This window comes from Megasphaera sp. UPII 135-E, assembly GCF_000221545.1.
Taxonomy (GTDB): Bacteria; Bacillota; Negativicutes; order Veillonellales; family Megasphaeraceae; genus Megasphaera; species Megasphaera hutchinsoni.
On the sequence record NZ_AFUG01000007.1, the window covers coordinates 1 to 115343 of the forward strand.

Genomic DNA, 115343 nt, shown 5'->3' on the forward strand with positions numbered 1-115343 from the left:
AATTTAGTATACCACCTACTTTCATCCCTGTCAACCAATATTTGTTTCTCTAAAACTTAAGTTTCTTAGTTGTCAACACATATGTTACACATGGAGAAGTATTCCGATACAACTTGGTTAGGATTTTTGAAATTTTTACAAATTCATAACCATTGTCTACCTGAATCATTCGAATGGGAAATCCCATTTTTTCCTCAAGTTCCATTAGATATTTACCCGTTTCATAGGTACTCTTTTCTTTTACTATTTTTAGCACTCGTTCCCTACTGTATTCATCTATTCCTGTTATTTGATAATATCTATTCCCGTAACTTGGAAAGCGAATACATTCATCCGGAACATATTTGATATCAATTTGAACTTTATCGCCCGCATATTTTCTGTCCATTCTCTCGTATTTAAAATAACTTTTTCGACGGATTATCGGCTTCTTATATCCTTTTTTACGTATTTGTCTACACATACTTGTAAAACTTCTTTTATATCCTTTTTCTCTGCATCTCACGTAAACTTCGGCCAACCCATACACGCCGTTACGCTTCAGCATCCATTGTATTAAGTCCAATTCTTCTTTGTTATGAGCCTTAGGGTTAGAATGTGCACCAAGGCTTGCTGCTTGTAATGCGGAATATAATGAACTCTCGCCCCCTCATACGTATCTTTAAAATAATAAAAAGACCCGACTTGGTCCGCATTGTTAAGAGGCGTGTCGGGTACTGTTGTCTAGTATACCGTTTCAAATTTTTTGTTAAATCTTTTAGTTCTCCTTCGAGTTTTGCAAATTCATTCTATCAAAATATCTGAATAGATGTGTTATCCCTATTTTGCCGAATCAGACAAGTGATTTTTTTGGAAACGCTACAGTAATCACCGTACCTTTATTGGGTTCACTCTCTAACGATATTTTGCCATGGTGATATGCCACAGCATGTTTTACGATGCTAAGTCCGAGTCCGGTACCGCCGGACTGTTTGGAGTGGCTTTTGTCCACACGATAAAATCGTTCAAAGACACGCTCTTGATGCTCTGCCGGAATACCGATACCCGTATCTGCTATCTCAAGTCTGACATTCTTATCATCCTCGAAAACAGCAATTTTCACGCTACCGCCACTCCTATTATACGTAATGGCATTATCACAGAGATTATATACAATTTCATATAAGAGTCTTTTTACACCGTACATATTTCCATCGGCGCCGCTCCATGAAAGTGAAATATTTTTTGATTTTGCAGCATCAAAGAGTGTTTTACATACTTCATCAGCCAGATGACCAAGTGAAACCTCGGAAACAGGCATATCTGTCCCTTCATCCAACTGCGATAAGCGGATAATATCCTCAATGAGCGTAACAAGTCTGCTTGCTTCCTTTTTGATATATCCCACAAACCGGGGAATATCTTCCGATTTTGCAAGACCACTTTCCATTAAGTCTGTATATCCTATGATTCCCTGAAGCGGTGTCTTAAGTTCATGTGACACATTGGCTGTAAATTCCCGACGTCCTCTCTCTGCCTCTGCCTGTTCCGTAATATCAAACGCCAAAATAACCGTTCCAACCACCGCATCATCGGATACAATTCTGCTCAAATCAAACTGATACTCTCGCCCGTTTCGATTTTCCCTGAACTCTGCATGCCCGTTTTCCATAGATTTTTGCATGAAATCACGAATATTTTGATGGCGATCAACCTCAATGATGTTTCTTCCAATGCAGGTATCAGTCACACGAAACAGCTTTTTCGCTGACAGATTGATCGTAATAATTGCCCCGGCATTATCCAGTAAAATCAAGCTTTCACGCATATTACCGGTGATTTGATTAAATTCATCCCGCTTCTGTTTCAAACATGCAAGTGTTCGTTGTATCTCACGTTGCTGCCCTTGAATGCAGCGTAATAGAGGAAATAGTTCTTCATAGGTATCATTTTCCAGGGGGTTATCTAAATCCAATCGGTTTAAAGGTTCAACAATGCGCTTTGCCATACGTTTTCCCAATACCGCTGACAGAATAACAACAAAAATACTCACGATAAGAATCGGTTGTATCATAGAAAGAAGAAGCACAAGCACTGTAATGCGACTGGCAGAAATTCGTAAAACAGTGCCATCTGTTAACCTTACTGCCTCATACACGGTCTTTTTTGTCAGCGTTTTGGAATAGCGGGAACTACTTCCCGTTCCATGTTCAAATGCTTCTTTGATTTCTTCTCTATCGGCATGATTTTCCATGTTGGCGGGATTGATTTCATTGTCAAACAACACGGTTCCATCTTTGGAAACCCATGTGATGCGATAATTTTTTAAATCAAGTTGATTTAAAAAATCCTTTCCTGCAACCTCCGTTCCCCGTGCGGCGATTGACAATTCACCTACCAACTGATTCTTTTGAACCGTTCCGAAATAGTCAAACATACAGACAGTGATAATCAGAAGCGTGCCTAATAATGTACTGAAAGCAATCAAAAGAATGGATTTGAAAATTTTACTGCTCATATCCCGTCTCCCATCGATAACCGATATAACGAACCGTTTCAATGCATTTTCCATACCGACCTAATTTCTGTCTCAAGGTTTTAATGTGCATATCCAGCGTGCGGCTGTCTCCCATGTAATCGATGTTCCAAACCAAATCGTAAAGCTGTTCTCTCGTAAAAGCACTGCCCGGATGTGATAAAAATAAATGTAAGAGTTCAAATTCCTTAAAGGTAAGCATAATACGCTCTCCTTCTATCGTAAGTGTTCGCTCATCTAAATTCAGAATTAAACTGCCTACCTGCAAAAGTTCAAAAACCCGTCCTTTCTGACATCTGCGTAATACGGCTTTTACACGTGACACCAATTCCATCACACCAAATGGTTTTACAATATAATCATCGGCTCCTAAATCCAGCGCCTGAATTTTTTCATGTTCAGCACCTCTTGCCGTTGCCATAATGACAGGAATATTTTCCAGTTCCACCGAATGCCTCATCTTCCCCAAAAGTTCCACGCCATCCATTCCCGGAAGCATCACATCCAGTATCACCAATTCCGGTTTTTCTTTTTGAATCGCCTTCCAAAACTGCAATCCGTCGGAAAATCCTATTGCCTCAAACCCGGTGGAATTTAACGTATATATTTCTATTTCCCGAATGTTTTCATCGTCTTCTACACACCATATCATGTTCTCTCTCCTTATGCTTTCCTGTCATGGCATAAATAATCCATTCGGCAATATTGACTGCATGATCTCCGATACGCTCCAGATACTTTGCAATCATCAAAAAATCCAGCGCCGATTCGGCATCTGCATATTGTTTTATAATCAATTCTACAACGGCATTCTTCATTCGATCAAAAAAATTATTTATAATATCATATTCTAAAATCACATTTTCTGCAAGTGCTATATCCTTCCGAACGAATGCCTCCACACTGTCCGTTACCATTTTTACAACTGCCGAAGCCATATCATCGATAAGTTCCGCCCCCTTTATCTGACTGCCATTCAGTAAAATGACAAGTTCTGCAATGTCCTCCGCCTGATCCCCTATTCGCTCCATATCGGTAATCATTCTAAGTGCAGCAGAAATTTGACGCAAATCACCGGCTACCGGCTGCTGATGCAAGAGTAACTTCATACAGAGCTGTTCAATATCTCTTTCCAATCGATCAATTTCTCCGGCATTCTGTTTCTGCTCTCTTGCCAACATTACATTTCCTTCAAACAAGGATTTCGTTACCCCGGCGATGGTTTCTTCACATATCGCACCCATTCGAATCAGCTGTAAGTTCAGCTCATCCATTTGCTTGTCAAATTGATTTCTCATTATCCAAACCTTCCCGTAATATAATCTTCCGTTCTTTTATCCTGTGGCCGGTCAAAGATATTGTCCGTTGCTCCAAATTCCACCAGTTCACCAAGCAAGAAAAACGCTGTATAATCCGAGATCCTGACTGCCTGCTGCATATTATGCGTTACCATAACGATAGTATAATCTTTTTTCAGTTCCATAACCAATTCCTCAATCTTAGAAGTTGAAATCGGATCCAGTGCACTTGTCGGCTCATCCATCAAAAGAACATCCGGCTCTACTGCCAATGCTCTGGCAATGCAAAGTCTTTGTTGCTGACCGCCGGACAACCCCAATGCATTTTTCTTCAGACGATCTTTCACTTCATCCCAAATGGCAGCACCTCGAAGGGCTTTTTCAACAATCTCATCCAAACGTTCTCGTTTGGTGATTCCGTGAGTTCGCGGACCGTAGGCAACATTATCATAAATACTCATGGGAAACGGATTTGGTTTTTGAAATACCATTCCTATTTGTTTACGCAATTCATTGACATCAACATGATATGCAAAAATATTTTCTTCCCTATAATAAATCTCTCCGATAATTTTTACGGACGGAATCAGATCATTCATGCGATTTAATGTCTTTAAAAAAGTAGACTTTCCACACCCTGACGGACCAATCAGTGCCGTAATACTCTTTTCCGGGATTTCAATATTGATCTTTTTCAAAGCCTGATGTTCTCCATACCGGAGACACAAATCTTTAACAGTAATGAGTGAACCCATAGGTTTATTTCCTTTCTTCATTTATCGTTCCTTTCTCCTCTTGGCATAATATTTCTGTGTCATTTCAGCCGCAAAATTTATCATCAATACTAAGAGCATAAGTATTGCGGCAATCGCAAACGCAATGTCAAATTCTCCATCCTCCTTTGCATAAACATATAAACTGACGCTAAGCGTTGCTCCGGGAGAGGCAAGGCCGTCTGCAAATCCATGCAACGCATGGGCAAATCCTGCGGTGAAAAGAAGTGCAGCGGATTCTCCTAATATTCTTCCTACGGATAAAATACAGCCGGTAATAACCCCGTCCACACATCCGGGAATAACTACGGTGCGTACTACACGCCATTTTCCGGCACCCAGTCCGAACGCTCCTTCCCGATAGGAAATAGGGACACTTTTTAAACTCTCCTGTGTATTTCGCATAATAATCGGCAAATTCATGATTGCAAGCGTCAACGCTCCTGCCAAAAGACTTGTTCCCATATGATTTGCAAATATCAGCATACCCACCAACCCATAAATAATTGACGGGATACCCGACAGTGTTTCTGCCGTGTATTCCATGATAGAAACTATCTTTTGATTCGTCGCATATTCTGTCAAATAGATGGCTGCCCCAACTCCGAGCGGCAGTACAATCAACAATGCCGCAATCATAATGTACAAGGTATTCAGAATATCCGGTAAAATGCCGATGCGGTCACTGAGATAACTGGGTGCTGTAGACAAAAAAGACCAGTTGATACCCGGCACCCCTTTTATCAAAACATAAACCAACAGGAATAATGAAATAGCTGCTGTCAAACCGGTGCAAATATACATCAGTCCTTTCATGAACACCTCATATTGCTTTCGTCTTACTTTGTGATATTCTGTATTCATTTCCTATTTGGTACCCCTTTTCAAAAAGAAATTTAATGTAGCATTCAAAAGCATGATGAACAAGAACAAAACCAAGGCAACAGAGAACAGCGCTTCTCTCTGCAATCCGCCGGCATATGACATTTCGCCGGCAACTGCACCGGTCAGAAAACGCACGCTTTGAAACAGGGAATTCGGCATATTGGCAGCATTGCCTGCTACCATCATTACTGCCATCGCCTCTCCGATTGCCCGACCGATGCCAAGTACGATTGCAGCGGCTATGCCGCTTTTCGCTGCCGGAACAGACACCCGGAAGTAGGTTTCTATCCGAGTCGCTCCCAACGCAAGAGAAGCATCTTCATATTCCTTTGGTACTGCATCCAGTGCCGTAACGGACATCTTAATTACCGAAGGCAGAATCATAATAGCAAGTACCAGCATTGCCGCCAACAAACTTGCTCCGTCCGAAACATAAAACAACCGTTGAATTCCCGCTACTAAAATTAACATACCCACAAGACCATAGACAACAGATGGAATTCCTGCAAGCAGACTTATGAATGACTGTATGAGTTCTTTGATTTTAGGATTTGCTACTTTTGATAGATACACAGCCGTAAAAAATCCAACCGGAACCCCAAGCAGAACCGCACCTGCCGTGCCATAAATACTGGTAAGGATAAACGGCAGAATGCCATATTGAGGATTCGCCTTAGTCGGTGCCCATTCTGTTCCGAAAAGGAATGGTATAAGACCGATCTTATGAATGGCCGGAATTCCCGATATGACTAAATAAACAGTAATCAAAAGCACACCGCCAACTGTAATTAAGCCCAGCATAAAAAACAGTCCATGAATAACATTTTCGATCATTTGTTTTTTCTTCATCAACGTTCACCTCGACAAATGGAGACAGTACATTCTGTACTGTCTCCATCCTGATCTCCTATTCTTAATTTGCAGGAACGACCCCCGCTTTAGAAATCAGATCATGGGATGTCCGGGATGTTGCATAGTCAAAGAATTTCTTTGCTGCATCCGAAAGTTTCACGGATTTTTTTGTTACTAGTACAAAGGGACGCTGTATGGTATATTTTCCGTTTTGGATATTTTCCTCGTTAACTGCTACCCCATCAACCGTCAGTGCTTTGACAGAATTCTTAATGGATGCAGCAGATGCATACCCTATAGCATTCGGATTCTGCGCAACAGTAGTAATGACATCGCCTGTTGAAGTAAGTTCCTGTCGATACTTGCAGGCGTTTTTAGTCTTTGTAATAGATTCAAATCCATCACGGGTACCGGAACCGGCTTCACGACCAATCACAACAATCTTTTCATCCTTACCTCCTACCTGAGACCAGTTGGTAATTTTTCCTGTATAAATCCCTACAATATCTGTGATGCTTAAATTCCGTATCGGATTATCGGGATTTACAATCATTGCGATCCCGTCATGGGCAATTACCGTTTCCGTAAGACCGGACGCCTTCTCTTCGTCCTTCAAAATACGAGAAGCCAATCCGATATCACATCGTCCCTCTGAAACTGCTTTGATCCCTGAACCGGATCCGGTAGGATTATAAGTAAATGCAATCCCCGTATCCTTTTGAAATGATTCTCCCAAAATGCCGATAACTTTCTCCATGGATGTCGAACCGTCCAAGGAAACAGAAGCCGAGCTAGCCTTCTCATCGGGAAGTGCATTTTTCTGACTCGCCTTTCCTCCGCATGCCGTTAAAACCCCCAGGCAAAGCACACCTACTGCAACAATTGACAACATTTTTTTAATTTTCATAGTCAACAGCTCGTCCTTTCTTATTCGTGATTTTTTTCCTTTCACAATAATAAGTTTACAGACTGCTTGTAAAGTTCAAAAGACAAGGTTTGTAAAGTTGGTGTAAAGTATATCATGAACGTCATCAAAATCTACATAATAATTTTATAACCTCCGTTTGGCTATGAATATTGTCACTAATATCATTAAAAGATAAGCCCTCCTAGAATTCAAATCTTTATTATCCATTTCCGATCACAAAAATAAAGGCTTTCCAACAGCCAATCGTACTCATTAACGATAACCCGTTGAAAAGCCTTTTATTTACTACATATTTTTTTACTTGCTAGGGTGCAACTTCTGACATCAATGCTACGCATTCCACGTGTATCAAGACTACTCTAGTGATAGCCCTACATCAGAAACTTGGTCTTAACACTCGTCACAGTATAGAAGCTGGCAAAAGGAATGATGTCGGAGAATGTATGTCAACATCTTTTTATTATCGCCAACTATGCTTCTTTAGTTCCTCTGCAATCAAAAATGTGTCTGGTACAGATTTATTGTTATCAAAGTCAAGAATTTCCTCTAAGTCAAAAATCCGCGCCCCCATGCAACCTCCAGATGATACCTTCTGAAAATTTGTCTCGTAGAATTTTTCAACGAAGAAATATCTATGCTCATAATGGCGGATATCATATCCACATGTAATTGCATCATTCATTGCCTTGTCTATAATCTGCTTCCTCTCGGCTGTTAACTCTCCCATCTCATTAGTGAATCTTATAGAACCATTTTCCTCAACTACGCGTATTATTGCACAAACTTTTCCAATCGCTCTGACGCTTTTGTTTTTATAGAGTCCAAGATATTGATGTGTTCGAAATCCACGCTCAACTTTATCGTAATAAACATTTGACTTCACATTAAAATCAAATGTTGTTCCTGCAAGCTGCATTCTCATAACAGCTTTGCTTGGTAGGAGTCGCTCTTCGGAGCAAAAATCAATATAATCATTCAAAACATCCTGCATCTCATTTTCCTCCTTATTAATCTAATAATGTTCTTTTTATTGTTTTGAAAAATTGCATAAAAATAGGCAGGAACACATACCTATCCATCAGGTATATATTTCTGCCAATTAAAAAATTCTACGTGAAAAGAGACAGAACTACACTGTCTGTCTGTCTGTCTGTCTGTCTGTCTGTCTGTCTGTCTGTCTGTCTGTCTGTCTGTCTGTCTGTCTGTCTGTCTGTCTGTCAAGGATTTTGTCAGTTTTTTCATGGCTTGTCAACCTTTTATGCTAACTTTTCTTGCGTTAATTATACAAGAAATCTATATTGACTAGCCTTTATATATTGTATATCCGTTATTTACTCGTCTATTTTCATTACGCTCCCATCTTAGAAGATTATGACAAGAAGAATGTGTTTGATATTGAAGAATATATAAAGAGAAAAGGCAAGGTTAAGCTTAATAGAAATACGGTAATTGCAAAATTGTAATATTTACTATATTATATGGTCGAGGGTCATATAATATAGTAAAAGTAGTTAATAAAGTACGAGGAGGTAATTTGTGAAGAAAAGATATATGTTGAGAAATATTTTTAAAATCAAATATAATTTCCATAATATTGTTTTAATCGTTTTCATTGGACTATTAGCAGGTTTTTTATCAGGATTGTTCGGTGTAGGTGGGGGAATGGTGATAGTTCCTGCATTAACTGTTTTTATGAAATTTGATCAGCGTCATGCTAGTGCTACTTCTCTTGTTGCCATAATTATAACGTCGCTTTGTGGAAGCATTGTTTACGGTTTAGACGGAAAAGTGTCATTTTTATCAGCATTTTTTCTAATAATAGGTTCAGTTTTCGGATCACAAATTGGGGTATATTTTTTACATATTTTGCCTAAAAAAATATTTCCTTGGTGTTTTACACTTTTTGTATTACTAGTTATATGTTCTAGTCAAGTTTGGATTCCGTTAAGAAATGTAGATTTTAATGTTAGTTTTTTAAAAGCTATATGTCTTATATTTATAGGCGTTGTTTCTGGTATTTTTTCAGGTATTTTAGGCGTTGGCGGCGGAGGAATTATAGTGCCATGCGTGCAACTTTTGCTCGGCATGGGAGACCTTATGGCAAGAGGAACTGCTTTGCTTGTCATGCTTCCTACAGCTATAAGTGGCAGTATTGCTAATGCTCGTTACCATTATACTCATTTTACTGAAGGAATTATTATCGGTATTTTTGCGACATTTACTGTAAACTTAGGCGCAATAATTGCGCGCAGTATTTCACCTTTTATATGCAATATATTGTTTTGTATTTTTTTGTTCAGTGTATGCTTACAAATGATATTAAAAACAGGTATTTTAGCTAAGAATAAGCGTTAAATATGTAAAGTCTTTGACTTTTATTTATTTGAAAAAATAGTTTTGAATATAAAAAGTGGGGCTTAGATTTAAGCCCCACGATATAGGAGAATGTTATAAAGTAACTTTTTACAATTATGCCATTTGAGTAACATCTCTTTTTGCTTGTATAAATTTTATTATCATGTTTTTTGCGTGATAAATAATTATGCAAACTATACTGGATATCCTCACTTCACAGGGTGGGTGCAAAGTGGGTGCACTTTTTAACGTTAACATCCTGTGCACTCAACCCTAAAGCGTAGACATGTTCCCTCATACAGAAAAATCACGCTCAAAAACCACGCCGAGCTATCTTACAGCCGCCACTCACTAAACCTTTTAACGATAGACCCTGCAAACCCCTGCTACACAAGGGCAAATTTGCACCCACCTAATCAGCCTTTGACATCAAAACAACACTCTCAACGTGCGTTGTCTTTTGCTTGGGAACATATCTACGGGCTGTACTTTTTGCAGGGTATAGCCTTTTTGTGTGAGTCGTTCTATATCTCGTGCCAAGGTGGAGACGTTACAGGAAATATAGACGATTTTCTTTGGTTTTATTTCGCTGATGGCGTCAATGAGTTTTTCACTGCAACCGGCGCGGATGGGATCTAAGACTATTATGTCTACCGATTTTCCTTTTTTGGCTGCTTGTGATAGATAATCGGCAGCATAGGCGGCATGAAATTCTACGTTTTTTACATGATTTTTTCTGCATTTTTTTCTGCATTTTCGATAGCCGCCGGAATGATTTCTATGCCTATGACGTGTTTTGCTTTTTGTGCTAAATAGAGGGAAATGGTACCGGTGCCGCAGTAGGCGTCTATGACGGTTTCGTTTCCTTTTAAATCAGCATAGGAAAGTGCTATGTTATAAAGTTTTTCTGCTTGTTCTTGGTTCACTTGGAAGAAGGCGTGCGGGGAAATATATAAATACTAAAAACTATTAAGGTCTTAAAGCAGTAATAGGTATTACATAAACATCATCATTTCTTTTATATGCAAAAGGTGCTTTGGCGCATAATACCATCATAAATGATGGTTTGAACATATTTTTTGTATCTATTTTAGAGGCCAAATCTTTTAAAGTTTTAGCGCCTTCCTCAATTAATTTATCGCCACCGAGTTTAATTTCAATTAGTCCATAAGCTCCATTTCTTAAATGAATCACTGCATCACATTCTAATCCAGACTTATCTCTATAATGATAAACTGTCCCATCTAAATAATCTGTATAAATTCTTAAATCACGAACGCATAAGTTTTCAAATAAAAATCCCATGGTATTTAAATCATTTAGTAAATCGTTAGGCCCCATACCTAATGATGCCGTTGCGATAGATGGATCTGAAAAATATCTAGTTTCCGTTGTTCGTATAGAGGTTTTCGACCTTAAATTTGGATTCCATGCGGCAGAATCTTCTATAACAAATATTTTTCTTAAAGCATCCAGATAAGAATAAAGTGTTCCCTGATCAAATGTATCTGATTGATTAGCTAACATATCTTGCCTAATCGTTTCTAAAGAACTTTGCGTACCTACATGTCTTGCATAGGATTTAAGTAATCTCTTAGTCTTTTCCTTATCTCTTTTTATGGAATCCACTCTACTAATATCAGTAGACACAATAGCATCAAAATAATCTATCGCTTGAAATAATGCCGGTTTCTCATCTAACCCAATTGCTTTGGGCCATCCCCCCCTGCAAATAAAAAAAGCAATTTTTTCAAGACTCGTTTCATTAATGGCTGATATGTTTTCACCTTTAAATAAGTCTTTAATAGAAACTTCACCGCTAGAATCCTTTGATTCAAATAGACTCATGGTTCTCATCAAAAGCTTAGAAATTCTTCCTGTACCTGTATGCATAGAATCATCAAATCCATTAGGAACTGCTGACCCTGTCAAGATAAATTGACCAAATTCATCCCTATTATCAACCTCATAACGCACAGCATTCCATAAATTAGGTGAAATTTGCCACTCATCAATAAGTCTTGGAGTTTCTCCTTTAAGCAGCGTATTTGGAGAAATCTCTGCCATTTGTTGATATTGTCTCGTCATATCAGGACGATCCATCGATATAAAGCTTTTAGCCTTTTGTTTCGCTGTTGTTGTCTTTCCACACCATTTAGGACCTTCAATTAAAACTGCACCCTTTGCGTCTAATCGTTCTTCTAACAATTTATCTGCAATTGTAAAATGGTAGCAAAAAAAACGCACCATTATACCATTCTCAATGAATTAGGTTGAGCAACGGTTGAGCAACCGTAAAAAACTTTACAAAGATATGCCGAAACGGGTGTTGTATTTTTATGTATTGTGCTAATGTAGATGCGGTGAAGTCACACTGAGTCTTTTCGACATTTTTGTCGGAAAGTCTTTATCCGAAAAAAATTTAAAAAAAGCCGATGGAGTAACATCCCGTTACCCCATCGGCTTTTTGCTTATCTTGCAATCGTGCTGAAAAAATCGGCCACCGGGCCCCCGCCGACGCTTTCGCTCAAAATCGAGCAAAAGTCCTTGCCCCTAATAGCCCGCGTTTTTATTGGATGCTTTAGCGCCTTCTACTTTATAGCCACGGCGGACACCAAAATCTGACGCTTTTTTCTAAAAAAATAAAAAAATGATGGAGTAATTTTTCGTTACCCCATCGGCTTTTTTATTTTATGACTGCTCCGCCAACTGCTAACAAAGCAAGAACAGCGTACATGTCCCGTTGCCGTTTAATTACCGCCTTTTTATGCTGTTCCCGTTTAATTTGTTCGGTCAATATCCTCAATGACACCGCTTGCTTTCTTAAGAGATTGTCGGCTTGTTCTAATGATTCGTTCGCATTCTGCAATGTCTGCATTGTCTTGGTCATTTCCGCTTTTGATTTGTTCAGTTGTTTGTTTAGCTGTTGTAATTGCTTGTTCCGCTCTTGCTGTCGATTCTGTTGCCTGTTTAAGTTGTTCTCTAGCGTATTTAATGTCTTGTCTTGCTCCTGTATTGTCTGCTTTAATATCTGATATTGTTCGGCTGATAGAGTAATCGTCTTTTGTTCCTGTGCAAAAACAGAAGACGATAAGCATGCCAACACCAACACAAACAACATAAGGATAGATTTTTTTACCAATTGTTCTGATTTTTTCATACATCATCTTTCCCCCTTTAGCATTTGTAATGCTTCACTACATTCGTCCTTAAATCGCTTTTCTAGTCCGTTCCTAACGGATTCCGCCCGTATCCATGCTTTACTTACTTTGTAGATAGCTACAATCAAATCATAGTCGAACCGCTTATCATCGACATAGGTGATATTGGGATACCCCGTATAGTCCTTGCCGTTGTACATAGACTTACATGCCTCTTGCCACATCTTGACAATTCGCCCCGTTCCGTATTGTACGGCTCGACTCCATATGACATCCCTCATTGCGTAACTGTGCTTTTTGGCGTGAAACCCCGCCCGCTCAAGGCTGCCCGCTGCCGTATCATAATACCGTTCTTTAATGTACGCCCACTGTGCAGCTGAAAATTCTGGACGGTCAAGTCTTGCACATTCACGCCAACCGCTGTCTATATCAGTGCTATGTCGTATAGTCGTTCCAATCCACGGGTAGTGCCTATCCGCCCAACGGATAAAGTCTTGTAAACTGCCCATTTTGCTTGATAGCTGATAGCAACCATAACTCTTACCACCTGGATCACCTTTCCCCGAACTGATAAGTCCAGGATTGCCGTTGCTTTCATATTTTGCACTTAAATCTCCTAACATGTCTTAACTCCTTATCTAAAAACCGCCATAATACAACACACTACAATAACCACAAGTATTGCATTAAAATATTTATCCATCGTTTTCCCCCTTGTAGTATAATTTTTCCCCTGCTGATGTAGAAACCCCAATTTTATCAAACAGACCTGAAATATCAATGTTTGTTTTGTACCCACTGCCGAAAACCGCTACCCGCTTTCCTTCTGCCGTATATAGCGTGCTTACCCGTTCCGCGTCGTCGACTTTAAGCTCTACACCGTGATTTGCTAAAACAGCAAGCTTTGCGCCCGTAATAAAAGTGTTAGGATAAACGTTTTTACGGTTCTGCTTCTTTTTAGGCCTCCGCTCCGCATAATAATTTTTTATTTGTTTCGTCAGATCTGTTGACGTTTCAAGTAAAGCCCCTTTAGATGATACGAAAGCCGTACGCACATTAGCACCGTTTTCATAGACGATTGAACAGTTAGGTGCTATGTGAGACGGCGCGGCGATATTAAAAAAGGTCAGTGCAGGTGCGAAAAGGAAATAATCGATCCCCTTTTCGTTATACCAATTAACGATTTTAGATAGTATCGAAAACGGCGGATTGTCAATGACTACGCAATTAGTGGGATATTTATAGTTTTCAAAATCCCCGCCCGGATAAAACGGCCGCACTACCGGTCGCCCTTGCCACTCGTTCTTTTCCACCGCATACTTCATTATGATTTCATAAATATCCGGTGGCGTATAGCAGTCATCCGTGGTCTTTTTCGGTTTAAATTTCTCAACAAATTCTTCATATGTTTTGCTCTTCATCGTTTTCCCCCTTATTTAGTCTGCGGACAGTTTGAACCAGTTTGAACCAGTTTGAACCTTTTTGAACCAATATAATCCGCCCTCTTTATATAGTCGGCGGATTGCCGTCATCGCTGTTATATTTGCTGTCGGTGTGGTACTTTGCCCATGCGGCGGTTGCTAATGCTGCTACGCTTCCCAGTCCCGTTCCAATAGCGGCAACTCCGCTCCAACAACTCTCCAATTCAAAAGACGTATGGTAAATAGCATTTGCCCAGTATCCAATAAGCCACGAAAGCAAGACCAGTAATAAAAATCCCAGCATGCCCGTTACCATGATAATAACCAGTGCAAGCCAATGACTTTCCGCCCACTGCCCGAACTGCTGTACTTTATCCCTCATGGTTTAGCCCTTTTTGCAGATCATCAATCCGCTTATGTGCCGATTTTACGCTCGATTCTGTTTTGGCAATCCGCTCTGTTAGTGCTTGCCGTTGTCCGTCCATCTCCCGTATCTGCACTTTCAGTTCTTTCACGGCGTCCTGTAAAGCTTGGATTGCCATATACAAAGGATTTAATACGGCGTACCTGAAAATAACCCCCAAGACCCCACTTACCACACACGCCGTACTGATAAGCTCTAAAATGTTCATTATATCCACTCCTTTTTAGGCATAAAAAAAGCACCCTTACGAGTGCTTCACCTACTCCTTGAAAATAAAATCGACTTTTTCCCTTTATAAATCAACACTTCCGAAGGATGGCAACACCTTTTCATAGCGTTCCATCCTTCATAAAACGCTTTCCATGCCTCACGGTTATTTCCCAATCCAACAGTGGATAATATAACCGGACTATCTTTCGGAACCCCATCAAAAAACCATAAAAAACTATTCTTATTACTCCATGAAACCGTAGGAATAACAGAAATTCCATATGTTTGCCAGTATGTACCTAACCACTGTTTACGATAGTGATTCCATATTTGCATCGCTACAGGATAATCGCTATATAAACTAAAATCAGGGGTTGCTACTAAAGAAAATTTAGAAAGTTGCTTTACATATACAGTAGGACGATTCCATATTCGTTCAAATTGGTAATCATCCAAGAAAAAATGCACTCCTGTTTGAGTGCATTCGCCTTTATATGTATTTACTTCATTAAATCCTATCCATTTTTCCGGCAATTTTATTTTTTGCCTTTTTAATTCAGGAATATCATACTTTCCCACGCCATGAAATCTACCATACTGCAGATTCAAATAAGTACGTCTATCATTTGTCATATTCCAAAGATTCATCTCTCATTAACCAATCATACCCGCGGTTATATAAATCATGTATTGATTCGCCATCAAAAAGCTTTGCTTCTAATGCTGCTTCTAAAGTAGGGTATCCCGGAAGAGTTGTGTATTTTTCATATGTATTATTGGTTTCAGGATTTTTTTTTATAGTATATTTCAAAAAAATCCAATCATCAATCTTTTTACCATGTTTATCCGTCGTAAATTGATTATCTAAGACCCAATAAACATTCTCAGGAAATCCCGGTAATCGTTCAAAAGGATCATACCCATCTTCTTCAAGAATATCTTTTATTAGGTCTTCCCAAGTGGGAAATTCTTCATATAATACAACCATTTTTTTATTTCTCCCCTTTTCTTTATATATTTAGGTCTATGATACGCCGCTAATACTTTACGCACTAGCTTGCGTTCGCTCCGATTCATCTCTCGCGGCTCTTTCCTGTCATAGGTCATATGCGTATGTCCTAACTTTCCCTTACCTATATTATAATGAGCTACATTAACATCAACAAATTTATACGCAAATCCCATCTTATCTGTAAATGTAATTGACTTTACCTTTCTTTTTGTATCTCGTGAATTTATTAATACATAAATTCTGTTAGGCATCATAGAATCATAAGGGGTCTTATTATGCTTTTCTCGCGTTTTTATAAACAATATCCTTTTATCTTTCATGTGTAACTTGCCGCCATATGCAGTGGTTTTAACTTCTTTAAACTCCGTTCCATATTTCTGCAACCTCGCAAGACTACTAGTAGATCCTCTGCCTCCCATATTCACCTCCATTATAGCACATATATGATTACTCTTACCAAAAATTAATAACGATGACATCCGTATACTGCGGTACTATATAGTATGAATTATCATCTATTTGTGCCGCAAAATAATTAAAAACAGTCAAGTCTGCCGCTATATATGCACGTCTTGCAAGTAAGGTATCCTCATTATTTTTAATCATCGAAAAAAAGTTCTTATTACATGCGGCATTATTCGACAATTGTACACCCCCATAATCTCCAGGCAAAAGCATCTCCCACTGTGGTGCCAATAGGTTAAGGTATAAATTGCAATCGTATGTTTTATAATATTTTTTAGGCTTTACTAGACCCGGAATTAGACTTGTTTTTGCGATATTGGATAATTTGTTACATCTAACACCCAGCAATAAGTTGATTTCCAGTCAGTAGTATCTTCATACTCCTGGGTGTTAAAAGATATAAATTCATTGTAAATATCCCCATACGATACGAGCATTCGCAGTCTGCCGGCATTAATAACAGGTCGCACCCGTTTTATATCGGCCATTAAGGGTGCATCACATGAAATATCCCCGTCCCATCTGGTATTGGTAACGTTGTCTTTAATGTAAAAATTTACAATAGCATAATCCTTATTGCTTGCAAACGTTCTACCTATTGGCGGATTAACTGCTTCTATGCAGGCAGGTAACATCTTATCCGAAAAAACAATACCGCCTTTTGTATTATACATTTCTAGCCCATAATGCGATTTTTGAACGAAGATACTGGTAGAAAAAACGTATAAAGAGCCATTATTACGTTCTGTAGTCCCCCATGCACAAAGCCCATCAGTTAAACCGATAGCTGTAAGTGCCTGACCCCCATACCACCCAAAATATAAATCCGCCTCATCATATGTAAGGCTATTTATTATCCGTTCGGTAGCCGGTATGTCGTAAAAATAATTGCTGTTGTTTAAGCTAAATAGCGAATCTATCTCTAAATTAATACCGTCCATACACAATTTCACCCCACGTTGCAACTTTTTTTAAATCTTCTTCTAATATTCCGTTAATATTAAATTCCCAAGATATGTAACTATCATGTATTTCTAGCGACGGTAACTCCGACGGCATACTCTCTCCCAACCGAACAAAAAACGCCCACGTCTGCCCTTCTTTTATCTGCATATTAAAAAATACCCCTTTGACTGCATCGGTTTTGTGCTTGCCAATCAGGGTGGCTACTCGCTTATCAAGGGAAACAATTTTATTGCCTTGTTCATCATACGTTTCAAATCCGACAGTCATTCGTTCCACACTCCCATCCTCACACGTAATCTATTTTGTTCATCGTATATTAAAATACAGTTATCCCGTATTTCCATTCTTGCCCCCGTTGATTTAGTACGTAAGACCCCGATATTAGCCGTGATACTGCTTAAGTCTTTTACGTCCAGCTTATCGCCGGTGATAGCACCAGCTTGTATCATGCCTTTGGTGATAACATCTTTATCTATTACCGTATCGCCCGTGATGTGCACTTGCTTTCCCGATAGCGTCACGCCCTGCAAGCCTAATGCTACTTCGCTCTTAACGTCTCCTTTAGACACCTTCAGCCCGATGGCGTCTTGCAGTTGCGTTATAGCGGTATATCCCGCCGCTCTCGCGCTCTCCACACTGGACAAGTTACCGACTACACTGGTAATGCGGTCGGCTTGCTGTGTGATGCGGCTTTCAAGGTTATTATTATGATAATTTTCTCGGTTGTCTATGTCATGCAGGATTTCATACTGCTTTTCATTATCACGCTCTACGGATTCCACACGTGACACAATGCCTGCGGATGTCTGCTGTATGCTGCTTAGTTGACTGCGTATATGCTCTCTGTCTTGCGTAGCAGTTTGCACCGCACTTTCTATCGTATTCGCCCGTTGCGATAAGGCACTAAGGCTATTAGTAGCGTCCTTGACCATCCCCTCAAGCCTATCGGCTCTTTGCGAAAAGCCGCTTACGCTTTTTTGTACCTGGTCATGTACGACAGAGGATATCCCGTCTACGCTCTTTTTTAACCCCGTTACTTGCCCGGAAAGCGTATCGGCCCGCCGCTTCAGGTCTTGCACATTTCCCCTTATAGCATTGATGCTCCCGTCCAAGTCAGTACGCAAACCGCCAACCTTAGCGTCTATTTTCCCGTCTACCCGGCTAAGTACATCGCTTTGTATCGCGTCCGCGACCGCGCTGTCTATTTTATCCGCCGTGATGGATTCCGCCGCGATGAGGGCCGGGTCTATGGTTTTTCGTACAGTAGTCATATAAGAAGGTGTTTTTTCACCCTCGCCGAAATAATCACGATAGGCTATCGCTATAGTATATACCCCCGGTTTTGCCGGATATGTCAACGCATTATTGGTTGAATACGCCACTTCGTTATTAATGTATACGGTCATACCGATACATCCTTCCGGCAAAGGATCCGCTACAATCCCGATAGTAGCTATATTAGGTTGTATTACTACATTCTTTCCGGCGGGCGGTGCGGGTTTATTGTAAGTAAGTATCGCCGGCGCACTATATTTTCCTAAGGCGTTTTTCGCATATACATATATCGTCCCGCTTCGATGCGTCAAAGTTACTGCCGTAGTCGTACTGTTTGTACGTGCCAGCAGTGCCGCGCCCCCTTCTCCGGGAAAAGTGTCCGACCGTACTTCGTAGTATGCGATGTCTGTGTTAGTTACCTCTTGCCACTGCACATGCGGAACAGTGTCAAAGGTAATGCTTACCCCTTCCGGAGTTGTCGGCATGTCCGATTTTATAACAACGCGCACCGTAGTATACGGGGCAAAATCCGGATCGGTTACATTTCCCCATCTATCCTTTGTGCAGACAGCAATTTTATATACATCACCGGCAAGTGCTTGCGGAATAACCGCTTGTGTTTCCCCACTACCGCCAAATGTCCACGCGTCCGCCAATGGGGTTGCCTTTTCAGTAGAAACGATGCGGTACCATACATCTCCTTCCAAATAAGTTTGCATGCCTTGCGGTTTGGCCCAACTTATCACCACATCATACCGCAATTCACCGGGAGATAATTGCCGATAGCGTGTATAGGCCGTTACATTCGTTACAGGAGGTATATAATACGGCTTTAATTGATACTGATAAGCAGTTACTTCGCTAATCTCTTGCATACCGCTGCCGAAAATATTATATGCCGGCAGTTTAACCCATATTTTTTTCCCTATGTCCTCTTTTCTGAACGGAACCCGCAAAAGTGTTTCATCAATTCGACAAAACATGTCTCCTTCTTTGTGTTCTGTTTGTACGGTGTGATACTGTCCTCTAATGCAGTCGCAAAGCTTATACGTACCGTCCGCCTGTAAAACGGCGGTTTGATAGCTTAAGCATTCTCCATCCAACCTGCATAAGGTATTGCCGCGCTCAGCATCTTGTTTGGTACCGGAAATAAAAGTCCCGTTCGTCCGAACAAAAATATCTCGCTCATCTTTTGTAATGCCTTTAGTTAAAACACCCATGCGAGCGGCGGCGGAAATACTGCCGATGTGCTTATAGTGCGTATTATCGTCCGATACATATACCTCACAGCCGCCCCAACCTTTTTCTTTTCCACGGGCGCCCAACCATACCTCCAGACCGTTGGCAGTTAAATCCGCCGGGGGCTGAATAATGACAGGAGTGTCCGTGTCGGGAGCCGGCTGATTAAAGTCCACAAAAGGACGTTTTGTGTCTTTCACTTCATATTTAGGAGCTTTATATCGGCCCGGTGGCTGGGATATTGCTGTAAAAGTCAATATGCCGTTAGTATCTTCCACCACACTGTCAATAATAACCACTTCTTTATCCAAGCCGCTGTACTCATCTGTCAGTGATACCAAATCACCGACTTCCAATCGGCAAAAATTCCATGGCAGTTTAAACGTGTATTTATTGCGGCAATACTTATTTCGTCGTGCAATTTGTTCCGCCAATTTTACGGCACGCTGTTTGGTGTATAAATAATGTGCTTGCACCGGTTCCGCTTGCCGTACCCCGTCCATAACTACATCTTCCGTAAGCGTATAACTTACACTTTCTTTTTCATAGCCGTTATCGCGGTTTATAAACTCTACGGGAAACTGGTTGAAAATTGCGCTGCTGTCTTTGCGCTGATACGTTACTAATGCCCCGCCTGACTGCGGGATAAAATCATTACTCGTCAAATCATATAAAATCGTTCGATTCGGTTCCCATGCTCCTACAGCTCTATCTTCTAAAGGTACAATTTTAAAGCGGTCATTAGACCAAAAAATATACGCATTGGTCAATTTAGCGATGTCATTAATAATATCCCTTGCCTTTTGCAGGCGACTTTTATCCGACGGTGTGGATATTAGCAAATCGGCAGCCGCACAATACTCCCGATAATTCTGCAGCCCTTCAATCTCAACTTCTTTTAAGCCGATTTTATCCAGTACGTACCGAATATAATCCGCCGGATTGACATCAATGCCGTCTCCCGTATGTAACAATTTCCCTTGCACTTCAAAGTTGTACTGCGGTAAATATCCGCCGGATCCCAAGTCAACGACCCCTGCCATATAGGCCAACCCGGGATAGGGTAGCGCTTTATCCGGATGTTTACCGACTGTATATGCCCAAGGTTCTTGATTTTTCGTACCTTTAAACAATGTCAGTTGTATAGTATCGCTGGGATACGTATATACATTTTTCCCGATCCACACTTGTCGGATACCTTCAATTTCACCTTCACACAGCCCTAATGCCACGGCTACGGTATACGTATAGGTAATATTAACTTGCGTATGGCCGCCGCCCTTACCGCTGTGCATTTCTTCTCTATGCTCAATAGCGGTAAAATCATCATAGTAAATGACGTTCCCGGAAATACGTGTTGTCCCCAATATTTCCGTTACAGGCGCTCCATATTCCGCCGTATTCACAGTAAATTCCGATATTTTATCCGCTCTCGTGACCGTTGTACCACCACCGAATAAACTCATCGTGCCACCCCCTTATAGCGATATACGCCGCGCAACCGCGGTCTCCCTTTGGCGTCATAAAACATCATTTCCCCCATGTTGCTCAATATTACGCCCTTATCAACGGCCGCATGAATAACACAGCTTTTACCGATATAAATAGCGGCATGCGATTGGCAGCGCCCAAATTGATACATAAGAAAATCTCCCGGCTCCATTTGTGCGGCATCAATTTTAGTACAATATTTTTTTATATATTTTAAAAACATTTCTTCAGACCGATGCAAATGCCACTCATTAGAATAAGGCGTTACCGATATAGAATCTCGCTTTATTAATCCCGCATCCTCCGTAGCGGCCACCAGTAACATGCCGCAATCTACCCCTTTACCTCTAACTTTTGCTTGATTCACATGCGGGGTCCCTAACCATTTAAGAGCCGCCTGTACAATTTTTTCACCGTCTTTCATATCAAATCAAAACCTCCCGTCTCGGCACAAAAGGTGCGATTAAGCAGGTGGTATCCGTAGTATGACTGGAAATCACCTGCGTTTTATCGGTTGTAGTATACGTCCCTTGTGGATAATATTTTCTGACCGGAAACCCCATATTAAGCCCTTTGGTTTGCGCCTTTACCGTTAAATTTATACGAATCCCTCCGGCACTTTGCACTTCTACCGTACCGGTAAACAACGAAATGGTGCCGATGCTTCCGCGATTACGAAAAAAGCAGCGTTTTAGCCGCAATATAGCATTATCCAAGGTACCGTTATGCGCCGCTTTTAGCAACGGAATCCCTACAATTTTATCTTTCTTATTAGCGCTGATACGTACATTCATCGTATCCACCACCACGCAATCATTAAGCTTTACTTGATTTCGTTTAATAAGTAATTCATCATGTTTGTATTTGCGGTCTCCATAAATCACATCCACATCGGCATCGGTATAATAATAGGTATGCCCATCCGCCAATTGCAATTCATATAAATCGCACGAAGTTAAATTTTGTTCCGTATTCAAATACGTTTCTAAATCAGTCGTTACAGTTTTCATAGTCACCTCACCGTTACTAATGTAAAGGATCCGCTACGATGCAAATTAAAAAATACATCTTCCACATCTATCCCGTCATCCTTCAGCATGACCTTCCACCAATATCGATAATCCGCTGTCACTTTCGTTCCCACAGACACTACATTTTTCAACGTAATAATACCGTCAGATACAGTATACCCGCCTTCCTGTATCTGTTGCCCGTTTGCATATACCTTTACATGGTCAATATAAGCTACCGGTTCAACATATTCTCCCATCCGCATAGTAGCTTGATACGTTGCCGGCGCAACTTCCGCCAACGTAGCATTTTGTTCATGATTGTCGGTCGGATCTGGCCACAAAAACGGCTCATATGCGCCCTTCACCATAGCGACAAACCCGAATAATTTTTTGTACTCCTCCGGCCGCAGACGATTAAATTTTGTTTCAATAATCCAAGTGGGATATAACTGCGTGGTCATAGTTCTTATTTTTCCGCTGCCAAGCGTTTGTATACTGGTATGCCATTGCATTTTTTTATGGCTGGACCACGCAAAGCTGTCTAACTCCAACGGGAATTTTTTCAGCATTAAAACACCCCCGCTTCTGTAGCGAAATTGCGGTCATTATCAAATAAAGCTTGCCGTAGCGTATCCAGTCCGCCACTATGCAAGAAGTCCATAAACGAAGACGCATCCAAAGCGGATATATGAATATTCAAAGGAGCGGTACCGGCAGTTGCGGCCGGGGTTCCTACCGAACCGCCGTCTGCAAATCCGGCAGATGTGCCCTGATTAATTCTATTCAGTGCGGATACTCCTACTCTTCGTACGGCATCCGCATTAATGACATACTCCCCGTTTGATAACATAGCCGGAATAGAATCCGATTTACCGGTTCCCGCTCCACTTACATAGCCGCCGGACGCAAAGGCGCTCATGCCCATGCCGGCCATTTTTGCGCTTAACATTTGCCCGGATACTACGCCTGCCGCCCCAAAGGCCATAAAAGGCATAGCCGCAATATAAGAGGCCGTAGCATTCGCGGCCAATACGCCCGTTTTCCCGGCTTGTGCCGCCGTTTCTTTCTTGGCGTTGGAAATTTCCTGTTTCGCCGTTTGATTTCCCAAATTCTGCAAAATGCCTAAACTGCCGATCGCTTTTTGTAATACACCTTGTAAAAAATTAATCGCTAAATTTTCCGCAATACGGTTAAATGTGTCCCCTAAATTTTGCCCTTTTACAATACATTCCGCCAATCCTGCCGCTAAACCGTCCGTCAAATTTTGGCTTAAATTGGTAAGTATAGTGTCCATATACATGCTCCAATCTGCAGCATTCACCATCAACTGTTCATGCCACGCCTGCCGTTGCTGTGCCAATTGGCTTTCATTTGCCAATATCGTAGCATAATTGGCTCCTTCGGCATCGCTTCTTTCTTTTAAATATGCCATATATTGAGCGTGGCAAGTAGCCGTATCGGCCTTTTCTTCTTGTACCCGTGCTTGTTGCAATGCCAACGCACGGGAATTTACCTTTTGTGCAGTTTGTAACTGCAAATTTTCAATCGCCGCGCCGGCTTGCTTTTCTATCGCCAAACGAGCACTTGCCGCATCTTGTGCCGCCTTAATGGCCGCCGCTTTTTCCTCGTCATATGTTTTAAACAGTTCTTCTTTTTCTTGCGCTAAAGCCCGTACTTTAAGTGCTTCTACATCACTCGCTTTGCCTGCCTGTACTTTAGCAGTTAAATCGGCAATTTCTTTCGTAATTTGTGCCGCCCGCTCTTTCATAGCAATTGTTTTTTCGCCAATCTCTCCATATGCGGCGGCGGTTTTATTCGCTTCTTTTTGGTAAGCATTAAATGTTTGTACTTCTTTTCCTACTTCCGCCGCTTTATCAGCAGCTTCTTTCATCACCTTGGCATAAGCATCTAATTCTTTCGTATCTGCTAAGGTTTTAATCTTGGCTTGTATTTCTGTAAGTTCAGTTTCTTTTGTATTTTTCCCTTTTTGATAAGCGGTCATAATTGCGGCACCGATTTGAGACAATACGGAATCTTTAAGCGGTATAACCGCTTCCGGGCCGGCTTCCCCGACAATTGCCGGCGTTCCATGCTTGAGTTGTCCGCCATTAGCAAGAGCGGGGATTTTACCCCCTACCATACCACCCGTTGCCATAGGTACAACGCCGCCGAATATTCCACCCGTTGCCGTCGGTTTTGCGGGCGTGCCCCCGGCCTTGCCGCCGGTTACGGTTTGTGTAACAGCATGCGTTTCATGTACTACAAAATCCAAAGGGTGCGACACAGCCGCTTTTAATCCTTCCCACTTGTTTTTTACCCAGTCAATTGCCCCACCTATAACTGCCCTGAGTTTGGTGCCTGCCTCACTAATCGCACCACAGATAGCACTCCAACACGCAAGTGCTACACGCTTTACCGTATCCCAATGCGTAGCAATTAAGATAATGGCGGCAATAATTAAAGCGATGGCCACCAAAACAGGATTGGCAATACATGCTGCACGAAAAGCCAACGCCGCCGTTTTCGCCACCCCGATAACCATCGTAAGTCCGGCCCACGCCGCACGCAATCCGGTAATAATGCCTTTTACTACCGCCATGCCTAAAGACGTACTACGAAATGCAACTACAGCTGTTTTGGCAAGGGCAATCGCTGCTTTCAGCGACTTCCAAGCCTCGACCAATGTATTTATGATAGTGCTGACCCCGATAATAGTTTTAGCCGCTATCCAGATTCCTAAAATAGCCGTTCCTACTGCCAACGCCGCATCACGATGTTTATATAATGCCGATGTAACTACGTATATAATGGTGGCCATTCCGTTAAACACAGCCGCCGCAACAGGGCTTATCCCTTGCAGCTCCTTTACAATCGCATTTTTCACTCCGATTTGTTTCGCATTATCGCGAATGTTCTGAAAATGCTGTTTCATGCCTTCCGCTAAATTGCCGCCCAACGTTAAAATATCGGATACGCCGAATCCTTGTGCAATAATATCTCCGATAGCGGCAAACGAGTTCGTAACCGCTTCTTGAATATTGCTGAACTTTGCTTCCATGGTGTTGGCCATGGAATTTGTAGCCCCCTGTGTTTTCTGCGCCATGCCGTCAAACAACATATCAATTGACGACTGTGTCAGCTTTCCCTGTGCCGCTAAATTTTGTAATTCATTTACAGGTTTTCCCATAGCCGTACTGAGCAGCTGCCAAGCAGGTACCCCCGCTTCCGCCAATTGACGCATTTCTTCAGATGACACTTTACCTTTCGCCTGCATCTGCGTAAGTGCCAAGTTAACCCGAGACATTTGGTCTTCCGTCAAACCGTACGCACTGGCACAATCAACGATTTTCTTCATTTTTGCGGTTGCCGTTTGGGCATTATCTCCTACCGTTATCCACGCCCGTGCAAGCGGTATAAGTTGATTTGAATTATACGCACTTTTTTCTCCCAACGTTTGCATATTTTCAATCAGTTTTTGCGCACCGGTATTTCCCAGTGTAAACGCTAAGCCTTTTTTCAATAACTCCATATCGGCCGACGCTTTCATTACGGCTTTGCCGAAACTTACCACAGCACCGATGCTGAACGCGGCCAATGCGGCACTTCTCACCCCGGATAATACGCCGCGCAAAGAATTTTGTTCGGTTTTTAATCTTTTGGTTTCTTTAGCCGCTTTCCTGGCATTATTAGCTAACGCATTAAGTCCCACATCTTTTATTTTTTCATCTTTCACACCTTTTAATGCATCTTTCGTGCGATCAATACTGTCTTTAGTACGGTCAATCAGTCGTTTAAACGGGTTCCACGACTGATTCTGCACCTGCACATTGGACAAATCTGCCACCGACGCTTTGGCTTTATCTACTGCCGATACGAGTTTCTCACAACCCGCACTGATTTCAACCTTTATTTCCTTTTCCGCCATCATCTCTCCTTTCCGCTTGCTCCATAAATTTTTGCAAGCTTTTTAATTTTTCTTCCGATATATCTTCTTTAAAATCCTGCGGTACTAATTTTTGAGCGGTCACAGGTCGTTTCGGGCCCCGCATTCCGCTATTAATAACCGGCGCCGTAACAAAAGATGCCAAGAGAATGCGCGTATTTTTCATCCTCTTGGCATATCCGTCCAACCGTGCTGTAATTTCTCCCGGTGTAATGCTGCCGATTTCTTCACCGGTCAAATGCAATTCACCATAACAAAACGGCAATACAACGTTCAAATAATCATGTATTGTTTTTAACGCCGGTTCTGTACTGCCGCTATGTCGTTTTTTTCTTTTTTATGCGGTTCTGCCGAAACCATACCGAGATTCTGCAGCATTTCCTCACTGGCATCTATCCCCAGCAATCCGGATGCGGCAATTGTCCCGAAAAAGAGATTAACCACCTCGCTGAACCCTTTCGCTCGTGCTAGTGTCATCACCAAAGCGGCAACCTCATTTTTAGGCATCATGACCCCTTCTCCGGATAACCCGATGCGAACCGCATCTACCAAAAAAGCTAACGAGGGAATTTTTCCATTTTGCGTATCGGAAAAAATATCCATAATGCCTTTACCGCTTACCGCTTCCAGTTCTATAAATCCGTTAACGGTATATCTAAAACTATAGTCTTGCCCGTTAATGGTCGTCGTAATATCATGTTTTACTTTATTGTATCGCATATATCCTCCTAGCTGATAGATGATGCCGTGCTAACCGTTCCGACTTCTTGTACGGACTTTAACTGATGATAAAATTTAGGCTGTCCCAAGCCGCCCAAGGTAATACTGGCTGTGGCCATATCATCATGCGGAGTTTCGTCGGAAAGTTCCGTAATATTGTACCAATTTCTTTCGGCCGATCCGTCCGAAGCATATCGGCACATATCTACCGCTTCTCCTTTTGCAAACGCATCTTTCAGTGCCGCATATCCTACGTCTTGTTTGGGAATTACAATTTCCAGCGAAAGCTCCGTGGTACGAATTCCGGCATATGTTTCGCCCCAACCGCCGGAGGATTTATTGGACGCATCAATACTGTCTGCCGACATGCTGAAATCCGCCTTTGTTTGCCCCCCGATTAGTGTCCATTTCGGGCTTTCGTATGTCGCCCCTTCTCCATAATTAATATAAGCCAGTACTTCTTTCCCCTGTAATTTATCTTCCGTAACGGGCTTTACCGCCCGTACTTTTTCTGCCATATTATCTCACTCCTTCAAATGATAACTTGTACTTGTAAAATGGCCAATCCGATTGTATTTATTCCTGCGGGAGTAGCGAATTGAATCCGTTCCACTTTCGCATCCAGCGGCGTTCCGTCTTGGCCGCGCCACGGTGACAATAACACCTTATGTACTTTCTGCGCATAATCTTCTATAACGTGAATATCCGGGGTTTCCTCTTTCGGCGCGGGATGAATAATTTCTATTGTAAATCTCGCCGTACCGGATAATCTGTCTTTAGCTATCACGGTGTAGTCAATACTATCGCAACAAATAAAGCCCGTAAGTATTTTTGGCCACTGTGCTCCCATTACATTGGCCTGCCAAATAACCTCCGGAATTTCTTGCTGTAAAACTTCTACCATAGTATTCGCTATTTGTCGTAAGGAAATCATCAACTACGGGATAATGAAATTACCCCGACACCCCCTTTCCCTGCGGATGATGTCCCGTGTTTGGCGAAATCCGCGTAACTTAATCCCTTTTGCAAAGCATCAACAACATCTCTATACAAACGATATTTTTGCAAATATACATCGTCCGTCCGATTCCCGTTTACCATTACCGTCGTATCCTGTCCCACCATAGCGGCCGCACATTCCCGACACGCCACAGCAGCCCCCAAATGTTTAATGATTGCACTCGGCGGAATTTGCACTTCTTGTTCATCTACGCCGTAATTTCGTGCCAAGCGCGACAAAAAAGCATTAGCATATTCCAAATCTTCACTTCTGCAATTCAGCACTTCATCATGTATATCCGCTACGGTAACATATTTCACTTAACCGCCCCCTTTCATTGCCATATCGACGGCAGCGTCTATTCGTTTTAAAATTGAATCCTTTTGTGCGTCAAGGGCATTATAAATAAACGGATCTGGCGCTGTCCCCGGATGATATACGCGCTTGGCAAACACCCACCCCGCACTACCGGCCCACCGTAACACCGTTCTATGTTTCGGCTTTATTTCATGCGGTCGTGTGCCTTGATGCAGGTATAAAGTAACAGGACTTGTCGTACCTACTTCGCCTTTTACCGTGAATCGGGTATCCGTTCGGCGGGTACTGATAGACCGTTCCGCCGTTCCCGTTCGTGTCGTGTATCGATGATGCTGTCTTGCATAATCTTGTACATCTCTAATAGACACATTCACCGCCGCACCTAACGTAGACCGTAAGCTTTCAGGTAAGGAATCAAGGCGACTGATCACATCGCCCATTCCCGTTACCTTAATTTTGATGTCGGCCATTATTTACTATTGGCCGTCATGCACGCTAACGCCTTCGGTTGCACCACCACCGAGCCGTACACATGCAATCCGCGAATCGCGTCCGCAAACGTATCATCCAACCGCAACGCTTCAGTTTTTAAAATTTGTTGTGCAAACGAAATTGCGGCATTGGTTCCCCCTAAGATTTTATATTTTGTTTTTCCCACGTTCGGCACATTGTTGGATTGATAAATATTAAACCCTGCCGCTTGACCGATAAAACCGTTACCCAATACGGCATCGGTTTTATTCGTGCCGGCGGCAACAAACCGATCGTCCTTCAGCATTAAACCGTAAAACCACGACGGAACAACTGTCCATCTCCCTTCAGAAGGCACATTTTCATCATCCAATGCCCCTTTCATATCTACCAATGCTTCGTACGCTTTCGCCGGCGTAGTAAGAGCGACGGGTTTATCGTCAGAGCCTAAGCCTTCTACTATCCCCGCTTTGCTGTGATGCGCCGCCAAATGTTGATCTACCGTATCCCGTAACCGATACGCGGCCCGTTGCATAGCGCTGTCCACCAAATTAACATTGGCCTGCGCCGCATCTACATCATCCACTTTAAACGCAAAATATTTTTGTTGATCAATGTGCAATTCTGTCGGGGTTCCGTCTACCTGATTATAGGTAATCTTGCCGTTACGCTGATAATCTTGAATAGTAATATCTTGAATTTGATTAATCTTAACCGTATCCCCGAATGACGAAATATCGCCTTCATAATCACGGTTTACTAAATTACCATAAACCAGCACCTTATCCAAATGTGCTAACAACCGTGCTTCCCAAATCGTGGGAATAAAAGTACTAATCATTACGAATCCACTCCTTTACTAATCTCGTCCCAATGACTATTAATTTCACTACGGGACATACCTTTTACATCATTCCACGTAAGTTTTCCGTTGCCGTTCGGTTTACCGCCTCCGGAGCCTGCTCCGTTTTGGCTGTCGTTCTTAATCGCCCACGGATTATCCGTAAGCCATTGTTTTACTCCGTCGGTCACGGACAATTCCTTATCTTGGTTCATAAAAACCAAAGAATCATCATCTTTTGCCTTTACATTGCCCGCCAATAACTTGGCGAACACCTCCGGCTTAATGGCTTTTCCTTCCGTTAGGGCGCTCACAATTTGCGACTGTATCGCCGTTGCAACTCGTTTTTCCCGTTCCGCTTTGGCCTTTTCTTCGCTTGCCGCATACTTGCCCGTCAATTCTTTTACTTGTGTCTGCAATGCGGCAACCTGCGTCCCCAATGCAGTCGGATTTCCCCCTGCTTGTTGCAACGCCGTTATCGTTTTAGCAAGCTCTGCCACGGCAACGTCTGGATCTTCCGCATTTCTAAGTCCTAAAGTCTCCAGTACCTTGTTCTTAGATACCCTAGAAGCGGCCGCTTCACTTCGTATCTCCGATAACTGACTTTGTAAATCCGCTACCAACTCCCCGCCGTTCTCCGTTTTACTTAATGCTTCGAAAATCTCTTTTAATGTGTGCATATTCTGCCTCCTGTGCATAATAAATGGCTGTTCTTTTACGTCTGCAGTCCGCTTCTATCGGCGAAAAGACAATAAAAAAAGCAACCCTGCGGTCGCCCTAAATAATTTCCCTAATATGATTATCCCAAATTCATACAGTTTCCCACTTACCATTAATCATTTTTTCATTCTACGTAAAAAAATCAAAGAAATGGATTACCCCCCCGAAAAATCTTCCCATCTTTTGGTTTTTAAGTTAAGTTTTTTGCTTTTATCCCAAGTAACAATGGTGGTATCATTCCCCAGCCCCAGTTATCACAGTTAGATACATCGCAATTTTCCGATATGATGAGAGTATCAACGTTCGTTTTAAATGCGTTATTTGCAATATATTTAAGCTTCGGCGCATAAAAAATTTTTTTATGAAACCGTACATCGTCGTCAAAGTATAGCCCTATAGAATTGGCAGCTGCCCTCTTCGCTCCACTAAAAAACCACTACGCTATTTTCGTAGTGGTTTTATTTCATTTCTGCTATACGCTTCATTGCTTCTTCTTCGGTTATTTCTTCATACCTTTCATACAAAGGGCTCTCAAACCATGTATAAGCCAACATACATCCTGTAAGTTCCCATTCTCCATCGTTATAAATATAATCATCTGTATATTCCTGCCCGTCTTTTATTATTCGCTTTATTACCTTTCCATAATCTTGTTTATTTGTTAAGATTACATAACTAACTTTCATAAAGTCACTCCTCTATATTTTCAATATTTTTAGGGGGCTCTAAATCTTTTGCAATATCAAACATTTTATACTTTAATTCAATATATTCTATTGAAAACGGGCTTAATTCTCTTTGTGCTTTGTATATTTTATGTTGCTGTTCTTTTGTTTCTAAACTTTCCAGTGTATGATATTGTATTTCTATTTCTTCACCTGTAGGTATTCTTACTATCGTATTTATACCGTTATAAGGATTTGTTTTATCTAACCAATAGTTTTTTACTTCTACAGTTTTATACCCTTTATCTTCCAACTTTTGCCGTATTTCTTTGATTTTATCTACTAAATTATCAGCCTCAGCCAAATAAGTGTATCTTACTATATCTTTTGCCCTGTAATTTTCATCGCCCAAATCAAAATGTTCTTTAATTTTTCGTTGATATGAATCTATCTCTTTTATACGACATTCAAAGCCTGCAAGTTTTGTTTCTGTTGCTTTTGCTACTTCTTGAATAATTTTTGATATAGTAGGTTCAATTTCTTTCATCTGTTTATAGTATAACATACTTCTATCTATCGGCAAATATTTTACCCTGCTCTTCATCACTGCGGGGCTGTAGTTCCGCAAAACATCTTGCCACGGGCGTCCCGCTTCCCATGCTTTCGCGCCCTGCACGCCTAACAATTGCCGTTGTACGTCCTTGCTTTGCTTCTGTAGCCAATGATTGCCGCCTTCTTCCCGCAAGTCTTGTTGCTCGTTTAAGTCGACTTCTCCCTCATATATGGGCGACAAATAACACAAACAGTGCGGATGTGCGGGAAGTGTCGGGCATTGGTCTTTCGGATAAATCCCCTTTCCCAATCCCCACAAATCAGCGTTAGCATACATATCGCATACGTCCGTACAAGGATGTGCCGAGGATACTTCCCAACGATACGCCGCAACGGTGTCATCGTTTTCATAACGGGCAATAAACCCGTCCGCCCATGCTCTTGCGCTCTCCGTACGTGCTATACGTTCGGCTACATAGCGGCTTTTTTCCTGCACGGCTACGTACACGGCTCGTTTTAATCCGTCTTCATTGTTTTTCCCGAGTTGTATGGCCAACTCTTTATAAGCGGTTTTTAACGGTTTAGATGTCAGCGCCTTCGCCTGCCGTTCTATTCGACGGATAAGCCGTAAGCGGCATTCTTTATCCGTCTTTTCAAAAGGGGTCCGCCGAATAAAATCTACAGCGCCCTTTATATATTGCGGCAGTTCTTGTTGTAATACCGCTTCCGTTTTTTGCCCGTTATATCCGTCATACAAGGCTTTGCGTATGTCGCTTGCGTGATTATGCAATCGTACTTGTTGCTGTACTATGTTCCCTATTTTCTGATGAATTTCACGGTGTATACTATGAAGCTTTTCCGACAATGTCAATTCCGACGGATCCCACGGCGTTTCCATCTCCGGCAGAAGCGGAATAGACAATCGCCCCATCCCGGCCGCTGTAGAAGCGGCTATGGCATTTTTTGTCTCTTGGTCCAGCATATCCTGAAAATGAGTGACTTCTATCGTTTCTCGTATAGCCTGTTCGACATCTTCCCCCGCTTCCAGTTTCTGTACTAAAATTTCTACAACCTTTTTACCCTTTTTCTTATATTTTTTCTTAAATTCTAAAAGATATTTTGCTACTGGTGCCGATGATTTCATTCGTCTTCATCCTGTTCTTCGTCCTCTGCCGTACTATGTTTATAATCATCTTTTTCCGTTTCCTCTTCCGTTGCCAATTCATTTACTAATTCTTCGGCACGTCCGGCTTCTATTTCCGGGCAATATACCGACAACACGCGTTTTAACACTTCTTGTTTCAAGCCGTTGCCTAATCCCAGATCTAACACAGCTTGTGCTTCGGCCAGTTCTCCGGCGACATCCACAATGCCGAAATCGGCGGGGTAAGAAACGGTATACCGTATATCTTGATTTATCCACCGTCCGAATACGGTCATAACTTGTTCTTCCGCCCGAGCGCATTGGAGTGCAAAATTCGCTAATTGCTGATTGGTGCGTTCAAATTCCCACTGACGACTAATCCCGCTGATTTGATTCCCCTGCGGGGTCATAAAGGTTAGTCCTGCCATTCGATACATTTCCTGTATAAGGCCTGTGATTTGCCCTTGTAAAATGGTTGCCGGATCCGACGGCGGTGCAATAAAAGCCGGCGCATGCCCGGATTCCGGGGCATATCCCAACGCATTATTATTGCCCACCACCATATCGGTTGCATCTAATGTAGGTACCGTCAAAAGCGGAAATGTTTGTTTGCGAAGAATTTCGCTGAGCCACGAGCAGTGATTATATATAGCCGCTCCGGTTTTGGCCACCGCCAATAACTCCGGTATCGGTAATACGGTTTGTGCATCCAATAAGCGACTATACAGCGGTACCACGGGAAGTCGTCCCAATTGATACGTGCCTTCCTCTCGATGCGTATCGCTTTCAATTTTCCACCCCTGCATCGTAAATGTGACTTCTTTATATTCAATTCGCCCATCCTGTATATTTTCAACTTCACGGAACGTAATGCTTTGTAATTCTCCTGTTGTGTCCGTTTCATAGCGAAGAACGTTTTCGGGAGCCACAATATATGCATACGGAAAAATACGCTGTTGTAACATATCGGACAGATTCTTGGCACGTCCCGTTGCCACTCGGTAATTATCCAAAACAATAAATGCGACACCATACATTTTGGCCACTAATCCGGCTTGTTTCATAAAACAATGTATATCCGTACCGTGTCCGTCCACATCTGTCAAAAACTGTTTTCCTAATGCCGCGATATTTCCGTCCCGCAACGGTTTGCGTTTAAAAATAGGATCTACCAGGGCATTGACAATCGGAGCAAAATAATTCAAGTAGTACGCCGACCGCTTACGGTCTTGATAGTCCGCATTCGTTTCCCTTTTATGTTTTAGCAAATAGTCTCCGCTTTGATATCCGCCTGTCCCGTAATAGGAATCTTTAAGCAGTGTATAAGATTGTCCGTCCATCTATATCCCCCTAGTAATCAATATGTTTTGCGACTAACTTATCATGCCGCATTACATCATCCAGCCCATATCTCACCGCATCAATGGCGTGATTATTTTTATCCGGATACGCACTGATAAACTGTCCTTCACGATTACGTTCATATTCATACGTCACAAATTCTCTGTACGCATTCGGGCACCGTCTTTTATCAATGTATATGGTGCGTCTGCTTTGCAACCATTTTATACCATAATCAACGCTGTCGCGCCCTTTACGCGCACCTCGTACATTCACCCCCATAGAACGCAATTCGGCGATGCTCTTCGGCTCTGCCGAATCAGCAATAAGCATTGCCGTCGGATATTTCCGCTTTAGCCATTTCCCCGTTCTGTCGTTGGTCAATTTCTGCCGGTACAATTCATCAAAGATATATACCTCTTCTTTCTTTTTGTCATAATGGATTGCCACAAATGCTAACGGATCCACAGCAAAACCGAAGTCCAAACCGTAATACAACCTGTCAAAATTTCCGACACGTTCATCACTCATGGCCATGTCTTCCACATTGTCAAAAACGGCTCCCCCCGTCCCCGTAACTTCGCCTAAATATTCATGGCGGTACAGCAATTCATTTTTATTTTTAAGCGTATCCGCTTCTAAAAAAAATTGCTCTCCCAACCATTCTCGCGGTACATCCAAGTACGTAGAATGATGCACCAGTCTATCCGGACGAGCTTGTATAATCTCTTCGTTCACCCAATTATTACGGCTTTTAGGCGGGTTATATGTGCCAAACACCCAATATTTCTCACCGCCACGCAATAACGACTGCAATACATTGCGAATTTCTTCCATACCGCTAAATTGATCCAATTCTTCGAACCACACAATGCCCACATATCCGAATGGCAACTTAATAGATTTTACTTTTGCCGGGTCGTCCAGCCCGAAAAATAATATTTTTTGTCCTGTAAGCGTATATGTAATTTCATGCGGGGAAGTAATTGCCCTAAATTTACCCGTCATTTGCAATGTATCTATCCCCCATTGTATTTGCGGAAATACAGAGTTTTTTACCGTATTACGCACTTTACGAAGTACAACGACATGACATTTCGGGTTTTGCATTAAAAGAAGCGGTATTATTAAGCCTACAAAGGACGATTTTGTACTGCCACGCCCGCCTGCCAGCCAATAATGCGTGTGTTTATGCTCTTGTATATCAAAAAAGACACCATCAAATGACGGTGATATCGACGATGCCACATTAACTTTCATCGGTATACTCCTTTTTCCTGTCAAACATAAACGTTACCGGTTCGGTTTGCGTGTCTGTATGCCGTTCCGCAATATCGGCTTTAAGCTTTTCAATGCGAAGTTGTTGCTCTTCCTTTTCCAAATCAACAAAACGTCCTAATCGTCTTTCTAATTCCTTTGCCGCTTCCAGCCTATCGCGGACGGATGGCTTTTTGGGCATAATTCGTGATTCACTGCATCCATCGCCGGTGCCCTCTGTTACAACAACCTCTTCTTCGACATTTCCACGCATAACAGCTGTCATAAACTCCAAAGTTTCTTGGAGCGTCGCTGTGCGCTCGTTTTTCAGTTCCTGCAGGCGTTTTTCTATAGCCTGTTGAATGGCAGGTTTTGTCAAGTTTTCCGAGCCCATACTCTTGGCTGTACGCTTACTGTACCCGGCCAGTCGAGCAGCTTCTGAAGCATTGTTTGTCTCAATATAATAATCAATAAATCGTTCTTGTTTTTCCGTCAGTTTCACTACATGTTCACCACCATCCCATTCGTTTTGAAATTGTGCAACCAAAAAGGCCACACCATAACGGTATGACCTTTTTTGGTTATTCAGTTTTCATCGTTCCTTTTTGTCAATCTTTTATTTAAGATTGTACTATAATTTTATAAAAAGAGTTTTTTTATACGCAAAAGACAGGCCGTACATCATGCAATGTACATAGCCTGTCTTTTACTATTCTTTGTATCTGATTATAAGGAGAGTTACCTGTGCTATCTCACACTATCATTATAGCACATTAAAAAGTGGGATTTAGTGGGATATTTTATTTAAAGCCTTTCGATGCAATTCTTTTACATAATCCGGAGAATATTTCATTTCTATTGCAATCTCTCTAAATGATTTATATTCTACATATCGTTTATACAGTACCGTTATATATTTATCATCAGACAACTTATAAATTTCATCAATTATACTATTTTTAACTTTTTGAAATTCCATTTTTTGATCCAAAATTTGTTTTTCAAGCAACAAATACTCTGAAATTAAATTTATCGTACGATCATATTGCTTTCCCCCCGTCACCCGCTCTTTATCATATCTAATTGCACTAATGTTAATTGCGGCCTCATATACTTCTCGGTATTGCTCTTCTTTATACTTAATTTTTGCGTCAAGAATTTTTATTTGCTGCAAGTACTTTTTAGCTTCTATAATAACTCCCTCCTTACGCAAATCAAAAGACAACATCCTTCTTACAAAACATTTGGAGACTACTCTTCCTTACAATTCAATACAGTAAACGTCCTACCACTCCTTCGACACTTCTTTTCCATATTTATTGCTCCTTATATTTATCGATACGGGCTTTTAGGGAAGATAATAAATAACTTTGCGCTTCTTCTTTTAAACCTATGGCCTTTAACAAATCCTCATCGCGCGTACCTTCGCATATTAAATGATGAATAATTACCTTCTCTTTCTGCCCCTGTCTATGTAATCGTTTATTCGCTTGTTGATACAATTCCAAGGACCAGTTAAGACCAAACCAGATAACGTGATTTCCACCATCTTGTAAGTTAAGTCCATAAGCAGCTGAGGCCGGATGAGCTAATAAAATATCAATCTTTCCATTATTCCACGCCACCTCTTCTTTGGCACCGGTTAATTTTGCAACTCGTAACTTTGTTTTAGCTAGGGCTTTTTCTAATCGCCATAGATCATGCTGAAAGTTATAGAAGACTAACGCATGTTTCCCATTTAGCTGTTCTACCAACTCCATAAAGGCTTCTATCTTACAATTATGGATTTCATGTACATTCCTATCCTCATCATAAACCGCCCCATTAGCTAACTGTTGTAACTTATTCGACAAAGCCGCTGCACCCGCAGCATCAATATATTCTGAATCCTCCACCTCAAGAACCATCGTGCGTTCCAGCTCTCGATACGCCTTTTCGGCTTTACACTCCAGTACAATAGGGATTTCATCAATAACCACATCGGGTAATTCCAAATAATCCTCCGACTTCATAGAAATACAAATATCAGATATGGCATTACTAATAGCTTGACTAGCCCCCTTTTTAAGGTCATAGGAATAAATCACATGCCCATCCGTCTTACCCGGATTAAAATATCTATCACGAAAGGCATAATAACTTCTTCCTAATCTCATGCCTTGATCTAACAAATATACTTGTGCCCATAAATCGCCTAGACCATTCGGTGAAGGTGTGCCCGTTAATCCTATCATACGTTTAATGTGCGGCCTAATGGCTTTTAAGGATTTGAATCGTTTGGCACTATGACTCTTAAAGCTGCTCAGCTCATCAATAACCACCATGTCGAATGGCCAAGCATTCTTATAATACTCTACCAACCAACTCACATTCTCACGATTGATGATATAGATATCGGCAGGCGTACACAATGCCTTAATCCGTTTTTGCAGCCCCCCTAACACGCTGGAGACTCGTAAGTGAGATATTCCATCCCATTTTGCTATCTCCCGTTGCCATGTAGCCTCCGCTACTTTCTTAGGTGCTATCACGAGAACCTTACCGACGGCAAACCGCCCATACTTTAATTCATTGATAGCATGTAATGTGATTGCTGTCTTGCCTAACCCCATATCGAGGAAAAGCCCCAAGGCAGGTGTATCCAAAATACGATTTAAGCAATACTCTTGATATCTATGGGGTATGAATTTCATTCGCTATCTCCTTCAAATACCGATCGACCTCCTCCGCTCCGTATAATACGGATACCTGTTGATCTAATGCAGCAAGCCGTTCTATTTGTACTAGCTGACTTTTAGACAGCCGCCCCTGTTCCGTTTTAAGTTCTACAAACTCAACATGCCCCCCCGGAAGAACGACTACCCTATCGGGTACACCTATATTTCCGGGGGATACCCATTTATACGCTCGACCGCCCAAGGCTTTCACCCCTTTCACTAACCGAGCTTCAATCTGTTTCTCTAACACGAGTATGCCCACACCGCCTTTCTAAAAGTTATCCACAAGTCAATATGTGGTGTATACATTTTCTATACTCTCTCTCTATATATATTAGATTAGGTAATTTAGGTAGCGTATATATCGCCTAATTACCTATTTCTATATCTACTATAAGAAAGAATGTTTACAACGTTTACAACTACTATAAAGCCTTATAATTACTGTATTTATACGTAAACATTCTTTGTAACATTCTCAGTGTTTGTAAACATTCTCAATCATATTTATATTTGAGAATGTTTACAGAATCATGAATGTTTACAGCTTTTTTCCCAACTTATCCACAGGTTTACCTTTCATCTTAAACCCTCTCTGGATACCATAAGGACCAAATCTCCCTGTAGTAATCCTCTCTAAACTATCCATATTGCCCAAGATTTGGTTGATCTCCCTAGCATCTGATTTCTTCATATAGTTCAGATGACCACCAAAGCATTCTACCCACACTTCAATAGCACACACCCTATCACGAGGTACGAGAGTGGCTGTATCAATCATCATAGTCCCCGCCCAAAATTGGCGGCGCATATCAATGGAAAGGTCAGCATAATTGATAGGCACCGGCTTTTCTATAAAATCATATATCATCCCCTCTTTAGTAGACGTTTCTCGATGCGCCTCTTGGGCGCTCTCTGATAACGCTTTCAATTTGTCGGTTTCCATATATAACGCTTCACCTATGCAGTAGTATTGAAGAGCCTCTGCCCACAGCTGGTCAACTTCGCCCTCTAAGGTGTCCCACACGCTCTTACAAGGTTTGTCCACGCCAACTTCAATAGGCCAAAACCGCCTATTCCCCGTGAGATCACGTAGTACATCATGATCATTACTTGTTCCCCAGAAAGTACACTTGCGAGGATATCTTGCAGTCCGTCTGCCATAGGCTTGACGGTAGATGTCATCGCATTTAGATAAGAACTGCTTAACAACGTTCATCTCCGACTTGGAATAGGATGCCATTTCTGCTAACTCATTAATCCATACCCCCTGAATCATTTCGGCAGCGTCCTTACCGTCAAAAGACTGTAAGGAGTCACTAAACCAATTAATACCGATCGTTCTTAGGAAGGTTGATTTACCGACCCCTTGAGGGCCGATAAGGATCGGTACATAGTCCCATTTAGTGCCTGGATCATAGACACGGGCCACGGCCGCTACAAACGCCTTTCTGGCAACGGCTCTTGTATAAGGCGTGTCTTCTGCTCCTAAGTAATCAACTAAAACAGTATCCAGCCTAGGTACATGATCCCACTCAAGGCTATCCAGATAATCTCGTACACGATTGACCTTATTCTGTTGGGCTACTAAGGTGACGGCGTTCATAATCTTAGTATCTCCGGTAATGTCAAATTTATCTTCCAGATACCATTTAATTCCCGCATCATCACTGTCGTCCCACAGGCGTTCAGTCCGCGTAGGATTCCAAGGTAATGCGCCCATAGCCAGCCCCCGTACAGAAAACTCATCCAGTACGATTTTTCCCTTTAAAACCGGGTCAAAATTAAGAATACGAAGGATATTATCTATCGTGGGGCGAACCTTGCCATTATCATTTCGCTTTAGTTCGGCATGCTTTTGCCAGTCGAGAGACGCCTCGGCCTTCAATTCGATAGCCCCGTCAGCGCGGGGCGTACCTACCATTTCAAATACATCACCCGCCTTCATACGTTCTTTTTCGAGTTCAATAGCGACAGCCTCGTCACTCCTTGCCAGCTTACACATTTCAAGATACGACGGAACACGGTTGATAGGCGTGCCGTCTTTAACTTCACTATCTAAGTCACCGAACCGATGTAAGCGAACAAGATCAAAGGCGTTCACTAACTTGTGGCATATGGGGTCTGTAGCGTGGTTGGAGTATAGGAACAATCCATTATCATATACCACCGCCCCCGCTACCGTTGTGCCCCCCGTATAGGTAAAACGATCGTCTTTATCAGTAGATTCATAGGCATGAGGAATAAATTTCTCCATCGCCTCTTCAACGCGATACAGCCTGCAGAAAGCGCCGACTATACCTTTCTTTGTTGTTGGGTCTTCCGCCTTAGCGCGTGCCACCCTAGGTCCATCTTCGCCCCCCGGAATAATCGGCCAATCACCAACATCATGCCAATTCTCATAGAGACTCAGAATACCATCAGCCGACACAAAAAGCGCGTCATCGTATTCGAATATATAGTGACTGTCTTTAGAACACGACGGCCAATACATAAGACGAGAAGCTTCAAATGTCGTCGCGTCGCACGCTGTCATATCGATAGCTGATGCGATCTTACGAGCGATAGGCTCATATTCGTCCGCCGATACAGCCCTATCTAACGGGATAACGATACGAAGTCTGGGGCAGTGCTCTGCATGAGAGCGGGTCGAGTAAATGACATACGCACAACCAAGTGACGCTACCTTACGGATAATATCTTTAGTGCCGCCGGCAGGGATTGTATCGAGGTCCAAGGTAATCAGATCCCGGCTGAGTACCTCCGAAGACTTACGGCGGCTACCTTTTAGACATCCACCTACAAAACCTCCCACATCCTTTAGCTTAGCCTTCTCAGCTTTAGATAGACGGCTATACGCTTCAAAGGTTTCAGTGGTCCGAATAGGTGTGCGGAGCCTATCCACGAATTCCGACCACATGAGGTCCGACCGTTGCCAGTCAGTTGATAGTCGGCTCTTGCCGATAGATATAGTTAGTAGTCTATCGTTTTGCAATGATTCCCCCCCCTTTTTTTCTAATCTTTCATATAATACGGGCTAATAAATCCCGCAGCGTTCATCAGTAGCCCCTCCGCCCATGACGGGGTTTGGCACATAACCCGGTTAACGTGGTCAAGACCTTTTTCTTTTAGATCAACGGTTGGCACTTCTAATACCACTTCATCATGAATATGCATTAAGAGTCGATATCCTTCTGCGTCAAGCCGTTCGATTGCTTCTGCCAGGCAGTCACGAGCAACGGCTTGAGTAATATTTTCTACCAGTTTACCGCCATAAGTTGATAACGTGCACCACCGCCCCACCTGAAGTCCTTTATAGTGTATAGCTTCCCTATCAAACTTATTCACCTGTAAATGAGGTTCCGGATAATATAGCTTTCGTCCGCTAGGTAGTTCGACAGTTAAGAATGTGAGTCCATATACGGGGTCGCATTCTTTTCTAAAAGTAATACCATGCGGTATGTGGACGACCTCTGCATCTCGGACGGCACGAATGGCAGCATCCTCACAAGCATACCAAAAGCTACGAATATGAGGTGATGCCATGCGCCACTTAGCGACAATGTCAGGCAGCTCTTCTTCCGTAAGCCCCATTTTAAGTGCCCCCATAGCAATCAGAGCATTAGGCCCCCCTTGATAGCCTAAGGCGAGTTCGGCCACTTTTCCTTTTTGCCGTAATTGGCCATTAACCCCGTGCTTTTCTACAGGCACATGGAACATAGCGGATGCTGATGCACAATAAATGTCACCGCCCTCAGCAAATACATCTTGCCGCCATTGTTCGCCCGATAACCAGGCGATTACCCTAGCCTCAATAGCGGAGAAGTCAGTCACAACAAGCGAGTATCCTTCCGGTGCTATAAAAGCGGTTCGTATGAGTTGAGACAGCGTATCCGAAACATCCCCATACAGAATAGATAGCCCTACTCGGTCACCGGCCTTAACCCTGTTTCGTGCTACGTCAAGCGGCTCGATATAGTTTCTAGGTAAATTCTGTACTTGTACGAGTCGCCCCGCCCATCGTCCGGTGCGATTAGCTCCGTAAAATTGAAGCAATCCACGCACACGATTATCGGCACACATGGCGGACACCATAGCTTTATACTTAGTTACAGAAGACTTGGACAACTTGCTCCTAATAGATAAAACCGTCTTAGCCATATCGTCGGCTATACCGAGCGCATCAGCAACGCTACTCTTAGTCAATGTATCCATAGACACGTTAGTATTATCGTTGAGCCAATCGAGCAGTTGATTGCGACTGTTAGGGTTATCTAACCCCGTTAACGCAATAGCCTTATGAGTAAGCTCCGTCTTTTCTTCATCATCAATGGCCAAAGCACCGTTGATGAGCTCTGTATCGACGGCAATCCCCCGTAGGTTCATCTTATAATCTGTTACCCATTGGGCTTGTACAAAGTCGGGTACAGGAAAAGCGGAAAGTCGTTTATAATCTTCCATTTCGGTTACTACGTCCTGCACACAGTACGCTTTGAACAGATTCCATTTAGCCATATCATGATGCGGAAGATTTCTTGTTCGTTGCCCATTTGACCTGGTAGCTTTACAAGGAACACAGAAGTAACGAATAAGGGCTTTACCCGTTGCCAATTTCTTTTTATCATCCGGAAGAAGTAGAGCCTTACCTAATGCGGCAAGCCCCGCAGGGTAGCCAAGATATAGGCCGTGAAGCATAGTGCATCGCCATTGATCAACCGGCGTAGTATAACCCGCCTTATTAAGGCAGGTAATTTCAAAGGCAGCATTATACGCATGCTTGATTACAGATGGGTCATTTAATGCGTCGATTATCTCCTGTGAGAGCGTTTCCCCATTTGCGAGGTCAACTATCTGTACAGGACCAAAATCAACGCTGTACGCGAACAATAATATGTCAAAATTAGGGGCATCCACATATTTGAATACCCCTCCTTTGACTATATCATTGTCCGAGAACGTCTCAATGTCCACAGACAAGTGTTTCATGGCTACCTCCTAAAACGGATCCGCAGGTGCTTCCACCGCGCTGAACACGGAAGAAGCAGAAGGAGCACTCCCACCAAAAGACTCGCCGTCTCTCACTTTTTGCACCGGCCCGAGACCTGCAGCAATACCTTTTTTCCCGGAGAAGAAGTAAGGGTAGAAATTAACCGCCACATTATAGTAAGCACCGGAGTACACCTCAGTAGGGGACAAGATTTTTTGCATTTGCCCGTTTACCACTTCAATCGGTAATTTAGACGATGCCGTAAATACCCAATGCCCTTTACACTCAGCTCCAAACGGTTCACCGTTAGCTCTAAGACCATCACCATCATGTACAGGGTGAGGGACCTGTACCGGTGCTACGCCATTCCACTTTTGTGCTTTCCCTTGCTCAACTGCAGCAGCAATAGCTGCATCAAGTTGAGCCTTACCTGCTGTATCGGTTTTAGGCAAAAGAATTGTCATGGAATATTTAGCCTCTTGGCCGGGTTGTGCTGCATAAGGTTCCATAATATGAACATAAGAACCACGAATGTTTTGAAGTACGATGTTTGTTGCCATAATGTTATTCTCCTTTAACTATTGTAAATACGTCAGAAGCAGACTGTTGATTAGTGATTGCTTCTCGCTTGTCTGTTACGGGAACCAATGTAGGCTTCCCTTCTGATTTAATAATGTAATCACCTACTAAGGCGTTAAATTCTTTCTTCCCAACAACTTTTTCAACTTTGGCCAATGTTAGCGGCGTGCGCTCGTATAGAATAGCCTCATCTATACCATGCCGCATCAGCACGTTAAAAGCTTCGTCCATATCCGTAAAAGAACGAGTGCTACGGCCGGCTACGGCTTTATAACCGTTAATGTCTTCGCCGTTAAGGCATTTCGTAAGAGCCAATTCCTTGATCTCTTTCATCCATTTATCCATGCCTTCTGTTATCAGGATGTACCCCGCAAGATCATCGTTAGTCATGAGTCTTGGGTCGTGTCTAGGCATGAGAGCAACCGCAGCATAGTGTTCAGCCCGTGCCTTACATTCAACTTTTGCATTACAAAAACGGCACCAGTCCCCTGCCTTGCATGTAGGAGACCCTTCAAAGGCCTCTTGAGCTATAGGCTTGATGGTCTCACCCCAAGCGCGAAGTTCGTCCGCCGTAAGCCCCCATTCACTAATAATATTTAGCCGAGGCTGTACGATAGCGAGTTTAACCTTAGTAATACCTCCATAAATGAGTGCGTAGTCATGTATAGCCCCCAGTGCATAGAGTTTTAGCTGAGGGTTATCCTCAGCATCAACCGCTACCCCTTTGCCATATTTAAAATCAACCACATGAAGCTCGTCGCCTAAGAAAATAAGGCAGTCGGCCGTACCAAAACCTTCCGGCACATACGCTGAAAAGTCGACCCTCTTCTCAGCTACGATGAAAGGAGCTACAGCAACGGAGAGTGCCACCTGATTAACATAATCGAGGTAGGTATCCGTATGCCGCATAGCTTCCTTTTTCCACTCTTCTTTCTCGTCCGTATCGGTTAGATTATTGATACGACGTGTGCAGGTAGCTTTTGTAATATCCCCTTTGTAGGCTAGCAGCTTTTGCTCCGCTATAGCATGGGCGTAAGACCCCTCTCTGGCGAAATCCGAAGTCGTATCGGGAAATTTCGCGCATAAAGAAACACTCCCGGGGCAGTGAATCCATCGATAGGCACTACTAGCTGATAATTTCGCATGGACTGTCATTAGATGTGCGCCCCCATTTCTCTAAGTTTAACGACTAAAGCCGGATAATGCTCCTTGCTTAAGAATGAAATAGATCGCGCACCAAAGCTTTGCACAAGAGCGGATAATTCAGCTTGTTTCCCTTGATCAAGAAGCGGGCCGCACGCCGCCATAATTTCTTCAAGTTTATATGTAGGCGGTTTAGCCGTTGGAAGGGCGGTGGTAGCTGGTACCGGTTCTTCCACAGAACCGGTCTTTTCCCCCGTCGGCATAGGGGCTTCAATGATAGGTGTTTTTGCTGCCGGTGTAACTGCTACCGTATCGCCATCGTTAATGTCGGAAAAACGCACACCTCCTACCTTTTCTGCTAATCCTTGAATTTCTTTTGTAATTTGTTCTGCTGATTCAGCAGTAATCTTTATTTCAATCATTGGTTTCTTCCTTTCGGTCTGATAATGTGATATACTTTTAGTGAATACATAGTAGAGCCGCCTTTCAAAAAGGAGCCCTTTTTTTCTACTTGCTTCGTTCAGTATAGGGCAATTGTGCATTTATTTTTGCAAGTATTGGTTGTCTTCTATCATTAATACTTGTACTTACATAATGTAATCACGCCCTTCCATTTAATAATGGTACAATTGGAACGGGATTCTATCGGGAAATATCGTTCCTCCGGCCTGCCGTTGGTTGCCTCCAACAGCAGGCTATTTCTATTTCTCCTTCAAAATAGGGACGAGCAGCTTCTGCCCCGGCTGAATCTTCCGGGCATCCGTAATGTGGTTACGGTCCATGGTCCGGTAAATCATGACCCGTACATCTTCACGATCGTCGTTGATTTTGGAGCAGATATCCCAAAGCGTTTCATTATCATTAACCACAACCACCTTTTCGACGTATTCAGGCTCAGTCATCAACGCCTTTACGCCGGAAACAATGCCAAAGACAAACACCGGCAAGATAATAACTGCCGGGCTAATTCGTCCCCATCTGTAACGATTTCGCCGTCTTGGTCCGGGCATTGGCATCCCTCCTCTCTTCTTTTCCCGCTTTTTCTTTCAACCATTCCCGGCATTCGTCCGGACGGTCCCAAATGTAATCCCTGATATACTGCATGAGCACATACATGCCACCCGCCTCCTTTATACGACTTCCTTCCGGTCTCTCAATATCTGTCATTATTTTCGTATGTAAATTTCAATTTTCGTCTATAAGAAAATCTTTTACTCCTCGTACTTTTTCTTTTTTTATCATCTGTCATTTTTTCGCTCCTTTTCTTTATCTGCTTTATCTTCTGCCAAAATGTAATTAATAGCTCGTTCGTATCTATCCCGCAAAAATGGATTGTTTTCGTGTTTTTGAGCGACTCTTTCTCTTAATTCTTCAAGCGTTCCTTGAAAGCAACCTGTTGTCCATATTCCTAAATCTGCCCAATAGGATATTAAATTATTTCTCCGTGATGTGTTCACCTGTGTGCAAATCACCCTTTGTCCAATGACGCTTATCTGTATCGCGTTTGTTACAAATATATTTTTAATTTTTGCAGCGGAAAAGTTTGTGCAATGCAAATTACTAGACCTAAAATCTACGTCAATTAAGATTGTGCCTGTAAATGCGGCGGTTTTTAAATTCGCATAAAAATACGAAGTATCGGTAATGTCGCAGAGCAAAAATGTAGTGCTGGTAAGATTTGCGTCTCTAAATTTTACCTGATGAAAACTTACATTTTTAAACCTCGCAGAAGATAAATTTGTTCTTTCGAAATTCGTATATGTGCACCTTATATCTTCAAATAATGCCCCACGTAAATTTTGATGTGAAAAATCTTTGTTTGTTATAAGGACATTTCTAAATACCGCTCGCTTGCCCTGCCCCCCGTTAGTGTCCCACCACAGTTTATGGGCTTTTGCTTTCTCGTCGATTTCTTCTTGAGTTATCGTTCTCATTTCTCGCTCCTTTACTCTATAAAACCTTGCTTTAATACGTCATACAGCATTGCGATTCCGCTATCGCAGTGGATATTAACGGTTTTACGCCTACCGCTTATAAAGTGGATGGTTACGGTATTCCCGTCAGCCGAAAGCGTCAAAAGGCACGCTTCATTGTCAAAGGTATTAATGGCATCTTCCAACCGATCTAACGCCGCTTTCTTTTGCCGCAGCTCCCTTTTTTCAACCATCGTTCTCTTTATGCTTTCATTTTTTTCTTGTATATTCATTTATCATCACTCCTTCAAGATAAAGATTTAATCAAACTTTCTGTAAAGTCGTCGTCTTCTGCTTTGATGTCGGCTAACATCTTATCTTTAATCTTTTCCATTATATGTATTTGATTATTCAAAATTCCGCACATCATCGTAAGAAATTGGAGGTTTTCGATTCTGTTGTGTGTCAAGACCATGCATGTTTTACCATCTTTTATTTCGTCTGTTGAAAATTTTAAAAAATCGGTGGTATATTGGATATCTTTTTTAAACAGCTCTTCTACAAATTCAGATATTTTTTCATCTATATCTTTCGGTGGTGCACCGTTAAACAGCTTTCTTTCTTTTTTATCATCTGTCATTTTTTTGCTCCTTTTCCTCATAACGCTTTCACTTTGCTCCTTACTTTTTTCTCTCTCTCTCTAAAGCCCAGCGTTTTTAAATCCCTCCGCTATTGCTTCACCGGACCACCCCAGCGTATGCGCCAGATAAAAGGTAAAGCCCAATCGGTCAATAACGAATGTGCGACCTTTGTGTCCCGGTGTTTTCCAGCATTGCGCGAAAGGATAGCGCCCCAGTGCTATACACTCTCGCACGGCCGTGCTTGTGTACCCTAGAACCGCAGCCATCTGCTGCACGGAAATCGTCTTTTTCATCGCATCAGCTCCTTTCTTTTAGTTCTATACTCATTGCCCCAGATAGCGATTAATAAAATATTGTTGTCCCTTGCCGGTCACTTTCGGTGTTTTACTAACACTGATATGACCGTCGGCGTGACTGACCGTTGTTTCTTTTATTTCAAACAACTTTAAGTCCATTGCCTTTTGCGTCGGCGTGACTGACCGTTGTTTCTTTTATTTCAAACAACTTTAAGTCCATTGCCTTTTGCGTCGGCATGTTATAATCCGTTCCTTTACGGCTAATCAAATACCCGTCTTGACGTAAGCGTTCAAACAAACGATTCTGACCAACATTCAATCCTGCCTGTTTCATAATCTTGGCTAACTCTCCAATTAATATGCTTGTATGACTGGCACTCACCGTATCGGCAAATAACACTTTCGGTTTATCCGCTTCAATCTGTTTTAGTGCCTGTTCTTTTTCCGTCTTTATTTGTTTAAAGTTCGTTAGTAAGCCAATGATAAAGTCGGGGTCATTCATCGCCCGTTCTACCGTGTCTATCGTCATATACGCTCCGTGCTGTCGGATACTCGGTATTACGTCATGTGTTATCCAACGTTTAAACTCTTTCGCTTCCGGTTTTCGACTTGAAAGCACAAGATTGTACAGTCCGTATTCATTTACTATTGATTTTTCTGGGTTCCCCGGAATACCGTCATTTAAAATGACACTATTCTTTTCATCGTTATCTAGCCTAGATAATGCTTGCCTTGAATTACTAATATCCAAACAATCACATACATCTTTAGCCACGAACCATGGTTCTCCGTTTTGTTTAATCACTCGAACATTACCGAAAGTACTGTTGGTAAATATTTTTAACTCGTTCATAAGCAAACCTCCTTTTTACATCGACTTTGTACAAATTGCGCTACGCAATTTCCGGAGCAAAAAAATAGTAATAATATTCCCTATCGCTTAACTTTAAAGCCTTGCCTAAAGAATCGGCTTCATCTAATGTGAGCGGTCTAACACGATTTAATTTTTGACTTACAGTCGGTTCGCTACAATCTAAAATATGAGGCGCCGCTAAGTCTTTTTGTGTTAACCCCAACTCTACCATGCGGGCTTTAATCTTTCGGGTATTTAGCATTGTCATAACCTCCTTTTCTCTTTTATTGAATTGCGCTGTGCAATTATTACATTCATAGTGTACAACTTTTAAAATTAAACGTCAATAGCCCTGTGCAATTTTTTTTAAAATTTTTTATATTTCAATTTGCTTAATGCAATAATTATTGTTATAATAAAATACAGAAAAGGGAAAAGGGGATAATTGCCATGACTAAGTTGGACAGCCTTTTAATCGGCAAAAGAATAGCAATCGCAAGAACAGAAAAAAATATGACCGCCAAAGAATTGGCGGAGGCTATAAAGGTTGCCGCTTCTACAATTTCACGTTACGAAAAAGGAGAAATAGTAAAAGCAAAAATACCCGTTATTGAGGCTATTGCCAGAGTATTGGGTGTTAATCCTATGTGGCTTATTGGAAAATCAGAATACAAAAAGAAAAAGATATGCTTGCCGTCTGGAATAAAGAATTACCAAAAGGAACATTTAAGCCTGAAATGAAGAAAGTGCCTATGTTAGGGTATGCCGCCGCGGGGCAACCTCTTGAAAATCTTGACGGACAGGACACGTATTATGTCCCGGTTGACGGCAACCAAAAGGTTGACTTCTGTATTACCGTTCGGGGCGACAGCATGACCGGAGCCGGCATTAATGACGGGGATATAGTTTTTGTACGGCAACAACCGGAAGTTGAAAACGGTCAGATTGGTTGTTTTGAAATAGACAGAATCAACGTTTGTTTAAAACGTTTTTATAAGACCATGGATGGCGTCATGCTCGTTTCTGAAAACCCCAAATACGCTCCTATGGTATTTACTGCTGATAACTGTGAGGATTTTAAAGTATTAGGGCTTGCAGTTATTAAGCAATCTAAGATACGTTAAAAGCGGGCGCGGGACATACCCACGCCCGGGAAAGGGGATCGGGAAAAGTGAAGAGAGCAAATGGGACCGGCTCGGTCTATAAGATGAAGCATAAGGCTTTACGTAAGCCCTATCGAGCTGTGGTCACGCTGGGATACGGCCCGGACGGAAAAGCACATCGTAAAGCTCTTGGCTCTTTTGCGACGCAAAAAGAAGCTTATCTGGCCCTTGCCCGATACGAACCCGCCGCGAGGGGGGAAAAGGTCTTTACATTCGGCGACTGCATCGAATTACGTATAAAAAATGCCGAACGTGAGGGTCTATCGCCCACACGTATACGGCAATATAAAAGAATTAAAAAGTTGTGTGCACAGTTTGTGAACTGCCCGATGCGGGATATACGGGCGAGCCACGTACAGCCGCTATTTGATGATAGCAATATGGCTCAAACTACAATGCTAAACATAAAAGGTTTTTTCACATCTATTGGGTCGCTTGCGGTAAAGCTTGACGCCATACCGCGGAACTACTTCTCCGACATCGTCATAAGTAAGCACGCAAGGCCCGTACGCACGATGCACGTATACACTTCAGAGGAAATACGAACCATTTGGAATCATCGCGATAATGACATCGCAAAAATGACGTTACTATACATTTATACGGGTGCACGGCTGCGGGAACTTACGAATATGCCCATCGCCGATGTACACATAGCAGATCGCTATATGATAGGCGGCGAAAAAACGAAGGCTGGGAAGAACCGCGTTATCCCTATTGCTGATTGCGTCTTGCCGTTTGCCGACTACCTATACAAACGGGCGGCTGAAAAGGGCAGCCCGTATCTCTTTGGTGGAATTACGGGGGACACTTATTATAGAAGATTAAAGCTTTTTTTGGCGGATTTGAGACTGCCTACACACCACCCACACGAATCGCGACATACGTTCATAAGCATGTGCGGCAACGCTGGAATCGACCCGGTTCTGATAAAAAGGATAGTGGGGCATGCTGGATCGGACATCACGGAACGCATATATATGCACAAAAGCATAGAGCAATATACAGAAGCCGTGAATCGTTTACCCGTTTTATGGTTGAGCAACGGTTGAGCAACCGTGCGAAAAAGTGGGCGTTTTTGCTGCTTTCAATATTCTCATAAAACCGCTAAAGCTAGTCATTTAGCGGTTTTATTATATTACGCTGGTAATTTATCTGCAATTCTTGGTAAATACTCTTTCATCATTGCCTCCCATACTCATGCTTAAGTAGATTTTATCAGTTATTCAAGTGTTTGTCTAATTTCAATTCAAGTATTTGGCTAGTTTTAATTCAAGTATTTGGCCATTTTTATTCAAGTAGCGGAATAAGACCATTCATTACACTTCCAAGTGTGCTTTTACCACTTCCACTTTTCCCTGAAATTAAAATAAATTCACCTTTTTTAATTTCAAGATTGATATTTTTTAAAGCAGTTCGTCCATCTTCCCATTCATAAGAAACATCTTTTAACAAAATCATGATGATACCTCATACTGTGCTTTCCATAATTTTGTGTAGTAGCCATCTTGTTCAAGAAGTTCTCTATGCTTTCCTTTTTCAAGTAAATTGCCTTTTTGAAATACGAGAATTTGGTCAGCTTTTTGAATTGTCTTTAAATGATGAGCCACTACAAGTACAGTTCTATTCTTTGCGAGTTCTGTAATGGCATCTTGTATCAAAGATTCATTTACAGGATCAACATTACTTGTCATTTCATCAAGAATTAAAATAGGTGCATCCTTTAGAAAAGCTCTTGCAATAGATATTCTTTGTCTTTGTCCACCTGATAAAATCCCGCCATTTTCTCCAATATCAGTTTCATAACCTTTTGGTAAACTCATAATGAAATCATGTATCCTTGCTTTCTTTGCAGCTTCAATGATTTCTTCTTTTGTTGCTCCTTTTTTACCTACCTTGATGTTTTCTTCAATGGTATTATCAAACAACTGAACATTTTGCATGACAATGCTGATACGATCTAAAAGCTCATCATAAGGAATATCCCTTATATCAGTTCCTCCCAGTGTAATTTTTCCTTTATGCACATCATAAAATCTTAAAAGCAAGTTGGTTATCGTAGTCTTTCCACTTCCCGATTCCCCAACTAAGGCTGTCATTGTTTTTTCAGCAATAAAAAAGCTCAAGTTTTCCATTTTAAATTCATCTTTTTCGTAAGAAAAATCTATGTTTTCAAATGCTATATCATTATCTTGCGGAACAATTCCATTCACTTTATCCGGGATTACATCTGCATATAAAATTCTTGAAAGTCTCTCATAACTATCTACCGCCGAAACATAGTACATATAATGTTGTTCCATAGAAGCGAATGGCTTATAAAACTCTTTTGAAATTACTGCAAAGATAATAAAATGAAGTACATCAAGATTTCCCTTTACAACAAATATTGTTCCTGCAATTAAAAGAACCAAATATCCAATATCCAGTAAAAACCCAAATATAGATAATTGTTTTGCCTTGAATCTTGAAGCTGCTTTGCTTGTTTCTCCAAACTTCTTTGTCTTATTCATAAGCTTATTATCCAAGCTCTTATTGTTTGAAAAACTCTTTAATACAGGTATCCCTCTCACATATTCAACAAATAAGCTAACCATATCAAGAAGTGCTGAGTTGTTTTGATTTTCAATTCTTTCAGATTGCTTAATTGTTAAATATAGAAAGATAAGTGCAATCGGAACAGATACTGCCATTAAAATAGCAAGTTTTAAATCAATACTTGCAAGACCAACAAATACAACTGCACCTATCAAAAAATCACCAAACATTCTTGACCACATATGTCCTACAACAAGGGACATATTATCAACATCTTTGTGTAAAATTGTATTGATCTCGCCCAGTCTTTCATTGGTATAAAATCCTAAGCTGAATTTTTTCAATTTAATAATCATGCGTTCTCTTATTTGCTGAACAATATCAAAACCTGCACTATGCTTTTTCATATCTGCGACCATATTACAAATACCTTTGAAGACTACAAGTAATCCAATCGCAATAAAATATTTATATAGGCTTACTAAGCTCGTTCCATCAAAGATTTGGAACAGTATAGAAAATACGATAACAATCATGGCTATGGAGCTAAGTCCATAAAGGGCAAAGAATACACTTGATATAATCAAATCTCTCTTTCCAGTTTTTGTAAGTAGTTTTAACATTTCTCTAAACATTTTCTGTTACCACCTCTTTCAAATTCCATCTATCTACCTTGTTCTGTGCTTCAACCATATCCTTATAGAACTCACATCTTTTCATCAGCTCTTCATGACTTCCCGCATCAAGAACAACACCCTTATCCATAACTATAATTTGATCTGAATCTCTAATCGTATTTAGATGATGAGCAATTGTAATGATGGTTTTATCCCTGCTTAAATCGTCAATTGCTTCGCCAATTAGTCTTTCATTTTCACTATCAACAGCTGCCATTGCCTCATCTAATATTAAAATCGGTGCATTTTTAAGTATCATTCTCGCTATGGAGATTCTTTGTTTTTCTCCACCGGATAACTTAACTCCCATTTCACCTACTCGTGTTTCATATCCATTTGGTAAAGCAGAAATAAAATCATGGCATCTTGCTTTTTTAGCAGCTTCTATGACTTCTTCTTTTGTTGCATTTAGTTTTCCGATTGCTATATTTTCAAAAATACTTAAATCAAAAAGGATAACCTCCTGTTGCACACTTCCAATAAGATTTGAAATATTTTCCTGACTGTAATCCTTTATATCTTTCCCATTTATTAGTATTCGTCCGCTGTCAGCATCCCAAAATCCCATAAGCAAATTAGATACCGTACTCTTTCCACAACCACTTGCTCCTACAAAGGCATTCAAACTATTTTTCTTAAAAGTTAAATTGATATTTTTAAGCTCAAAACCATCTTTTCCATATGTAAAATTCACATCTTTAAATTCTATATTTCCAAACTCTAAACCTTGTTCTGTATTTTTGTTTGGAAGCGGAACTGTTAAAACTTTTCCAATCGCCTTTAGTGCTTCCTTAAACACAATAGAAAAATGTTGCAATGTAGCAGTCTTACTTATAGATGCTGTAAACGCAGATGATAAAATAATTGCAAGGATAAAATTAGGCGTTGTAATATTCCCCTGATAAAGAAAGATACTTCCCAAAATCATGACAATTACCACTCCAATCTCCATAAATATGTCAATGAGTCCCATTGGGATTGTTACCATCCCCATGCTCTTTTTAACCCAGTAAACATATTCTCTTGCCGTTTTTAATGTTCTTTCACTTATCTCCTCTTCTTTAGCAAAAGCCTTAATAACAGAAATATTTTTTACATATTCCATTAGCGCTTCTCTCATCTTCTTTTCGTGGTTAAAGTAAATAACAAAGTTCTTATCCATTGTTTTCTGTGAAAGAACTTTTACCAAATACATGAGTGGAACTCCGGCAATCATTCCAAGAGCAAGACGCCAGTCTACAAAAATCATAGCTATGAAAATAATGGTAGGCAGAAGCGTAACTGCCATTATTTCAGGAAGACCATGAGCAAGGTATACTTCCACTTGCTCCACATCATGCTGAACAATGTTCGTAAGCTCCCCTGTATTATGTTCTTTAAAAAATCCTAAACTTAGTTTTTTTAGATGATCAATAATACCTAACCTAAGTTCTGTTAATTTTTCGTATGCTTTCTCATGAGCAACCTTTGTTGCAAAATAGTAAAACACGCCTTTTAACACAAACGATATAAAGATTCCCCCAAATATATACTTTAAATTACCTTCGTTAATATTGTTTGTGATTAACGAACTAATCAAATATACAAGTAAGATTTGTGGTATCAAATCAAATACTATTTTTAAAGCAAGAAGTGAATTGGATAAACCATTTTTCCCAATCACTTTTTTCCTTAATTCCTTTTCCGTCATGAACAACGCTCCTTTCAAAATTGAATAATATTGAATTTAAATTCAATATTAAGGTTTAAAGTAAGACTTTGCTGATTACACAAAGTCTATTTTTTAGTGCTGATTACAGGGATTCCACTCCCTTGTAATAACACCTTGCAATAAGTTTTAGCATATCTTTTGCCCACTTTTCACTTTGATAGTGCCTCGCTATTTCAAGAAGCCCCTCTGTAAAGTTACTGGCTAAAATATGGGCAAGCATTGGATCATATTCCTGTTTTGATTGTCTTTTTAAACTTACTTCAATATGAACCTGCATTTGCGATATGAGTTTTTGTTTTGCTTCTGCATGCTTTGTACCTGAACTTTTATCCATTAAAATAATTAACTTCTTACGCTCTTTTAAAAGCTCATGAATATAATTTTCTCCAACTTCATCAAACCTTTCAAAAGCAGAACCTTTTTCCAAAGATTCTTCCCCATTAAAAGCTGACTCGAAGTTTATATAAACAGAACTTACTACTGCATCAAACAAAACTTCCTTATTTTTGAAATAGGTATAAATAAGTGCCACAGGAATATCTGCTTCTTTTGCAATTTCTGTTAATTTGGCACCTCTATAATCCTTTTTATAAAATACTTTTTCTGCTGCTTCGAGTATTCTATTTCTAACTTCTTCTTTTAATACTTGTGCCATATCACACCTCGTTCTATTTCAATACCGAATTTATATTTAATAATAAATAGTAATTCAGTATTTGTCAATAGTGCCTGAACTTATATTCTGAGTATGGTATAATTGATTTAATATAAATAACACGCTTAACGCTTATAGCTTTAATAGCAAGCACAATAAGTGTACGGACACTTACGAAAAAAATTAATGGAGCAGACCTTTACGGCATGCTCCATTTTTTTACGCACCTAACCACACAAAAGTTTACTTGAGTGTTTGGTAGATGCTATGCAAGGACTTCCCAAGAGCTAATATAGTTAGCGATTGGTTGAAGTCTACTGCTAATTTTTAGCTTGTTAGGGAGAACCCTAAGACCCCGAAATACATTTTATAAAGGAAAACAAAATGGCAAATAGATTTAGAAATGAAAGAATAAAAATAAAACTAACTAAGGAAGAAAAAGAAATCTTTGAAAAGAAAATGAAACTTGCAAATTGCAAAACCATGTCCCACTTTCTTAGGAAATGTGTATTAGAAAAAGAAATTTTTGTTGTAGATTTAGAACCATTTAGAGATCTTCAATAGCTACTTTCGAATGCAACAAATAATATAAATCAGATTGCAAAAGCTACTAATACAACTGGCATTATTTACAAAAATGAAATCGAATCGATGAATAAACAGATAGAAAAATTATCAAGAGAAATATGGCAGATCCACTCCCTACTTCTAAATAAATCAACACTTAATCTTGCCATTTCATATATTGTTAATGTAGAAAAAACGGATGAGCAAATCTTAGTAAGCACTCATAAATGTCCCGAACCAACTACTCACACTCAGTTTTTAAGGACACGAAATGACGCAGGAACAAAAGGAACCGTTCTTGCAAGACATCTCATTCAATCATTTTTACCGGGAGAAACCACGCCTGAAATAGCACACCAGATTGGTATGAAACTCTGTAAAAAATATTAAGAAATGAGTACGAATTTGTCTTATCTACTTACATAGACAAAGGACATATTCACATTCACATCATTTTCAACAATGTAAATATGGTAACGGCGGATGCTACCTGTATGATAAGAAAAGCTATCATCAAATCCGTTATTAGGGCGATAAACTATGCAAAGAAAACAACCTATCTGTCATTGACGAGTTTGACGAAAGCTATAAGAAAAAATATAAGATTAACGGTAAATCTTGGTATGAGTTTGACCAAAGTAAGAACGGAAATTCCTGGAAATCTAAACTGCAATTTGATATAGATAGAATGATTAATAAGTCTAAATCTTGGGAAGAGTTTTTAGAAAATATGAAATCTCTTGATTATAAAATTAAGTTTGGTAAGCACATTGCTTTTAAGCCAAAAAATAAGGCGAGATTTACAAGGACTAAAACAATCGGAAAAGATTATAGCGAAGAAAGATTAAAAGAACGCATTACAGAAAGAGAGTATATCCAGACTCCTGCCGTCAAAAAACGCATCGGCAATGTTATTGACATGAACACCAATGCAAAGGTAAAGGAAAACAAAAGCTACGAATATTGGGCAACCAAACATAGCCTTCATACAATGACTGAGTCTGTTATTTATATCAGAGAACATGGCATTAACTCTGTCAAGCAGCTTGATGAATACATCAGAAAAAATGCTGAAGAAAGACAAAATATACAAGATAAAATCAAAGAAATTGATAAGGATATGCAGCTACTTTCTGATACTATGGAACAAGTTCATACTGTTAAACAGTATCGAGCCTACTACAAAGAATATAAGCTGAATACTTACGATAAAACATTTTATGAAGAGCATAAGGCTGAAATCACACGCTACGAAACGGCTCTTGCAAAACTAAAAAATCCTATTCAAAACTGCCAAATTCCAAGGATATTTTAGATAAACTTGATACATTGCAAGAAAAAAAGAATCCCCTTATGCAAGAGTATTCTTCCTCAAAATCCACTATGGACGAGCTTTATAAGATACGAAAAAATTACGGAATTTACATGGGTAAGGAGATGGAGAGATAGACTCACTTCATCTCTATCAACTATTTTTTAACGATATACATCTTAAATATAATTTCCTAGAAAACCCTCAACATTTAATTTATGCATATTCAAATACCATTGGATTCTTTCGCAAGATAATAAGTCTAATTCGTATTTCCCAATTTATTTTATAAGCTTTTTAAGATTATCCTTAAGCCTTTTAAACCATTTGTTTATATATCATAAAATCTATACTATAGTCATAAAATCCGTATCTTGATAATGTTTTTGTACCCCTAGTCCATCCAACTTTAGTAAGAAGCTATAAATAGTAATAAATTTATTCTAGATTGTATCATTATTTATGTTTATTTTCTCTTTGGTTTCATTTGCAGCCTTTCGTATCAAATAATGATTATCTACTAATCCCTTCTTTATAATATAGTTCTTTTTTGTATTATCTTTAAAATCTAATTCATAGACACCATATATTATTTCAATTTTAATCTGATATATCTCATTATCCATCATTTTAGATAATTGATTTAATGCTAACTCTTTATATTTAGACTTACATAACAATATTATTGTTCTTGTAGCTTGCACTCTTATATCTTTTTCATTATGAGAACTCAAGCCTATTGAATACTGAATAATTGTAGATAAAACACTATCCTCTAATTTGTCAAAGTCTACATTATACAAAAATGATTTTAAAGTTTCAAATGATTTTATAATTTCTGTTTCTGATTTTTGAGAAAATATTGCCATTTTAGAAAGAACATCCGAAAAATTATATTTATTGAAGCATAATTGTAACATCATAAAGCTAAATTCTAAAGTACTCAGAGATGCCTTTTCAAAAAAACATGTCTTCGCGTCCGCACAATACTAATTCTTTATCTTCTATTATTGAGTAAAATGTTAAATCCAATTCTTTTTCATAAGGATATTTGTTCTTCAGGTAAATGAATAGTTCAATTGCTCTAATCTTGTCTCCAATAGTCTGTTTTTCTTCTCGCAATGTTCTAACAATAGAAGATAATATTGATTTTATATGTTTTGTATCTAGCTTTAGTTTATCGAACTCTATAATATTTCTAATTGTTTTATAGGGGTCATCAGCATATCCAATTATAGTTCCATTCTTTCCTTGCTCATTATTACGTTGATTAATTCTTTCAACATACCTATTAATATGCTTGTATGTTTCATCACCTCTGTTATGCTCTATCTCTAGTAAATATTCAGATAAGTAAAAGCTGTTCATACATTCTTCAATAGTAATATCTAATAATTCAACATCTATCGTTATATTTTTCCTTAATACTATCAAGTAACTTGAAAGTAAATTACAACCTTTTCTTATTTCTTCATCCATTATCATATCAATTATCAATTTAAGTACTTTCTCCTGATTGATATTAGATATTTTTGAATAATTAATTCTACTTAATACTTCTAATATATTATCGAAATATCTCCTGAAGTTTTTTTCTATAAGAGTTATGCATACTTCTATAATTTTATTATTATCTATTCTAGATATATTATATATAAAAAATTCAAAGATATAGCTTGCTATACTTAGAATTCTATTTTCATCTGCAATCCATATATCAACCTCTTTGAATACTTCATATACATATGAAGTGAATAAATCATCACCGAAGTAGTAACCATAATGTTTTAAGATCAATAATTTTGAAATAAACCTCTTATGTGGAACTGGGATTAAATTTATTCCTGAAATCATATTCACAATATCGGTTGCATTTATCGTATCTGTACTTTGATTATAAGCTCTTATAATTTTTTCTAATTCTTTATCTTTTTGTTCCATTAATAATAATTTTATAAGAAAAATGTACATATTATGATCATAATATAAAAAATTTAAGCTTAAAAGTATACTAATCATTCTATCTCTAATTAACAACAGATGTGTTAGAGAACCATAAGTCATTGATAATATAAATGAATTAGACACATCATCAAGAATATCATCCACTCCTTCAAAATGTGTTGTATATGGAGAATCTACCTTCCGAGCCATTAACCTTTTAAGCAGCTTTTGTGATAAACTACCTGTACATCTATCAAGTAATGGATAATATACATTTTCCTGATTTTCTTCCAATAAAGTTTGTGGTTTCATTTCTAACGAATATTGATTATTTATCTCATCTTGTAAGACAATAATATTTCTCCAATCAATTAAAACATCATTGGAAAGCCAGTTTGGTATTTTATCATTATTAATCGATTCATTGTATGCATTTTCTAATTCATTGGCACATTCATCTAATTCATTTGAAAAATATGCTTCTATAGCTCTAACTCTATATGTAATAAAAGACTTCAAGTAAGATTCATGTCTATTACATAACTCATTTGCTAAACTAGAATAATTAATCGGTATATTTGTATTGTGACCTAATAGATTTGAAAACATTATACTAAGCGATTTATCTAATTTAAAATTTAATCTTGAACTTTCTTCTTTTTTTGTATTAAATATTATCTCTTTAGCTACATTTCTCGTCATAGTAAATCCTTGAAAAAGTTCTTTATCAATAATATAGTTATTACTTATAACGTTTATCTCTTCTGTATCTTCATTAATAGCAAAATCAACGAATTGTTCTCTACAATAGTTTCTATAAATATCAACAACATCTCTCATTATTCCAGTATATACTTTTTCAATAAAGTCAGAAAACTCGTGAACTACGTCATATTTTTCTCTAAAGCTATCTCGTATTTCTAATTGTAGTTGTGTAGGTTCCTTTTTATCTTCATCACAAAAAATATATAATGCCTTCTTTTTTAATTCTCTAGCCCGTTTTTGTTCTTTCAAGACAGCATCCGACACATCATCCTTATTATCTATCAAGAACACGCATAAATCCGAATCATCTAGTTTTGTGATATAACTATCTATTACATGTTGGCTTGATGGCCCTTGCTCTTCAAATATAAATACTTGAACTATATTTGTTTCTGATAATAAAGATTTTAACGCCTTCCTTACCAAAGTATATCTTCCACCACATTTTGAGCTAATAAATACTTTTACTTTATATTCAATGGTACCATCTCTCATCTTTCAATACCCCCTTTAATCTTGCGTATATAACATAATAAATAAGCATATTATTATCCTATCATTGTTCCCTTTATTTATGAATTCGTTCAAAGATTTCCCTTTTGATAAATTATATGTGAGCATAGTGGTATCCCCGCACCATGTAAAGTGAAGTCATCAAAATCATATTTAATGTATTGACTGATACGCACCACATTGCCACCCCTATTTAACAAATCATATATAACTCATTTATTCATTTAACCATTCAAGATATTAATTTTCTTTCTTAATACACTCTACTATTTCTTCAATATTACAGTCTAAAGCATTACAAATTCTAAGCAAGACATCCGTAGTTACATTTTGCCCATTCTTCATTTTGTAAAATGTACTTTTACCCACTTTTGCCTTTTCCATCAATTCATTATTTGTCATATCTAAATCAATTAGTTTTTTGAACAATCTTTTATAACTAAAAACCCTCATTCTTATCCTCCCTTCAAGAAAACTATCTTTATTACATTATACCATAAAATATACTTTTTTCATAAATATATTCTCTTTAATCGAACTCTAGCAAATAAAAAAAGAGTCGGTGCAGTCCCAAGACCACACCGACCATAAGTTTATCTCTCAGCTTCTTTTGATGTTTCTTTCTTTTCTTTAGGCTTTTCCTTATCTTCAGCCTGATATTTCTTGATAGCTCCAAGCACAGACTCTTTCTTTTCATCTCGACCTTTCATCTGTTCTTTTGCCTTTAAGAGCTTTGAATAAAGTATCCTGATGTTAGTATGTTCCTTGCCGTTATCGTCAACGGAAGTTCTGATCTGTCCAAAGAGTTTTACAAAATCTCCCTGCTTAAAGTCTTTTGGAATATCACCCTTTTCTCCGTATGCGGAGCAATTATGATATACCTTATTGCCCTCATCATCTTTAGATGCCACAGAGAAGTTTACTACCGTAAAGGCTTCTCCGTTCTTATTTTCTCTTTCAACTACATCGATCTTTCCTACAATATTTCCAACGATATTGACAAGATTATCTTTCTCCTCTTGAACATAAGGAAGATCTTTAATCTGCCCCTGTTCTCTTAAATCTTCAATCATGTAATCAAATTCCTCATGCAGTAAATTAACGGTGTCCTTGTCCATATAAGCCTCATAGAGCTTATCCAAAGCACTTTCATCGTTGATACCTTTTTCCATGCTGATAACCGCCTTAACAAAGTCCTTGTGATTATCACTTACCATATTTTCTATCTGATTTCTCATTGTTTTGTAATCCATGTTTTTTATCTCCTTTCATGGTAAAAGGGAGGTTTCCCTCCCTTATCGTACATATTCCTGTTCTTTTGCTGTTTGTTTTTCTTCTGTTTTACTTTCTTCCTGATAGGCTCTTATCTGTCCTAAGATAGATGGTTTATCACCCGTTTTCTGTGTGGCTTCCTCTTTGGTATGCAAATTATCTTCAACATCATAGGTTGACTCAAAATAATCGCTGTCCTTAAAGTCATTGTCATATCTGTCAGCAATTCCATCATTATCAAGGTCTTTAGAAAGTGGATCATAGAAGTTACCTTCATCATCAATGTCCAGTCCCAGAGCTGCCTTTAAGTCCTCGGAATCCACATAGACTAAATCTTCAAAAGAGGATAGCTCTATTTCATTTTTCATATTCCTTAGAGCTTCATTTTCTCCCTTGTTTTCATAGTCGAAGCTCTCTGTTTTGATTGGAGTATCATCAATATACTGTGTCCATGTTTTAGCTTCTAAATTAAGCTCATATTGGATGCCGTGTCTTTCGTCAGGTGTATTGGTATAGGCGATGCCGATATGCTTTAAATCAGGATATAGAACGTCAAACTCATCATAACTATGATTTTCTTCATACTCTCTGTTGCAAAAGTCTATGATAGCTCGTTTTACATCTTCTACAAGGGGATTATCATTTCTCTTTTCTTCCACTTCTCCCATATCAAGGAGCTTATTCAGTTCTGCCAAGCGGAGCACCTTATTCTTTAGTTCATCAGCTTTTTCAAAAGGCTTTTGTAATTCCTCTTTTGCATTTTCAAGCTGTTCTTTTGTGCTGAAGAGCTTTTCTTCAAGCCTCTTTAATTTCTCAGGCATTTTCTCAAGAGCATTATCAAGCCTTGTAATATTACCGTCCGCACTCGTTCCAAGCTCTCCTGAATGCTTTGCAGCACCATTTAAGCTAAAGTTATGGGCATTGGTAAAGAAATTATAGCTTACCTCCAAATCCATGTTTCTATACTTACCGATAACTTTGCTTTCATTGATTTTTACTTTAGAAATAGCTTCAAGCAGCTTTTCTCCGGCTAATTTCTTATCCGTAATTTTCTCACCTAAAATGATAATAGAAGTGAACTTTTCATCGCCTTCAGCTTTTGCTTCTACATCTTCAATATCTTTCTTTACAGCCTCAATGAGCTTTTCTGTTCTTGAAATTTCTTCCGGATAGTTTTTAGCAACCTTATCCTCTAATCTGTAACGGTTGGACTTATAGTTTGCTTCAAGCATTTTAAGTTTTGTAACCTCATTATCCAAATCCATCTTTTCCTTGATTTTCGGATCACCTGTAGCAAGGGCTTTAATCTCTGCATAGTTTAAGCTGCTTTCGTCCACATCTTCCGCCACTCTTACAGGTGTTTTACTTGTCATAATCTGAGAAATGAACTTCTGTTTATTCTCGATGGTCTGCCAAAGGTACGCATCAAAGGTATTCTCCGTTACATATCTGTATATGCTGACTTCTTTGTTTTCATTTCCCTGTCTTACAATTCTTCCGGCTCTCTGCTCAAGGTCAGTCGGTCATTTTTTGCGGACAGTTCATACATGCTATCCTTTTCTGTTCTCTGCTCCTGCGTTTGCTCTCGTTTGATTTCTCCCTCCGTATCTTCTTGGCACAAGCAGAACAATACCTTGATGCACCAGAGCCCGGGACATATTCAACGCCGCACACCGTACAGTTTTTAGCGGGCATTGCTGCCCACCGTTTTGTAGGTATGATATGTAATTCATCGACAAAGCCGATGAATTTATAGTAAATCTTGATTTCCTGCTTCACTGTTCCGTCTGCCATCTTCTCACGCTCCGAAACAAGTATCTTGTCTATGAGTGCGTTTATAACTGTTGCATCCAGTTCTTTTAAGCCTTGATAATTTCGGATAAGGGCGAGGAAGTCACGGATTCCCCGTGATTTCTCGTAGCTTTCATTAAGAGTTTCCGTCACCTCTTTCAGCCTTGCTTCAATTTCAAGCTGCTCTTTCTGGTATTTCCCCGACATCATCTCAAAATTCCGCTCGGTAATACGCTCCATGACCTTATCCTCGTAGAGAGAGGAAAACAGCCTGTCCAGTTCCGCAAGGCGTTTGTTCAGCTTCTTACGTTCTTTCTCTAATGCTTTCGCCCTGCTCTGGTCTGTTTCCGTGAGCCGCTTTTCTATGGCCCTGACCGCCTTTTCATCATTCACTGCCATATCCGCAAAACAGTTGATGTCGGCAAGAACGGCATTGAATAAATCCCTTGCTTCTATATTGTGGGCACTACACTCGCTTCTTCCGTTTCTTGCATAATTATTACATGAATACTGTACACAGTCGATAATCTCTGGGCGTTTCCTCCTGTGTACGTTCATTGCCCGCAGAGCACATCCGCAGTCCACACACTTGATAACGCCTGCAAAAATATTTACAAATCCTCCCTTGTTCTGTGGAAGCCTACGACTTGTAATAAGCTGTTGGACAATATCAAATTCCTCCTGCGTGACTATTCCCTCATGGGTATTGGGTATCACTTCCCATTCTTCGGGCAGCTTAGAGGGGCGTTTCTTGCTTTTCATATTGGCGGCAATCCGTTTGTAGCCTACAAGATTTCCCGCATATATCGGGCTTCTTAAAATGCTCCTCACGCTGTTTCCACTCCAAATATAGCGTTTGTCCTCGTTCCCCTCAAAATGACGTTCAAAGCCTGTTTCGCCACGCTCCGCCGCATAAGCGGCAGGGCGTAGGATATGCTGTTTATTAAGATGTCTGCAAATTTTGGCAACTCCATTCCCTTTTAATGCAAGGTCGAATATCTCTTTTACAACATGTGCCACTTTATCATCTATCAGCAGATGGTTGTGGTCGGCAGGGTCTTTGATATAGCCATAAGGGGCGGTAGTTCCCATGAATTTCCCCTGTTGAAACCTCGCCCGATATGCCGATTTTATCTTAACAGATATGTCAGCGGCATACATTTCGTTTAAAATGTTGCGGAAAGGCGTGATGTCCATAGCAGATTTATTCAAGGTATCTACGCCGTCATTGACCGCTATATACCTCACGTTATGCTCTGGGAAGAAAACTTCCAGATATAACCCACAATCAAGATAGTTTCTCCCCAGACGGGATAAATCTTTCGTAATCACGCAGTTTATCAGACCGCTTTCAATGTCTTTTATCATATTCTGGAAACTTGGTCTTTGGAAATTTGTACCAGAATAACCATCGTCCACATACGTTTTTGCTATGTGCCATCCCTGCTTTTTCACATAATCCGTGAGGATGGATTTCTGTGTCGCAATGCTCGCACTCTCGTTATCCGTACCATCATCTTTAGATAAGCGGCAATAAATGCCGACTAAATAGATTTTCTTTTCTTCTTTGATTCCCGCCATACTGTAAAACCTCCGTATCTGTCCTATCTGTTTTCATGTCCCATTGCGTACATTCTAAGCGGACAGCCCCTCATTGTCGAAGGTGTCGCCCTCGGCAATCTTCTTCCGAATATCCTCGGAGATAATCGGGACAAACGCTTCTGTAACGGTCTGTGTGCCGACATATTCACGGCTGATTATCATCTGCACTGGTGCTTTTGGCACGATACGCTTTCTCTTTTTATCTGCTTTCTTATCCTCGCCCATACTTAAATCTTCCTTTCCAGACAGGGCAGGGAAGAGTTTGGAAATGTCCCCGCCCTGCCAATCAGATACCATTAATCCTCGCTGTTTAATTCTTTCTGCAATGCTTTAAGGAGTGCCGCCGCTTCATCAGCGTTCAGCGTGATTCCCTTGCCGCACTTTTCACGGTTCGGGGAAAAGCTGCGGATGTCATACTTCGGCTCTTTCCCATTCCATGAAATGAGATTGATTTCCTTTGTGTAGCCACTGTCGCCCGTAGACAATACTGCGATTTCCTTTACGATTTCATACTGGATTTCTTTCATTCTCTCTACCTCAACTCTCTGTATTTACTTCCCGAAAAAAGAAGATTAGCGGCTGTCACGGTTGCGTTTCCTCTGCAACTCACGCTCCAAAAGTTTGATGATGGTTTCCTCCATCTGCTTCGGCGTTTTGTTCTTCGGAAAGTATTTTTTCAGCTTGCTTGTGTTGATTTTCAAGGTTTCTTTCTGATTTCCCTTTTCCTCCGTCATAATCGCAAATATCATATCCATGTCAAGCCGCCCACTCTGGCTTAGGCTTTTCATCCGCTGTGCCTGTGAGAGTGAGGGCGTTGCTTCTTCGCTCTCCATCGTGGCAAAGAGGTTTTCCTGCTCGTCTTTCTTCAAGAAGGACAGTTCCACCGCAGGCGTGAGGGCGATTTTCCCCTCGTCCACCATCTGCAAAATCGGCGGTATCAGTTCCGTCAGGCGAATAAAACGCTGCACGGTCATCCTGCCCACGCCGAAGCCCTGTGCCACCTTGTCGTCCGTCCGCAACTTCGTCACAACTTGTGACGAGGTTAAGTCCGTGCGGAAACCCTGCCGCTTCATGGCTTCGGATTTCATCTTGTAAGCAAACGCCCGCTCCGATGGCAGGATATTCTCACGCTGCAAATTGCTGTCTACAAGGGTGATGATGGCTCGGTCACGGTCTAAGGGCAGGACAAACGCAGGCACGGTATTTATCCCTGCAAGTTCAGAAGCACGGACACGCCGCTGTCCCGCAATCACTTCATAGCCGTTCCCGTCCTCTTTCGGGCGTGTGATTATCGGCGTGACAATGCCAAATTCCTTGATGCTTTCCGCTAACTCTGACAGTGTTTCATCTTCTGCCACATGAAACGGATTGTCGGGGAACGGGTACAAGTCTTTGGTCTTTAACACCTTAAAATCCTGTTTCTTCATTCACATATCTACCTTTCTTTCGCTCTGCTTCTATGATTTTTCTGCAATTCTTCCAACACTTCGGGCGGTATTTTTGACAGCAGCCGCCCCATCTGCTCGTTGGTTCTCTGCAATTCAAATATCTTCTGATTCGCTTTCTGCACCTTTAGTTCCTGCTCGTACTTTTCATCACGCATACGCCCCGCATAGTCTGATTCCTGCCCAATTCTCTCTTTCAAACTGTCGATATACGCCTGCTGTTTCCCGATTTCCTTAGAGAATTTCTCCACGTCTGGCAGCCATGCAGAGAGTAAATCTAACGCTTTATCCCTTTTCTTCCCTGCGTTAAAGGCGTTGATGTCGGATAGGGCAGACACGATTTCTTCATACTGTTTATCAAGCCTACCGCCTAATTTATAGAGCCATGTGGGGACGTGTTTCCGCTTGGTTTCCATTGAGGACTGCCCCCGTTCAAGCTGATTCCACCGTGAGGACATCCGCTCATGGTAGGCGGTCTGCCACTCGGATAATGATTTCTGGTTGCCTAAGATAGCTTTCGCTGACAGCTTATTGTCTGGCGTAATCGGCACAAAGCAGAGGTGCATATGGGGCGTTCTCTCGTCCATATGGACGACAGCGGAGAGGATATTCTGCTTTCCAACACGCTCCGAAATGAAGTCAAGAGCCGTCTGGAAATACGCTTTTTGTTCTTCGGGCAGTAACTGGTTCATAAATTCTGGTGAAGCTGTGATGAGCGTTTCCACCATCATCACGCTGTCTTTCCTTGTCCTGCACCCCGCTTCGGCTACCATGCGGTTAATCTCTTTCTTGTAGGTGTACTTTGGTGGTGCTATGAGATGGTAATTGTTTTTAGAGCGTTCCATATCTATATCTGGGTTGCTTTTGTAGGCTTCTTTCTTCCGCTCGTTGTGGCGTTCACAAGCCGCAACGCCGCCCGCTTTTCGTTTCTGGAAACGCAGGATTGCATAAGGCATAGGCGGATTCCTCCTTTCTTTCGGCGGGTGACCGTCCTTTGGGGTGACAGCGGTGACGGTGGTGACAGCAGTTTTGGGATACCCCCTGCCGACTGCCGCAACTGTCACCCTCACCCCCTGCATGACGGTCATGTCGATGATGACGGTGTTTTTGGGATACCCCCCCTCGCAAGAGCCGTCACCGTCATGCCGCCATTCTTTTATCCGAAGCCGTAAGGCGTAGGATAGCAGGGCACAGCCCTGCCTTAAGGGAGTCCAGAGGGAACGTCTGGCACACGACTTTGCAGGGCAAAGTGTAGTGTGTTACACCCTGTAAACGCAGTCGGAAAAATCGGAATGATTTTTCTGACCGCAGGGGTGGTTTTACACGACCGAAAAGGGCGAGTAAATCTCACGCCTGCATTTTGCGTTTACGGGGTGTTCTCCCGTAGGGATGACAGCGGCAGGGTATCCTAAAATCACTGTCACCACCGTCACTGCTGTCACCCGCAGGGCAGAGCCGCCAGCTTTACATGGCTTTAAGCGTCAATGACAGTAACAGGGGGGTATCCTAATATCGCTGTCACCACCGTCACCGCTGTCACCCGCCCTCCTTGCAAGGGCAATCCGCCTGCCGTCTTTCCTGCGGCTGTACTGGTAGCAGATACGGTTCTCGCTTAAAAATGTGGTGCGGTATTCATTCAGCCATTTCGTAATCACCGTGGGTATGGTTTCCGTTTCCCCCATAGCGGCTAACAGTTCCGTTGCCGTGCCTATCCATTCTTCCTTATCCCTCATAAAATCCACCAACCGAAAAAGGACATCTGGTATCGTTTCTTTCGCAAGCTGCTCCTGCGTTTTCCGCTCCACAAGCTCCCAACGGCAATCACGGAAACGCAGCGTGTATTCCTGATAAGGCGTGTCCCTGCCCGTCACATACAGCTTGGCGGTGTCAGACGCACGTTTCTCCTTTTCCAGAACAAAGGTAGCGTCCGCACTCCCCGTTAATCCTGTCGTCCCAGACACCTTGTTGAACACGTCGCTGTCATTCTGCTTTCGGATGTGGTGTACGACAATGACCGCCAGAGAGTGCCTGTCGGCAAAGTCTTTGATGAGGGAGATGTCCCCATAGTCGCTTGCGTAGGCATTGTCTTTTGAAGCTGTACGGACTTTCTGCAAGGTATCAATCACAATGAGCCTGCTGTCTGGGTAATCTTTCAGATAATCCTCAAGCTGCACGATAAGACCGTCTGACAGCTTGCAGCTTGCCACGGCAAAGTGAAGCCGCCCGCTTGCTTCGTCCGTCAAGCGGAATAATCTGTCCTGTATGCGGCAGAACGTGTCCTCAAGGCAGAGGTAAAGCACGTCGCCCTCCATTGTCGGCATATCCCACAAGGGAAGTCCCTGCGACACGCATAGGCATAGCTTCAGCATGAGCCAGCTCTTGCCTATCTTCTGTGAGCCGCAGAACAGCGACAATCCTGTGGGGATAAGGCTGTCCACCACAAAGGACTGCTTCTCAAGCGGTTCATAAAGGAGCGTTTCGGCGTTGACTGTCTGTAACTTCTGCATGGCTTTCCTCCTTTCGGGCGGTGTCTTTGTTTTCGTTACACATAGGCGTTGACCTCCTTAGAAATAGATTTACTCCCACGAAAAAAAGTGAGAGTATGTAATGCCGCCAATCCCACACAAATAAAAAACAGATTTCTTTTTCGGGCGGTATCAGTCACGGTTGGAGATATTTCCTCATTTCCGCCTTTACTTTCTCCTTTGCAATCGCAACAGATTTCTGTATTGCTGAAGCGGTGCAATGCTCCATCGCAGCGATTTGGTAAAAATTGAAATCATGCTCGTAATAAAGCAGGAAACGCCGCCTTTGTATCTCTGGCAGGCTCTCAACCGCCTTACAGAGCGTTTCATTCCGTTCTTCTTCAATCATGCGTTCATCAAGGCTCTTAGGCACACGCAACGCCCGTCTGTAAAGGGTTTCGTCCCATACCTCGTTAAACTCCCTGTGCCGCTCGTCCCATTGGAGAAGATTCCTGTTCCTGCGTTCCATCTGCCGAAACTCCATAAAGAACTGTTCCGACACTTCCAACTCGTGGGATTTGCCCTGCCCGTCCTTAAAACTGATAAAATACCTTGTGCTACTTTCCGTGGATTCCTCCCGAAGCGTGTATGCCTTAACCCTGTATGCCATCCCGCTGTCCTCCTGCCAAAAAATAAGCGGGGAGATTCCACTCCCCACCCAGTAGCCCGCAGGATAATGGGATGTATTAGACGCTTACAAAATTTTCCGCAGCTTCTTCCGCAGATGGTCTAACCTCGCATAGATGGCACCAGTCGTCAAATGCACAAGCGGGGCAATCTCCTTTGTGGAATACCCCTGCATTTTCAGCAGGACGATTTTCAAGGTACGCCCGTCCACCGCGACTAATACTTGATAGAGATTTTCGCTCTCAATCTCGTCCAGTAACTCCGCAACCGTACCCACTTCCGTCTGCCACTCCCTGTCTGCCATGTCCTCAAGGTATTCCGCAACGTCATTCGTCCATCGGTAAAACCGCCTGTTGGAATTGAAGTCTGCCCTGTCCGCAATGCGTATCTGCTCAATGGTCGCTTCATCAACGCCGCACTCACGCAGCAGCTTTTCCTCCGCTTCTTTCCAGATACGCCATTTCCTGTCCTCCCGTCCGTGGTTATATGCCATGCTTCTTTTCCTCCAATCAGAATTGATTGAGAGGGCAGAGAAAAACCCCCTCATTTTCCCAAAGGAAAAACAAGGGGGCTGAACGCCTTAAATTTTAATTTTCTATTATCTTTCTTAGTTTTCTTAGGATTCTGGCTTTGCGTTTGTTCACAACGCTCTGGGTTATGCCGAACCTCGCCCCGACTTCACGCTCAGAAAGTCCGTCAAAAAAGATTGCCTGTATCAATTCCTGTTCACTATCCGACAGCAAAGGCAGGGCGGCTTTCAGCCTGTCCACCATAACCGCATTGACAACGGTTTCCGCAATGTCCGCCGCTTCATCAGCGATAAAGTCTAAAGGCTTCCCCTCGCTGTCCGTAAATCCATCCAGAGAAAGCAAGCTGTTCTTCGTATCTAATTTTTTCAGATAACGCCACCGTTCCTTATCTCGGTAGAAGTCCGTGTATTGCTCCCTCACGACTTCAAGCAGACAGCCTTGAACGGGAATAAACAGCTTGTCCATGTAGGTCTGGTCGGATTCCCTGCGGCGGCAGAAATCCATGTAGGACAGTTCCACATATCTGCCGCTTTCTTTGATAAATACCTTTCTTGGTGCATATTTCACCATAAATACCTCCCATCTGAATTTTTGAAATGTAAAAAATCCAGATGGAGAGGCGGAGAACGACACCGCATATCAGAAACAGCCCTACGGCACTTTCCAACAAAAATCGACAAAAGAAAAACCGCAAAGGCTCTGTGACCTTTACGGTTATAGGAAATAGTAATTCTATTGTATGGAGATTGTACTTCTACTTTCAAGGCAGGAAGTACCGTTGCATAGGCAGAAATTTTTTTAACTGGTTTCCTGCCGTTCTCTGATATGCTATGTATTGATAAATTTTGCTTCGTATGAGCAGATAGATAACTGCCCGAAAAAAGGACATAAAAAAATCCCTCCAAATTTAAAAACAAATTCAGAGGGTAATTTAGGGTATAACAAAATAACCCACCCGAATATCGTTTTTTTTATTTGGTGAGTTTGTTCTTTCAAATACGAAACAAAAAGAGCCGATGATTCGTGAATTGTTCCACAATTTCATCGGCTCTGCGTCTTAAGCGTCTGGCTCTTTGATGACAGTTATCTTCAAGTTGTCAACTTTAATCAATCTTTCTTGTCTGCATTTTGGACAATAAAGGGGATAATTCTCCAAAACAGTGTCCTTCCTAATTTTATTACGGGTTTTGCTCCCACAAACAGGACACAATATCCATTCGCATTTCATCATAATTAGTCTCTAATCCTTTCAAATCTCATTTTATATGACTTTTGCAAGCTGTTAAGCTAACTTGTGGAACATATGCCGAACCTTATCTATACGGCTATTCGGGCGGCGGGGTTGGCAAATAAATTTACCAATAGCTGGCTGGTATCCTTTTAACTCTGTCAAGCAGACTCCCTGCCCATTTGTGAAATAAGTTAAATCGTTCCTGTATTCTTGAATACATCTAGCAGGGATTTCTCCTTTCAGAATGACCTCGTCATTCTTTATCTGAGTACTTACAATATCTGCACAATACCTTGGAGCATCATGATACGCCCGTGAGAGATATTCCTGCGGTGCATAAATTTCAAAGTGGAGATATGGCTCTAATAGTTCTGTCCCTGCTTTTTTTAAAGCCTGCTCCAATACGATAGGGGAAAGCAGCCGAAAGTCTGCGGGGGTACTTACAGGACTATAATACAATCCATATTCAAAACAGATTTTACAGTCTGTCACTTTCCATCCATACAGCCCCTGCTCGCAGCCATAAAGAACCCCCTCCATAACCGCATTTTGGAACGATTGATTTAAATATCCAAGTGAAACTCTGCTTTCATACTGCACTCCGCTTCCAATAGGGAGCGGCTCTATGGACAACCCGACAGAAGCCCAGAAAGGATTTGGCGGGACTTCTATGTGGATGGTATATTCTGCTTTTCTAAGCGGTCTTTCCATATATATAACAGTAGGCTCTTTTATTTCTGCCTCCACATGATATTTTTCCTCAAGGATGGCACAAATGACTTCCATCTGCACATTCCCCAAAAAAGAAAGTATAATCTCATGCGTTGTAGTATCCACATAATATTTTAAAAGAGGGTCGCCATCTGAAATTTCTGTAAGTGCCCCAAGCAATATTTCCCGCTGTTCAGATTTCTTTACTGCAATCGTTGTTTGGAGCATAGGGAGAGGATTTTCAATAAATTTTCTCTGCGGCAACAGCATTCCGTTCCCCAAAATACTGTTTAGCTGCAAAACATCATTTGGTAAAATTACAATATCACCAGAGCAGGCTGTATCGGATGAATATAATTCACCGTTTGTCGGAACACACATCTCTGTGATTTTTATTTTCTCTTTTTCAGATATTCTAATAACATCCCTCAAATGCAATGTTCCGCTATATATACGCACATAAACAAAACGCCGCCTTTTCTCTGAATATTCAATCTTAAAAACCTGCCCGCATAGTTCAGATTGACCTTCAGGCGTTGATGAATAAAATTTACTGGCAATCACTTCTATAAGCTGCCGAATCCCCAGATTGTTTTTAGCGCTTCCGTGATAAACGAGAAATAACGTTCCGTTTTGGAATCTCCTGTTTTCTTCCTGTTCCAGTTCTGACATTTTAAACGGTTTCCCTGACATATATTTCTCTAATAGTTCATCGTTTCCCATAATTACCGCATCCCACTGTTCCATATCGTCATTGTCCGTTACATTTATATGGGGATGCTGCCCAACCTTTTGCTTCACTATAATTTCCGAAGAAAGCTTTGCTTTCATTTCCCGATATACCATTGGCAAATCAATCCCCTCTTGGTCAATTTTATTGATGAAAAAAATTGTCGGAATCTTCATTGTCTGTAGTGCATGAAACAGTATACGGGTCTGTGCCTGTATGCCATCCTTTGCAGAAACTAATAATACTGCTCCGTCTAATACGGATAAAGAACGGTATACTTCCGCCAAAAAATCCATATGGCCTGGCGTATCTATAATGTTGACTTTTACATCCTCCCACTGAAAAGATGTCACTGCTGTCTGGATAGTGATTCCCCTTTGACGCTCCAAATTCATGGTATCTGTCCTTGTTGTGCCTTCATCTACGCTCCCTAGTTCTGCAATTGCACCACTGGTATACAATAAACTTTCCGTTAATGTTGTCTTTCCTGCGTCAACGTGAGCCAGAATGCCTAAGTTAATTATTTTCATGTGATTTTCCTCCTATCAACACCCAAAAAAGGGCATAAAAATACCCAGTGATAAATACTCCTATCACTGGGTAAATAACTCCAATAGCCCCAAAACACTTATATGTTTTCGGGCATATAAAATTACATGATAAAAGTATTCTTAAACTGGGTACAAAAAACTAAGCCCCATATTAAAAGTGAAACGGGACTGCTACTTTTTGTTCCCACTATCAAATTGACAGTTTATTTAAGAATACCTTGCCGCATATTTATTAACTCCTTGTATAATACTGAATCTAATTATATTCCTTAACCCTTTATTTGTCAAGCTGACAAACTAAAGCAGAAAAAGCGGCAGGATTTCCCCCTGCCACTAATCATCTGTTTATGCAAAAATAATTTCCTTTTCCACAATCTCCCTCGCACAAGCCCTTATGTTATTGAGGCATCCTGTCCATTCTAAGGCGTTTTCTGCCTTTAGCTGTTCCGTTATGCCCTGTGCCTGTTTCATACCCTCTATGAGCCTTTCAAAGCGTTCCTGTGCCTGTCTGTCAATGTCGGCAAGAGGTAAGCGTTAAGTCTGCCGCTTGTAAGAAGATTGGTGTATGTAACTTTACAGTGATGCTTCAGATAATCCAAATGCCGCTGTCCCCAGATGCCTATCGGCTGTTCTTCTTCGGCGGGTACAGTCAAACACGGTATTAAGTAATCGCCTTGCCTTTGATATTTGCCGCCCATTTCCTCAAAAATTGTCTTTGCCATTGTCTGTTACCTCCACATTCTTTTTTATTTTGAATGTCCGCAAAATCCGTCCTACATCGGCAGGACGCCATGGGACATCTAAATCATGAAGTGCAATCAGCTTGTTTTGCACATTCGTTCCGGCTCCCATTTTCTGTGTAGAACCCATCAAAATACGAATTTCGCCTTTTCTTACCTTTGCAAAGAGTTCATCCTTTTGCTTATCGGAATTTGCTTCATGGATAAAGGCTATTTCTTCTTTCGGTATTCCCATTGCCACAAGTTTTTCTCTAATATCATCGTAAATATTAAACTCTCCATCTCCTTTTGGAGTTGACATATCGGAGAAAAGAAGCTGTGTGGACTTATTTTCTCTTGTCTTATCCCAAATGGAAAAGACATTTTTCACGCACACATTGACCTTGCTGTCAGGATTATCCGGAAGCAGTGGATTGATTAAACGCTGATCTAAGGCGAGTTTCTTACCGTCATTGGTAATTTTAAGCATATTATCTTCGTCAGGCTCTACTACCCTGTTTCTCACATCATCAGCTCTTTCCGATAAGCTCTTTAGGATTTCCTTTTGCTCCTCACTTGGCAAAGTTTTAATAACTTCATAGTGTGCTTCAGGTGTTGGAAGATTAAGCATATCTGCTGTCTGAATATCCGCAACTTCTTTAAACATAGACATAAGTTCAGGAAGGTTATAGAACTTGGAAAATCTTGTCTTTACTCTGTACCCTGTACCTTCAGGAGATAATTCAAAAGCTGACTGCGTTTCACCAAAGGTAGAAGCCCAGCTATCAAAATGCTCCAAATTATTCTTTTTAAGGCTTTCATACTGAAGATAACGCTGCATAGTATAAAGCTCTGTCATCGAGTTACTGACAGGCGTTCCAGTGGCAAAGACAATACCTTTTCCACCTGTCATTTCATCCATGTATCTGCACTTCATAAACATATCGGAGGACTTAAAGGCTTCAGACTGCCCAATACCTGCTACATTTCTCATTTTGGTGTAAAGATAGAGATTTTTGTAAGTATGTGCCTCGTCAATAAAGAGCTTATCTACACCTAATTCCTCAAAGGTTATGACATCATCTTTCTTAAAATCATCGTTTAACTTTTCAAGCCTTGTTTCCAGCTTCTTTTTCGTTTTTTCAAGCTGCTTTACCGTAAAGTTTTGGTTTCTGTCATGCTTATATTCCTCCACATAGTTTATTATTTCATCAATCTGATCCTGAATATGCTTTTCCTGATATTCCTTACTCATCGGGATTTTTTCAAACTGCGTATGCCCGATTACAACGGCATCATACTCTCCTGTTGCAATTCGACCGATAAATCTTTTTCTGTTTTTCGGCTCAAAGTCTTTCTTATCTGCAACCATAATGTTAGCTGACGGATATAGCTGCATAAACTCACGACCGATTTGACCTGTTAAGTGATTGGGGACAACAAACAAGGACTTACTGCACATTCCAAGCCTTTTACTTTCCATCGCAGACGCCACCATTTCAAAGGTCTTACCACTACCTACCACATGGGCAAGCAAGGTATTTCCTCCATAAAGGCTTCTTGCTATGGCATTTCTTTGATGAGGTCTTAAATCAATTTCTGTGGTCATTCCCTCAAAGGAGAGCTTGCTGCCGTCATATTCTCTGTTACGGATAGAGTTAAAACGCTCGTTATATAACTTTACAAGCCTGTTTCTACGTTCTTGGTCACTAAATATCCAGTTCTTAAATTCTTCTTTTAGAAGCTCCTGCTTTTGTCCTGCAAGAAGCGTTTCCTTTTTATTTAATACAGAAGTTTTCGAGCCGTCCGGATTTACAATCTGGTCAAATACCTTTGTTTCTTTTAAGTTCAGTGCATCTTCAATCAGCTTATAGGCATTTACCCTCGATGTACCAAAGGTCATTTCAGCAAGGTCATTTCCTCTGTCCCTGCTCTTTCCTTCAACATTCCATTCACTTGTCAGATTTGAAAATTTAACCTTAATATCCCATTTGGCATATCCTGGAGTTTTCAGCGTTTCAAAGATAAATTTTTCAATATCCTTATTCGGTATCCAAGTAGCTCCGAGTCTTACATTGATTTCACTTGCTTCAAGTTCCTTTGGAAGAACTTTTGTAAGCTCTGCCTTTTGATATTCCAAACGGTTCATCTCATAGCTTATCAGCTCTTTTTCTCTGCCATCTTCCGCATAGCCAAGATGAGGCAACTCTCTTTCCGTTTGCCTTAACTTTGCAAGGTAGCTGTCTACAATAGCAATCTTATCTCTGATATTTCCGCTTAGGTACTCATCCTTTGTTACATAGCCGTATTTGTATGAATTACTGCCGTTTGCACAGGCAAAAGGTAGATCTCCATCTTCAAGGTTAAAAGATAATGGTCTATAAAAGTTTTGTTCTTCTCTGATGTTTAGATAGATTTCTCCTCTAAGTTCTTCTATCAAAGTCGGTCTGTCTTTATCTGTAAGGCTTCCCATATACTCAAAATCCACATATCCTTTTTCAGATACCGATAAAACAAGAGCTTCAAGGGAAGTATCTACATGTTCGATTGTCTTTGCTTTTGTAATGGTTCTTTTATTGAAAATATCTCCCTTTGCTTTGAAGTTTTCTTCTTCATCAAGGATTTCAATGGAAGAAACAAGCGGGAAGTTACTATCCTCTTTTAAGGCTCTGGTATTAGAAAGGTTATTGACATATCCATGCTTCTTAGAAAAGCTGTCATAAATTTCATTTAGTTTTTCCTGAGCTTTCTTTACTTCATCATCTGAAAAATCTTCTTTCTGTTTGTAAATAACATCCTTTAAGGCAACATTTAACTCAAGATAGTCCTTAATCTTTTCCTTGTTTTTATCCGTTACTTCCTTCTTTACAAATAGGGAGTTTTCTCTGTAATAAACTTCATCATCAATAATGGTGTAGGAGAAATTCTTGACATCGTCCGTTGCGGGTATTGTGCTGATTTCATCATCAAGTAGCTCTATTTCTTCATAATTAGCATTTTTAGCGATTTCTTCGCTTGCTTTTGTCAGTAGCTCCTTTAAGTCTGTGTTTTCTTTTGGCAGGCAAGCTATTGTATTCCCAAATCTTCCAGATATTTCTTCCATAGAACCAAGCACCTGTTCAGGATGATCAACAAAGTATTTGTTATATAAAAGCCCGTTTTCATCTTCAGCAAGGTGAATCCAGTCCTCATCCCTTTCTCTGATACTGTCCCTTTTCTTTAGGAAGATAATATCTGAGGTTACTTCTGTTCCTGCTACGCCCTTAAAGGTATCGTCCGGAAGTCTTATCGCTCCTAAAAACTCTGCTCTTGCTGCAAGGTAGCGTCTTACACTTTCGTCCTTTTTATCCATCGTTCCACTTGATGTAATAAAGGCGATAATACCGCCGTTTCTTACTTTATCAATGGACTTGGCAAAGAAATAATCATGGATAAGGAAGTTATTTTTGTTATACTCCCTGTCATTTACCTTGTATTCTCCAAAGGGTACATTGCCGATAATCGCATCAAAGAAGTTATTTGAGAAAGAAGTTTCTTCAAACCCTTTAATCTGTATATCACTTTCAGGATATAAGAGTTTTCCAATTCGACCGCTTACAGAGTCAAGCTCTACACCATAAAACTTAGACTTATTCATTTCATCAGGGATATTGCCTATAAAGTTCCCTATTCCCATACTTGGCTCTAAAATGTTTCCCTGTTTAAATCCCATATCCGAAAGCGTCTTATACACTCCGTCAATCACTGTTTTCGGTGTATAAAAGCTCGTTAAAGTAGATTCTCTTGCAGCTTCATATTCTGCCTGAGATAAGTTCTCTTTTAGAAAGCTCCTCGCTTCTTTCCACTGTCCGCCTTTTTCTTCATCGAATACATCAGCAAGTCCTCCCCAGCCTACATACCTTGCTAAAACTTCCTGAGCGGTAATATCTAAATCTCTCTCACCTCTTTCAATTCGATTTAACATCGAGATTGCTTCAAGGTTATTGTTTAATCTCTCACTTGGAGATAACTTGTCAGGTAGCGTTTCTTCTTTAATTTTGAAGTTATGAGCCTCAGCTTTCTTTATTTCAATTTCTTCAGTTGTCTTTTCAGGATTCTGATATGTCAGATTTTCAAATATCCTCTCAAGGTCGCCTTCCAGACGATAAGGAATGACATCGGAGCCTGTTATCATCCCGCCAAGATATTCTGTATTATCTTTAACTGTTACCGTCTTTAGATTATTTCCCATATCATCAAAGCGTGTGATGGTATAGTCTTTATCCTTGTATTTAACTTCATCACCGACAATAAAGTTCGGTCTTTTAAGGCTTATATGCTTCAGAAGATCCTCATTATCTGTAAAGGCTACAATCGGAATTTGATGATTGCCTTGTCTTACAGGATCAAGCCACAAGTCATTTCTTCCTGTGATTTCATTTTTAGAAATTTCTCTGACTTTGTATTCTTCATGATGAAAATAGACTGTATCACCTGCTTTAACTGCCAAATCATCTAAAGGACTTTCCTCTTTTTCATTCAGCTCAACTTCTTCTCTATCCTTTAGGTAATCAAATAAGGTAGCTTGAACTGTGTCAGCCCTTCTAACTTCTTCTGTTTCTTCAGGTGCTTCAAGTTCTTTTTCTACAAAGCTAAGTTCTCCGTTAAAGACAGACTGAAGCTCCTGCTCATCCATCTGCTTTTTAAGTTCTGTATCTTTCAGCTCTCTAAAGGTCTTTGGAAAATCTTCTAAAATAAGCCTTTGGGCATTTAATTCCTTTAGTTCTTCAAGATTAAAATATCCCCATTCAGATTCAATCCCAAGTACCAGTCCAAAGGCATCGCCGCTTTCTCTATCATATTCCGTCATATACCAAGTCCAATTAGAACGGAAAGGAATGATATATGCAGCATGAACCTCTTTATCCGCTAAAGCTACATCCTCCTGTGCGTAAAGCTCCGGCACTCTTTCAAGCATTTCATCGGTCATTAGGTTTTCAGGATCATCTTTGGAATAATATTGTGGTTCTTCAATCTCTGACTTGTTTTCTGTTTCCTTTTCTTCAAGATAAAGATTTTTAGAAAACAGCTCGTCGATATGCTTTGCAACACTTGTCCAAGTAAGAAACACATCATTACAATCATTTTTCTGTAATTTAAGTCCCTTAGCATCGTGCCATTCATCACTTCCCATTGCTCCGGAAACAGCATGGGAATGTCCTCCAATTCCATATTCGTCTTTTAAGAAATTCGCTTTTTCCTGAAGCGTATGATTTTCTTTAAAAAACTTGGTGATTCGTTCTTTTCCTCTATCAACGCCACTTCCTCTTGAAAGACTTTCAAGGACTTCATCTTCTGTAATAAAGGACTTTACCTTCGGAAGTTCTGTCAAATTGGTGCTATATTCCTTTCGTGGCAGCTCAAGTTCTTGTAGTTTCTGATAAAGGCTATCTACCTTGTGATAGTGAAACCTTAGTACATTTCTATTTTCTTTGTATCCTTCTAAAAATCTGTCATATTCTCTGATTGTTTCTTTCAGATACTCAGGATTTTTTAATGCTTCAGATAATCTTTTTGTTTCTTCCGGAAAGCCCCCGCCTCTTTCATAAAATTTAAAATATCCTTGCTCTTTTCCTTCTTCACTTAAATCATGCGATAGATACCATAGAGATTCTGAAATCCGATCTCTTTCATAATCAAGAGCTTCTAAGAGCTCTACATTTGTAGCAAATTCCCCACTTTTAAGAAGTTCATTTATCCTCTTTGCAGCATCATTCCAGTTTAAGACCTGCGTATCATCTTCTCTTGCAGAAGTTCCATAGGCTAAATGAATGCCTTTATCCGAATACCAGGAAGATACTTCTCTTTCATCAATGTAAAACCCGTTTCCGCCTTTAAAGGTATCTTTGAGGTATTCTCCCAATTCTTCTACTGTTTTTTCTTTGGAAAACTCAGCAATAACAGGAAGTCTGCCGCCATCGTGATTTCCTCCGTTAATAAGGACGGTATCTATATCATTCTCAGTTAGCGGAATCGTAAGGCGTATCTGTCCATAGGAATTTTCTGGTAAAGAAAAAGAAGCCTTTTCAGCTTCTCTTATCTCTGCCTCAGTATTTTCTTTTAGATTTCCACTACTTCCTTGATGGTCATTTCTTTGAGAGCTGAAATCATCGCCCCATACTGCGGATTGTTCTCGTCCTCTATCTTCCAAGCTGCCATCAGTTTCGGTTTCTCTGTTCTCATAAATTCTATCGCCTGTTTCTGAATGTCCATCAGGTGTCCTGTCAACTTCTTCTCCTTGTATAGATCTACTAACATCTCGAAGTGGCTCTGCTCCTCGCTCTGTGAAAGAAACTCCAGCCTCATCACTGCGTAGGTCGGATTTGGATACTTCCTTATGAAGTCCGTCTCTTCCTCCAAGCTGTTTAGCGTATTCTCCCTGATTTTCTCTATTATCTCGTCTGTACTCTCCATTTCGGAGAACTCGCTCGTTTTCATTTCTTCCCTGATCATCTCGTCGAAGTACATATTCTTCTACCTCCTCCAATTCTTCTTTAATCTTATTATATCCCGCTTCTTTTCCTCTTAAAACTTCTTTTTGAAGCTCAAGTTCTTTGCTTTTTTGAATGGTCGCATCAATAATCTTTCCGCTAATATCCGATACGGTTTCACCAAGACTCATTAGAGATATGCTGTCAAGTCTTTGAAAATTCTCTCTTAAAAGCTCGTAATCTATCGAATAATCTAACTTAAATCTTGACGCTACCGCATAGCTTACCGAGTCCCTTACAAACTTGGTAAAGGATATTCTATCCTCATCCGCTACTCTAAGTTCATTCATTAAGGTATCTATTTTTTCATCACCGTAGAGTCTGCTTAAAGAAAAGATGTTTTCAAGTGTGCTTTCACTTTCCTCATAGCCCTCGCTTTTTATCATTTCCTTTAACACATCTTGATGATTTTCTTTGTCAAACTTCCAAAGATTTACTTCATTGACATCTCTGTTTCTTGAAACTGTCTGACCTATATCAAAAATATAGTCCACTTTTTTGAATGTGCCATAGTTCTCTAAAATGGGGATCCCTTTCTGTCCTCGCATTACTGTTCGATTAAAACGTTCCCTCCAGTAGTCAAACTTGGCACAAGCTATTGCTTCAGGATTTTTATCATAGATACTTAATTGACTTCTAAAGTCATATCTTTGATTGCTTCCGACAACCTTTAAGAGCTTCAGATACTCTGCTTCACTATGAAGCACATCTTGTTTTATTAGCTCCAAAATGTTATGAAAATCATTTATTCGCATTTTTACCTCCTTCGTTTTTCCAAACAAAAAAGGCGGTTAGATTTTACTCTAATCACCTTTTACGCATTATATTTATTAAATTTTATTCGTTTGTTTCTTCCGCAATATCTACATATTCTTTTAATTTTCGTTGCAACAAATTCTTATCTATCAGTTTTAATGTATACTCCGATACCATTGTAGGCGAAAGACTTCTACTTAATGCAAATTCTACTACCTCATCATCTTTTGAGGCACAAAGGATTACTCCTACGCTTGGATTTTCAGTTTGTTTCTTTACTTCTCTATCCAGTGCTTCTAAATACAGGTTCATTTTTCCGATATATTCCGGCTTAAACTCTCCAATTTTTAATTCAAATGCAACTAAACAAGATAGTCCCCTATGATAGAACAACAAATCTACATAGTAATCATGATTGCCAACCTGTACCCTATACTCATTACCTATAAAGGAAAAATCTTTCCCAATCTCTAAAATAAAGTTCTTCAGATTCTGGAGAATTGACTTCTGAAATTCTCTTTAATTTCCAATCTTGGGAGCATCAAGAAATTCTAAAACATAACTGTCCATAAACAAATTATGCGTCTCTTGTTTTGCCCTTTGTATAGCAGGCAAATCGTTACTATTTGAAAGCATATAACGTTCATAATAGCCACTGTCCATCTGCCTTACCAACTCTCGGTGAGTTAGATTCTCCTTAATTGCTAAGTTAATGTAGAATTCTCTTTCTTCTTTACTTTTAGATCCTGACATTATTTTCAAATGATTAGACCAGCTCAATTGTGTCAACAACGTTGACACTTTTTCATCATCCTTATATAGCTCATAGAATTGCCTCATTCTATAAAGCCCCCTACGAGTAAATCCTTTTAAATCAGGATAATTTTCAGAGAAAAAATCGGCAACATTTTCCACAAAATTTGACCCATAACCTGCTTCTTTACTTTTCTCACTTATATACTTTCCCACTTCCTGATACATCAAAATCAATTCTTCATTGACTTTTCTATAAGCACGATCCTTTGCACTTTCGACAATCTTAACAATATCATCAAACTGATGATTATCTTTTCCAATATCTGTATTCTGCAATACCATCTTATCCTTATTCATTGTTTCACCTACCTCTAAAAACGTGCTGTTATTTTTTAATGTTTTCTTCAATAAAAGCCTTAGAATTTTGAATTTGCACTTTATCTTTATTAACTACAAAAGTAACATAATCTCCATTTTCTAAATTTAAAAGTTCCCTTATCCTTTTCGGAATAGTAACCTGTCCTTTTGCCATAACTTTTGCAGTATCCATAAATATATCTTCCATATTTACTTCCTTTCGCCCTACTTTTCCTACAAAATTATAGCACTTTTGGAGTATTTTTTCCACTCTGAATTAGTTATCTCTTACTTACTATATGTCAGAACAACCTCTTTTATTTCATTTTCAATCGCTTCTAAAAATTCTTCCTTTGAAGATTTCCCTTTGGCAATATCCGCTAATTCCATTTCCCACTTTGCAGTTGTTTTCGCTGACTTAAAGGTATCGGATACTATTGTTACAAGGCTGATCCCCTTATGCGTGGCAATCAAATTTTTCTTATCTCTTTCGACAAAACCCTTATAGATTAAGTTTTCAATAATTCCGGCCCTTGTTGCAGGTGTTCCAAGTCCCTTTCTTTCCACTTCTACACCTTTTTCTAAGGCTTCATTTCCTGCAATCTCCATAGACTTTAGAAGCGTATCTTCAGTGAAGTGTTTCGGTGGTTGAGTAAATTTTTCTTTAATCTCTTTATTTTCAATACTTAAAACATCACCAATACTTACATCAGGCAATACAGCATCTTCACTCTTTTTTGATTTATATTCTTTAAGGTATTTGCTAAAGCCCTCGTCTCTAATTACCCTTCCTGAACTTGTAAATTCAAACCCGTCAAATTCAGCTACAATCTTTGTTGTGTTTTCCACTAATGGATAGCCTACACTTGCGTGAAGCTTATTAGAAATAAGCCTATATGCTTTTGTTTCACTATCAGGGATACTCGATAAATCTTTACTCAACGAGCTTACTGTCGGAATAATAGCGTGATGATCCGTAACTTTTTTTGAGTTAAATACCGTCTTGATACGCTCTGTATCAAAATCATTTTTTCCTAAAATGTTATTGACCGTACTTACAATCATATCTTCCGTTAAGCATCTGCTGTCTGTTCTCGGATAGGTAATAAGTTTCTTTTCATATAGGCTTTGAGCATAATCAAGCGTCTGCTTTGCTGAATATCCAAAATATTTATTACACTCTCTTTGAAGTGTTGTTAGATCAAAGGGTAAATCCGGCTTTGTAATCTTTTCTTTTTGAATGACATCAGTTATTTCAATATTATCGCCTATTAAATTAATAAGCTGCTCTGCGGTTATTTCATCTCCAATTTTGTCTGTCGATAATGTAAAGCCGTTCATAGAAAGCTCTACGGTGTAGTATTTTTCTTTCTTAAAATTACTTATTTCTTCATCTCTTTTTACAATCATGTAAAGTGTTGGGGTTTGCACTCTCCCGACACTGTAATTTTGCTTATACAGGCAAGAATAAAGCCTACTGATATTCATTCCGACAAGCCAGTCTGCAATAGCTCTTGCCTGTGCCGATTCAAAGAGCTTATCGTAATCTTCACCATTCTTTAGATTGGAAAATCCCTCTTTGATAGCACTATCTTCCATTGACGAAATCCAAAGACGCTGCATTTTCTTTTTGCATTTAGCTTCATTATATACCAGTCGAAAAATACTTTCTCCTTCTCTTCCCGCATCGCACGCATTGATAACTGTATCAATCTCCTTATCATTCATCAGCTTTTTAAGTATATTGAACTGCTTTTTTGTAGCCTTTGCCACTTCAAATTTGTACTGCTTCGGAATAATCGGTAAATCCGATATATTCCACTTAGCGTATTTTTCATCATAAGCGTCCGGATTTGCCATCTGAATTAGATGACCTACGCACCAAGATACCTTATATCCATTTCCCTCATAGTATCCATCTTTCTTTTTTGTAGCTCCTATTACCTTTGCAATTGATATAGCTACACTCGGTTTTTCTGCTATCACAAGTATATGTTCCATGTATATTTTTCCTCCTGCTTTCATTGTAAAAGGGCGAAAGATTTTACTCTCCCGCCCTGCGTTTGCACCCATAACAATATATTTTAAGATGCATTTATTCTTCATCATAAGCTTCTGTTTCTTCTGCTTCTCCTATTTCTTCCTCACTTTCCGCTTCCGAAAAGAAATCATCATCTTCTTCCTCTAATGATTCAAGCTCCTTATCCTCTTTCTTTTTTACGACCTTAAAGTAATAACCTGCTCCTAATGCTCCGCCTATAACAAGAAGCATAATAATGTATGTTCCTAAATTACTCTTTTCTTCTTTTTTCTCAGGCTTTACTTCTTCCTTAGTTGGCTCCTCTTTGCTAATCTCCTGCTTCGGAGCTTCTTTCTTTTCAACCATATTTAGAAGATCATCTTCAGATACTTCCGTTAAAAGCATTACATTTTCTTGTGTCTCATCGTGGTTGATGATGAGATGGAAGGTCTTACCGTTTTTCGTTTGAAAGGTAATAAACTGCCTTGCATCAGCAGAATACAGTTCTGTTTCTTTGTTATCACCGCTATCCCCGTGATGAATTGGATAGTCCTTATTCGCATTGTCCTTATTTTCCGTAACGGTTCCTCTTGCCTTTGATGGAGCAGAAGCTACTCCCTTATTAGTATTTACAGTCTTACTTGTCCCGTCCATAGATGAATCCTGATTGTTATTGGCAGGAGCTTTCGGTGTCAGCTTATTAGGGTAGCGAATATCTTTCTCTTTCGTTTCAGAATTACTTGTATCTTTTACAGTATTTTCTGAACTCGCCTGTGTAGTTGTGCTTTTTCCTGTGTTGTTTACAGGTGTTTGATTTGAAATGCCTGAGTTTGTCTTAATTCCGGAAATAGGGCTGTTCGGTGCAGACGGATTAGATATTACGGGAGCCTTGTTTGCTTCATTTGCCTTTTCCTCAAGCTCTTTAATCTTTTTATTCAGCTTATCCATTTCCTTCTTCATGTCTTCTGATAAGTCCTTATTTTCCTTATCTTTTTTTGTTTTTCTTTCAAGCTTTCAATCTGGGCTTCAAGTTCTTTAATTTTTTCTTTCTGCTTATCACTTAATTTGTCTTTATCCTTCATTTCGCTATTTAACTTATCAAGTTTTTCCTGAAGCTCCTTTGCATCTTTTTCCATTTTAGAAATATCATCTTTAGAAAGCTCTGTCTGCGTTGACTTATCTTCCGTCTTTGGAGTTTTCGTCTGCGAGCTCTCATCCTCTTTCGGCTTTTCTTCTTCTGTCTGAGTCTCTTTATCTTTAGCCTCAGTCTTTGCTACCTTTCGGATAATTTCATCATTTCCATCGCCTTTTACTTCATAAAATAGAAACCCATCAATAAATTTCATATTATCAGGGAGCATTGGCAGATCGCCGCTGTCAAGAAGCTGTCCTTTCTCAGCCTTTATCTTTTCTTCCTTATAAACTTTTTCATCTTCAAAGATATACTTTACATTTACTTCCACTTGTGTTTGGACAGCTTTATCGCTTGTAGGTGCTTCCGTTAAGCTTTGCTCATGAGCATAAACAACTGTCCAAAGACCCAAAAGGCAGCTTATACTTACAACGACTGCAAGTGCTGCTGTCCAAAACTTCTTATTCTTTTTCCAACTGGTTTTCATTTGACTTCTCCTTTTTCATTTCTACTCTTTGTCTGTTTACCTTTGCCATCAAATCACTGATTGTAATGTTGTTCTTTCTGCAAATGGCAATGATTTCTTCGTTTTCAAGTTCTTCTTCACGAATAAATAAAGGCTCCAATTCTTCATCAATCAGAGCCTTTTTATCCTTCAACTTCTTTATTTTGTTTTTCACTACCGTTAATTCTCGTTTCACATTGTTACCTCCTATTTCTTTACGTTTGGTGGGAATCCAAATCCTACGGGATGATGCTTGCAGAAAGACGCAATCCAATTGTCTAAAGTGGTTACTCTTATTCGTCCAATATTATCCATAACTTTACCATCTCCAATATAAATTCCTACATGACCATAGGTAAGTCCTGCTGTGCTTCCGCTACTACTGCTTTCCACCGCTACAAGCATTCCCACCTTGAGTTTTGACCTGTCTGATGTAAAAGTATAGTTTCGGTACATATCGCAGGCATTTCCGCCAATATATCCAAGCCCTGCATTTTGATAGACCTGTGATACCCACATGGCACACCAGCCTGCACCTGGAGATGGCGTGATGTATGCAGCATTAACAATCTTCTTTTGAACTTCACTCGATGCTTCATACTCAACTCCACCACCTACGCCACCATTTGCACTGATAAGGTCAGAATTTCCAAAGGCTTCTCCCATATTTCCTTGTGCAAGAAATAAGGCTTCATAGTGCTTTAGGTTGTCTGGATAGTTTGCAAAGATCTTTCGGATAATGCTGTCCATCTCTTTTTTATGCAGCGTTACAATGAGCTTTTTATACTCATAAGGTTCTTCATGACTTTCGGTATATTCGTTGCCATCTTCATCGGTATAGGTTTCTGTAACTGTCCTGTATCTGATTTCAACTTCTTCCCTATATTCAAGGTCATACATGGACTCAAATAATTCTTTTAATATGGATTCTACTTCCGATACACTCTTTACCTCTCCACATCTTGATGTAATGTAGGATAAAAGCTCATGGACATTATGACCAATATACTCTGTATTATTTAAGATGTACTCGTCATAGCCGGGATAGTTATTTTTGACATGATCAACCTCATTTTGAAACTCACTCTCCATAGCGGAAAAGCTCTGATTGATTTCATTTAGGACATTTGGCTTTGACAAATAGCTTGTTGTAAGAACAGAACTTGTGGAGTTCATAAAGCCTGTCATTCCCGTTCCTGCAAAGTTGATAAAGAAAGTTCCCAAAATAATAAGACCTATGAAAATAATCATAAGTCCCTTTGCTTTTCTTACTATAAATTTCTTTGAGCCTTTCAACGAGCCGATGAGGTTTTCTTTAATCCGATCTCTGAGCCTTGACTTATTCTCACGACGAATGGCTGCCTTTACCTGATTTTTCTTTTGAAATCTTTTATAGGCATTTGCTCTTTTATATTCATTCGTCTTTTTCAGTTCCTCTTTGGCATCACGAAATTCAAGCTTCGATTTTCGCTTCCTGATTTTATAATCCTTATTTGTAAGATCGTATCCTCTCTTCGCCTTTTTCTTATCAGAATATTTCTTTATGCCATGAATGAGTTTAGAGCTTGCGTCCGCCGTCTTTTCTCCTGCTTCCACCCCTTTATTTTCATCACTTCCATGAGAAAGATAATCCCTTACGGTTTCACTTCCTTTGACAAGTCCTGAAAGGGCAGATACCTTTATCATATCTTTCTTTAGCTTTTTCCTCTGCTCTTTAGAAAGGCTACTATGAACTTTTTCGCTTGCAGCATCTTTTCCAGTCTTTTTACCTTCAGATTTATTTTCCTTTGGTGCATCGTCCTTTTTCCTTGTATAAAGGCTTTCGGTGTAGTTTTTCCTCTTATACTTTCTCTTTTTAGCCTCATGACTTTTAGAGGAACTTCCAAAAAACTCATCTTTTTTATGGAGATTATCATCCACATCATAGGTCGATTCAAAGTAGTCGCTGTCCCTAAAGTCATTATCATATCTGTCTATAATCCCGTCATTATCAAGGTCTTTTCCTAAAGGATCATAGATTTTTCCATCCTTTACCTCCGTAATATAATCCGATCTTCCTGTTTCACTTACAGCAGCTACACTATCCTTATCAAAAGCTCTATATCTTGCGTTTCTCTTGGATGTTCCATCAGTCTTTTCATTATCAGAACTTACCTTACTTATTTTCTTATGAACCTTGTCCTGAAATCTGTCTTTGTCATGGACGATTTTTCCTCTGTAATCATCGTTGTGCTTTAGCTTACTTTCTTCAGATGTAGTGAATGTTTCACTATGGATCATTTCTCTTTCAAGACTTTCCTTATGCCTTTCCCTAAAATCCTTTTTCAGCTTTTTTCCCATAGGCTACCTCACTTCTTCAGGTTTGGTAGTCATCTTCTGATAGAGAATTGTATCTTTCGGGAACTTATCAAGGAAAGGAACAATGGTATTGCCAAAGAACAGTAGTCCCTCGCCCTCATTTGAGTTGGTAACATATCTAAGCTGAGGAAGTGAGATTTTAAGTTTTCTTGCTAAAATTTCTCTGTCTCCTGACGCTTGATTTAGCATTAAGACAAAGTCGGTATTATCAAAGATATTTTCAATTTCCTTACTCATAAGTAGGTCTTTGACATTTTGCGTAATACCTGTTGGAATACCTCCCCATTTTCTAAAACGCTTCCATATTTCCACAGAATAAGATGCTGTCTGCTCATCTTTTAATAGCAAGTGAAACTCATCTATATAGTACCTTGTAGCCTTGCTTCCTCTATTTTGAGATACTTTATTCCACACCTGATCCTGTATAACAAGCATTCCTATTTTCTTTAGCTGACTTCCAAGCTCTTTAATATCAAAGCACAGGAGTTTCTTATTTAAGTCCACATTTGACCTGTGATTAAAAACATTAAGGGAACCTGATACATAGATTTCCATCTCCGTTGCCAGCTTTTTACCGACCTTTTCTTCCTGTCCTTTTAACATATCGTATAGGTCTTGAAGTATTGGCATATTGTCAGGAGTTGGATTATCAAAATACTTTTCGTAAATCTTAGGTAAGCACCTGTCTATAACGGACTTTTCTTCTGCCGTAAGTCCACTGCCACCAACTACAAGCTCCAGCATACTCATAATGAAGTTTGCTTTGTCTTTCAGTGGCGCATCCCCATCGCCATAGTTCATATTTATATCAAGGGGATTTAGGTAGTCTTTCGACTTACTGCTGACTTTAATGACTTCTCCATTAAATTGTCTTACAAGGTTTCCATACTCCCCTTCCGGATCGCAGATAATCACATCATCGTCCGTTACTAAAATTGCATTTGCCATTTCTCTTTTAGCACTAAAGGATTTACCACTTCCAGGAGTTCCGAGGATTAGACCGTTTGGATTTTTGAGTTTTTTCCTATCTGCCATAATCAGGTTATGGCTTAAGGCATTTAGTCCGTAATAAAGACTGTTACTTGAATTGATAAAAAGCTCCTCTGTGGTAAAGGGCATAAAAACTGCCGTAGATGATGAGGTTAGTCCTCTATCTATCTCAATCTTGTTTACGCCAAGAGGTAGCACGCTGATAAGTCCTTGTTCTTGCGTATGGTCAAGTCTTTTCAGCTTGCAGTTATGCTTATTTGCAATGGAACTTATCTGAGAGATTGTGTTATCAAGCTTTTGCACCGTCTTTGCAAAGTTCATAAAGACAATACTTACTACAAACATTCGCTCATCTCTTGTCTGTAAGTCCTTTAGGAGGCTTTTTACATCTTCTCCATAGGTGATTAAGTCCGATGGAAGAATGTCCATATCATAACCGCTTCTTACCGCTTTCTTATTTTCCTCAATTTTCATCTTGTCAATATCGGTATTTTTTCTCTTTACCATTTTAATAGCCTCCGATTGGTCGATTGCCTTAATATGAAATGAAATATTGATGTTATCATCAATATCCAAAAACTCGGCAAGCATACGGTCTGAAAGCTCACTTGCAAGAATTTGAAAATGACTTACTGCCCCGATAAATTTTCCAAACTTAAAATACCTTGACGGAGTAAAGTTAAATTCATCAGGAGCAATATATGTCTTTGTGCTTTCCCTTTTCTTTAAGTCCTTGTATGAAAATTCAAAGGTCTTATTGGGATTTAATATATCGTGAAGTATCTTTAATCTTTCTTCTCCTGTAAGACTTTCAGCACGAACACCCATACTCTTGAGATTAGATAATATATCTATCTCCAGTCTTTCAAGTTTTGATGTTGCCTGCTCTAAATTATCCGCTTCTACTGTAAAGGTTACATACTTTGATTTTTTCAGTCCGTTATTTCCCTTTACAATCTGACTTTTAAGCATCTCTCTAAACTCAAGACGTATATCGTCAAAACCGTCCTTTTTATCCGGTATCTGAATTGCCGACTTCATTTCTTCGTTTCGTCCGAGTTGATTGATATATGAAAACTCAATACTGATGCTTGGATCAAAGGAATTTAGAAAATTTGCAAACTGATTAAAAATCAAGTCTCGATCTTCATCTAAGGCAAGTTGGTAGTTAATATCCTGAAAGGCTATGCTTTTACTAAAGTGCTTTTCGTCAAGCTGACATATACCGCTTTTTAAGAGTCTAAGATAGGGAATGGTATCTTCGACAGTATATCTTTTTGGTTCTTTTCTAAAAATAAGGTCAAGTAGCCCGCCTTTATCTTTTTTAGATTTTCCCTTATTTTGCTTTAAGTCCTGTCTTTGACTTCTTAACATCTTTTTGTTTTGTTCTAACTTTACCTGCTGAATCTTTCTTTTGTCTTTCAAGGTAAACCTCCTTTCTCACTCTTTTTTGTGGTTGATAAAACTTATGAAGGTAAATATATTTAAAATATTTCTCAAATGTCAGTCCGTCCTTTTCAAAAAGAGTGATGAAAAATATAGGGAGTGTGGACACAATGAGAAATATGACGGCAATATCATTTGGAACGACCTTTAGCATAAATAAATAGACTGGTAGTCCTACCAGTCCTGCGAGTGTGAAACCTATCATCTGCCTTTTGGTTAAGTTAAAAGCTACCTTTGTTTTTACCTTCTTTAGGTCTTTTGGGATTGGTACATACGCCATAACTTACCTCCCATCTTCTTTTTCCTTTGAAAGCTCTGCCATGTGTTCATAAACAGAGCCGATTTCTTCCTGAATGCTTTCTATCTGTTTATCTGTATTTTTGTTATATCTTTCCTGCAAAATACAAAAGTCATTATGGCAGCGACCGATGTCTTTTGTTCTTTCTTCCAAGTCATTAATCTTGCTAAAAAGTTTGATTCTATCAATCACCGCTATAACACCTGCTCCGATTACTACTGCTGTAAATACTGTTTTTCTTTTGATCATCCTATCCTTCCTTTCTGTTAGTGTGCATTTAATACGCTTTTGGCCAGAGTTCCGCTCTTTAGCATCATTAACCCCAGCAAAACCGCATATCCAAGTATCGTCATGGTACTTGTGTGTATATCTGTTATCTGTATTGTTTTAACTAATACTGCGTATATTCCAAGACAAACCATTAAAAAGAGTCCTTGTAGCCCAAGTGCAAATAGTCCTTTGATATAGTTTGTGCTAATTTGTCCCCACTCTTTGTTTCCCATTGTGGCAAATGGAATGGCTGAAACCGATGAGTAAACATAAATCTCAAACATTCTTCCGTAAACCACAAGCATGATTACAATGGAAATTACCTCTATGGCAACCTTTATGAGTGAGGTTTCAAAGAGAATCATAACAAGCTCTCCAAGCCCCTTTTCTTTTAAGGTATCCATCATTGCCACTATCTGATCTCCGGAAATGGTGGCAGAGGTATTTATCACCCCTGCCGCCTTATTTACCATATGTTGTGCCACATCAAAGACCGCCATTGAAAACTCAAAAGCATGAGATACTAACCATACAGCAATCCACATCTTAATGATGTACTTAAAAAATTCAAAGGTGTCCGTATCATGCATATTGTTCTTTTGCATTACCATATTGATAAGCTCAATACAAAGGACTGCTGTGATGATTAGTCCCGCTATGGGAATAATGACGGAATCGTTAATGCTTTTGATAAAGGCAAATACATCTCCGTTCCACCCCATGGGAGTTTTTCCTACATCTGTTGCAACTGCACCAACTTTATCGTTGATGTCAAGAAACATGGACTCTAAGTTTGCTTGGATACCGCCCAGTAGAAGTTCCTTAAAAAATTCTTCTATCTTGTCGAATATTCCAAACATCTAAGCTCTCCTTTTCTTCTTACTTGAGTACATTGGCAAGAAGTGGAATCAGCTTAAGTCCGATTAGGACAATACCGCCTCCTGCCATCAGCTGCTTAATACCTTGAGATTTTGCACCCGGATTGTCATTGCCATATCCTTCCATCAGGTTGATAACACCCCATGCTCCAAGTCCTGCACCTACTGCCATTACCAAAATCTTTAATACATTAACTGCCTGTGTAAAAAAATCCATAATTTATTCCTCCTCGCTTTCTTCTTTCTTTTCAATCTTGTTATATGACTTCACAACAAAGTTTTTGTAAGTCTTTCCCTCTTTTTCACGCTTCTTAAAGTAACCAAAGATATGAATCAAATCGCCTTTTTCAAAGTCCTTTGCTTTCTCCGATTTTTCTCCATAGGCTGCACAGTTGATATACTCCTTGCCTTTCCCGTACTTTTTTACAAGCGTGAAGTTTGCAACCTCAACAGTTTCTCCCTCTTTGTCAAAACTTGAAAAAGTTGGTTCCGCCACTAAGTTGGCATTGATGTTAATCATTTCTTGCTTCATCTTTTTTGTTTTCTCTTTTTTAATTTCAAATAAAAAAAGCGACTGGAATTATTACTTTTCCAATCGCTACACTTCTTGCTATTTAGTTTTTCTTTAAGTGGGGCTTCTTATCCTTATCATTTTTCCTCCTTTTGTTGCACAAAAAAAGACGATAAAATTTAATTTCTATCGTCTCCTTGTCTATTCTACAAATTATTTGATTATTTTATTTTAATTGACATTAAATGTAATTTTTCTATGAAATTATTTACATAAGTTTGTTGTAGCATTTTATAGTTTTGATGGTCACTATAATTGATATCATTTACTCCGTTAATTGACTCATATTTCAAATTTTCTTCTTCTTTAAGTGTCGTTGTAAAAATAATTTGGTTTTTAAGTTCAAAAAATTTATCTAAAACTCTCTGCTCTCTTTCAGTAGAAAGATCTTCCGCTCTAAATGAATCTACGACTATTGGATAATCGTGCATCAACACTTTTGCAAAAGCATACATTCTTGCTAAATGAAACTGTGTTCCTTCGCTCCCAGAGTAAGTTTTATTTCTTGAAGTGAAAATATCTATATATTTATTCGTAACTGAAAAGTCAATATATTCATTGAATGAGTTCATTTCATTGACAATTCGCTCTAATACCATCTTAGACTCTTCATTACTAGATTCGCTCTTAGATGAAATCAACTCAACCTGTCCATCAATGCTTTCAATTTCTTTCATAATTTCACTTAATCTTTTATCATCATCTTGTGTGCCATTCAAGTTAATCTTTGCAACTAATAATTCTTCAAGAGAGATATCTTCTGTCTCTAAAATATCATTCATTTTCTTTTGTTGAACAGTTATCTCAGCTGATAAACGATTAATTTCTTCTCTATAAATTTCAATTTTTTCTTCAATTGATTTTATAATTTGAGATCTCATCGTTGAAGTTGAAATATCAAAATTAAACTCTGCTTCTGCACTTTCATAGGAAATATGATTTGAGCCACAGTCCATACAAGAAATTTGACCAACATTCATAGTTCTATTCAGCGATCTTAATTCTTTTATAACCAACTCATTTTTTGTTTTACGTTTAATTGCATTATTTAAATCTCTGTTTAAGAAAGTGATTAACTCTTTAGTTATCTCAACTTCTCTTAATTTTTCATCTAATGCTAGCTGTTTATTAGTATAACTTAAAGTCTCTAAAGCAATATTGTTTTTCTTTAATATCTTATTCTTTTTTAACAGATTATCTTTCTCCGTCTTTAGTTTACTTTTTCTATTTTTTAATTCTTCAATACTTTGATTCAAATCAAAACTATTATCTATTCCATACATTGAGTACAACATATTAATGAAGTCAGCCTTTTTTAACCAACCACTATTAATAATATCATGAGTGACTTTTTTATCTTGACCAGTAAAAAACACCTGTACCAATAGTTCTAAATCCGCGAGCCTTTCCCTACTATTTTTTACTATTATTGGTAACTTATGTATATTCTTATCCCAATAGTATTTGAACTCCGAGATGTTATCAAACACGTAAATTTCATGATCCTTTTTAATAACAAAGTTATTTTTTCGTCTACATATATCAAAGAGCTCTCCATCCAATTCTAGTGTTAAAATAAAGTAATATTCTTCATAATCAAAAGAAGATGGGAATACCGGATTATTTCCCATACAGTATAATATTGATTGGATAACTATCGTTTTACCTTTGTTGTTATCATCACTATATAAAATATTAAATCCTTCGCTAAATTTGTCTTCTAGAAAAGCTTCTGTTGCGTTTCCAATAAAAATTGATTTTATCATCATAATTCTAGTCCGTCCTTTATTTTAGAAATAAAGTACTTAAGAGACAGTACATTAAAATGACGACAACGATTTTTCAAATCCTTATCTAATTTATTAAAGATTTCATTTATATCATCATTTGGATTATTTGTAATCAATCTATATACTTCTTCAAATAACTTCCAATAATCATCTTGTGAGGATGTATCAAATAATGCTTTTGAAAAATCTAATTGGCAGTCCTCAAGTAAATTTTTTCGATTTTCTTCAGGATACTTAGAATAAATAGGAATGAATGAAATAGGTAACTTCCCACCCACTACTTCTTGAGTTAAAATTCTGTTTAATACCAATATTTTGATTTCTGTCACAGTTAAATGTCTACCATAACTAATCGCGTCGTTTGGTAACGATAGTGTAATATCTTCAACTATTCTATTATTCTTCTTACCCGATTGTGTATTCATTATTTCATTAAAAATTGCAACTAAAACCTCATCCTTCGGGATAATTAAAGGATTTAATCTAATTATTTTTTTTACATACTCGCTTTTTTCTTTGTCATCTATAACAAAGTAAATTTTGCTTAAAAAATCATTGATTTTATCATCAGTAATTTCTGCGTCATTAATATATGTCTTACTCTTGCACTCTTCTTTTAATCCCTCTATTATCTTTTCTAATGCAGATACTTCCACATTAGAAACATCAAAGCTATTAATGTTATTATCTATTCTAACTGTATTACTTACTCCACCTAAAAATAAGATAAAACAAGAAAACTCAAAGTCACTCAAATAATTTTTATAAAGAGTAACAAGTTCCTTTCCTATCATCTTTGGTGAAGAATTTTTAGCTCCTTTTGACTGAACATCCCACATCTTATCCGCCATTTTACACATTCCAGTTAAATCGTTAAAAAAATCAACTACAAAGTAATATACTTCGTCACTATCTTCTCTAAAATTCATGAGATAAAGTAATGCTTTAGTTTCAGTCTCGGAGGCGGCAGGACGTAGGCGTTCAGATGACTTCACAATATAAGTCAATCTAAACCCCTCCTATTTATATTCTATATAATTATATCATATAAATAGCAATTTTTCACCTCCTATACTACATTTTGCATCAAATGTCAACCCTATTAATTATAGAGCTAACGTTTAATATTACTTCGCCTTTTCTCTTAATATAATCTTCTATATCAAACACATTCTTTTTATCATAATCTTCAAGTAGCTTATAATTCTTATGCTTTGTAATATCGAATTTATCTGATAGAAACGGTCTGACACCTCGAAGCTGAAAAATACATTTACTGCCATCCATAACTGTTATCTCGTCTTGGCTCATCAGCTCTTTTCCTGTCTTTTGATAATTCAGTCCATAGCTATTGGCATTAGACCTTGTTTCCGAAGTGTTATATAGGTCTATGGTTTCTTTACCCAGTGTTTCAGATAGTTCTTTAAGTGTTGTCTTTTCCTTTCCTCCAAGAAACAATGTACTATCACAGTTACCCACAATCGTATCTGCATTATCCTTATAGATTTCCTTTAGCTGAGATTGTGACTGCAAGATAATACTTGCTGAAATCTCTCTACTTCGGATTGTTGCAATCAATTTCTCGAATTTGGAAATTAAGCCTATATTTGCAAACTCATCAAGCAAGCACCTTACATGAACAGGTAATCTTCCCCCGTACCCATCATCTGCCTTATCACAAAGCAAATTAAATAACTGTGAGTACATGATGGATACAACAAAGTTAAACGTATCATCTGTATCTGAAATAATAACAAAGAGTGCTGATTTTCTATCTCCTAACGTATCAAGCTCATCTTCACTCATAAGGTCTCTAAGTTCCTTAATATCAAAAGGAGCAAGCCTTGCACCACATGAAATAAGAATAGACTTTGCTGTTTTTCCTGTTGCTACTTGTCAAGGACTTTTTAATCAAAATCATCTTTTTTTTCATCCGATTTTCTCCTAAGTTCCCTCAACATTATTCTTGTCAACTTATCTTGCATTGTTTCTGTCGCATTTTCATTGAAATGGACAACAACCTCATAGGTGGTCTTTCCAATCTTTCTCTTTGTGCTAATGCCGTTTTTATCCTTATTTTTCAGTTCTTCCATAAATTCTCCTTTCCGTTTTTGGGATTTTTAACAACAAAAAAGGAAGTGTCGGCAATTTGCTTTTACTTCCTCTTGGTAATATCCTATTTGATTTTTTACTTCGACAAACTGAGATTTGTCGAGATATTCAATACTATTATTCATGACTGACTAAAATATTATGCCCTTCATTTCTTTCAGTACTTTTATATGCATCAAATATGTGTTCTACTTTACCAAATTGTAAATCAAACAATCGTGTTGATGTTTCATTAACATTGTATGGTATTAAATAAAATTTTTCTCCTCCACATTTTCTACGGACGGTATCAACAATATCAAAAGTTCTCTTAACCAATATGTTATCTTTATAATACATATTATCCTTATCTATGCAGTACATTTTATTCAAGTATGCCAATAATAAAGATGATAGTTTATATACATATGGCAAGTAATCATATTGTTCTATTATCTCAATTTCAGTGTTTGATAAATTTTTATAAGAAATCTCTTTAAAGTCAAATGCACAATCCAATAATGCTGGTTCAAATATGCATAATGATTCAAATTTTTGCCCATCTAAAGATAAGCCTTCATATATTGTTTTTCCATATTCTTCATGTCTATGAATAAACTCAGTATCAGCTTTTTCATTCTTAGAAAAAATACTTTTTCTATAACATTGCTTTCTAAACAAATATGTATAATCTCCAAGTATTGCTGACAAATCATTCGCATAAGCTCTTTCATACGATATCTTATAACTGCTACTCTTTTCTATAAATGACTCAATTGAATTAATCGTCCATATCCATTGCTTTCTCCAAAAAATAGCAAATAAAAGAGTAACCTTTTTATGACTCGAATATTCATATAGAACTTCATATTTATACTTCGGCAGTTCAAATGTTTGCTTGTCACCATCAACCAATTTTACCTCAACTAAAATAGTCGCTGTATCTGTCTCATTTCCAGCTTCAAATATAATTTCATAATCTGGCACTTGTATTGTTTCTTTACTTTTTTCGGGAAATTGTTCTTGTCCTAATGGAACAATACTTCTTACCCAAGGCAAAAGAGAAAATATACGCATGAATAAATCTTCCGCAGCATATCCCTTCTCAAATCTTGGATATTCTGAAATTAGTTTTTCATCTGTAACTGTCCTTTCTAAAAGTTTTTTAATTTCTTCATCATCAAAAGGTTTTCCACTATCTCTAGCACATTTTGCAAGATCATAAACATTTCTTATTGATTGTATTGAATGAGCCATACTTTTATCTCCTAACAATTTGAATTTGTCAATTTCTCGTCCATCCTATTATATCAATTTTCTCATATTTCCCATATCTTATCATTCCATCAAACTGAATATTCATTCTTGTAACCATATTTTATTTAACCCACTACAAAACGGTGGTAACCGTTTTAAGACTCTTTTTCTTTTTGGCTTATCCTTTTGTACCTATTTTGCATTTAGAAACAAAATAGAGTGCTTACACCGTCTTTTAAGGCTATCTTAAAGGTGATCTCCTATCATATATTCCTCAATCATCGGAATTCGGTTTTTATCACTCAGTTTCTTTCGTAATTCTTCCTCGTCTTTCTCGTACCAATGAAGCAAGGTTGCATAATGGTCTTGATAGGTCTTACCACTGCTTTGCATATATCTTGATAGCTTTTCAATCATTGTGTTTGTGTGGCTTTTTAACTTTTCCTTTAGCCTTTGATATTCTTCAGCGCTTAGATTGACATTTTGAAATTCCCCGTAGGTTTTTAAATTTTGGGGTGGGGATTTTCTTCTTCTCCTCTCCCTTTATCTATACTACCCTTATCTAACCTGTCCTTACCTATCCTATCCTGTGTATCCAAAGCGGATACATTTTGGATATAAATACGCTCCGTTTTCTCATAAAGGTTGTTGTTACTGATGTTTAGATAGCTTTTTTCGTCTTTATAGATCGTCCCCTTATACCTATCTTTCTGAATGTAGTTGTTTCGTTTCCAATGGGTAATTACAATAATTCCGCTCTCAAACACAATCACAAAGCCTTTGATAACTAATATCTTAAAATCATCTTCACTCGCTCCTATCATTCTCAAGATTGTTTTGGGGTTTCCTACAAATCCGTCATCATCGGCACTCATATTCAAGTGCATATAAAGTGCCTGTGAGGATAAAGGCATTTCTAAAAACATATCGCACCAAATAATGGACTTGGAAAACATTCGTCTTTCTGCCATTTTTCTCTCCTCTCTTTATCCTACGCAAAAAGGGGTAACAAATCATTACTCCCCTCATAGTCTTTAAGGAAGTCGTGATTTACGACCCCCTTAATTTTTGATGTTATCCCATTTCGGGACTTCATCTTTCCTCATTCCTGTAATAATCCTTTGTCTTTTCCTTTCGTTTTTCGTAGACTTCTTGTTGTTCTTGGTATTTCTTAATCTGTGCAATGACACGCGGTTTTTCTCCTCTCTTGATTGCCTTATCAATCTCGATAGATAGGTCTATGCCATAATCCTCATTGACCATTTTTACGGCATACTTAATATGATTGATTTGCTCGTATTCGTCTTTTATTCGCTGAGATTGATGGTTTAAGTTCTTTATCTCTTGTTCAAGGCTTTTGATCTCTTTCTTCCAACTCTTTGGCTTTAAGGCACTTTCTCCGCTTAGTTTTTCAATCTGTCCTTTTGCTCTTTGGTATTTTTCGATTTCCTCTTGATAGGCATTGTAGAAGCTGTCTTTGAACAAAAAGGTTTTACCTTTCCACTCCTCATAAACCTTTCTGTTTGCTTTGATGATGTCTGCATAGACAAGGCATTGATGAAGTGTTTCTATTCTTTGGGTTTTAGATTTGATGTCCTGATAGATGTTCTTATTCTTGCCTTGTAGTTCGGTGATTTTCCTTTGTAAATCTGCAATGGTCTGCAATTTGTTATCGGATAGATATATCCTTGCTTTGTAAAATCGGTTAAGGTCTGCTCCTATCTTTTTGTTGCTTGCATAGAGGTTTAGTTTTCTCGCTTTTTCTCCCTATACGTCATAATAAATACTGATGTATTCATAAAGATTAAAAAGTTCCGCTTTGTTCTCATATTCTTCTTTCTTCTCTTGTTTGTACTGCTCATATTTTTCAAATAAGAGTTTAATAAAATCATTCAGCCAAGAGGTGAGTTCAGCTATTCTTTCTCGGACTGCTCTCACAATGGAATTATGCTTTATGATTTCTCGGTTGATGTTTCCTTTCTCGGTTTCTACTCCTTTTCTTTCTAAGGCACTGGCACTTGCTCCTAAATGAATGATCGGGATTTGCAATCATCTTTGCTACTCCTCTTTTGCTCCCTGCAAGGGTAAAGGCTCCGCAGGACGCAAGGACACCCTTTAGGGTGTATAATTGCGCCCTTAGAAAATCTAAGGGAATTGCGATTATACGATGTCCTTGCTTTTCTTATCTTTTTTGAAATGTTCTTTGTAAGATAGCCTTTATTTCTTGATTACTTTTCTCGCTTGCTCCCTCAATAAACCTTTCTAAGATTGCTCCTCGTTCTATCAATCTATGGTTTCGCTTTTTGCGTTCTTCAAGGCTCGCTTGCTTTCTGATTTTCTTTTCCTGATTTTTTAACTGCACCAACTTCTTTTCGTACTTTTCAAGCTCATTTTCTTTGAGTTCAATTTCCGATTTTACTTTTTGTAGTTCTGTCCTATTGTCTTTCATATCCATTCCTCGCTTTCATCTTTATGAGAAAAGGTTAAGCACATTTCGCACTTAACCTTTTCGCTTTATTAGATTTTACCCTCTAAGAGTTTTCTTAATTTCTCTAAAATCTTATCCCTCCTTTTCCCAATTGCCTGATAGCTTCTGTTTTTTCTTTATCCAATAGACCGAAAACTCTCCTCTCTGAAAAATATGGCAGTAATGATGTCCCTTTCTTCTTCTGTAAGGGTAGCTGATGCCTTATTCAGTTCTTCAATTTGCATTTTTACTTTTACAATTTTTTCAATATCCATACTTTCATCTGCGATGTTATCTATAAAATGACCATCATAATCGAATACAGAAAAGGGAAGTACGTTATACTTCCAATCTTTTCTTTGGAGATATTTTTCGTGTTCCGTTATTCTCCAGTAAGCTCTGTATATTTCCTCATTTACCTTAACCGCTTTTCCTTGGACATAAAGGAAATATTCTTTTTTATCCATTATGTAATCCTCCTTTTTCTGCTCTCTGATTTTGGTTTTTGAGCATAAAAAAGGAGGACTTCTACACTTTGGCGTAAACAGTCCTCTCGTATCAAAAAAAGTTTTCTATTAAAATTAACCTGTTATTTTTTATCATTTCAAAATATCATTTTATTTCAACCTCCTTGTAGTTTTCTTACTCAAAATTCTTCAATAATTCCTCGATAGCCGTTCGCTTTCTCTATCAAGCTTCCCTTTACACCCATTGTAAAAGCAATATCACTACTACGAATAGCTAAGAGTTTATCCCCGACTTTTATTTCTAACATCTTCATCAAATCATTTGAAAGATATACCGTATTTTCTTTTAGTGAAAGCCAACCGTATTTTCTTCCTTTATAAGCAATCAACTCCCCCTCGCTCAAACTTCTGTCTGCTAAACTTGGATTTTCTTCCAAAACATTTTTGAGTGTTGAATGGGAAAGTAAAAGTTCGGTCATTACACTAAATCCTCCTGTTTGCTTACTTCCTGAAACAATATAAATGTGATTTTCTTCTTTTAGCTTATATTCATCTACCGCCATTCTCGGAAAGATCAGTTCTCCATTTACTCTTATCCTCGACCAACCAAAAATATACTTCCCACCTTTAGTCATTTGTGGCATTTATCTCGCACTCCTCTAAAGCTTTTTTAGTAATCCTAATTGCACCTAAACTATGAATACGAACAACAAGGTGTGAATCATTATCTGCATACCATTGTAATTTTTCTAAGTACGGTTTGACATAGTATGGTTTCCTTTTCCCTATTACTCCAAATATTTCAGGTGCTTCTATACGAACTCGTTCACCCTGATCTAATATCATTTTATAAAATGTATCTAATTTGTCGTAAAATAGTTCAGGAGCATTAGTCGCAATATTTTCACAAGCCCATACAAAAGAAAGTCTAACTTTTTCTACCTCGTCTTCTTTCATTTCCATTATTTTATCTAAAAAAGGTATAATCAGATTTTTATCAGCTCTACCTATTCTTCCTAATGCATTTACGGAACGCTCTCTTAATTTAGGTGAATCATTCTTTAAGTAAGCTGCAATATCTTCAACATATTTTTAATTTTCACAGGATTATTTAGTCCCATTTCACCAATGAGCCATAACACCTTTGCCTTTACATCAACAGAATACTTTCCATTTAATTTTGTTGCAACTTAATCAATAACTATGCTCCAATTTTCTTTGTTCTTTGTTATCTTTCTTAATTCTTTTAGTATCTCCTTATCATCTTCTATGTTTTTCATTTCGCATTACCTCTCAAAATATACTTTTTTAAAGTCATTTATCCAATCATTTAATGCCTCAGATAACAATACTTGTTGGTTTAAAATAGATTTTGCACATACAGAAATTTCTTTCCTTTCCATTTCTAACTTGCTTACTGCATTTTTATACTTCTTAATTTCTGTTTCAATATTATCTACAATTTCTTTTTCCTCAGAATTAGAAAGCATTCCCATATTGATAACAACTGCATTAAAATCTAAAAATACATTAACCATTTGAACGGATATTTTCTTCATCATTTCGAGAAAATACTTTTCTCCATCTTCTGTAATACGATAAATAGACTTTTCCGGCATATTCCCTTCTCTTGACAAATTGCCTATTATGTATCCTTTTTCTTCTAACTGAATTACTTTTTTATAAATTGATGGAGTGCTAACTTTAACCCATTTAGAAATATTTCTATACTCAACATTCTTTTGTAAGTCATACGCACTTTGTTCTTTTTCTTTAATCATTCCTAAAACTATTAAATCAATCGTTGACATATTATCCCTCCATATTAAAAACTACTATAAATTATATCACTATATTTTATAGTAGTCAATGTTATATAATTGTATAAAAGACCATGATATTCTTAAGAAAAAATTATTTTTTGTATCAAAGGGCATCCAAAATTATCTAAATCAATTAACTAAATTTTCATTTTTATGCTATAATATTTTATATAATTAAATAAACGCTTAACGCTTGCTATTTAAATCATTCTTATGTGGCTTATGTAGCAAGCACAGTAAGTGTACGGACACTTACTGAAAATTGATGAAGCAGAACCTTTATGGACTGCTTCTTTTTTTATCAATTTTACCTTGTTAGGGAGAACCCTAAAACCCCAATATTTTATGATAAGGAGATATACTATGGATAATAGAAAAAGAAATAATCAGCTAAAAATATATTTAACAGATGAAGAAAAAGAAATTTTTGAAAAGAAAATGAAACTTGCTAATTGCAAAACTATGTCCCACTTTCTTAGAAAATGTGTATTGGAAAAAGAAATTTATGTTGTAGATTTAGAACCATTTAGAAACCTACAATGGCTACTTTCGAATGCAACAAATAATATAAATCAGATTGCAAAAGCTACTAATACAACTGGCATTATTTACAAAAATGAAATCGAATCGATAAATAAACAGATAGAAAAATTATCAAGAGAAATATGGCAGATCCACCCCCTACTTCTAAATAAATCAAAGGAAAGTTCTGGTGATTAGTATGCAATCACAAAAATACATCCTATAAAATCAACTCTAAATTGGGCAATAGATTACATTACTAAGAGTGAAAAAACTGATGAAAAAATCTTAGTAAGCACTCATAAATGTCACGAACCAACTACTCACACTCAGTTTTTAAGGACACGAAATGACGCAGGAACAAAAGGAACCGTTCTTGCAAGACATCTCATTCAATCATTTTTACCGGGAGAAACAAGTCCTGAATTGGCTCACCAGATTGGTATGAAGCTGTGTAAAAAGATCCTCAAAGATGAGTACGAATTTGTCTTATCTACTCACGTATATAAGGGGCATATCCACAATCACATCATCTTCAATAATGTAAATATGGTAACAGGTAGGTGCTACCAGTCTAACAAGAAAAGCTACCACCAAATCCGTTATCAGAGTGATAAACTCTGCAAAGAGAATAACCTCTCTGTCATTGACGAATACTACGAAAGATTTAAGAAAAAGTATAAGACGAACGACAAGTCCTGGTATGAAAATGAGCAAGCCAAGAACGGTACTTCTTGGAAAAGTAGGCTCCAATTTGACATTGACAGAATGATAAAACAATCCAAAGACTGGGACAAATTCTTAAAGAATATAGCGAATCTCGGATATGAAATCAAATACGGCAAGCACATCGCTTTTAAGCATAAAGACAAGGAAAGATTTACAAGGGCAAAGACTATCGGAGAAGATTATACAGAAGAAAGACTCAAGGAAAGAATCACAGAAAATGCCAATCAAAAAACATTCACCGTTAAAAAGCGTGTCGGAAATATTATTGATATTAAGAACAATGAGAAGGCACAATCAAGCAAGGGATATGAATTCTGGGCTACCAAACACAACCTGCAAGTAGCTTCAGATACCGTTATTTTAATGCGTGAAAAAGGCTTTAAATCTATTGCTCAGCCTGATGATTTTATTAAGAAAAGTGCTGATAAAAGGCAAAGTCTGCAAGAAGAAATCAAGGTGCTTGACGAGAAGATAGCCACCCTTTCCACCACTATGGAACAAGTCCATACCGTGACAAAATACCGACAAATTTATCAAGCTTATAAAAAAGAACCGACCGACAAAGCCTTTGCCTGTGAACACAAAGCAGAAATTCTCTTGTATGAAAAAGCCTTTGCCTACCTTAAAAAATCGTACTCTAAAATGCCTAATTCCAAGCAGATTTTTGAGGAACTTGAAAAACTAAAAAAAAAGAATACACTTATGCAAGAGTATTCTTCCTCAAAAACCGAGATGACCGAACTGTATCAAATCAGGAAAAACTACGAGAGATATATGGGGAAAGAGATGGAGCGGTAGAAAAAAGCCTACCTCTCTTTCTACAATAGATGCGTATCAACAGTAGTATTTTTTAATCGTTTTGGGAGCATAATTCGTTGACCATTCTTGTCTTTGCGTGGTCTAACATAACCTGATTTTATTAACGCTTGCCCGACTCTCTCTTTATACGCATTATCTAATAAAGGTCGTTTCTTCTCCCAAACATTTGATAAATCAGAAACTTCTAAAACTGAAGATATATATTTCTTCAAAGTATTTATATCATCTTTGTTATCTATCTTTGTTGCAATCCACGAAACCTTTGTATCGACACTTATGGTTTGCGATTTTAATGCATAGTTCATAAAGTTTTCATTAAGATTCTTGTTTGACAGTTTCTCCAACTTATTATTCCTATATAATGAATCAATAAACTCATCTTTTAACTCAAACCGATCAAAGGAATTACATATATAGTCAATATTCTCCGAAGATAAATCTCCCTGTATGATGGCTTCTATAATGGATTTTTTAGTTGGCTTTATTCTTTCAATTAAAACACTATCATTTATTAAGCTTATCAAATTCAGAGAATTTTCATCCGAAATCCCACTATTAACTAAGCTGTATACCAACTCATCGGGAAGTTCATACTTTAATAGTATATTTACAACGGCTTCTTCTATATCTTTGTCATTACCATTTGCCAGCGAGGTCAATTCGCCATAATACGAGTTATTCAACAATACTTCTATATTCTTTTCCGTCACTTCAATCAACCTATGGTCAACTAAAGTAATAACTCTACCTTGTGTAAGTTTATGATTGATATTGCTTATTGGTTTATTTGCAAATTTTATGACGAACGCAAAAATTTTATCACTTACTGAGGCATCATTTATAAGCGTATTGCAAATAGTTACATTATTTTTTAATACATCTTCATTGTTATTTTCATCCAGGTTATTATCGAGATATTTAATAAAATCATCACTATATTCCTCAACCATGTCCCAATATACTGCTATGTTATCTGAACAGAACTTGACCTTATTTTTACGCAATAAGCAATCCAGTATAATTGTAGTTGTGGAGCTGTCTTTTAGAGCATTTAAGCTTGAAATTACTGTTTCATTTCTTTCTAAATACGCAAGCTTATATTCTTCAGAAATATCAGAAAGAAGGATTTTAAACAGTATATCCTCATTGTTGTGATAGTCTTCTTCACTCTCATTTTCATCTATATAGTTGGAAATAATACTCGAAAAATTGTCCTCTATATACTCCTTGCTCGATAAAAGTTGTGGAGATTTATAAATCTCATTCAACAAGTTTCCGTAATCTATAGTCTTCTCTAATATTGCTTCGGTAATAAATATTAAATTCTTCAAATTCAACTTGTACGCCCGAATTTGCTCAATCGCTTCCAACCTTACTTTATCACAATTTGCTGCTGACACATCTTCAAACTTCATGCCTCCAGAACGAATGTTATCAATGAAAATATCGAATTGTTCCTCCGGTATTAAAGATATTATATTCTCATTTTGTTCTATATATGTCTTAAATAAATCGAATTTATCTAATTCAATAGTTTTATGTGTTAAAACTGAAATCAATATATTTTGAAATGTTCCACTGTTTTCAGCTTCGCAGAATTCCAGAGTACTAACGAGCCTATCCACATTTTTTTCAAACAGCATATTAGAATAGAGCCTAACTATATCTAAGTCAAACTCGTCTAAAATTTTTAGCAAATCATTATACTTGTCATTTATATCAACTGAATCAACAATAGCTACTATATTTTCAGTTTGTTTTTTCTCCAAACAAGTCTTTAATACTTTCTTATTCAATATATTGAAACGACTAAAATCAGATAGTTTTAAGCGGTTTACTATCTCATTAGGTGTTTCGACATCCAAAAAAATATCAAGAGATTTGCCTTCTTTTAATCCTTTCATATATATCATGTCATTTCTCTTTAATATATTTGACGTATCTACATTAAAATTGCCCTTATAATACCAGTATGTTTCATCCAATAATCCCTCTACAATTAAAAATCTAATTAGAGGGAAATAATGACTTTCCACAATGTCAAATCCATCAATTGAAAATAATTCATCCCTTTGTTCAGCAGTCAACTTAGAGATTATTTCTTTATAACTATATATCTCAATATCTTTGACTTGTTTTTTTATTTTTTCTCTATCTAAGTTAAGTTTATTTATTTCAACAGAGAAGTCTTCTGGGAATTTTTCAACTAATGCCTTTTTTTCATCATCAGTTAAAACATATCTATTTAAAAAATCATTATAAGTAAAGTATTGACTACCATTTGGATACTTAATGTCAATACTATTATCAGGATTTTTACTCCAATCTTTTAGAAATTGTGACATTGTTTTAGATTGATTATTATATGGTCTTACATCAGTAGAAATCATCAATGCCATTGCTTCAAACTTATCATTTGCAATTCTACTATTTATAAATTTAATATTCTCATCTATTTTTTCCAGCTTCTGTTTAAGATTGCTAACAACTTTTTTCTTATTGTACTCTAACTCATCAAATATAGTTCTTATAAATCCTTTATCTTCCTGCAAAAGATCGAATTCATTGGGAAATATATTTTTCAAGGTAATTAAAGCAAATAGCTTGTTACTCTCCAGCTCAATTTGACCTAATGGTATGATTTCAGAATATACTATATATTCATTAACTATATTTTTTAGAAGCCTCATATCGTCCACATACAAGGAAATATCAACTAATAAACTTCTCTCCGGTGCATTTTCTACCCCTTTCAAAAGTTCAATAAGCTCGTTTTCTGATGTTTTTGAATCCACAATAGGCACAATAGGTAAAATAAAGTCGAAGAATTTAGTTCTGTTCTTAGAGAAAAATAGGCTGTCTTTAAGCATGTATACAAATCGCACAGGCTTATTATCTCCGTTTATCTTTGAATAATGATTTAACAGAAAATTAAGCTCTCTCAATTTTGTATAAATAGATGTGCTGTTATATCTATCTAAATCTTCAAAAACAACAACTTTTGTACCGGAGCTTCTTAGTAAATAAACTAACTCTTTAATGTCTCTATCCAATACGGACTCATCACTCTTATCATCATTTATATTCGCTTCCGCACCTTTGAATGTTATTTTAGAAATTCTAAACTTATTCCCTCTATAGAATATATACAAATAATAAAACAATGGCACAAACAACAATAGCGAACATAAAAATATTAGAGATTTCCCATCGAAATTTTTATGCAACTCGTTAACAAAAAGTAAAAAAGTATCTCTCGTTATCCAAAGAAGTATTGAACATATTATTGAAAGAAACGCCAATGACTGTAAGCATATGTTCTGAATGCTTTTATTTGATTTAAAACCATATTTACTAAGTGGTATTTTCTTTGATTCTATCTGAGATAGAATCTGATTAATGAGCTGTCTTTCCACTCTATTGTCATCATCTATATCCACTGTTTTTCGATTTTCATTTATAAGTTTGCCCTCAATACCATCAGTTTCTGAGTTGGCAAGTTTAGTCACCGATACTTCTTTTAGACTATCGTCATCACTAATATTATTTTTATATTTACCCAAAGAAACAGTAATTACATTGCTTAATCCCTTTTGATGAACATAAGTGTTCCACACGGTACTTTTCCCAGAACCATATATGCCAGTAATAGCAATATTTTTTATGTCGTCATTACTGAAAGCATAATCAAGTGCTTCCGTATATATTTGCTTATTTTCTTTTAATACTTCCGGAGTTAGTGCATTGAATTTATTATGTTTTATTTCGTCCGCCATTTACATCACCTATCTTTCTTTATCAATACAAATCAAATCTCCAATATCTGCACCCAATTCATCACAAATCTTTCCAAGAATAGATAGTGATACTGGCTCACCTTTAGCCATCTTTGCTACTGTTGTTGGTGAAATGCCTGTCCCATCAATTAAGTCTTTCTTTTTCATATTATTGTCTATCAATAATTTCCACAAACCATTATAATTAAATTTCATTATTACGCCCCTTTACTCCATGTATATGGATTTTTCATATATTATTATAGCACGTTTTATGAGCAACTATAACTTTAAAATAAAAAAAGAGTCGGTGCAGTCCTAAGACCACACCGACCGTAAATTTATCTCTCAGCTTCTTTGCTTGCTTCTTTCTTTTCTTCCTGTCTTTTCTTCCTGTCTTTTCTTCCTGTCCTTTCATCTTTTCCTTTTCCTTTAACAGCTTTAAAAAAAGTATCCTGATGTTAGTATGTTCCTTGCCATTATCGTCAACGGAAGTTCTGATTTGTCCAAAGAGTTTTACAAAATCTCCCTGCTCAAAGTCCTTTGGAATATCACTTTTTTCTCCATAAGCTGAACAATTATGATATACCTTGTTTCCTTCATCATCTTGGGATACTACAGAGAAATTCGCCACCTTAAAGACTTCTCCATTCTTGTTTTCCCTTTCTACTACATCGACCTCTCCACCAATATTTCCGACAATATTGATAAGAGTATTCTTTTCTTCCTAAACATAGGGCAGATCTTTTATCTGCCCCTGTTCTCTTAAATCCTCAATCATATAGTCAAATTCCTCATGCAGTAAATTGACGGTGTCATTGTCCATATAGGCATCGTATAGTTTGACTAATGCACTTTCATCGTTAATGCCCTTTTCCATACTGATAATCTCCTTAACAAAGTCCCTATAGTTATCATTTACCATATCTTCAATTCTATCTCTCATTGTTTTGTAATCCATGTTTTTATCTCCTTTCATGGCAAAAGGGAGGTTGCCCTCCCCTTATCTTAAAATTTCCTGTTCTTTTGTTTTTTGCTTTTCTTCAATTTTACTTTCATTTTGATAAGCTCTTATCTGTCCTAAAATAGATGGCCTATCCTCTGATTTTTGTGTGTTTTCTTCTTTGCTATGAAGATTGTCCTCCACATCATAAGTTGACTCAAAATAATCACTGTCCTAAAAGTCATTGTCATATCTATCAGGAATACCATCATTATAGCGGTCTTTAGAAAGCGGATCATAGAAGTTGGCTTCATCGTCAATATCAAGTCCTGTTGCTGCTCTTAAATCTTAGGAATCAACATAAACTAAATCGCTAAAAGAGGACACATTTATAATGTGATAAGACATATGTTACAGAAATAAAAGAAAAAAGAGAGGAACTTTGATACAATAGGTTTTACCACAAACTCAAGTATCAAAGGAGACCTCTCATGAAAATTATAACCGAAGAAATGTGTTTTCGCCAACGTTTATGTGAATATGCAATAAAACACGGGATAACACGTGCCGCAAGAAGATATTATACAAATAAATGGTTTGTATATTGGCAGCTAAAAAAATATGATGGCACCGTCAGGAGTCTTGTACTGAAATCAAGAAGACCGCATAGTAATTCTAAGGATCATAAAAAAGAAGAATTGGACTTAATACAAGGGATGCTGAAGCGTAACGGCGTGTACGGATTGGTCAAAGTTTACGTTAAATGCAGAGCAAAAGGATATAAAAGAAGTTTTACAAGATAAAATTAAGAAGGTCTGGACGGACCATACTCCCCGTGACAGAATGGCAAAGTTGAACGAAGTCATAGAGAAGATGGAAAAATTCTTTATGGAAGAAAAGTCTTTACAAGTGAACAAGAACTGATAAAACAAGTAGCAAAACATGAAACCGGATATAATAAAACAGCGAAGACCTGTCTTACTTTCAAAAATCCTAACCAAGTTGTGTCGGAATACTTCTCAACGTGTAACATATGTGTTGACAACTAAGATAACTGTGTGGCCGCCACAACTGCGAAGTCTTGACAAAATCTTCTGTGCTTCATCCGGTCTTACAAAGTTATCGGCAAGAATGCGCTTTACATTCTGCACACCCTGATCGATAACCTCATCATCGTCGGAACTACAATATTGGACCAACAAAAATTCTGGGACATAAACCGGCACATTGGCACCCTCCTTGATTTTCTCAGTCAAGTCTTTGCAAACAATCTTGCCATCAAAGTTTTAACGCAGTTTGTCCTTTATTATTTCGCGAGGGCTTGCGCCCACTTCAAGATTGTCACTCTTTCCTGCTCCTTCCGAATAAGCCCTTAACTGAAAAAATCAAACTCATCGACGGCAATGCGATGTCAATCCGGAACGCTTCTTTCTTCGGCATCTGCAGACCTGTTTCATCTGCGATGACTAAATAGTAGCTTGCTCTATTATCATATTTCAGTGATTTCAGGTTGAAGCTACAGCGGAATGTGCACTCCTGTCCCTTATCACCGGTCTTGTCCGCAATAATCTTTACGGTATCACTTATCTGCTTTCCATCGGAATCAACAAAATACAGCAGATAGTTTGCTGCACTGCGGTTATCGCCAACCACATCCTTCTGATAAAAGTTCAGTGAGAATATCATATTGCTAATTTTACGGCTTGCAGAAAGAAGTCCAACTTCTACCGGCTTCGTGTCATACGTAGCCTTGTTACGCTGATACGCCTTTGAATCGTTACGAAGATAATGATATTCAATAACCGGAACCACCATCTCCTGAAGGCTGATGCCACCATGCACGAAATTAAGTCCTCCACCTTTCTTCTTGATACGGACGCTTTCCCTCGGCGCAAAGGCATCGTAACCAGCGTCCATAAACTTCACCGGAAGTAAGTAGTCCGGAGTTGCTCCTTTACGAGTAATCAGATAGCGACGATCAATTTCCACATCCTGCTCACTTGGTGTTGTCTTATCTACCTTAGCATCCTCAGACAGAGGACTGTAGGTATAGAGGAATCCGTGGTCAGCGGTAATGTAAACACGAGTACCACCGAAGTCATTACGGATGATTCTTACCATGTTTTTGATTTCTTCAATTGCATCATCACATGCCGGAAATACCATACTGTCAGACGTATGACTGGCCTCATCCACCTTGTCATGATAGATATAAACGACATCCATACCCTTAACAAACGCACTTCTCTCCGCACGCTTCATCGGTGCAATATCTTTATATTTCAAGGCTACGCTATTGCTATTTGCAGCCTTGAGAACTTTATCCCTGTTCCCTGCATCTGTAGACATTCCATCTGCCAGAATCTGAAGATCCCCATTACTGCGCTCACTGACGGTTAGCTGCTTATGCGGCAAAAGTGCAGCCATACCGAATTTTGTAACAGTAGGGAAGATACCTGCACAAGAACCAAGCGTAACCTTACTCTGCGTCTCACTACGAAGCTGTTCTGCCAGAGATACCGCCACCTCATAACAGAAGGCATCCGAGATGATGACAAACACTCGATTTCCCTCACTCTTAACATTCTGATTATAAAAGTCCACTTGCTGAGCTACTTCCATAATGCGACCATATTTCGCCAATTCATCGGCACAGACCTCGGACCAATTCTTGCCCAACTCGCCAAGGAACCAGTGCGTATAAAGACCTTCCACCGTATCGGTTACCTGCTTGAAAAGATCATCCAAATGGTCGTTGCCAACGGTCAGACTCTTTCCAAACGCCAAGTGATACTGCCGATAATAGGTATCCATGTAGTAGTAGTCCTCAGTATACTCTTTCCAGACATTTCTTGCCTCTACGGTATGGAAGCCTGCAGAGTGTTCCAGGAAGAATGACTGCATCTTTGCCACCTGAAGAATCCCCTCGTAGTAGCATTCCACATCCTCATACCCCGCCAGTGTCCGACGCTTTTCAACAGGAACCTGCACCTTAACCTTATGTTTCATCTGTTTGCTCCGTGTCATGGCTGGATTCCAATGATTTTAGAGTTTTTCCATCAGCAGTTTTCCAACTTGTAAGGCCATTAGCACTTTTGCCAATAACAAACATCGCTGCATATGACGGACTGGTAAAAAGCATATCTTCCTGTAACACGCCTTGCTCATCAATCAATGCATTTTTCCTTCGTTCTTTTATAACAGCAGGAATAGTATTGTCATCGGCAAGAGAAATGTGGCTTCCCTTGAATACGACAAATCCCTCTGATGTTTGCGAACCATCAGCCTCAACTTTTCCAATCTTCTTTATAGTCCGTTCAAGGTGTAAGTTGGAATGATCCTTCAGAATAGCTGAGGTACCTTTTGCTGCTTGAGATACCGTCTTACTGATAGGCTCAAATAATTTGTGACCGAGGGTGCCCATAATTACCTTCGCATAGTCAATGAACTCCTCCATCTCGCTTTCTTCCTCTTCTGTAATGTTGCCGGGAGTCGGATCGTTGCCATTCTTGACCTCATACCGGTTAGCTTCAAGTGCGAGATTGCAGAAGCGGTTTTCAAGATAGCTAATTTCAGTCGGGCCGAAAGAATTGTTGGATGTAGTAAAGATAATGGCCTCTGTCCAATAATCCTTCTCCGGATTGCGCTTGTGCTCCTGCAGACGATTGAGAATACCCTCGCCGTTCTTACGTGCACCAGCCTGCCCGATATATACGACGCCCTTGCCCGTCTCATCAGAAGTCCCAAAAAGGAAGTAAACTCCGCTCTGTTTCAGGTCATCGCGTTCTTTACACTTGTCGAGTTCTGTTCTCGGAATCTTATAGGCAACACCCGTCCAGTTTGCGAGAGTGCATTTGATTCTACCTCCAGCCTCACCGTCCATCAAGAATAATTGTATGTTCTTTCCGCGTGTCGCCATCAGTCAGCCCTCCCATTCTTATTTCATCACCTTCTCTAACAGGGACTTGTAGCTATCGACTACGTCGTATACCACGTTTCCATTGGAGATGGCCTTAAAATGCTCTCTCGCGCAGTGAATCTTGGACTCTTCGATCAGGCGCAGCTGCATCGAACTCATGGAGCCCTTCGTCTCTGCCACGAAGTATATGTGTTTTACCTTGCCTTCGTAGAAAGCAATCGCCCAGTCCGGATTATAGTGTCCTACCGGCGTGGAAATATAGAATCCATCCGGCAGTTTCACGTAAACCGCGACATCGGTATTCGTATCAAGGTCTGTGGCAAAATCACGCTCATTCGATGAATCGTAAACGATATGATCGTAGAGATGCTTCTTTGCCTTCATGGCATTTACTCCCAGCTTGCCCTTGATGGTAGGATCGGTGAAAACATCCATGCCATAGTGCTCATCCAGCACATCATAAGTAATATGCTCAATGATTGCCGTGGCTTTCTCATCGTTGATTAACGCAGCGACTTTGACGATGAATTCCTCCGGATTGTCCTTAAACTGATTAAACACGTGCGGCTGAATACCCTGAAGGATAGCAATAACCGCTTTTCGTGTAAGGCCGGTCTCATCCACCAGTTTTCCGATGAGGTCATATTTTACATTCGAGTTTGCCGTGATGGTCACGCCATAGCTGGTAGACTCTTCCTTCGCGAAAGAAGCTCCGGCGACCAGCTCCTCTTTCGATTTGATAGTATCCATTGCGCCGGACTCTACCCGAAAGTAAATCTTTGAAACACGCAGCTTGTCATCAAGGGAATCTATAGACTTCCTGATAAGCTCATCAGTATCAAAGTCAACCACATAAACCGACTTGGAATTGATCTTTGACCACAGAGCTTTGAACTCCGGCATTGCCAGCTTATCCTCATCCACCTGAAGCTCGACATTGTTGCTGCGGGCATTTTCAGGCTGCATGCTGCGGGCATCGTAGATGGAGTCAACAATCTCAATAACAGAGGCAGCAGAGTCAGCTACTTCTTCTGCGACCTTGATTTCTCCGTTTGCCTTATCCTCGTAATACTTATCCGTCAGGACACCCTTGCGGTCGATATAGCCGTTTACAATCATGTCGTAGTGGATCGCCGAAGCAGTATCCTGATCGATAACCTGTTCATTCCCCTTATCGTCCTTGATAACCTTGCCGACAAACAGGTCAACTGTAACTGCACGCGGTCTGTCGGCAACAGCATCCGCCATCTCGGTTTGCAGTCCCTTAGCAAAAGAATCGTAGCTCTCACTGGCGATAACCGTCAGAACATTCACGTTATGAACGTCGTTTCCGAGCGCATTGGTATCCATACGCTCTCCGTCCTGATTGACGCAAAGGCGCAGTCCACGGCCTACTTCCTGACGCTTGCGTACATCACTACCGGACTGCTTCAGCGTGCAGATCTGGAATACATTAGGATTGTCCCAGCCTTCGCGCAGCGCAGAGTGTGAAAAAATAAAGCGCACCGGCGACTTCTTCGGATCACGGTCAAGGAGCAATTCCTTATTCTTCATGATCAGCTCATAAGCGCTCACGTCATCCGAGGTGGTTTCTTTACGAGCAACCTTACTGTTGATCATGTGGCCTTTCTTATCGATAGAGAAATAACCGGCGTGCGTTTTGTCTGCAGGTATAGCCGCGAGATATTTCATATACTCGTCATCGCCAATCTCCCTCTGCATGTTGCTGATGACGTCCCGGTATTCTTCCTCGAACATTGTGGCAAAGATACCGTTCTGCGCCTGTCCTGCTGTATCGTAAATTCTGTAATGTTCTACTTCATCAATGAAGAACAGCGACAACACCTTGATGCCCTTATAAAAGAGCTGACGTTCCCTCTGAATATGCGACAGAATCGTCTCTCTGATCT

112 protein-coding genes and 11 pseudogenes (1 of these 123 running past the window's edge) are annotated in these 115343 nt (G+C 39.1%); 10 read left to right on the forward strand and 113 right to left on the reverse strand.

The genetic code is table 11. The annotated features are described in order from the left end of the window. Positions 1–49 precede the first annotated feature (49 nt). From HMPREF1040_RS07985 to HMPREF1040_RS00800, 9 genes are all read right to left on the reverse strand, one after another. Complete coding sequence (locus HMPREF1040_RS07985; protein WP_176604697.1) at positions 50–463, reverse strand: hypothetical protein; 414 nt, start codon at positions 461–463, stop codon at positions 50–52. A gap of 369 nt (positions 464–832) precedes the next feature. Beyond that, positions 833–2497, reverse strand: coding sequence for a cell wall metabolism sensor histidine kinase WalK (locus HMPREF1040_RS00765; protein WP_007392055.1), 1665 nt, complete (start codon positions 2495–2497; stop codon positions 833–835). Then, positions 2487–3167, reverse strand: coding sequence for a response regulator transcription factor (locus HMPREF1040_RS00770; RefSeq protein WP_007392056.1), 681 nt, complete (start codon positions 3165–3167; stop codon positions 2487–2489). Before HMPREF1040_RS00770 ends, HMPREF1040_RS00765 begins: the two co-directional genes overlap by 11 nt. Next, the gene (gene phoU / locus HMPREF1040_RS00775; protein WP_007392060.1) at positions 3142–3813 is read right to left on the reverse strand and encodes a phosphate signaling complex protein PhoU; all 672 of its coding nucleotides are present in this window, start codon (positions 3811–3813) and stop codon (positions 3142–3144) included. Before phoU ends, HMPREF1040_RS00770 begins: the two co-directional genes overlap by 26 nt. Beyond that, complete coding sequence (gene pstB / locus HMPREF1040_RS00780) at positions 3813–4589, reverse strand: phosphate ABC transporter ATP-binding protein PstB (protein ID WP_007392073.1); 777 nt, start codon at positions 4587–4589, stop codon at positions 3813–3815. The genes phoU and pstB overlap by 1 nt, the downstream gene beginning before the upstream one ends. Then, entirely contained in the window at positions 4590–5402 is an 813-nt protein-coding gene (gene pstA / locus HMPREF1040_RS00785) for a phosphate ABC transporter permease PstA (RefSeq protein ID WP_255261317.1), read from the reverse strand. It lies immediately after the preceding gene. A gap of 51 nt (positions 5403–5453) precedes the next feature. Then, positions 5454–6320, reverse strand: a complete 867-nt coding sequence (pstC, locus tag HMPREF1040_RS00790; RefSeq protein WP_007392070.1) for a phosphate ABC transporter permease subunit PstC — start codon at positions 6318–6320, stop codon at positions 5454–5456. Between the two features lie 64 nt (positions 6321–6384). Next, positions 6385–7230, reverse strand: a complete 846-nt coding sequence (locus HMPREF1040_RS00795; protein WP_007392038.1) for a phosphate ABC transporter substrate-binding protein — start codon at positions 7228–7230, stop codon at positions 6385–6387. Between the two features lie 481 nt (positions 7231–7711). Next, complete coding sequence (locus HMPREF1040_RS00800; RefSeq protein ID WP_007392085.1) at positions 7712–8242, reverse strand: hypothetical protein; 531 nt, start codon at positions 8240–8242, stop codon at positions 7712–7714. A 367-nt stretch (positions 8243–8609) separates the two neighbouring features. Here HMPREF1040_RS00800 and HMPREF1040_RS08150 point away from each other — a divergent pair. Together HMPREF1040_RS08150 and HMPREF1040_RS00810 are read left to right on the forward strand one after the other, a co-directional pair. Further along, a pseudogene (locus tag HMPREF1040_RS08150) lies at positions 8610–8714 on the forward strand (conjugal transfer protein); the annotation flags it as partial. Positions 8715–8787: 73 nt separating this feature from the next. Continuing rightward, complete coding sequence (locus HMPREF1040_RS00810; RefSeq protein WP_007392123.1) at positions 8788–9606, forward strand: sulfite exporter TauE/SafE family protein; 819 nt, start codon at positions 8788–8790, stop codon at positions 9604–9606. Positions 9607–10035: 429 nt separating this feature from the next. Here HMPREF1040_RS00810 and HMPREF1040_RS08225 read toward each other — a convergent pair whose 3' ends face one another. The 49 genes from HMPREF1040_RS08225 to HMPREF1040_RS01040 form a co-directional block, all read right to left on the reverse strand. Further along, positions 10036–10254 (reverse strand): hypothetical protein, encoded by a 219-nt coding sequence (locus HMPREF1040_RS08225; RefSeq protein ID WP_353935640.1) that lies wholly within the window; start codon positions 10252–10254, stop codon positions 10036–10038. A gap of 74 nt (positions 10255–10328) precedes the next feature. Next, positions 10329–10532 (reverse strand): methyltransferase domain-containing protein, encoded by a 204-nt coding sequence (locus HMPREF1040_RS08230; protein ID WP_007392039.1) that lies wholly within the window; start codon positions 10530–10532, stop codon positions 10329–10331. A 43-nt stretch (positions 10533–10575) separates the two neighbouring features. Continuing rightward, a complete protein-coding gene (locus HMPREF1040_RS00820; protein WP_255261318.1) occupies positions 10576–11814 on the reverse strand; it encodes an ATP-binding protein in 1239 nt (412 codons plus the stop codon). 478 nt (positions 11815–12292) lie between these two features. After that, on the reverse strand, positions 12293–12766 hold the full coding sequence (locus HMPREF1040_RS00825) for a hypothetical protein (RefSeq protein ID WP_007392051.1): 474 nt from the start codon (positions 12764–12766) through the stop codon (positions 12293–12295). A gap of 3 nt (positions 12767–12769) precedes the next feature. Next, the gene (locus tag HMPREF1040_RS00830) at positions 12770–13390 is read right to left on the reverse strand and encodes a hypothetical protein (protein ID WP_007392111.1); all 621 of its coding nucleotides are present in this window, start codon (positions 13388–13390) and stop codon (positions 12770–12772) included. Between the two features lie 72 nt (positions 13391–13462). After that, complete coding sequence (locus HMPREF1040_RS00835; RefSeq protein ID WP_007392029.1) at positions 13463–14188, reverse strand: hypothetical protein; 726 nt, start codon at positions 14186–14188, stop codon at positions 13463–13465. A gap of 85 nt (positions 14189–14273) precedes the next feature. After that, a complete protein-coding gene (locus tag HMPREF1040_RS00840; protein WP_007392114.1) occupies positions 14274–14570 on the reverse strand; it encodes a hypothetical protein in 297 nt (98 codons plus the stop codon). After that, complete coding sequence (locus HMPREF1040_RS00845) at positions 14560–14820, reverse strand: hypothetical protein (protein ID WP_007392089.1); 261 nt, start codon at positions 14818–14820, stop codon at positions 14560–14562. Before HMPREF1040_RS00845 ends, HMPREF1040_RS00840 begins: the two co-directional genes overlap by 11 nt. 47 nt (positions 14821–14867) lie before the next feature. Beyond that, complete coding sequence (locus HMPREF1040_RS00850) at positions 14868–15455, reverse strand: DUF4417 domain-containing protein (RefSeq protein ID WP_050791344.1); 588 nt, start codon at positions 15453–15455, stop codon at positions 14868–14870. Continuing rightward, positions 15445–15810, reverse strand: a complete 366-nt coding sequence (locus tag HMPREF1040_RS00855; protein ID WP_007392064.1) for a hypothetical protein — start codon at positions 15808–15810, stop codon at positions 15445–15447. Before HMPREF1040_RS00855 ends, HMPREF1040_RS00850 begins: the two co-directional genes overlap by 11 nt. After that, complete coding sequence (locus HMPREF1040_RS00860; RefSeq protein ID WP_007392028.1) at positions 15768–16253, reverse strand: hypothetical protein; 486 nt, start codon at positions 16251–16253, stop codon at positions 15768–15770. Before HMPREF1040_RS00860 ends, HMPREF1040_RS00855 begins: the two co-directional genes overlap by 43 nt. A gap of 34 nt (positions 16254–16287) precedes the next feature. Beyond that, positions 16288–16506 (reverse strand): hypothetical protein, encoded by a 219-nt coding sequence (locus HMPREF1040_RS00865; RefSeq protein WP_007392100.1) that lies wholly within the window; start codon positions 16504–16506, stop codon positions 16288–16290. 89 nt (positions 16507–16595) lie between these two features. Beyond that, a complete protein-coding gene (locus HMPREF1040_RS00870) occupies positions 16596–17240 on the reverse strand; it encodes a hypothetical protein (protein WP_007392116.1) in 645 nt (214 codons plus the stop codon). Continuing rightward, entirely contained in the window at positions 17227–17541 is a 315-nt protein-coding gene (locus HMPREF1040_RS00875) for a hypothetical protein (protein ID WP_007392093.1), read from the reverse strand. Before HMPREF1040_RS00875 ends, HMPREF1040_RS00870 begins: the two co-directional genes overlap by 14 nt. Continuing rightward, positions 17529–21245, reverse strand: a complete 3717-nt coding sequence (locus HMPREF1040_RS00880) for a phage tail protein (RefSeq protein WP_007392084.1) — start codon at positions 21243–21245, stop codon at positions 17529–17531. The genes HMPREF1040_RS00875 and HMPREF1040_RS00880 overlap by 13 nt, the downstream gene beginning before the upstream one ends. Beyond that, positions 21242–21694, reverse strand: a complete 453-nt coding sequence (locus tag HMPREF1040_RS00885; protein WP_007392134.1) for an NlpC/P60 family protein — start codon at positions 21692–21694, stop codon at positions 21242–21244. The genes HMPREF1040_RS00880 and HMPREF1040_RS00885 overlap by 4 nt, the downstream gene beginning before the upstream one ends. Position 21695: 1 nt before the next feature. Continuing rightward, entirely contained in the window at positions 21696–22280 is a 585-nt protein-coding gene (locus HMPREF1040_RS00890; RefSeq protein ID WP_007392022.1) for a DUF2163 domain-containing protein, read from the reverse strand. A 2-nt stretch (positions 22281–22282) separates the two neighbouring features. After that, entirely contained in the window at positions 22283–22852 is a 570-nt protein-coding gene (locus HMPREF1040_RS00895; protein ID WP_007392082.1) for a DUF2460 domain-containing protein, read from the reverse strand. Beyond that, a complete protein-coding gene (locus HMPREF1040_RS00900; protein ID WP_083818363.1) occupies positions 22852–26211 on the reverse strand; it encodes a tape measure protein in 3360 nt (1119 codons plus the stop codon). The genes HMPREF1040_RS00895 and HMPREF1040_RS00900 overlap by 1 nt, the downstream gene beginning before the upstream one ends. Next, positions 26183–26464, reverse strand: a complete 282-nt coding sequence (locus tag HMPREF1040_RS00905; RefSeq protein ID WP_176604699.1) for a hypothetical protein — start codon at positions 26462–26464, stop codon at positions 26183–26185. The genes HMPREF1040_RS00900 and HMPREF1040_RS00905 overlap by 29 nt, the downstream gene beginning before the upstream one ends. 56 nt (positions 26465–26520) lie before the next feature. Next, the gene (locus HMPREF1040_RS00910) at positions 26521–26946 is read right to left on the reverse strand and encodes a GTA-gp10 family protein (RefSeq protein WP_007392102.1); all 426 of its coding nucleotides are present in this window, start codon (positions 26944–26946) and stop codon (positions 26521–26523) included. A gap of 8 nt (positions 26947–26954) precedes the next feature. Beyond that, positions 26955–27464 (reverse strand): phage major tail protein, TP901-1 family, encoded by a 510-nt coding sequence (locus HMPREF1040_RS00915; protein ID WP_007392023.1) that lies wholly within the window; start codon positions 27462–27464, stop codon positions 26955–26957. A gap of 14 nt (positions 27465–27478) precedes the next feature. Continuing rightward, positions 27479–27850 carry a hypothetical protein gene (locus HMPREF1040_RS00920; protein WP_176604700.1) on the reverse strand — a complete coding sequence of 124 codons (372 nt, stop codon included), beginning with the start codon at positions 27848–27850 and terminating at the stop codon, positions 27479–27481. Between the two features lie 29 nt (positions 27851–27879). Continuing rightward, complete coding sequence (locus HMPREF1040_RS00925; RefSeq protein WP_007392099.1) at positions 27880–28266, reverse strand: hypothetical protein; 387 nt, start codon at positions 28264–28266, stop codon at positions 27880–27882. Further along, positions 28267–28734: a hypothetical protein gene (locus HMPREF1040_RS00930; protein WP_007392130.1), complete on the reverse strand. Its 468-nt coding sequence runs from the start codon at positions 28732–28734 to the stop codon at positions 28267–28269. Then, the gene (locus HMPREF1040_RS00935; protein WP_007392120.1) at positions 28734–29576 is read right to left on the reverse strand and encodes a hypothetical protein; all 843 of its coding nucleotides are present in this window, start codon (positions 29574–29576) and stop codon (positions 28734–28736) included. The genes HMPREF1040_RS00930 and HMPREF1040_RS00935 overlap by 1 nt, the downstream gene beginning before the upstream one ends. Next, a complete protein-coding gene (locus HMPREF1040_RS00940) occupies positions 29576–30256 on the reverse strand; it encodes a hypothetical protein (RefSeq protein ID WP_007392067.1) in 681 nt (226 codons plus the stop codon). The genes HMPREF1040_RS00935 and HMPREF1040_RS00940 overlap by 1 nt, the downstream gene beginning before the upstream one ends. Positions 30257–30754: 498 nt before the next feature. Further along, positions 30755–30982, reverse strand: coding sequence for a hypothetical protein (locus HMPREF1040_RS00945; RefSeq protein WP_007392034.1), 228 nt, complete (start codon positions 30980–30982; stop codon positions 30755–30757). Positions 30983–30986: 4 nt separating this feature from the next. Then, positions 30987–32657 (reverse strand): hypothetical protein, encoded by a 1671-nt coding sequence (locus HMPREF1040_RS07635; RefSeq protein ID WP_007392075.1) that lies wholly within the window; start codon positions 32655–32657, stop codon positions 30987–30989. Beyond that, positions 32654–33997, reverse strand: coding sequence for a hypothetical protein (locus HMPREF1040_RS00955; RefSeq protein ID WP_007392048.1), 1344 nt, complete (start codon positions 33995–33997; stop codon positions 32654–32656). The genes HMPREF1040_RS07635 and HMPREF1040_RS00955 overlap by 4 nt, the downstream gene beginning before the upstream one ends. Before the next feature lie 10 nt (positions 33998–34007). Then, positions 34008–35258: a PBSX family phage terminase large subunit gene (locus HMPREF1040_RS00960; RefSeq protein ID WP_007392068.1), complete on the reverse strand. Its 1251-nt coding sequence runs from the start codon at positions 35256–35258 to the stop codon at positions 34008–34010. After that, positions 35248–35811, reverse strand: coding sequence for a terminase small subunit (locus HMPREF1040_RS00965; protein ID WP_007392126.1), 564 nt, complete (start codon positions 35809–35811; stop codon positions 35248–35250). The genes HMPREF1040_RS00960 and HMPREF1040_RS00965 overlap by 11 nt, the downstream gene beginning before the upstream one ends. 231 nt (positions 35812–36042) lie before the next feature. Further along, positions 36043–36483 carry a hypothetical protein gene (locus tag HMPREF1040_RS00970; RefSeq protein WP_007392137.1) on the reverse strand — a complete coding sequence of 147 codons (441 nt, stop codon included), beginning with the start codon at positions 36481–36483 and terminating at the stop codon, positions 36043–36045. A gap of 88 nt (positions 36484–36571) precedes the next feature. Next, positions 36572–37948 carry a DEAD/DEAH box helicase gene (locus HMPREF1040_RS00975; protein WP_007392086.1) on the reverse strand — a complete coding sequence of 459 codons (1377 nt, stop codon included), beginning with the start codon at positions 37946–37948 and terminating at the stop codon, positions 36572–36574. After that, positions 37929–38222, reverse strand: coding sequence for a VRR-NUC domain-containing protein (locus HMPREF1040_RS00980; RefSeq protein ID WP_007392042.1), 294 nt, complete (start codon positions 38220–38222; stop codon positions 37929–37931). Before HMPREF1040_RS00980 ends, HMPREF1040_RS00975 begins: the two co-directional genes overlap by 20 nt. A gap of 291 nt (positions 38223–38513) precedes the next feature. Continuing rightward, a complete protein-coding gene (locus tag HMPREF1040_RS00985) occupies positions 38514–40967 on the reverse strand; it encodes a virulence-associated E family protein (RefSeq protein WP_007392014.1) in 2454 nt (817 codons plus the stop codon). A gap of 20 nt (positions 40968–40987) precedes the next feature. Then, entirely contained in the window at positions 40988–42958 is a 1971-nt protein-coding gene (locus tag HMPREF1040_RS00990; RefSeq protein ID WP_007392032.1) for a DNA polymerase, read from the reverse strand. A 9-nt stretch (positions 42959–42967) separates the two neighbouring features. Beyond that, positions 42968–43519, reverse strand: coding sequence for a DUF2815 family protein (locus HMPREF1040_RS00995; RefSeq protein ID WP_007392057.1), 552 nt, complete (start codon positions 43517–43519; stop codon positions 42968–42970). A gap of 4 nt (positions 43520–43523) precedes the next feature. Next, entirely contained in the window at positions 43524–44693 is a 1170-nt protein-coding gene (locus tag HMPREF1040_RS01000; protein WP_007392049.1) for a DUF2800 domain-containing protein, read from the reverse strand. Then, complete coding sequence (locus HMPREF1040_RS07640; RefSeq protein WP_007392108.1) at positions 44693–45103, reverse strand: hypothetical protein; 411 nt, start codon at positions 45101–45103, stop codon at positions 44693–44695. Before HMPREF1040_RS07640 ends, HMPREF1040_RS01000 begins: the two co-directional genes overlap by 1 nt. Before the next feature lie 279 nt (positions 45104–45382). Further along, positions 45383–45691, reverse strand: a complete 309-nt coding sequence (locus tag HMPREF1040_RS01010; RefSeq protein ID WP_007392065.1) for a LysM peptidoglycan-binding domain-containing protein — start codon at positions 45689–45691, stop codon at positions 45383–45385. Beyond that, entirely contained in the window at positions 45645–45797 is a 153-nt protein-coding gene (locus HMPREF1040_RS08080) for a hypothetical protein (RefSeq protein ID WP_007392050.1), read from the reverse strand. The genes HMPREF1040_RS01010 and HMPREF1040_RS08080 overlap by 47 nt, the downstream gene beginning before the upstream one ends. Before the next feature lie 122 nt (positions 45798–45919). Further along, positions 45920–46615 (reverse strand): pentapeptide repeat-containing protein, encoded by a 696-nt coding sequence (locus HMPREF1040_RS01015; protein WP_007392117.1) that lies wholly within the window; start codon positions 46613–46615, stop codon positions 45920–45922. A gap of 11 nt (positions 46616–46626) precedes the next feature. Beyond that, on the reverse strand, positions 46627–46887 hold the full coding sequence (locus HMPREF1040_RS01020; RefSeq protein WP_007392047.1) for a hypothetical protein: 261 nt from the start codon (positions 46885–46887) through the stop codon (positions 46627–46629). 14 nt (positions 46888–46901) lie between these two features. After that, positions 46902–47234: a hypothetical protein gene (locus HMPREF1040_RS01025; protein ID WP_007392061.1), complete on the reverse strand. Its 333-nt coding sequence runs from the start codon at positions 47232–47234 to the stop codon at positions 46902–46904. Between the two features lie 60 nt (positions 47235–47294). Further along, positions 47295–47528, reverse strand: coding sequence for a hypothetical protein (locus tag HMPREF1040_RS01030; RefSeq protein WP_036257219.1), 234 nt, complete (start codon positions 47526–47528; stop codon positions 47295–47297). Positions 47529–47558: 30 nt separating this feature from the next. Beyond that, complete coding sequence (locus HMPREF1040_RS08235) at positions 47559–47678, reverse strand: phage antirepressor KilAC domain-containing protein (RefSeq protein WP_255261319.1); 120 nt, start codon at positions 47676–47678, stop codon at positions 47559–47561. After that, entirely contained in the window at positions 47671–48384 is a 714-nt protein-coding gene (locus HMPREF1040_RS08240) for a phage antirepressor (protein WP_255261320.1), read from the reverse strand. The genes HMPREF1040_RS08235 and HMPREF1040_RS08240 overlap by 8 nt, the downstream gene beginning before the upstream one ends. A 40-nt stretch (positions 48385–48424) precedes the next feature. After that, positions 48425–48646, reverse strand: coding sequence for a helix-turn-helix transcriptional regulator (locus HMPREF1040_RS01040; RefSeq protein ID WP_036257221.1), 222 nt, complete (start codon positions 48644–48646; stop codon positions 48425–48427). 188 nt (positions 48647–48834) lie between these two features. Between HMPREF1040_RS01040 and HMPREF1040_RS07875 the strand changes: the two genes are divergently transcribed. The 3 genes from HMPREF1040_RS07875 (at position 48835) to HMPREF1040_RS01055 (ending at position 50599) form a co-directional block, all read left to right on the forward strand. Further along, a complete protein-coding gene (locus HMPREF1040_RS07875; protein WP_050791345.1) occupies positions 48835–49125 on the forward strand; it encodes a helix-turn-helix domain-containing protein in 291 nt (96 codons plus the stop codon). Next, positions 49071–49508, forward strand: a complete 438-nt coding sequence (locus HMPREF1040_RS07760) for a LexA family transcriptional regulator (protein ID WP_141557778.1) — start codon at positions 49071–49073, stop codon at positions 49506–49508. The genes HMPREF1040_RS07875 and HMPREF1040_RS07760 overlap by 55 nt, the downstream gene beginning before the upstream one ends. A 356-nt stretch (positions 49509–49864) precedes the next feature. Continuing rightward, entirely contained in the window at positions 49865–50599 is a 735-nt protein-coding gene (locus HMPREF1040_RS01055; protein ID WP_176604701.1) for a tyrosine-type recombinase/integrase, read from the forward strand. Between the two features lie 250 nt (positions 50600–50849). Here HMPREF1040_RS01055 and HMPREF1040_RS07765 read toward each other — a convergent pair. The 4 genes and pseudogenes from HMPREF1040_RS07765 to HMPREF1040_RS01070 form a co-directional block, all read right to left on the reverse strand. Further along, a pseudogene (locus HMPREF1040_RS07765) lies at positions 50850–51008 on the reverse strand (ATP-binding cassette domain-containing protein); the annotation flags it as partial. After that, positions 51005–52720, reverse strand: a complete 1716-nt coding sequence (locus tag HMPREF1040_RS01060) for an ABC transporter ATP-binding protein (RefSeq protein WP_007392124.1) — start codon at positions 52718–52720, stop codon at positions 51005–51007. The pseudogene HMPREF1040_RS07765 and the gene HMPREF1040_RS01060, both read right to left, overlap by 4 nt. Then, entirely contained in the window at positions 52713–54452 is a 1740-nt protein-coding gene (locus HMPREF1040_RS01065; protein WP_007392062.1) for an ABC transporter ATP-binding protein, read from the reverse strand. Before HMPREF1040_RS01065 ends, HMPREF1040_RS01060 begins: the two co-directional genes overlap by 8 nt. 103 nt (positions 54453–54555) lie before the next feature. After that, positions 54556–55128 (reverse strand): TetR/AcrR family transcriptional regulator, encoded by a 573-nt coding sequence (locus tag HMPREF1040_RS01070; protein ID WP_007392010.1) that lies wholly within the window; start codon positions 55126–55128, stop codon positions 54556–54558. A 384-nt stretch (positions 55129–55512) separates the two neighbouring features. On the opposite strand from HMPREF1040_RS01070, the pseudogene mobC (HMPREF1040_RS08085) reads away from it, so the two are divergent. Continuing rightward, positions 55513–55848 (forward strand): annotated as a pseudogene (gene mobC / locus HMPREF1040_RS08085) (plasmid mobilization relaxosome protein MobC); the annotation flags it as partial. After that, positions 55822–57144 (forward strand): annotated as a pseudogene (locus HMPREF1040_RS08245) (relaxase/mobilization nuclease domain-containing protein). The pseudogenes mobC (HMPREF1040_RS08085) and HMPREF1040_RS08245, both read left to right, overlap by 27 nt. A gap of 306 nt (positions 57145–57450) precedes the next feature. Here the strand turns inward: HMPREF1040_RS08245 and HMPREF1040_RS01085 are convergent. From HMPREF1040_RS01085 to HMPREF1040_RS01290, 44 genes and pseudogenes are all read right to left on the reverse strand, one after another. Further along, positions 57451–57930: a hypothetical protein gene (locus tag HMPREF1040_RS01085; RefSeq protein ID WP_141557779.1), complete on the reverse strand. Its 480-nt coding sequence runs from the start codon at positions 57928–57930 to the stop codon at positions 57451–57453. A gap of 34 nt (positions 57931–57964) precedes the next feature. Then, a complete protein-coding gene (locus HMPREF1040_RS01090) occupies positions 57965–60211 on the reverse strand; it encodes a hypothetical protein (protein WP_007392013.1) in 2247 nt (748 codons plus the stop codon). A 258-nt stretch (positions 60212–60469) separates the two neighbouring features. Then, the gene (locus HMPREF1040_RS01095) at positions 60470–60682 is read right to left on the reverse strand and encodes a helix-turn-helix transcriptional regulator (RefSeq protein WP_007392087.1); all 213 of its coding nucleotides are present in this window, start codon (positions 60680–60682) and stop codon (positions 60470–60472) included. A 140-nt stretch (positions 60683–60822) separates the two neighbouring features. Then, positions 60823–61482 carry a single-stranded DNA-binding protein gene (locus HMPREF1040_RS01100; protein WP_007392079.1) on the reverse strand — a complete coding sequence of 220 codons (660 nt, stop codon included), beginning with the start codon at positions 61480–61482 and terminating at the stop codon, positions 60823–60825. Positions 61483–61524: 42 nt separating this feature from the next. Beyond that, positions 61525–63018, reverse strand: a pseudogene (locus tag HMPREF1040_RS01105) (helicase); the annotation flags it as partial. Then, entirely contained in the window at positions 63017–64873 is a 1857-nt protein-coding gene (locus HMPREF1040_RS01110; protein WP_007392129.1) for a recombinase family protein, read from the reverse strand. The pseudogene HMPREF1040_RS01105 and the gene HMPREF1040_RS01110, both read right to left, overlap by 2 nt. A 54-nt stretch (positions 64874–64927) precedes the next feature. Next, positions 64928–65119 carry a hypothetical protein gene (locus HMPREF1040_RS01115; RefSeq protein WP_001820669.1) on the reverse strand — a complete coding sequence of 64 codons (192 nt, stop codon included), beginning with the start codon at positions 65117–65119 and terminating at the stop codon, positions 64928–64930. A 71-nt stretch (positions 65120–65190) separates the two neighbouring features. Beyond that, entirely contained in the window at positions 65191–65421 is a 231-nt protein-coding gene (locus HMPREF1040_RS01120; protein ID WP_000659122.1) for a YdbC family protein, read from the reverse strand. Positions 65422–65466: 45 nt separating this feature from the next. Continuing rightward, positions 65467–66321, reverse strand: a complete 855-nt coding sequence (locus tag HMPREF1040_RS01125; RefSeq protein WP_007392036.1) for a ParB/RepB/Spo0J family partition protein — start codon at positions 66319–66321, stop codon at positions 65467–65469. Between the two features lie 8 nt (positions 66322–66329). Then, a complete protein-coding gene (gene mobV, locus HMPREF1040_RS01130) occupies positions 66330–67295 on the reverse strand; it encodes a MobV family relaxase (protein WP_007392109.1) in 966 nt (321 codons plus the stop codon). Between the two features lie 525 nt (positions 67296–67820). Then, complete coding sequence (locus HMPREF1040_RS01135; RefSeq protein ID WP_007392025.1) at positions 67821–68846, reverse strand: AAA family ATPase; 1026 nt, start codon at positions 68844–68846, stop codon at positions 67821–67823. 154 nt (positions 68847–69000) lie between these two features. After that, positions 69001–69474 carry an RNA polymerase sigma factor gene (locus tag HMPREF1040_RS01140; RefSeq protein WP_007392105.1) on the reverse strand — a complete coding sequence of 158 codons (474 nt, stop codon included), beginning with the start codon at positions 69472–69474 and terminating at the stop codon, positions 69001–69003. 84 nt (positions 69475–69558) lie between these two features. Then, positions 69559–69984 carry a sigma-70 family RNA polymerase sigma factor gene (locus HMPREF1040_RS01145; RefSeq protein ID WP_036257229.1) on the reverse strand — a complete coding sequence of 142 codons (426 nt, stop codon included), beginning with the start codon at positions 69982–69984 and terminating at the stop codon, positions 69559–69561. Between the two features lie 94 nt (positions 69985–70078). Then, on the reverse strand, positions 70079–70588 hold the full coding sequence (locus HMPREF1040_RS01150; RefSeq protein WP_024376807.1) for a sigma-70 family RNA polymerase sigma factor: 510 nt from the start codon (positions 70586–70588) through the stop codon (positions 70079–70081). 490 nt (positions 70589–71078) lie between these two features. Further along, positions 71079–71252: a cysteine-rich KTR domain-containing protein gene (locus HMPREF1040_RS07780; RefSeq protein WP_002779755.1), complete on the reverse strand. Its 174-nt coding sequence runs from the start codon at positions 71250–71252 to the stop codon at positions 71079–71081. A 51-nt stretch (positions 71253–71303) separates the two neighbouring features. After that, positions 71304–73223 (reverse strand): tetracycline resistance ribosomal protection protein Tet(O), encoded by a 1920-nt coding sequence (gene tet(O), locus HMPREF1040_RS01155; RefSeq protein ID WP_007392011.1) that lies wholly within the window; start codon positions 73221–73223, stop codon positions 71304–71306. A 366-nt stretch (positions 73224–73589) separates the two neighbouring features. Beyond that, positions 73590–73966 (reverse strand): annotated as a pseudogene (locus HMPREF1040_RS01160) (TnpV protein). After that, positions 73947–81248 (reverse strand): DEAD/DEAH box helicase family protein, encoded by a 7302-nt coding sequence (locus HMPREF1040_RS01165; RefSeq protein WP_007392133.1) that lies wholly within the window; start codon positions 81246–81248, stop codon positions 73947–73949. Before HMPREF1040_RS01165 ends, HMPREF1040_RS01160 begins: the two are co-directional and overlap by 20 nt. A gap of 82 nt (positions 81249–81330) precedes the next feature. Then, positions 81331–81753: pseudogene (locus HMPREF1040_RS08250) on the reverse strand (PDDEXK nuclease domain-containing protein); the annotation flags it as partial. Between the two features lie 15 nt (positions 81754–81768). After that, positions 81769–82362 (reverse strand): DUF1016 N-terminal domain-containing protein, encoded by a 594-nt coding sequence (locus HMPREF1040_RS08255; protein WP_007392121.1) that lies wholly within the window; start codon positions 82360–82362, stop codon positions 81769–81771. 28 nt (positions 82363–82390) lie between these two features. Beyond that, a complete protein-coding gene (locus tag HMPREF1040_RS01175; protein ID WP_000389423.1) occupies positions 82391–82570 on the reverse strand; it encodes an AbrB/MazE/SpoVT family DNA-binding domain-containing protein in 180 nt (59 codons plus the stop codon). Positions 82571–82650: 80 nt separating this feature from the next. Then, positions 82651–84363 carry a DNA topoisomerase 3 gene (locus tag HMPREF1040_RS01180; protein ID WP_007392113.1) on the reverse strand — a complete coding sequence of 571 codons (1713 nt, stop codon included), beginning with the start codon at positions 84361–84363 and terminating at the stop codon, positions 82651–82653. Between the two features lie 94 nt (positions 84364–84457). Next, positions 84458–86001: pseudogene (locus tag HMPREF1040_RS01185) on the reverse strand (CD1107 family mobile element protein). Beyond that, the gene (locus HMPREF1040_RS01190; RefSeq protein WP_000817944.1) at positions 85976–86215 is read right to left on the reverse strand and encodes a hypothetical protein; all 240 of its coding nucleotides are present in this window, start codon (positions 86213–86215) and stop codon (positions 85976–85978) included. Before HMPREF1040_RS01190 ends, HMPREF1040_RS01185 begins: the two are co-directional and overlap by 26 nt. An 11-nt stretch (positions 86216–86226) precedes the next feature. Next, positions 86227–88359: a CHAP domain-containing protein gene (locus tag HMPREF1040_RS01195; RefSeq protein ID WP_007392101.1), complete on the reverse strand. Its 2133-nt coding sequence runs from the start codon at positions 88357–88359 to the stop codon at positions 86227–86229. Positions 88360–88362: 3 nt separating this feature from the next. Further along, positions 88363–90792: a VirB4-like conjugal transfer ATPase, CD1110 family gene (locus tag HMPREF1040_RS01200; protein WP_007392019.1), complete on the reverse strand. Its 2430-nt coding sequence runs from the start codon at positions 90790–90792 to the stop codon at positions 88363–88365. Next, entirely contained in the window at positions 90704–91093 is a 390-nt protein-coding gene (locus HMPREF1040_RS01205) for a PrgI family protein (protein ID WP_036257240.1), read from the reverse strand. Before HMPREF1040_RS01205 ends, HMPREF1040_RS01200 begins: the two co-directional genes overlap by 89 nt. Before the next feature lie 3 nt (positions 91094–91096). After that, positions 91097–91360 carry a hypothetical protein gene (locus HMPREF1040_RS01210; protein ID WP_000595839.1) on the reverse strand — a complete coding sequence of 88 codons (264 nt, stop codon included), beginning with the start codon at positions 91358–91360 and terminating at the stop codon, positions 91097–91099. A gap of 17 nt (positions 91361–91377) precedes the next feature. Further along, positions 91378–92241, reverse strand: a complete 864-nt coding sequence (locus HMPREF1040_RS01215) for a VirB6/TrbL-like conjugal transfer protein, CD1112 family (protein WP_007392131.1) — start codon at positions 92239–92241, stop codon at positions 91378–91380. 19 nt (positions 92242–92260) lie between these two features. Next, entirely contained in the window at positions 92261–92476 is a 216-nt protein-coding gene (locus tag HMPREF1040_RS01220; protein WP_007392018.1) for a Maff2 family mobile element protein, read from the reverse strand. Positions 92477–92479: 3 nt separating this feature from the next. Next, positions 92480–92791: a single-stranded DNA-binding protein gene (locus HMPREF1040_RS01225; protein ID WP_007392107.1), complete on the reverse strand. Its 312-nt coding sequence runs from the start codon at positions 92789–92791 to the stop codon at positions 92480–92482. 200 nt (positions 92792–92991) lie between these two features. Continuing rightward, positions 92992–94599 carry a hypothetical protein gene (locus tag HMPREF1040_RS01230; protein ID WP_007392103.1) on the reverse strand — a complete coding sequence of 536 codons (1608 nt, stop codon included), beginning with the start codon at positions 94597–94599 and terminating at the stop codon, positions 92992–92994. Further along, positions 94596–95627: a hypothetical protein gene (locus HMPREF1040_RS01235; protein WP_007392037.1), complete on the reverse strand. Its 1032-nt coding sequence runs from the start codon at positions 95625–95627 to the stop codon at positions 94596–94598. Before HMPREF1040_RS01235 ends, HMPREF1040_RS01230 begins: the two co-directional genes overlap by 4 nt. Positions 95628–95706: 79 nt before the next feature. Further along, positions 95707–96516 (reverse strand): annotated as a pseudogene (locus tag HMPREF1040_RS01240) (VirD4-like conjugal transfer protein, CD1115 family); the annotation flags it as partial. A gap of 11 nt (positions 96517–96527) precedes the next feature. Beyond that, positions 96528–96713, reverse strand: a complete 186-nt coding sequence (locus HMPREF1040_RS01245) for a transposon-encoded TnpW family protein (protein ID WP_007392092.1) — start codon at positions 96711–96713, stop codon at positions 96528–96530. Between the two features lie 136 nt (positions 96714–96849). Then, complete coding sequence (locus tag HMPREF1040_RS01250) at positions 96850–97968, reverse strand: hypothetical protein (RefSeq protein ID WP_007392135.1); 1119 nt, start codon at positions 97966–97968, stop codon at positions 96850–96852. A 503-nt stretch (positions 97969–98471) separates the two neighbouring features. Next, positions 98472–98939: a hypothetical protein gene (locus tag HMPREF1040_RS08170; RefSeq protein ID WP_007392097.1), complete on the reverse strand. Its 468-nt coding sequence runs from the start codon at positions 98937–98939 to the stop codon at positions 98472–98474. A gap of 121 nt (positions 98940–99060) precedes the next feature. Continuing rightward, positions 99061–99633 carry a hypothetical protein gene (locus tag HMPREF1040_RS01265; RefSeq protein WP_007392118.1) on the reverse strand — a complete coding sequence of 191 codons (573 nt, stop codon included), beginning with the start codon at positions 99631–99633 and terminating at the stop codon, positions 99061–99063. A 102-nt stretch (positions 99634–99735) separates the two neighbouring features. Beyond that, positions 99736–100017 carry a hypothetical protein gene (locus HMPREF1040_RS08175; RefSeq protein WP_218015426.1) on the reverse strand — a complete coding sequence of 94 codons (282 nt, stop codon included), beginning with the start codon at positions 100015–100017 and terminating at the stop codon, positions 99736–99738. 133 nt (positions 100018–100150) lie between these two features. Beyond that, complete coding sequence (locus HMPREF1040_RS01270; protein WP_007392015.1) at positions 100151–100417, reverse strand: DUF3847 domain-containing protein; 267 nt, start codon at positions 100415–100417, stop codon at positions 100151–100153. Between the two features lie 68 nt (positions 100418–100485). Further along, positions 100486–100902, reverse strand: a pseudogene (locus tag HMPREF1040_RS01275) (sigma-70 family RNA polymerase sigma factor). A 179-nt stretch (positions 100903–101081) separates the two neighbouring features. After that, entirely contained in the window at positions 101082–101546 is a 465-nt protein-coding gene (locus tag HMPREF1040_RS01280; RefSeq protein WP_007392053.1) for a hypothetical protein, read from the reverse strand. Continuing rightward, positions 101530–101865 carry a hypothetical protein gene (locus HMPREF1040_RS08180; protein WP_007392104.1) on the reverse strand — a complete coding sequence of 112 codons (336 nt, stop codon included), beginning with the start codon at positions 101863–101865 and terminating at the stop codon, positions 101530–101532. The genes HMPREF1040_RS01280 and HMPREF1040_RS08180 overlap by 17 nt, the downstream gene beginning before the upstream one ends. A 323-nt stretch (positions 101866–102188) precedes the next feature. Then, on the reverse strand, positions 102189–102713 hold the full coding sequence (locus tag HMPREF1040_RS01290) for a PadR family transcriptional regulator (RefSeq protein WP_007392012.1): 525 nt from the start codon (positions 102711–102713) through the stop codon (positions 102189–102191). Positions 102714–103088: 375 nt separating this feature from the next. Between HMPREF1040_RS01290 and mobC (HMPREF1040_RS01295) the strand changes: the two genes are divergently transcribed. Together mobC (HMPREF1040_RS01295) and HMPREF1040_RS01300 are read left to right on the forward strand one after the other, a co-directional pair. Continuing rightward, positions 103089–103445, forward strand: a complete 357-nt coding sequence (gene mobC, locus HMPREF1040_RS01295; RefSeq protein WP_007392016.1) for a plasmid mobilization relaxosome protein MobC — start codon at positions 103089–103091, stop codon at positions 103443–103445. A gap of 6 nt (positions 103446–103451) precedes the next feature. Further along, positions 103452–104774, forward strand: a complete 1323-nt coding sequence (locus HMPREF1040_RS01300; RefSeq protein WP_036257243.1) for a relaxase/mobilization nuclease domain-containing protein — start codon at positions 103452–103454, stop codon at positions 104772–104774. Between the two features lie 20 nt (positions 104775–104794). Here the strand turns inward: HMPREF1040_RS01300 and HMPREF1040_RS01305 are convergent, their stop codons facing one another. The 3 genes and pseudogenes from HMPREF1040_RS01305 to HMPREF1040_RS01315 all read right to left on the reverse strand — a co-directional run bounded on the left by HMPREF1040_RS01305 (position 104795) and on the right by HMPREF1040_RS01315 (position 109532). Beyond that, entirely contained in the window at positions 104795–108571 is a 3777-nt protein-coding gene (locus HMPREF1040_RS01305; RefSeq protein ID WP_007392071.1) for a hypothetical protein, read from the reverse strand. Positions 108572–108580: 9 nt separating this feature from the next. Next, positions 108581–108787 carry a helix-turn-helix transcriptional regulator gene (locus HMPREF1040_RS01310; RefSeq protein ID WP_007392052.1) on the reverse strand — a complete coding sequence of 69 codons (207 nt, stop codon included), beginning with the start codon at positions 108785–108787 and terminating at the stop codon, positions 108581–108583. Positions 108788–108821: 34 nt separating this feature from the next. Continuing rightward, positions 108822–109532, reverse strand: a pseudogene (locus HMPREF1040_RS01315) (DNA-binding protein). Between the two features lie 473 nt (positions 109533–110005). Here HMPREF1040_RS01315 and HMPREF1040_RS08260 point away from each other — a divergent pair. Further along, the gene (locus tag HMPREF1040_RS08260) at positions 110006–110317 is read left to right on the forward strand and encodes a hypothetical protein (protein ID WP_007392112.1); all 312 of its coding nucleotides are present in this window, start codon (positions 110006–110008) and stop codon (positions 110315–110317) included. Positions 110318–110533: 216 nt separating this feature from the next. On the opposite strand, the gene HMPREF1040_RS01325 is transcribed toward HMPREF1040_RS08260, so the two are convergent. From HMPREF1040_RS01325 to HMPREF1040_RS01340, 4 genes are all read right to left on the reverse strand, one after another. Next, positions 110534–110785 (reverse strand): anti-phage BREX system Lon protease BrxL, encoded by a 252-nt coding sequence (locus HMPREF1040_RS01325; protein ID WP_369688066.1) that lies wholly within the window; start codon positions 110783–110785, stop codon positions 110534–110536. Positions 110786–110855: 70 nt separating this feature from the next. Continuing rightward, on the reverse strand, positions 110856–112523 hold the full coding sequence (gene pglZ, locus HMPREF1040_RS01330; protein ID WP_218015427.1) for a BREX-1 system phosphatase PglZ type A: 1668 nt from the start codon (positions 112521–112523) through the stop codon (positions 110856–110858). Next, a complete protein-coding gene (locus HMPREF1040_RS01335) occupies positions 112513–113433 on the reverse strand; it encodes a GIY-YIG nuclease family protein (RefSeq protein WP_007392074.1) in 921 nt (306 codons plus the stop codon). Before HMPREF1040_RS01335 ends, pglZ begins: the two co-directional genes overlap by 11 nt. 18 nt (positions 113434–113451) lie before the next feature. Beyond that, a protein-coding gene (locus HMPREF1040_RS01340) for a type III restriction-modification system endonuclease (protein ID WP_007392088.1) crosses the window boundary here: on the reverse strand, positions 113452–115343 show its 3' portion. 1168 nt of this gene lie beyond the right edge of the window; 1892 of the gene's 3060 nt are visible here — the last part of the coding sequence; the start codon falls outside the window, past its right edge; it ends in the stop codon at positions 113452–113454.

Bases quoted from the DNA above. Each gene is read 5' to 3' on its own strand.
- HMPREF1040_RS01025 (WP_007392061.1), bottom strand. From the start codon at position 47,234: ATGACAGATGATAAAAAAGAAAGAAAGCTGTTTAACGGTGCACCACCG.
- HMPREF1040_RS00900 (WP_083818363.1), bottom strand. From the start codon at position 26,211: ATGATGGCGGAAAAGGAAATAAAGGTTGAAATCAGTGCGGGTTGTGAG.
- HMPREF1040_RS07760 (WP_141557778.1), top strand. From the start codon at position 49,071: ATGCTTGCCGTCTGGAATAAAGAATTACCAAAAGGAACATTTAAGCCT.
- HMPREF1040_RS00935 (WP_007392120.1), bottom strand. From the start codon at position 29,576: ATGATTAGTACTTTTATTCCCACGATTTGGGAAGCACGGTTGTTAGCA.
- HMPREF1040_RS01125 (WP_007392036.1), bottom strand. From the start codon at position 66,321: ATGAAGAAACAGGATTTTAAGGTGTTAAAGACCAAAGACTTGTACCCG.
- HMPREF1040_RS00960 (WP_007392068.1), bottom strand. From the start codon at position 35,258: ATGAAAGTTAATGTGGCATCGTCGATATCACCGTCATTTGATGGTGTC.
- HMPREF1040_RS01135 (WP_007392025.1), bottom strand. From the start codon at position 68,846: ATGCAGAAGTTACAGACAGTCAACGCCGAAACGCTCCTTTATGAACCG.
- HMPREF1040_RS00880 (WP_007392084.1), bottom strand. From the start codon at position 21,245: ATGAGTTTATTCGGTGGTGGTACAACGGTCACGAGAGCGGATAAAATA.
- HMPREF1040_RS01100 (WP_007392079.1), bottom strand. From the start codon at position 61,482: ATGGATTACAAAACAATGAGAAATCAGATAGAAAATATGGTAAGTGAT.
- HMPREF1040_RS08255 (WP_007392121.1), bottom strand. From the start codon at position 82,362: ATGAATAAGGATAAGATGGTATTGCAGAATACAGATATTGGAAAAGAT.
- HMPREF1040_RS00765 (WP_007392055.1), bottom strand. From the start codon at position 2,497: ATGAGCAGTAAAATTTTCAAATCCATTCTTTTGATTGCTTTCAGTACA.
- HMPREF1040_RS01060 (WP_007392124.1), bottom strand. From the start codon at position 52,720: ATGTTTAGAGAAATGTTAAAACTACTTACAAAAACTGGAAAGAGAGAT.
- HMPREF1040_RS01215 (WP_007392131.1), bottom strand. From the start codon at position 92,241: ATGTTTGGAATATTCGACAAGATAGAAGAATTTTTTAAGGAACTTCTA.
- HMPREF1040_RS01015 (WP_007392117.1), bottom strand. From the start codon at position 46,615: ATGAGAACGATAACTCAAGAAGAAATCGACGAGAAAGCAAAAGCCCAT.
- HMPREF1040_RS01220 (WP_007392018.1), bottom strand. From the start codon at position 92,476: ATGGATTTTTTTACACAGGCAGTTAATGTATTAAAGATTTTGGTAATG.
- HMPREF1040_RS00770 (WP_007392056.1), bottom strand. From the start codon at position 3,167: ATGATATGGTGTGTAGAAGACGATGAAAACATTCGGGAAATAGAAATA.
- HMPREF1040_RS01145 (WP_036257229.1), bottom strand. From the start codon at position 69,984: ATGGCATATAACCACGGACGGGAGGACAGGAAATGGCGTATCTGGAAA.
- HMPREF1040_RS00825 (WP_007392051.1), bottom strand. From the start codon at position 12,766: ATGAAAAAATCAGAACAATTGGTAAAAAAATCTATCCTTATGTTGTTT.
- HMPREF1040_RS01335 (WP_007392074.1), bottom strand. From the start codon at position 113,433: ATGGCGACACGCGGAAAGAACATACAATTATTCTTGATGGACGGTGAG.
- HMPREF1040_RS00845 (WP_007392089.1), bottom strand. From the start codon at position 14,820: ATGAACATTTTAGAGCTTATCAGTACGGCGTGTGTGGTAAGTGGGGTC.
- HMPREF1040_RS00860 (WP_007392028.1), bottom strand. From the start codon at position 16,253: ATGGGAGGCAGAGGATCTACTAGTAGTCTTGCGAGGTTGCAGAAATAT.
- HMPREF1040_RS00870 (WP_007392116.1), bottom strand. From the start codon at position 17,240: ATGGACGGTATTAATTTAGAGATAGATTCGCTATTTAGCTTAAACAAC.
- HMPREF1040_RS01070 (WP_007392010.1), bottom strand. From the start codon at position 55,128: ATGGCACAAGTATTAAAAGAAGAAGTTAGAAATAGAATACTCGAAGCA.
- HMPREF1040_RS01310 (WP_007392052.1), bottom strand. From the start codon at position 108,787: ATGAAATTTAATTATAATGGTTTGTGGAAATTATTGATAGACAATAAT.
- pstC (WP_007392070.1), bottom strand. From the start codon at position 6,320: ATGAAGAAAAAACAAATGATCGAAAATGTTATTCATGGACTGTTTTTT.
- HMPREF1040_RS00890 (WP_007392022.1), bottom strand. From the start codon at position 22,280: ATGAAAACTGTAACGACTGATTTAGAAACGTATTTGAATACGGAACAA.
- HMPREF1040_RS00915 (WP_007392023.1), bottom strand. From the start codon at position 27,464: ATGGCAGAAAAAGTACGGGCGGTAAAGCCCGTTACGGAAGATAAATTA.
- HMPREF1040_RS07985 (WP_176604697.1), bottom strand. From the start codon at position 463: ATGTGTAGACAAATACGTAAAAAAGGATATAAGAAGCCGATAATCCGT.
- HMPREF1040_RS07635 (WP_007392075.1), bottom strand. From the start codon at position 32,657: ATGAAATCATCGGCACCAGTAGCAAAATATCTTTTAGAATTTAAGAAA.
- HMPREF1040_RS00895 (WP_007392082.1), bottom strand. From the start codon at position 22,852: ATGCTGAAAAAATTCCCGTTGGAGTTAGACAGCTTTGCGTGGTCCAGC.
- HMPREF1040_RS07780 (WP_002779755.1), bottom strand. From the start codon at position 71,252: ATGATGAAATGCGAATGGATATTGTGTCCTGTTTGTGGGAGCAAAACC.
- HMPREF1040_RS07875 (WP_050791345.1), top strand. From the start codon at position 48,835: ATGACTAAGTTGGACAGCCTTTTAATCGGCAAAAGAATAGCAATCGCA.
- HMPREF1040_RS00850 (WP_050791344.1), bottom strand. From the start codon at position 15,455: ATGACAAATGATAGACGTACTTATTTGAATCTGCAGTATGGTAGATTT.
- HMPREF1040_RS01000 (WP_007392049.1), bottom strand. From the start codon at position 44,693: ATGACAGTCCATGCGAAATTATCAGCTAGTAGTGCCTATCGATGGATT.
- HMPREF1040_RS08180 (WP_007392104.1), bottom strand. From the start codon at position 101,865: ATGGAAATGAAAGAAGACGAGGTAGAAAAAGTTAGACTTTCTTTTGTA.
- HMPREF1040_RS01115 (WP_001820669.1), bottom strand. From the start codon at position 65,119: ATGGGCGAGGATAAGAAAGCAGATAAAAAGAGAAAGCGTATCGTGCCA.
- HMPREF1040_RS01020 (WP_007392047.1), bottom strand. From the start codon at position 46,887: ATGAATATACAAGAAAAAAATGAAAGCATAAAGAGAACGATGGTTGAA.
- pglZ (WP_218015427.1), bottom strand. From the start codon at position 112,523: ATGAAACATAAGGTTAAGGTGCAGGTTCCTGTTGAAAAGCGTCGGACA.
- HMPREF1040_RS00990 (WP_007392032.1), bottom strand. From the start codon at position 42,958: ATGAAACACTTGTCTGTGGACATTGAGACGTTCTCGGACAATGATATA.
- HMPREF1040_RS00920 (WP_176604700.1), bottom strand. From the start codon at position 27,850: ATGGTAGAAGTTTTACAGCAAGAAATTCCGGAGGTTATTTGGCAGGCC.
- HMPREF1040_RS08240 (WP_255261320.1), bottom strand. From the start codon at position 48,384: ATGAACGAGTTAAAAATATTTACCAACAGTACTTTCGGTAATGTTCGA.
- HMPREF1040_RS01290 (WP_007392012.1), bottom strand. From the start codon at position 102,713: ATGTCAACGATTGATTTAATAGTTTTAGGAATGATTAAAGAAAAAGAA.
- HMPREF1040_RS01065 (WP_007392062.1), bottom strand. From the start codon at position 54,452: ATGACGGAAAAGGAATTAAGGAAAAAAGTGATTGGGAAAAATGGTTTA.
- HMPREF1040_RS01225 (WP_007392107.1), bottom strand. From the start codon at position 92,791: ATGAAGCAAGAAATGATTAACATCAATGCCAACTTAGTGGCGGAACCA.
- HMPREF1040_RS00840 (WP_007392114.1), bottom strand. From the start codon at position 14,570: ATGAGGGATAAAGTACAGCAGTTCGGGCAGTGGGCGGAAAGTCATTGG.
- HMPREF1040_RS08170 (WP_007392097.1), bottom strand. From the start codon at position 98,939: ATGGCAGAAAGACGAATGTTTTCCAAGTCCATTATTTGGTGCGATATG.
- pstA (WP_255261317.1), bottom strand. From the start codon at position 5,402: ATGAAAGGACTGATGTATATTTGCACCGGTTTGACAGCAGCTATTTCA.
- HMPREF1040_RS00975 (WP_007392086.1), bottom strand. From the start codon at position 37,948: ATGAAATTCATACCCCATAGATATCAAGAGTATTGCTTAAATCGTATT.
- mobC (WP_007392016.1), top strand. From the start codon at position 103,089: ATGGATAATAGAAAAAGAAATAATCAGCTAAAAATATATTTAACAGAT.
- HMPREF1040_RS01175 (WP_000389423.1), bottom strand. From the start codon at position 82,570: ATGGAAGATATATTTATGGATACTGCAAAAGTTATGGCAAAAGGACAG.
- HMPREF1040_RS01305 (WP_007392071.1), bottom strand. From the start codon at position 108,571: ATGGCGGACGAAATAAAACATAATAAATTCAATGCACTAACTCCGGAA.
- HMPREF1040_RS01095 (WP_007392087.1), bottom strand. From the start codon at position 60,682: ATGAGGGTTTTTAGTTATAAAAGATTGTTCAAAAAACTAATTGATTTA.
- HMPREF1040_RS01165 (WP_007392133.1), bottom strand. From the start codon at position 81,248: ATGCGAATAAATGATTTTCATAACATTTTGGAGCTAATAAAACAAGAT.
- HMPREF1040_RS01085 (WP_141557779.1), bottom strand. From the start codon at position 57,930: ATGATGTTACAATTATGCTTCAATAAATATAATTTTTCGGATGTTCTT.
- HMPREF1040_RS00885 (WP_007392134.1), bottom strand. From the start codon at position 21,694: ATGAAAGACGGTGAAAAAATTGTACAGGCGGCTCTTAAATGGTTAGGG.
- HMPREF1040_RS01245 (WP_007392092.1), bottom strand. From the start codon at position 96,713: ATGGAAGAACTGAAAAATAAGGATAAAAACGGCATTAGCACAAAGAGA.
- HMPREF1040_RS01010 (WP_007392065.1), bottom strand. From the start codon at position 45,691: ATGCCCGGACCAAGACGGCGAAATCGTTACAGATGGGGACGAATTAGC.
- HMPREF1040_RS01110 (WP_007392129.1), bottom strand. From the start codon at position 64,873: ATGGCGGGAATCAAAGAAGAAAAGAAAATCTATTTAGTCGGCATTTAT.
- HMPREF1040_RS01270 (WP_007392015.1), bottom strand. From the start codon at position 100,417: ATGAAAGACAATAGGACAGAACTACAAAAAGTAAAATCGGAAATTGAA.
- HMPREF1040_RS00800 (WP_007392085.1), bottom strand. From the start codon at position 8,242: ATGCAGGATGTTTTGAATGATTATATTGATTTTTGCTCCGAAGAGCGA.
- HMPREF1040_RS00945 (WP_007392034.1), bottom strand. From the start codon at position 30,982: ATGAAAGTTAGTTATGTAATCTTAACAAATAAACAAGATTATGGAAAG.
- HMPREF1040_RS01120 (WP_000659122.1), bottom strand. From the start codon at position 65,421: ATGAAAGAAATCCAGTATGAAATCGTAAAGGAAATCGCAGTATTGTCT.
- HMPREF1040_RS00835 (WP_007392029.1), bottom strand. From the start codon at position 14,188: ATGAAGAGCAAAACATATGAAGAATTTGTTGAGAAATTTAAACCGAAA.
- HMPREF1040_RS00795 (WP_007392038.1), bottom strand. From the start codon at position 7,230: ATGAAAATTAAAAAAATGTTGTCAATTGTTGCAGTAGGTGTGCTTTGC.
- HMPREF1040_RS01205 (WP_036257240.1), bottom strand. From the start codon at position 91,093: ATGGCGTATGTACCAATCCCAAAAGACCTAAAGAAGGTAAAAACAAAG.
- HMPREF1040_RS00910 (WP_007392102.1), bottom strand. From the start codon at position 26,946: ATGCGATACAATAAAGTAAAACATGATATTACGACGACCATTAACGGG.
- HMPREF1040_RS00955 (WP_007392048.1), bottom strand. From the start codon at position 33,997: ATGGACGGACAATCTTATACACTGCTTAAAGATTCCTATTACGGGACA.
- HMPREF1040_RS01040 (WP_036257221.1), bottom strand. From the start codon at position 48,646: ATGCTAAATACCCGAAAGATTAAAGCCCGCATGGTAGAGTTGGGGTTA.
- HMPREF1040_RS00940 (WP_007392067.1), bottom strand. From the start codon at position 30,256: ATGCACACATTAAAAGAGATTTTCGAAGCATTAAGTAAAACGGAGAAC.
- HMPREF1040_RS01195 (WP_007392101.1), bottom strand. From the start codon at position 88,359: ATGGGAAAAAAGCTGAAAAAGGATTTTAGGGAAAGGCATAAGGAAAGT.
- HMPREF1040_RS01210 (WP_000595839.1), bottom strand. From the start codon at position 91,360: ATGATCAAAAGAAAAACAGTATTTACAGCAGTAGTAATCGGAGCAGGT.
- HMPREF1040_RS00995 (WP_007392057.1), bottom strand. From the start codon at position 43,519: ATGGCAACAAACATCGTACTTCAAAACATTCGTGGTTCTTATGTTCAT.
- HMPREF1040_RS08080 (WP_007392050.1), bottom strand. From the start codon at position 45,797: ATGTATGTGCTCATGCAGTATATCAGGGATTACATTTGGGACCGTCCG.
- phoU (WP_007392060.1), bottom strand. From the start codon at position 3,813: ATGAGAAATCAATTTGACAAGCAAATGGATGAGCTGAACTTACAGCTG.
- HMPREF1040_RS08260 (WP_007392112.1), top strand. From the start codon at position 110,006: ATGAAAATTATAACCGAAGAAATGTGTTTTCGCCAACGTTTATGTGAA.
- HMPREF1040_RS00970 (WP_007392137.1), bottom strand. From the start codon at position 36,483: ATGTTGTCTTTTGATTTGCGTAAGGAGGGAGTTATTATAGAAGCTAAA.
- HMPREF1040_RS01030 (WP_036257219.1), bottom strand. From the start codon at position 47,528: ATGAAAAAGACGATTTCCGTGCAGCAGATGGCTGCGGTTCTAGGGTAC.
- HMPREF1040_RS01180 (WP_007392113.1), bottom strand. From the start codon at position 84,363: ATGGAACATATACTTGTGATAGCAGAAAAACCGAGTGTAGCTATATCA.
- mobV (WP_007392109.1), bottom strand. From the start codon at position 67,295: ATGCCTTATGCAATCCTGCGTTTCCAGAAACGAAAAGCGGGCGGCGTT.
- HMPREF1040_RS01140 (WP_007392105.1), bottom strand. From the start codon at position 69,474: ATGGCATACAGGGTTAAGGCATACACGCTTCGGGAGGAATCCACGGAA.
- HMPREF1040_RS01230 (WP_007392103.1), bottom strand. From the start codon at position 94,599: ATGATGATAAAATCAATTTTTATTGGAAACGCAACAGAAGCTTTTCTA.
- HMPREF1040_RS01280 (WP_007392053.1), bottom strand. From the start codon at position 101,546: ATGCCACAAATGACTAAAGGTGGGAAGTATATTTTTGGTTGGTCGAGG.
- HMPREF1040_RS01090 (WP_007392013.1), bottom strand. From the start codon at position 60,211: ATGAGAGATGGTACCATTGAATATAAAGTAAAAGTATTTATTAGCTCA.
- HMPREF1040_RS00930 (WP_007392130.1), bottom strand. From the start codon at position 28,734: ATGGCCGACATCAAAATTAAGGTAACGGGAATGGGCGATGTGATCAGT.
- HMPREF1040_RS07640 (WP_007392108.1), bottom strand. From the start codon at position 45,103: ATGATTGAAATAAAGATTACTGCTGAATCAGCAGAACAAATTACAAAA.
- pstB (WP_007392073.1), bottom strand. From the start codon at position 4,589: ATGAAGAAAGGAAATAAACCTATGGGTTCACTCATTACTGTTAAAGAT.
- HMPREF1040_RS00855 (WP_007392064.1), bottom strand. From the start codon at position 15,810: ATGGTTGTATTATATGAAGAATTTCCCACTTGGGAAGACCTAATAAAA.
- HMPREF1040_RS00830 (WP_007392111.1), bottom strand. From the start codon at position 13,390: ATGTTAGGAGATTTAAGTGCAAAATATGAAAGCAACGGCAATCCTGGA.
- HMPREF1040_RS01250 (WP_007392135.1), bottom strand. From the start codon at position 97,968: ATGGCTCATTCAATACAATCAATAAGAAATGTTTATGATCTTGCAAAA.